This window comes from Limnohabitans sp. Hippo3, from assembly GCF_003063665.1.
In the GTDB taxonomy this organism is placed as follows: Bacteria; Pseudomonadota; Gammaproteobacteria; order Burkholderiales; family Burkholderiaceae_C; genus Limnohabitans_A.
Map to the genome: position 1 here is coordinate 624418 of NZ_NESF01000001.1, position 115343 is coordinate 739760.

A 115343-nucleotide genomic window follows, 5' to 3' on the forward strand; every position below is an offset into this window, starting at 1 on the left:
GGGCATGAGACTGTCGCGGGCCAGCATGTAGCCGACCTGCGGGTTGCCCTGGCGCGGCGCTTGCCCATTGACTTGCAAGCCGCCTTGGCCGGTGTGCGGCACCAGCCCGGCGGCCAGGTTCAGCAGCGTGGTTTTGCCACAACCGCTGGGACCCACCAGGGAAACAAACTCGCCTTGACGGACATGCAGCGTCACATCGGACAGCACCTGCTTGGTGCCATCGAAGCTCAGGTGCACGCCATCGGCAGCGATGGCCAGAGACGTTGCGCTCAATTCAGGTGCTCCACTCATGCAAACAGTCGGTCAGGTCGGTGGCTGCAGCAATCAGCGCAATTGCAAGATCTTGCTGGTGTCGAACTTTTTGTCGATCTGCTGGGTGTTGTGCAGGTAGTCGGCCGCGTGCTGCAAGGCTTTGGGGTCGAGCGAAAAACGCACGCCGCTGATCGAGTTGCGCAAGGAGGCTTCGACCGCTGCGGCACCGGCAGGGCCGTCGATCTTGAAGGTGTCGTTGATCACCTTGAGCACGGCCGCAAAGTTGGCCGGGTTCTGGGCAAAGGCCTCGGCCTCGCGCATGGCCTTGGCAAAAGCGTCGAGCGCGGCACCGTTCTTTTGTGCGAAGTCACCGCGCACCGTCATCGGGCCAGAAGCGCCGTTGAGCTTGGTGATGGCCTCTGGGCCTTCACCCTTGCGCGGGTCCACGATCACACGGCACACCTTCATGGCCGAGCAGAAGCCATCCATGGGCGCGAACAGCATCACCGCGTCGATTTGCTTGTTGGCAATGGCGGGCAAGGCGGTATTAGGGGCACCCACGGGCACGATGGTCACATCGCTGCCGGACATGCCAGCACCCTTGAGCATGTCGAGTAACTGGAATTCAGCGCCGGAGCCACGGGCTGTCACACCCACTTTCTTGCCCTTGAGGTCGGCCATCACGGCGGGGTAGCCTTTGGCGGCGTTGGGTGTTTCGGTGTGGGCACCGGCCATCAAAAAGAAGATGTTATCGCGTGCCGCGTTGCCGATGATCTTGAGGTCAGCGCCTTTGTTGGCGGCCTGGATCACCACTTCAGACGGACCGAAAGCGATGTCGATGTCACCGGCCAACAGCGTCTGGATGCCCAAGGGGCCTGCGGGGATGGTCTTGAGCTCGCACTTGATGCCGTTTTTCTCGCAGTAACCGTTGGCAGCAGCCACGCGGGTGATCATGTTGCCAAGACCAGGGTAATCCTGGATGCGCAGGGTGGTGGTCTGCGCCATGGCAGTGGTGCCCAGGGTCAGGGCCAATGCACCGATGGCGGTGCGCAAGAAGGCGGGGGCTGAAAAGGTCATGTCGTCTCCGTTGTTTGAACGTTGCACTTGCTCTTAAGTTCAACTGGCACGATTTAAGCCCCTGTGACACACTCGAATTGTTTCTGATGTGACAATTTAGGGGAAAGCACTCAAAATAATCCGAGACACTCCTGCGACGACATGGCCCCGCCCTCCTCCTCCAAACCTGCACCCAAGCCCACAGCAAAACGCCAGATGGCCAAGCGCCATGCGGTGTTCAAGGCACTGGACGCCGATGTCTTCACACAGGCCTGGGCAGAAAACTCGGCCCTCACGACACGCTCTGCACAAGCCCTGCAAAGTGTGGGGGTGGTGCGCCCATGGCGTGATGGCCAAGTCGTGCTCAGCCGCGGCCAACCCACCTCGACAGCCCTGCTGCTGATGAAAGGCCGTTTGCGTGTGAGCGTGACCACGCCCGAAGGCGAGGAGCAATTGCTGCGCTGGATGCTGCCCGGAGAAATTTCGGGCCTGAGCTCGGTGTTTGCTGAAACCACTTACCCGGCCGACCTCGTGTCGGTAGGGCCCAGCCAGGTGCTGCACATTGAGCGGACCCGCTTGATCGACCTGATCAGTCGCGATCCTGTGGTGGCCGTGGACCTGTTGCGCATCCTGGGTTTGCGCATCAACCAGTTGTTTGACACCCTGGCGGACCAAGGCATGCACAGCCTGGAACAACGCGTATGGGCCGCCCTGGAGCGCATCGCCAAATTCAACAGTGTGAAAGTTCCCGACGGCGTGATGCTGCGCGTGAGCCAGACCGACCTGGCGCAAGCTGCATCGGCTTCGCGCCAGCGCGTGAACCAGCAACTGCGCCACTTCCAAGACCAAGGCCTGATCCGCCTGGGCTATCGCAACATTGTTTTGCTGCGCCAATGACATCGACCACACGCGCAGCGCATACTGACCTCTTTTTCAACCGGAGACTTCCATGACCCTTTCCATGTCCAGCGCCAGCTTGCCCGTGTGCACCCGCATGCTGAGCAACCTGAACCACATCCTGAGCAAGGCCGAGCAATTTGTTGAGGCCAAAAAAATCGACCCTACGGCGCTGACCACCTACCGCCTCGCACCCGACATGTTCCCCTTCACGCGCCAGGTGCTGATCGCCTGCGATGCGGTCAAGAATGGCGTGGCCCGCATTTCCGGCGTGGAAGCGCCCAAATTCGACGACAACGAGACCACCTTCGCGCAACTGCAGGAACGCATCCAGAAAACGCTGGCCTTCATCGCCACCGTGCCTGCCTCGGCGCTGGACGGCACGGAGGACAAGGAAATCACCTTCCCGGCAGGCCCGGGCAAGACCCGCACCATGACGGGTCAGGCCTATCTGTGCAACTGGATGCTGCCCAACATGTATTTCCACATCACCACGGCCTACGCCATCCTGCGGCACAACGGAGTGGAAGTGGGCAAGGTCGACTACCTGATGGGCGCGCAGGGCTGAAGAAGTTCCGGGGCCCTCAGCCACCCGATCCAAACTGTCCCAAACCCCATGCCCAAAGCTGTGGACAAGTAGAGGGACAAGCCGCCAAAGCCCCACCCCTCAAGGGCTGGCGGGGTGTGCTTAAAAAAGCATCATTCCACCCGAGTCACCCGGTTCGGCTTGAAGCCCAAATCCGCCACTTTGCCTTTTTTGGCGCGGGCGGTTTTGGCGTTGTTCAGACTGCGGATTTCGAGCGTTTCTTCGCGCTCCTTGCCGCCCCGGCCAATGCCAGCGATCTTGACGCTGCGGGTGTAGGCCGCTGCGCCCGCCAGGGTGTCCTTGGCTTCAAGGTCGATGAGCATCAGGCCCCGGCCGCCTTTTTCCATCGTTTTGAGTTCGCTGATCTCAAAGGTCAGCACGCGGCCGCCTGTACTGGCGCAACACACGCTGTTGGCTGCGGGCATGGGCTGTTTGTCGGCGGGCACAGTGGCGCTGGAGCCGCTCACGTGACTGGGGGCGCAGACGGTTTCGCCGTCGCCCAGGCTGATGAAGGCCTTGCCCGCTTTGTTGCGCGAAATCATATTCTCGACCGAGGCCATGAAACCGTAGCCGCCTGAGCCGCTGAGCAGCAGCGTGGCGTGGGCCGGGCCTGCAAAGTAGTGGGCTAGCTGAGTGCCAGCTTCCAGTTCGATGAGCGTGGTCACGGGTTGGCCGTCGCCACGCGCCCCGGGCAAGGTGGCCACGGGCACGCTGTAGACGCGGCCATTGCTGCCAAAGATCAGCAGCGTGTCCACGGTGCGGCATTCAAAGGTGCCGTAAAGGCCGTCGCCCGCCTTGAAGGCGAAGCCCGTGGCGTCGTGGCCGTGGCCGGTGCGGGCGCGCACCCAGCCTTTTTCGGACACGACCACCGTCACGGGTTCATCCACCACCTTCACTTCGGCCACGGCTTTTTTCTCTTCCTGAATCAGCGTGCGGCGCGGATCGGCAAAGGTCTTGGCATCGGCTTCGATCTCCTTGATCATCAGGCGACGCAGCGCAGCGGGGCTGCCCAGAATCTCTTCGAGCTTGCCCTGCTCTTCACGCAGTTCGCTCAGTTCTTGTTCGATCTTGATGGCCTCCAGACGGGCCAGTTGGCGCAGGCGAATCTCCAGGATGTCTTCGGCCTGGCGGTCTGTGAGCTTGAAGGCTTCGATCAGTGCAGGCTTGGGCTCGTCACTGTGGCGGATGATGCGGATCACCTCGTCGATGTTGAGCAGCACCAGCTGGCGCCCTTCCAGAATGTGGATGCGGTCGAGCACTTTGTTCAGGCGGTGCTGGCTGCGGCGGGTGATGGTGGTCTGGCGGAAACTGATCCACTCCACCAGCATCTGGCGCAAGGACTTCTGGATGGGCTTGCCATCGATGCCCACCGATGTCATGTTGATCGGTGCAGACGTTTCCAAGCTGGTGTGGGCCAGCAAGGCGGTGATGAGTTCCTGCTGTTCGATGCGGCTGGTCTTGGGCTCGAACACCAGGCGCACGGCGGCGTCTTTGCTCGATTCGTCACGCACCACGTCCAGCACGGCGAGCATGCTGGCTTTGAGCTGCAGCTGGTCGGTGCTGAGCGCTTTTTTACCGGCCTTGACCTTGGGGTTGGTCAGCTCTTCGATCTCTTCGAGCACGCGCTGCGAGCTGACGCCTTGCGGCAACTCCGTCACCACCAACTGCCACTGGCCACGGGCCAGGTCTTCGATCTTCCAGCGGGCACGCACCTTGAGGCTGCCGCGCCCGGTGCGGTAAGCGTCGGCAATGTCGCTGGCCGGGCTGATGATCTGACCGCCACCGGGGTAGTCCGGGCCAGGAATGATGGCCATCAGCTCGCTGTCGCTGAGCTTGTCGTTTTTGATCAGGGCCACGCAGGCGTCGGCCACTTCGCGCAGGTTGTGGCTGGGGATCTCGGTGGCCAGGCCCACGGCAATACCGCTCGCGCCGTTGAGCAGGGTGAAGGGCAAGCGGGCGGGCAACTGACGCGGCTCTTCGGTGGAGCCGTCGTAGTTGGGAATGAAGTCCACCGTGCCCATGTCGATCTCGTCGAGCAGCAAGCTGGTGATGCGCGATAGCCGCGCTTCGGTGTAACGCATGGCGGCTGCACCATCGCCGTCACGCGAACCAAAGTTGCCTTGGCCGTCGATCAGCGGGTAGCGCTGCGAAAAATCCTGCGCCATGCGCACCAGCGCGTCGTATGCCGCCGTGTCGCCGTGCGGGTGGTAGCGGCCGAGCACATCACCGACCACGCGGGCGCTTTTGACGGGCTTGGCCGCAATGTTGTTGTTGGGGCCGCTGTACGACAAACCCATGCGGTCCATCGAATACAGAATGCGCCGCTGCACCGGTTTTTGGCCGTCGCACACATCGGGCAAGGCGCGGCCTTTGACGACGGACAGCGCGTATTCCAAGTAGGCCCGCTGGGCATAGGCGCCGAGGTGGTCGCCTTCGGGGGCTGCGTCGGTGACGGGGGTTAACAAATCAACAGTCATGGCGTACTTTCAATGACGGATTCAAATTTCTTTCAACCGACCGGTTGAACGCTCTGACCCGGGAACCATTCGGCCCAAGTCAAGCCGGCATGGATGGCCGCGTTCGCGGCCATGACAATGCCCATCACACATCGATTTCGATGCTGTCGCCGTGCAGTTCCATCAGCTCACGGCGGGCGGCGGCTTCGCCTTTGCCCATGAGTTGAGTCATGAGGCTTTCGGTGCCCGCGTTGTCAAGCGGCCCCAGCTCGATGGGCAGCAGGCGGCGGGTGTCGGGGTTGAGCGTGGTGTCCCACAGCTGTTCGGCACTCATCTCGCCCAGACCCTTGAAGCGGCTGATGCTCCAGCCGCCTTCTTTCACACCGTCTTTGCGCAGCTTGTCGATGATGGCGGTGAGTTCGCCCTCGTCGAGCGCATAGGCTTTGGACGCGGGCTTTTTGCCGCGTGCAGGGGCATCGACCCTGAACAGCGGCGGACGCGCCACATACAGGTGGCCCGCCTCGATCAGCTTGGGGAAGTGGCGGAAGAACAGCGTCAGCAGCAGCACCTGAATGTGCGAGCCGTCCACGTCCGCATCGCTCAAGATGCAGACCTTGCCGTAGCGCAGATTGCTCATGTCGGGGTTGTCGCCCTGCCCATGCGGGTCCACACCGATGGCCACCGAGATGTCGTGGATTTCGTTGTTGGCAAACAAGCGGTCGCGGTCCACTTCCCAAGTGTTGAGCACTTTGCCGCGCAGGGGCAAGATGGCCTGGGTTTCCTTGTTGCGGCCCATCTTGGCGCTACCGCCCGCCGAGTCGCCCTCGACCAGAAAGACCTCGTTGTCTGCGATGTCGCGGCTTTCGCAATCGGTCAGCTTGCCGGGCAGCACGGCCACGCCCGAACTCTTGCGCTTTTCGACTTTTTGACCGGCCTTCTGGCGGGTTTGTGCGGCCTTGATGGCGAGCTCCGCCAGCTTTTTGCCGTAGTCCACATGCTCGTTGAGCCACAACTCCAAGGCCGGGCGCACAAAACTGGACACCAGCCGCACCGCGTCGCGTGAGTTCAGGCGCTCCTTGATCTGGCCCTGGAACTGCGGGTCCAGCACCTTGGCGCTCAGCACATAGCTGGCGCGGGCGAAGACGTCTTCGGGCATGAGCTTGACGCCCTTGGGCAGCAAACCATGCAGCTCGATGAAGCTTTTGACGGCGGTGAACAGGCCATCGCGCAAGCCGCTGTCGTGCGTACCGCCTGCGCTGGTGGGGATCAAATTCACATAGCTCTCGCGCACCGGCGCACCGTCTTCGGTGAAGGCCACAGCCCACGCAGCGCCCTCCCCTTCGGCAAAGCTTTCACTGTTGCCGTCGGCGAAGCCTTCGCCTTCAAACAAGGGGATGACCGGATCGCCGGTCAGGGTCTGCGTCAGGTAATCGCGCAGACCGGCTTTGTATTGCCACTGCTGGGTTTCCTTGGTTTTTTCATTCACCAAGGTCACCGTCACGCCCGGCATGAGCACGGCTTTGCTGCGCAGCAGGTGCGTCAGCTCGTTCATAGGCAGGGCGCTGGATTCGAAATATTTGGCGTCTGGCCAGGCGCGCACGGTGGTGCCCTGTTTGCGGTCGCCCTCGCCTGCGGGGCGAGCGACCAGCGGCTCGGTCACGTCGCCGCCCGAAAACACCAGCGTTGCCACTTGGCCTTCGCGGTAGCTCGTGGCCTCCAGGCGTTTGGACAGCGCATTGGTCACCGACACGCCCACGCCGTGCAAACCGCCCGAGAAGCTGTAAGCCCCGCCCTTGCCCTTGTCGAACTTGCCGCCCGCGTGCAGGCGGGTAAACACCAGCTCGATCACGGGCGCTTTTTCTTCGGGGTGCAGGCCAAAGGGGATGCCACGGCCATCGTCTTCGATGCTGACCGAGCCGTCGGTGTGCAGGACAACTTTGATTTTTTTGCCGTAACCCGCCAACGCCTCGTCGGCAGCATTGTCCAGCACTTCCTGAATGATGTGCAGGGGGTTGTCGGTGCGGGTGTACATGCCCGGGCGTTGCTTGACGGGCTCCAGGCCCTTAAGGACGCGGATCGAGCCTTCAGAGTACTCGTTCGAGGTTTTGACAGTGGATTGGGTGGCCATGGTGGCGGATTGTAGTGGGATTTATGCCGACCCACTGGATGCAAAACCAGTGGTTTTGAGCGCAAGCACCTGAGTTCAGGAGATTGGTTAAAGTCAGGGGATGCAACACAAACCCCTTTCCCTGTTCCAAGTGCTGGCCTGTGGCGCGGCCATTGTCACCTTGTCCATGGGCATTCGCCACGGCTTTGGCCTGTGGCTGCAGCCCATCACCCAAGCCCAAGGTTGGGGCCGTCAAGAATTCGCCTTTGCCATGGCCATCCAGAATCTGGCCTGGGGTTTCATGGGCATTTTTGCGGGCATGGTGGCGGACCGTTTTGGCGCATTTCGGGTCATTGCCATCGGGGCTTTGATTTATGGCGTGGGCCTTTTGGGCATGGCCTGGTCGACCGACCCTTGGGTGTTTGCCCTGTTCACCGGGGTGATCATTGGCACCGCGCAAGCGGGCACCACTTACGCCGTGATTTATGGCGTGATTGGTCGCAACGTGCCCGCCGAACGCCGCTCCTGGGCGATGGGCGTGGCGGCAGCGGCCGGCAGTTTTGGCCAGTTTTTGATGGTGCCCGTCGAGGGCCTGCTGATCAGCCAGATGGGCTGGCAAACCGCATTGATCATCCTGGCCGCGGCAGCGATGCTGATCATTCCTCTGGCTTGGGGCCTGCGCGAACCCGCACTGAATGCCCCTGGCCAGGTCAAGCGCGACCAGACGATTGCTCAGGCTTTGAAAGAAGCCTTCAAATACCCGAGCTTTCAGCTGCTGATGGCCGGCTATTTTGTGTGCGGCTTTCAGGTGGTGTTCATCGGCGTGCACATGCCCAGCTACCTGAAAGACCACGGCCTGGCCCCGCAGGTGGCCAGTTATGCGCTGGCCTTGATCGGCCTGTTCAACGTCTTTGGCACTTACATTGCAGGCACTTTGGGTCAAAAAATGGCCAAGAAAAAGATCCTAGCCTTCATTTATGCGACGCGCTCAGTGGCCATCATGCTGTTCCTGCTGGCCCCGTTGACTCCGATGAGCGTCTACATCTTCTCGGCCGTGATGGGCTTGCTCTGGCTGTCCACCGTCCCGCCGACCAACGCGGCCGTGGCGCAGATTTTTGGTGTGGCGCACTTGTCCATGCTCAGCGGCTTCATCTTTTTCAGCCACCAGATCGGCTCGTTCATGGGCGTGTGGCTCGGCGGTTATCTGTATGACAAAACCGGCAGTTACGACATCGTCTGGTACTTGGCCATTGCTCTGGGCGTGTTTGCCGCGCTGGTGAATCTGCCTGTGCGCGAAAGCCCGATTCAGCGCCACGCACCCCAAGCAGCATGAGCGCCAACATGCCTGACAGCCCGGCCAACTTACCCAGTGGGAGCGAGCCCCTGCTCGCGAATGCAAACCAAGCTTCAACGCCCTCTGGTCTTCCCCCCCCTTCGGCCGCAGGGGCGGCCTCCCACAGAGCACCTTACAGGAAATCCGGGCTTGGCATCGCGGCCGCCCTCCTCCTGGCCATCACCTTCTGGCTTTATGCCAAACCCGATGTGATCATCATGCTGTCCGAACAGCTGTGGTCTTGCTTTTGAGTAAACAGGATGAAAGCCATGCACGGCACCGAAAATCCCTCGGCCTGGCTGCAACGCTGGGCCCATTTGATCGCTCCGGGCAGCCATGTGCTCGATGTGGCGTGTGGTGCTGGCCGCCACATGCGCTGGTTGGCAGCGCAGGGCCACCGTGTGCAGGGCGTAGACCGCAACCCCGAGGCGCTGGCTTGGGCCCAAGCGCATGGCGAAGTCATCTGCGCCGACATTGAAAACGGCCCCTGGCCCTTCCCCGGGCAAACCTTCGGCTGCGTGGTGGTCACCCATTACCTGTGGCGGCCCCTGCTGTCCCTCATCGTGGACAGCGTGGCCCCGGGTGGCGTGTTGATTTACGAAACCTTTGCCGCTGGCAACGAAACGGTCGGCAAACCTTCGCGGCCCGACTTTTTGCTGCAGCCAGGCGAACTGCTGCAAGCGACCGCTGGCCTGCGCACCGTGGCTTTTGAGGATGGCTTCGAGCCATCGCCAGACCGATTTGTCCAACGCATTGCCGCAGTCAGACCCTTGACTGCGGGCCAAGGGCAACGCTGGCCATTGCATGCCGCTTGATACCTACCCGGGTTTACCCGAACCTTGCGACCGAAATTCCACTGCGTCCGAGCTCATCAAAGCGGCCTGCAATCGTTAGAATGGGTTCTTTCTGCTCAGAAACACCGGACATGACCACCGAATTTCGCCCCATCCGAGGCAGCATTCCTGCCCTCATCACCCCCATGCTCGAAGACGGCCAAGTGGATTACCCCACTTTGCGAAAACTGATCGACTGGCATGTGGCCGAGGGGACCGATTGCATTGGCGTGGTCGGCACCACGGGCGAGTCGCCCACGGTCACGGTCGATGAGCACTGCGAAATCATCCGCGTATCCGTCGAGCAGGCTGCAGGCCGCGTGCCGATCATGGCCGGTTGCGGCGCCAACTCCACAGCCGAAGCCATCGAGCTGGCCAAGTTCGCCAAAAAGGTCGGCGCCGACTGCCAGCTGCAGGTGGTGCCCTACTACAACAAACCCACACAAGAAGGCCAGTACCGGCACTTCCGCGCGATTGCCGAAGCCACGCCCGACTTGCCCGTGATTTTGTACAACGTGCCCGGCCGCTCGGTGGCCGATCTGCAGCACGACACCGTTTTGCGCCTGGCCCAAGTGCCCGGCATCGTCGGCATCAAGGAAGCCACGGGCAACATCGAACGCGCCCAATGGCTGATCCGCGATCTGCCCAAAGAGTTTGCGGTCTACTCCGGCGATGACCCCACTGCAGTGGCGTTGATGCTCTGCGGCGGTGCGGGCAACGTGAGCGTGACTGCCAACGTGGCCCCGCGCCTCATGCACGAGCTGTGCATGGCGGCCCTGCGCGGTGATGTGAAAGAAGCCATGCGCATCCAGTTCCAGCTGATGCCCGTGCACAAAAACCTGTTTGTCGAAGCCAATCCGATTCCCGTGAAGTGGGCCATGCAACGCATGGGCCTGTGTGGCCCGACCTTGCGCTTGCCCATGACCGAACTGTCCGAGTCGCAACAACCTGTCGTCGAGGCCGCTCTCAAGGCCAGCGGCCTGATTTGATTTCCACCTAAGGATTGCTTGTGAAATTGTCCCTTCGCTCTACGTCTTCCCAAACGGTGCAACGCACTGCCGTTGTCGCAGCCTTGGCCATTTTGGTCAGCGGCTGCTCCATCTTGGAAGAAGACAAGATTGACTACAAAAGTGCAGCCAAAGCGCCCACACTCGAGATTCCACCCGATCTGAGCCAACTGCGCCGGGACTCCCGCTACGCCATCGAGAGCAACTCGGCCACGGCGTCTGGCTTCCAGAGCGCCAGCGCCCGCGTGGCCGATGCCGGCACCGCCGCCAACAGCCTGGGCGATGTGCGCATGGAGCGTCAAGGCAACCAGCGCTGGTTGGTGGTGGCACGCCCTGCCGACAAGGTGTGGGAGCCACTGCGTGAGTTCTGGACCAGCAACGGTTTTGTCCTCATCACCGACTCGCCGGACGTGGGCATCATGGAAACCGACTGGGCAGAAAACCGCGCCAAGATCCCGCAGGACATCATCCGCAGGACTTTGGGCAAGGTGCTCGATTCCTTGTATTCGACGGGCGAGCGCGACAAGTTCCGCACCCGGGTAGAGCGCAACGCACAAGGCGGCGTCGAGATTTACATCACCCACCGCGGCATGGTCGAGAACTACACCAGCCCGCAAAAAGAGCAAACCATCTGGCAGCCCCGCGCCAGCGATGCCGAACTCGAAATCGAGTTCCTGCGACGCCTGATGGTGAAATTGGGCACCTCACCCGAGGCCGCCAAAACAGCGGCCAGCGGCGCAACGCCCGCCCAAGTGACCGCTGTCACCAGCCTGGACGGACAACCCACCATCCAGATCAACGACACGCTGGACCGCGCCTGGCGTCGCACCGGCGTGGCGCTGGACCGCACAGGTTTCACGGTGGAAGACCGCGACCGCAGTAAAGGGGTTTATTTCGTCCGTTATGTCACACCTGGCACCACGGCCGACAAGGAACCCGGCTTTTTTGCCCGCTTGTTCAGCAGCAAAAAAGAAGAGGTGGCTTTGTCCCGTTACCGCATCGCCTTGACCGAAAAAGGCAACACCAGCATCGTGCGCGTGCAAGATGCCAACGGCCAGCCTGAAACCTCGGGCAACGCCGAGCGCATCCTGAAATTGCTGGCCAACGAGCTGCGCTGAACGCACTGTGATGGGTGGGGGCCAGCCCCCACCTTCGGCACTGGCCGCCGATGACCCATAAAAAAACCCCGCGATGCGGGGTTTTTTGATGCGTTCCCGGCGCAAGCCAGGAAAGCGGCAAACCATTACTTGGCAGCAGATGCGTCAGCAGCTGGAGCGGCAGCAGGTGCAGCAGAAGCGTCAGCAGCAGGAGCGGCTGGTGCAGCAGCTGGAGCTGGAGCAGCAGGAGCAGCGGCTTCTTCTTTTTTGCCGCAAGCGGACAGAGCAGCAGCAGCGATGATGGCAGCCAAAACGAGGGACTTGTTCATGATGATTTTTCCTTATGGGGTTAAAACAATTTCCGGAAATTGTCGAAAGCAGCCTTCAAGACTGCTTGGACCGAGACAAAAGCACTCGAGCTCTTTTGTTCTCAGCCATAAATTATATCGTTTTCCCTAGGGCATCGGATAACAGAAATCACAAAGCTGACGCGAAACCTTCAAACCATGCTGTTACCCGGGAAAATCCTCAGCGGGTTTCAACCAATCGGCCACCATCCAATCGAGCAAGGCTTCGCGGGCGGAGTCGCTCAATTTGGCACAAGAAGCCGCGGATAAACAACGGTTGTCAGCCAATTGACGCAAGAAGCGGGCATCCTTGCCGGCCACACGGAAGCTTTCACCATTGATGAACACATGCCGCTCGTCGTACATCATTTTGGTGCGCCGATCGAGTTGCACGCCTGCCGACAAATCAGGCTCAAGGTCGGAGATTTCAAACCAGACATTGGACTTCGGCTCGGTCAGGTACTCGCCCAGCAAGCTGTCGAGCAAAGTCGGGTTTTTGAGCGCTTTTTCAAGCACTTGCCGCGCGAAGCCAGCCAAAGACGGCGGCACAGCGGCAGGTGTCGTCACCGCTGTTTGTTTCGGATCGCGGTACAGCGCATCGCCAACCCCCTCGAACGCCTCATCGGCCAGACCGAGCAAGAGCTCACGCGCCAACTCCCCTTCTTGCGGCGCCCGAAACCCGATCGACCAGGTCATGCACTCGCCCGCAGCCACGCCGTCGTGCGCATATTTAGGCGGTAAATACAGCATGTCCCCCGGGTTCAGCACGAACTCCTCTTCGGCTTCGAAGTTTTGCAAAATCTTGAGCGGCACGCCCGGCTGCAGACTCAGGTCCTGGTTGCGGCCAATGCGCCAGCGGCGCTGGCCATGGGCTTGCAGCAAAAACACGTCATAGCTGTCAAAGTGGGGCCCCACACCACCACCCTCGGTGGCGTAGCTGATCATCACATCGTCCAGCCGTGCATCGGGCACAAAACGGAACTGCTGCATCAGCGCATGCACACCGTCGTGGTGCAAGTCGACGCCCTGCACCAGAAAAGTCCACTTCTTCTGACTGAAGGGCGGCAAGCTGCGCTTGGGCAACGGGCCGTGCTTCATCTGCCAGCCCTTGGGCGAATCCACAATCAGACGCGACTCCACGCCCTCCTGCCCCGCCAGTGCCACCAATTCAGCGCGGCCCACGCAGGGCACGAAACCCGGTATGGCGTTGCGCACCAGCAAAGGTTTTTTTTGCCAATGGCGCTTCATGAATTGGCTGGGCGTCAGGCCGCCCAAGAGGGCCAAAGGTTGTTCTGTGTTCATGTTCCGATCCGGTTGCAGGCCTTGGCAAGCCCTCATTCAAAGCACAAGCGGCCTGAAAAACAGGCCGCCAAACTGCGACAATTGTCCTATGGAAATCAAGACACCTTCTGTGGTCGCACTGACCTGGACACTCAAAGACACGCTAGGCGAAGTTCTGGACACCCTGGACCAGCCGGTTGAATTTTTCATCGGCGGCCAAGATCTGCTGCCCAAAATCGAAGAAGCCCTGCAGGGCCACGAAAAAGGTGCCAAAGTCGACCTGCATCTGGAGCCCGAGGATGCGTTTGGCGACTTCGATGAAAACCTGCTTTTCCTGGAGCCATTGGCCCTCTTCCCCGAGGGCCTGGAGCCGGGTTTGACCATCGAAGGCACTGCCCTGCCCAAAGGCTGCAACCCGGATGCACCGCGCAATGTGCTCTACACCGTGACCGAAATCTACCCCGAGCACGTGGTGCTGGACGGCAACCACCCGCTGTCGGGCATTGCGCTGCGGCTTCACCTGAAAGTCGAATCGGTGCGCGAGGCGACTGAAGCCGAAGTGGGCAGCGGCAGCTGCGGCACGGGCTTTTTCAAGATCGAAGTGGGCGATGAAGGCATGCCCACAGGACAGACTCTGCACTGATCCATCAGGGCCATCGTGCGAGCGCCGGGTCGGTGGTTGTAGCTTGGTGGTTTTAGCCCCGACACGCCACAGGGGTTCGCCATGTCGGCGCTGAAGTTCCGACCTGCGGTATGGACTTATTTTTTACCCGTTGAGCCGTAACCGCCCTCGCCACGCTCGCTTGGCGCATCAAACTCAGCCACCACATTGAAGGCGGCTTGCACCACGGGCACGATGACCATCTGCGCGATGCGTTCCATCGGCTCAATGGTGAAGGCCACATCGCTGCGGTTCCAGGCGCTCACCATGAGTTGACCTTGGTAATCACTGTCGATCAGGCCCACCAAATTGCCCAACACGATGCCATGTTTGTGACCCAGACCCGAACGCGGCAACAGCATCGCGGCATAACCCGGATCTTTCAGGTGCACAGCGATGCCGGTAGGCACCAATTGCCAGGCATTGGGTTGCAAAGTCAATGGCGCATCAAGGCAAGCACGCAAGTCCAGACCTGCACTGCCTTGGGTGGCATAAGCAGGCAATTGATCGGCCATGCGGGGGTCGATGATTTTGAGGTCGATGTTCATGTGGGGTTAAGTGTTGGGCGTTGAACGTTGTCTTCAGGCTTTTTTCCTGATACTGAACGCAGGACAGGTTTATCGGGCCAAGCGAGCGGCGATGTCCTCGATCAGCTGCACCGCCAGCGTCTGCTTGCTGGCATGGGGCAACTCGCGTGCACCAGCCTGGTCCACCAGGAGCAAGACATTGTCGTCCTGGCCGAAAGTGGCTGGGCCGATATTGCCCACCAAGAGGGGCACGCCCTTGCGAAGGCGCTTGGCCATGGCGTGGGCCAGCAGGTCGTGGCTTTCAGCGGCAAAACCCACGCAGAACAAATCGCCCGACACGCCACGCGGTGACTGGGCGATGGTGGCCAGAATGTCCGGGTTTTCTACAAAGCTCAGCTCAGGGGTCTGACCGGAGCCGTCTTTTTTGATCTTTTGATCGGCCGAATGGGCCGGCCGCCAATCGGCCACAGCGGCGGTGGCGATGAACACACCGGCCGCATCGGCATGCAACAGCACAGCTTCGAGCATTTGATGTGCCGAACGCACATCCACACGCTGCACGCCTCGTGGTGTGGGTAAATGCACCGGCCCCGCCACCAGCGTGACACTCGCCCCGGCCATGCGGGCCGCCCGGGCAATGGCAAAGCCCATCTTGCCGCTCGACAAATTGGTGATGCCGCGCACCGGGTCAATCGCCTCATAAGTGGGCCCTGCCGTGACCAGCACCGCCTTACCCGCCAGCACCTTGGGCGTGAAAAACGCTTCCAGCTCTTCCAGAATTTCATCGGCTTCGAGCATGCGCCCGTCACCTGTTTCGCCGCAGGCCTGATCGCCCTGCCCCACATCCAGCACATGGATGCCATCGGCTTTGAGTTGGGCCACATTGCGCTGCGTGGCCGGGTTGGACCACATCTCGCGGTTCATGGCCGGGGCCACAATCAATGGCACTTTGTCCAAGGGCCGCGCCAGGCACATGAGGCTCAGCAGCTCATCGGCACCGCCGTGCAGCAGTTTGGACATGAAATCCGCACTGGCCGGGGCCACCACAATCGCATCGGACTCGCGGCTCAAGTTGATGTGCGCCATGTTGTTGCACTCGCGCGGGTCCCACTGCGAGGTGTAGACCGGCCGGCCCGACAGGGCTTGCATGGTGACGGCCGTCATGAATTGCTCGGCCGCTTCAGTCATCACCACCTGCACGGTGACGCCGGCCTTGATCAAGGCGCGGCAGAGTTCTGCCGACTTGAAGGCCGCAATGCCGCCCGACAAGCCCAGAACGATGTGTTTTCCAGCCAATGTGCTCATGGCGGGGAATGTAGCAGACCACAACGTGCCCAAGGAGTTGATACGAGGGCTAGGGCTCAACACGCATTCGCGAGCAGGGGCTCGCTCCTACCAAAATTCAAGGACAGCGCAGCGCTGAGGCGAGTGCAGGCCGGATCGGGCGATTTGGCGAGCGAAGCGAGTTATGAGCACGACCGGCCTGTGCCCGCCTCAGCGCGAAAAACGACCGCAGACCCGGCGCGGAAACCCACAAGAAACGCCTGAAGACCGGGAAAACCCCGAACCCGACTGTCTATAATCACGATTTCCACCTACCGGGGGCTGTTGGCTCCCGTCTTGGACATGACCAAATTCGTCTTCGTCACCGGCGGTGTGGTGTCTTCCCTGGGCAAGGGAATCGCCTCCGCATCGCTTGCCGCCATCCTCGAATCGCGCGGCCTCTCCGTCACCCTCATCAAGCTCGATCCCTACCTCAACGTCGATCCCGGCACCATGTCCCCCATCCAGCACGGCGAAGTGTTCGTGACCGACGACGGCGCAGAAACCGACCTGGACCTGGGCCACTACGAGCGCTTCATCAACACCCGGATGAAGAAGGCCAACAACTTCACGACCGGCCAGATCTACAAAAGCGTGCTCGAAAAAGAGCGCCGTGGCGACTACCTGGGCAAGACCGTGCAGGTCATCCCCCACGTCACCAACGAAATCCAGGACTTCGTCAAGCGCGGCGCGGGTTACGGCACGCCCGAAGCGGTGGATGTGGCCATCGTCGAAATCGGTGGCACTGTGGGCGACATCGAGTCCCTGCCTTTTCTGGAGGCCGTGCGCCAGCTCAGTCTGCGCCTAGGCCCCAACAACACCGCCTTTGTGCACCTGACTTACCTGCCCTGGATCGCCACGGCCGGGGAACTCAAAACCAAGCCGACACAACACACCGTGCAGAAACTCCGCGAAATCGGCATCCAGCCGGATGCCCTGCTGTGCCGCGCGGACCGCTACATCCCCGACGACGAGCGCGACAAGATTTCGCTGTTCACCAACGTGCAGGGCTGGGGCGTGATCTCCATGCCCGACGTGGACACCATCTACAAAGTGCCCCGTGTGCTGCACGAGCAGGGCCTGGACGGTCTGATCTGCGACAAACTGCGCCTGAACACGCCACCCGCCAACCTCAAGCGCTGGGACGATCTGGTGCACGACACCGAACACCCCCAAGGCGAAGTGACCATTGCGATGGTGGGCAAATACGTGGAACTGACCGACAGCTACAAATCGGTCAACGAAGCGCTCAAGCACGCCGGCATGCGCAACCATGTGCGCGTGAAGATCGAGCACATCGACTCCGAAACCATCACCCCCGAGACTGTGGCTAGCCTGGCCAAATTCGACGGCGTGCTGGTGCCCGGCGGCTTTGGCAAACGCGGTGTCGAGGGCAAGATCGAAACGGCCCAATACGCCCGCACCCACAAAGTGCCTTACCTCGGCATCTGCTTGGGCATGCAAGTGGCCACCATCGAGTACGCCCGTCATGTGGCCGGCATGAAGGACGCCAACAGCACCGAGTTCGAGCCCGACACCCCCTACCCCGTGATCGCCCTGATCAACGAGTGGAAAGACGCCGATGGCTCCATCCAGAAACGCGACGCCAACTCCGATTTGGGCGGCACCATGCGTCTGGGCGCGCAAAGCTCCGACGTGGCCAAGGGCACGCTGGCCCACCAGATCTACGGCGACGTGGTGACCGAACGCCACCGCCACCGTTACGAGGCCAATGTCAATTACCTCGACGACCTGCGCAAGGCCGGTCTGGTGATCTCGGCGCTGACACAGCGCGAGCAGCTGACCGAGATCGTCGAACTGCCACAAACGGTTCACCCTTGGTATGTGGGCGTGCAGTTCCACCCCGAATTCAAGTCCACACCCTGGGACGGACATCCTTTGTTCAACGCCTTCGTCAAGGCGGCGGTTGAACACAAGGCTGCCGCCTGAGAACCATCAACGCACAGGAGCAAGCCATGAAACTTTGTGGATTCGACGTTGGCCTGCAGCAGCCCTTCTTCCTGATTGCGGGCACCTGCTCGATTGAAGGTCTGGAGATGTCCCTCGAAGTGGCCGGTCGCCTCAAGGAAGCCTGCACGGCCCTGGGCATCCCGCTGATCTACAAAGGCTCTTTTGACAAAGCCAACCGCTCCTCGGGCAACACCCAGCGCGGTGTCGGCCTCGATGCAGGCCTGAAGATCCTGGATGAGGTGCGCCGCCAGATTGGCGTGCCGATCCTGACCGATGTGCACGACGAGTCGCAGGTCAAGACGGTGGCCAGCGTGGTCGATGTGCTGCAAACCCCCGCCTTCTTGTGCCGCCAGACCGATTTCATCCGCGCCGTGGCCCAGTCGGGCAAGCCGGTGAACATCAAGAAGGGCCAGTTCTTGGCCCCTTGGGACATGAAGAACGTCATCGACAAAGCCCGCAGCGCCGCGCGCGAAGTCGGCCTGCCCGAAGACAACTTCCTCGCCTGCGAGCGCGGCGTGAGCTTTGGCTACAACAACCTGGTGGCCGACATGACCAGCTTGGCCGAAATGCGCAAAACCGGGGCCCCCGTGGTGTTCGATGTGACCCACTCGGTGCAAAAGCCCGGCGGCCAAGGCACCAGCAGCGGCGGTGCCCGCGAGATGGTGCCGGTGCTCGCCCGTGCGGGCGTGGCTGCGGGCGTGGCAGGCCTCTTCATGGAAACCCACCCCAAACCCGCCGAGGCCTGGTCTGATGGCCCCAATGCCGTACCGCTGGGCAAAATGAAAGCTTTGTTGGAAACCTTGGTCCAGCTCGATGCCGTGACCAAGAAAAACCCATTTTTAGAGGATGATTTTTCATGAGCGGCTACATCATCGCCCACGTGCAGGTGACCAACCCCACCCAGTACGAAGAGTACAAAAAGTGGTCTACCGCTGCCATGAAAACGGCCGGTGCAGAAGTCTGCGTGCGCGGCGGCCAGGTGCAAGTGCTCGAAGGCGACTGGGCCCCTGAGCGCATCGTTGTCCTGAAGTTCCCCTCGTTCGAGGCCGCCAAGGACTTTTACGAACTGCCCGAATACCTCAAAGCCCGCGAAGCCCGAGAAGGCGCGGCCATCATGCGCATGGTGGCCGTCGAAGGCGTCTGACACGCCGGCTTTGAAGACCCGTTTTGTTTTTAAATTGAGAGAGTTCAAAAATGAGTGCAATCGTTGATATCGTCGGCCGTGAAATCCTCGACAGCCGTGGCAACCCCACCGTCGAATGCGACGTGCTGCTGGAGTCCGGCGTCATGGGCCGTGCCGCTGTGCCGTCTGGCGCATCCACTGGCAGCCGCGAAGCCATTGAGCTGCGCGACGGCGACAAGAGCCGGTATCTGGGCAAAGGCGTGCTCAAGGCCGTCGAACACATCAACACCGAAATCTCCGAAGCCGTGCTGGGCCTGGACGCCTCCGAACAAGCCTTTTTGGACCGCACCCTGATCGACCTGGACGGCACCGAGAACAAGAGCCGCCTGGGCGCCAACGCCATGCTGGCCGTGTCCATGGCCGTGGCCCGCGCTGCGGCCGAAGAGTCCGGCCTACCGCTGTACCGCTACTTTGGCGGCATGAACGGCAACCAACTGCCCGTGCCCATGATGAACGTCATCAACGGCGGCGCACACGCCAACAACAACCTGGACTTGCAAGAATTCATGATCATCCCCGTGGGCGCACCAAGCTTCCGCGAAGCGGTGCGCTACGGTGCCGAAGTGTTCCACGCCCTTAAGAAAATCATCCACGACAAGGGCATGAGCATTGCCGTGGGCGACGAAGGCGGCTTTGCCCCCAACGTCGACAGCCACGAAGCAGCGATTCAAATGATTCTGGACGCCATCGCTGCTGCCGGTTACACCGCGGGTGAACAAATCGCGATTGGTCTGGATTGCGCCGCCAGCGAGTTCTACAAAGATGGCAAGTATGTGTTGGCCGGTGAAGGCGGCATCAGCCTGACATCCGAGCAGTGGACCGACATGCTGGCCACCTGGTGTGACAAGTACCCCATCATCAGCATCGAAGACGGCATGGCCGAAGGCGACTGGGACGGCTGGAAAGTGCTGACCGACCGCCTGGCCAAGAACGTGCAAATCGTCGGTGACGACCTGTTCGTGACCAACACCAAGATCTTCAAGGAAGGCATCGACAAAGGCATCGCCAACTCGATCCTGATCAAGATCAACCAGATCGGCACCCTGACCGAGACCTTCGAAGCCATCGAGATGGCCAAGCGCGCCGGTTACACCGCCGTCATCAGCCACCGCTCGGGCGAGACCGAAGACAGCACCATCGCCGACATCGCCGTGGGTCTGAACGCCGGTCAGATCAAGACCGGCTCGATGAGCCGTTCGGACCGCATGGCCAAGTACAACCAGCTGCTGCGCATCGAAGAAGACCTGGGCGACGTGGCGGTGTACCCCGGTCGCCATGCGTTCTACAACCTGCGCTGACCCCAATGGGCAACCGCCTTGTTCCTGTGGTGCTGATCGCCTTGCTGGCGATCATCCAGGCCCAGCTTTGGCTGGGCAAGGGCGGTGTGCCCAGTGTGGCCGAGCTCGAGCGTGAGCTGCAGCAACAAAAAGCAGCGAACGAAGAAGCCCGCCTTCAGATCGAGCAGCTCAATGCCGAGGTCAATGACCTCAAAGAGGGCTTGAACATGGTCGAGGAGCGGGCGCGCCATGAGCTGGGCATGGTCAAACCCAACGAAATCTACGTGCAAATCGCCAAATGATGTCCACAACCGAGATCGCCGGTTTCGTGCTGGCCTTGGTGATGGTGGTCTGCAGCATCAAGGAGGTGCACTGGAGTTGGCCGCTGGCCATCGCCAGTTCCATCCTTTATTTTTTTGTGTTCAAGAACAGTCTGCTGTACGGTGAAGCGGGTCTGCAACTCGTTTTTGCCGCTCTCGCCTTTTGGGGCTGGTGGCAATGGTTGCGCAAGGGCGACGACGCGCAACCGGCCCTCGTGATCCAGCGGCTGTCAGCGCGGGGTTGGCGGCTGGTGCTGATGGCCAGCGCCGTGCTGTGGCCTGCACTGGCCCTGCTGCTGCAACACTTCACCGACAGCGATGTGGCCTGGTGGGACGCCTTGCCCACGGCCTTGAGCCTGGTCGGCCAGGCCCTGTTGGGTCGCAAATACATCGAGAACTGGCTGGTCTGGCTGGTGGTCAACGTGATCAGCGTGGCGCTGTTTGTGCACAAAGAGCTGTGGCTGACGGCTGTGCTTTATGCATTGTTCACGGCCATGAGCGTGTGGGGCTGGCGCGCTTGGCAGCGCAAGCTGCGCCACCAGGGCGCATGAGTCGCGTGCAGCGCATCGCCATCCTGGGTGCAGAAAGCACGGGCAAGTCCTGGCTCACGCAAGCCTTGTCCAGCGTGATACGGGCCCGTGGGCATGCCGTTTGCACGGTGGACGAAGTGCTGCGCGGCTGGTGCGCGCGCGAAGGCCGAACGCCGCATCCCCACGAGCAAATGGGCATCGCCATCGAACAGGCTCGGGCTGTGGAACAAGCCCCACCCGTCTGGGTGGTTGCGGACACCACCCCCCTCATGACAGCGGTCTACAGCCACATGCTGTTTGGCGACGACAGCCTCTACCCCATGGCATTGGCGCACCAGGCCCTGTACGACAGCACCTTGGTCACCGGGATCGACTTGCCTTGGGTGGCCGATGGCCTGCAACGCGACGGCCCGCACGTGCGCGGCCCGGTGGACACGCTGGTGCGTCAAGCGCTGGAGCGTGCGGGCATCGCCTACCGCGTGGTTTACGGACAAGGCCACCAACGCCTGAACAATGCCCTGCTGGCCTTGGGCTTGCCGAGCGAGGATGCTGCCGCGTGGGCGCTGCGCGAGCAATCCCAATATGCCATCAACCAGGGCCGCACGGTGTGGCAATGCAACGAATGCAGCGACCCGGATTGTGAACACAAGCTGTTCACCGGTCTGCTGGCCAAGCGATCAGGCTAAAGCACCTGTTGGAGGCCGCCCCTGCGGCCAAATGCTGGCGACGCCCATGCACCCATTCGCCAGCAGGGGCTCGCTGCCACAGAGATTCTCAGTGCACCGAGCCGCCCGGTACATCGGCCGGCAAACCTGTGAAGAGGCCCGCAGCATCCACCGGGTCAAAGCGATACTGCGCACCGCAAAAGTCGCAACCCACTTCCACCTGGCCTTGCTCGGCGATGATGCCTTCCACCTCTTCGGCGCCCAGGCTGCGGATCATTTGGCCCACCCGTTCGCGGTTACAGCGGCAGGCAAAGCGCGGGCCGCGCTCACCCATCAAGGGCTCGAAACGCGCCAAGGGCTCTTCCCAATAGAGACGGTGCAAGATGGTTTCCGCGTCCAAGCCCAGCAGCTCTTCGCGCTTGAGGCTTTTGGTCAAAATCGAGATGCGGCTGAAGTCTTCACTCTGGCCGAGCACCGATTCGCGCATGAGTGAGTCGGTCTTGCCCGCCAAATTGCCCTCGCCTTCGATGGGCAAGCGCTGGATCAGCAAGCCCGCTGACACCTTGTCGTCGGCCGCCAGCACCAGCACGGTGTCGAGCTGCTCGGACTGCAGCATGTAGTGCTCCAGCACTTCGCTGATGTTTTCCAGCTTTTCGCCCCGGTCACCAAACAAAGGCACCACACCTTGGTAGGGCTGCTGGCCAGGCAAACGGTCTTGGGGGTCCAGAGTGATGGCGCAACGGCCTTCGTTGTGCACGTTCACCATCTGGCTCAGGGTGGCGTCGTCGGCCACCTCGCCCACCTGGGTGCAGGTGGCGCGCAGGCTCAAATCCGGTTGCACCTCTACAACGCCGAGCTTGACCGGGCCGTCACCAAAAATCTGCAGCACCAAAGCGCCGTTGAACTTGATGTTGCCCTGCATCAGCACACCCGCTGCGGCCATTTCACCGAGCAACTGGCGCACAGGTGCGGGGTAGGCGCCGGTTTCGGAGTTGGCGGCGCGGCGCGCCAGGATGTCTTGCCAGGCATCGGTCAGACGCACCAGCATGCCGCGCACGGGCAGGCCTTCGAAAATGAATTTGTGGAGTTCGGACAAAGTGCAATCAACAGCCGCTCGGGCTGATCCTCAAAAGTTAAAGGGGTTCCAATCGGGCGAAAAAAGCCTCAAGCGATTTTTTTCAAGCCGGTCTTGAAGCGCCGGGCGTTTTGCATGTAGCTGCGGGCACTTTGGCGCAGGCCTTCGATCTGCTCGGGCGTCAATTCGCGCACCACTTTGGCGGGCGAACCCACGATCATCGAGCCGTCTGGAAACTCCTTGCCCTCGGTGACCAACGCGCCAGCGCCCACCAGGCAGTGCTTGCCGATCTTGGCCCCGTTGAGCACCACCGCGCCCATGCCAATCAGGGATTCGTCACCAATTGTGCAGCCGTGCAGGATGACCATGTGGCCTACCGTGACATGCTTGCCGATGGTCAGGGGTTTGTCATGGTCGCTGTGCAGCACACTGCCATCCTGGATGTTGCTGCCCTCGCCAATGTTGATCGGCTCGTTGTCACCCCGCACCGTGGCACCGAACCAGACGCTGGCATCGGCGGCGATGTGCACCGCGCCCATCACCTGCGCGTTGTCGGCCACCCAAGCGGAGTCGGCCACCTGGGGGATGTGTGCGTCAAGTTGGTAAATGGCCATGGGGGTCTCCTCGGGGTCTGGATGTCTGAAAACCTACAATTGTAGGGATGCCAACACCCTGCCGTGGGCGCTGCCTGCGATCACCATGCACACCCTGCGCACCGCCGCCCTGATCCCTTGGGCGCAAACCGACCCGAACCTGAAGGCCCAGGCCACCTTGGCGCTGGACCTGAGCCTGCCCGTGGGCGCGCTCGACAGCCTGAGCGCCCCCGCTGCAGGCCCCGGCCGCGCCGACCGCCCTGTGCTGGTGCCGCACACCCAGCTCAAAGCCAAATCCATGGCCACGCCTGAGGGCCGGGCCATGCTGGTGCATTCGATTGCGCACATCGAACTCAATGCCATCGACCTGGCGCTCGACGCGGTCTGGCGCTTTGCGGGCATGCCCGAGGCGTTTTACACCGACTGGGTGCGCATTGCCCAAGAAGAAGCCAAGCACTTCAGCCTGCTGCGCCAGCATTTGCTGGACATGGGTTTTGACTACGGCGACTTTCCAGCCCACAACACCCTGTGGGACATGGCCGAGCGCACCAAGGACGACATTCTGGCCCGCATTGGCATCGTGCCGCGCACCATGGAAGCGCGGGGGCTGGACGCCTCACCGGGCGTGAAAAACAAACTGGTCAGTGTGGGTGACCACAGAGCGGGCGAGATCCTCGACATCATCCTGGAAGAAGAAATCGGCCATGTGGCCGCAGGCAACCGCTGGTACCGCTACCTGTGCGCGCAGCGCGGCCTCGACCCGGTGCGCACCTACACCGAATTGATCGCGCAATACGACGCCCCCAAACTGCGCCCACCCTTCAACATGGCGGCCCGGCGTCTGGCCGGGTTTGAAGAGGCGGAGTTAGCGGCCTTGAGCTGAAATACCCGCCCACGGTAGGTCGGCACCTTCAGGTCCGACATTGCCCTCGTCGGCAAAGCACCCAGTCGGAGCTAAAGCTACCGACCTACAAAAGTGCAATCATCCGGCTGCAGAGGCTGCCTCCCACAGAGTCGGCAGATGCATCACCCTCTGGGGTGGTGCTGGGCGTGCAGGGTCTTGAGGCGCTCACGCGCCACATGGGTGTAGATGGTGGTGGTCGAAATGTCGGCATGGCCCAGCAGCATCTGCACCGCCCGCAAATCGGCCCCGTGGTTGAGCAAGTGCGTGGCAAAGGCGTGGCGCAGCGTGTGCGGCGACAAGGGTGCGGTGATGCCTGCCTCGATGGCATAGCGTTTGACCAGGTTCCAGAACATGACGCGTGACATGGCAGTGCCGGGCTTGGGGCCACTGCTGGTGACAAAGAGGTCTTCGGTCTGGCGTTGGCCGAGCAAGGTAGGCCGCGCCTGCCCCAGGTAGCGCTGCAGCCATTCCCGCGCTTCTGCGCCAAAGGGCACCAGCCGCTCCTTGCTGCCTTTGCCCATGATGCGCAGCACGCCTTCGTTGAGTGACACATGCAAGGTTTTGAGCGAGACCAACTCGCTCACCCGCAGGCCGCTGGCGTACATCAGCTCCAACATGGCGCGGTCGCGCAAGCCCAGATCGGTGGCCACATCCGGCGCACGCAACAAAGCATCCACCTGCGCCTCGCCCAAGGTTTTGGGCACACGCAGCGCCTGTTTGGCGGCCAACATGCGCAACGTGGGGTCGCTTTGGATCAGGCGTTCGCGCAACGCCCACCGGAAAAAGCGCTTGAACACCGTGAGCCTGCGGTTGGCTGACGTGGCCTTGGTCTGGCCATGGCGCTCGGCGAAATAGGCCTGCAGATGGTGTTCTTGGGTCGCTTCCAGCGCCAGCCTGTGCGTCAAAAACAGCCAGGTAGCGTAAAGCGACAAATCCAGACGGTAGGCTGCCAGCGTGTTGGCAGCCAGGCCGTCTTCCAGCCAGAGGGCTTCGGCGAATCGGTCGATGGCGCTCTGGCTGGCCTCATGCATGGACTGGCATCAGTCCAGCTTGAGTTTTTGCTGGTCCACGACTTTTTTGTAGACCTCGAACTCGGCCTTGATCTGGGCCGTGAATTCTTCGGGCGAGTTGGCCACGATCAAGGAGCCAGTGTCGTTGATGCGCTTGGTCACGCCGGGCTCTTGCAAGGCCTTTTTCACACCCGCGCTGATCTTGTCCACCACCTCTTTGGGCAGGTTTTTGGGGCCGAGAATGCCGTAATAGGCCATGCGGTTGACCGGCTCCAGCCCAATTTCCTTGAAGGTTGGCACGTTGGGCAACTGGGGCAGGCGCTGAGGTGCGGCCACCACGATCGGCACCAATTTGCCGGTTTGGATGAATGGCAGGGCCGAAGGCAGGTTGTCAAAAATGATCGGCACCTGGCCCGCCACCGTGTCGTTCAGGGCCGGACCTGCGCCGCGGTAAGGAATGTGCGTGATGAACACGCCCGCCAGACTCTTCCACAGCTCGGTTTGCAGGTGGCCGATGCCGCCCGTGCCCGACGATGCGTAGGAGTACTTGCCCGGGTTCTTTTTGATTTCGGCCAAAAAGCCTTTGTAGTCCTTGGCCGGGAAGCTGGGGTGCACCGCGATCACGTTGGGCGTGGCCGCGATGTTGATGATGGGCGTGAAATCGGTCAGGACGTTGTACGGGATCTTGGGGTTGATGGCCGGGTTGGCGGCGGTGGTCGACACAGTGGCCATGCCCAGGTTGTACCCGTCGGGTGCGACACGCGCCGTTTCGGTCGCGCCCACCACACCACCACCACCGGCTTTGTTTTCGACGATGACGCTTTGGCCCAGGGCTTTGCCCAAAGGCTCTGAAATCACGCGGGCGACGATGTCGGTGGTGCCACCGGGTGCGAAAGGGACCTGCAACTTGATGGGTTTGTTGGGATAAGCCTGTGCCCACACAGAACCACTGGCCAAGAGGGTGACAGCCAGACCGGTCACAGAAACCAAACAGCGACGCTTCATTCGAAAACTCCTTGAAAGATGGCACATGATAGGCAAAGACGGTGGGCTTTTGTGAGAGGGGAAACCATCAAACCGTCAAAAAATGCATGAACCTCAGGTGACAAGACAGCGCCAGGGCACCTTAAAGGGTCAGTTATCCTAGACGAGTGAACTTTGCCCAACTCCTCTTTCCCGATTTTTCCCTGATTTTGTGCGGCTATCTGATCTGCCGCTTCACCGCCTTGAACCGCCCGGTGTGGCAACAGGTGGAAAGTCTGGTGTATTTTTTTCTGTTCCCTGTGCTGCTGTTTCACTCCATCGTGAAAAGCCCGCTGGACCTGAATGCGGCCTCCAGCCTGATCGGGGCGGGGCTGAGTCTGGGCTTGTGTGCGATTGCCCTGTCGTACAGCCTGCCCTATTGGCCCATCTTGGGCCAGCGACTGGACCGGCGCGACCATGCGGCCAGCGCCCAGGTGGGCTTTCGCTTCAACTCCTTCATTGCGCTGGCGCTGGCCGAACGCCTGGCTGGCCCCGAAGGCCTGCTCATGATCTCGGTGCTGATCGGGGTGTGCGTGCCGCTGTTCAACATCGGCGCGGTCTGGCCCATGGCCCGGCATGCCAACACCGGTTTTTTGCGCGAGCTGTTGCGCAACCCCCTGATCATTGCCACCGGCTCCGGTTTGGCCGCCAACCTGCTGGGCTTGCGCATTCCTGAATGGCTCGACCCCAGCGTCAGCCGGATCGGCGCTGCGTCTTTGGCATTGGGTTTGATGGCCGCGGGCGCGGGCATGCAGCTGGGCACCTTACGCCAGGGCAAACTGCTGGGCCTGAGCGTGCTGACGGTCAAACACCTGCTGCTGCCTTTGATCGCCCTGGGCATGTCCCGCCTGTTTCAGCTGGACGCCCTGCAAACCACGGTGCTGTTGGCGTTTTCAGCTTTGCCCACGGCATCCACCTGCTACGTGCTGGCCGCCCGCATGGGCTACAACGGCCCCTATGTGGCGGGACTGGTCACGCTGTCGACCTTGTCAGGGATGTGGAGTTTGCCGTTTGCGCTGGGAGTGCTGCGCTGACGCAGAACTGCGCGACGCGTCACCCCCGACACCAACAACCGTCACCCCGACTTGATCGGGGGTAACAAAACCGAAGGGTCATACCCGCGAATGCGGGTATCCATGGAGGCCGAAGGCATGGACCCCCGATCAAGTCGGGGGTGACGAAACCGATGGGTCATGACCGCGCATACGGGCCAGCGACCAAGCCACCTGCTCCTGCACCACCGGGTCGGGGTGCTTAGTGTGGACGGCGAGGGCCTGCTGCAAGCCTCGCTGTTCATCCGCCGACAAGTCCCCTGACGCCAGTGCGTTGCCCGCTGCCAGGGCCAAATTTCGCAGCCAGCGGACGTGGCCGATGCGGCGGATGGCACTGCCTTCGGTGCGGCGCAAAAACTCGGCCTCATCCCAAGCCATCAGCGCTGTGATGCTGCCCGCACCCAAGCCCTCGCGGATCTGCCAATCGGGCAAAGGGCTGACTTGCGCAAACTTGTTCCAGGGGCAGGCCAGCTGGCAGTCGTCGCAGCCGTAAATGCGGTTACCGATCAAAGGGCGCAGTGCCTCGTCGATGGGCCCGGCGTGCTCGATCGTCAAATAAGAAATGCAGCGCCGTGCATCCAGCTTGTAAGGCCCCACGATGGCCTGGGTGGGGCACAGATCCATACACGCGCTGCATTGGCCGCAGTGCGCCGAGGTGGCGGGCGTTTCGGGCAGGGCCAAGTCCACAAACAACTCGCCCAGAAAAAACATCGACCCGGCCTCGCGGTTCAGCACCAGGGTGTGTTTGCCGCGCCAGCCCAAGCCACTGCGCTGGGCCAGCTCGGCCTCCATCACGGGGGCCGAGTCGGTGAACACGCGGTGACCAAAGGGGCCAATCGCCTGGGCGATGCGGTCCTGCAGTTTTTGCAGGCGGCTGCGCAAGACCTTGTGGTAATCGCGTCCCCGGGCATAGAGGGAAACCACGGCTTCGCCCGGCTGCAGGCTGCGGGCGGTTTCACGGGCCAGCCAGTCGGGCGGTGTGTCCTGCGGCAAATAATCTATGCGGGCAGTGATCACGCTCAGCGTGCCCGGCACCAGTTCAGCCGGGCGGGCGCGCTTCATGCCGTGGCTTTCCATATAGCCCATGCTGCCGTGAAACCCTGCGGCCAACCAAGCCTGTAATCCGGGCTCGGCCGAGGACAAATCGATGCCCGCCACGCCAATTTGGGACAATCCCACGTCATGCGCCCAGATCTGGATCTGGGCCCACAGTTCAGGAAGGTCGATTTGAGTACGTTGAGCAGTCACCCGCCGATTGTAGGAAGCCCTACCGCACCACGCGCCTGGGCGGGCTTGTGGCCGAATGAAGCCGCCACGCAGGCCTTTGCCGAAGAACTGAGCGCCGCCTTGCAAAACTGGCCGGGCGGGCGCGATGCCCGCATTGAGTTGCGCGGCAACCTGGGTGCGGGCAAGACCACCTTGGTGCGCCACCTGCTGCGTGCGGCCGGGGTGACAGGTCGCATCAAAAGCCCGACCTACGCCGTGGTCGAGCCGCACCAGGCGGGCACAGGCACAAGCGAAGACGACAGCGCCTGGCCCATCTGGCACTTCGACTTTTACCGCTTCAACGACCCCCAAGAATGGGAAGACGCCGGCTTTCGCGACATCTTTGCCGGGCCGGGCCTCAAGCTCATGGAATGGCCCGACAAGGTGGCCGGGCAACTGCCGCCGCCCGACTGGGTGATTGCGCTCGACGCCATCGACGAAGACCAGCGCCAGGTGCACATCAGCGCGGCCACAGAGCGGGGCCAGCACTGGCTGCAAACTTGGGCACAAACTCACCCGGAGGCCGGACATGCAGGCTGATCGCCGCCGCCTGGTCAAAGCAGGCCTGCTGGTACTCAGTTTGGGGGCCGCTCAGCTGGCGCGCGGCGCCAACATGCTGGCCGTGCGCATCTGGCCAGCGCCCGATTACAGCCGCGTCACGCTCGAGTCGGACACCGCACTCAAGACCCGGCAAACCTTCATCGACTCGCCGCCCAGACTGGCGGTGGACATTGAAGGCATGGAACTCAACGCCGCCTTGCGTGAACTGGTGGGCAAAGTGCAGGCGTCCGACCCCAACATCGCGGGCATTCGCGTGGGCCAGTTCAATGCCAGCACTGTGCGGCTGGTGATCGACCTCAAACGCCCCATCGCGCCCCAAGTTTTCACCTTGCAGCCTGTGGCCGCCTATGCCCACCGCTTGGTGCTCGACCTGTACCCCTCACAAGCGGCAGACCCGCTGGAGCAACTGATCCAGGAGCGTGCTTCGGCCAAGGCAGCGGCGAGTTCCAGCAGCTTGCCCCCTGCCGCCCAGGCGAACGATCCTTTGAGCGAGTGGATGGCCAAGCAAGGTCAGTCCAACGCCAACAAGCCATCACCACCGCCAGCGGCACCCAGCACCCGCAAGCAGGACTTTGAACCCGCCCCCTCGGCCGTGATGGACAACCCCAACCACCCGCCGCGCCCGGCCAACACCCCGGCCACCGACCGGCTGATCGTGATCGCGCTGGACCCGGGTCATGGCGGTGAAGACCCCGGTGCCATCGGCCCCGGCGGCACCCGCGAAAAAGACGTGGTGCTGAAAATTGCCCAACTGCTGCGCGACCGCATCAACGCCAGCAGCGTGAACGGCAGCCCCATGCGGGCTTACCTGACCCGCGACGCCGACTTCTTTGTGCCCCTGCATGTCAGGGTTCAAAAGGCGCGCCGCGTGCAAGCCGACCTGTTCGTCAGCATCCACGCCGATGCGTTTTACACGCCCCAGGCCAAAGGCGCGAGCGTGTTTGCGCTCAGCCAAGGGGCGGCTTCCAGCAGTGCGGCCCGCTGGATGGCCCAAAAAGAAAACAAGGCCGACTTGATCGGCGGCATCAACCTGGGAAGCCAGGACGCGCAGGTTCAGCGTGCCTTGCTGGACATGAGCACCGCAGCGCAAATCAAGGACAGCCTGCAGCTGGGCGGCAGCTTGCTGCGCGAGATCGGCGGCGTTGGGAAATTGCACAAACCCCGGGTCGAGCAAGCGGGTTTTGCGGTCCTCAAAGCCCCGGACATTCCGAGCGTGCTGGTGGAAACTGCCTTCATCAGCAACCCGGAAGAAGAAGAAAAACTGCGCAGCGACGCCTACCAAAAGCAGCTGACCGATGCCCTGATGCGCGGCATCCTGCAATATTTCTCGCGAAACCCGCCGCTGGCACGCAACCGGAGCCTGTGAGGACCTTCAGACAGCCCGCCGGGCCTTCCACGCCCCAAACATGGCGATCAGGCCCGGCACGATGATCAAGGCCCAAATGATCTTGGACAGGTGCGTCTGCACAAAGGGCAAATTGCCAAACAGGTAACCGGCCAAGGTCAGGCCCACCACCCAAATGAAGCCCCCCACCACATTGAACAGGGTGAATTTGCTGCGGGTCATCTCGGCCACACCCGCCACAAAGGGCACAAAAGTGCGAATGAACGGCATGAAACGCGCCAGGATGATGGTGATGCCGCCGTATTTTTCGTAAAACGCGTGGGCTTGGTCAAAGCCCTTGCGGCTGAAAAAACGCGAATCTTCCCACTGGAACACCCGGGGGCCAAAGTAACGCCCGATCGTGTAGTTGGTCTGGTCGCCCAAAATGGCCGCCACCAGCAGCAAACCCATCACCAGCGGCAGGCTCATCAAACCCACGCCGCACATGGCCCCGACGATGAAGAGCAGCGAGTCGCCCGGCAAAAACGGCATGACCACAACGCCGGTTTCCACAAAAATGATGAGGAATAACAGGGCATAGACCCAGGCCCCATATTGGGCAACAAAGGCCTCCAAGTAGCGGTCGACGTGGAGGATGAAATCAACGAGTTGCAGCAAGATGTCCATGCGCCGATTATCCCCGCAGGCATTCGGCCGCAGGGGCGGCCTCCCACGACCAGATGCAACGATCACAAGCCCTAAAATCAGGCTGTGACTACTCAACAGACCCCGGCCCACGCGCGCCGCCCCATTCGCGAACTCCCCGACGAACTGATCAGCCAGATCGCTGCAGGCGAGGTGGTCGAGCGACCCGCCTCGGTGGTGCGCGAACTGGTGGACAACGCCATGGACGCGGGCGCGCGCAGCATCACCCTGCGCCTGATGGGTGGCGGCACCCGGCTGATTTCGGTGGAAGACGATGGCAGTGGCATCGCCCCGGACGAGTTGCCTGTGGCCCTGAAACGCCACGCCACCAGCAAGATCGGCAACCTGGATGAACTCGAATCGGTCATGACCATGGGTTTCCGGGGCGAGGCGCTGGCCGCCATCAATTCGGTGTCCGAACTGACCCTGCTCTCGCGCATGGACGGTCAGCCCACCGCCTTTGCCCTGGACGGCCGCACGGGCGAGATCCGCCCCGCTGCCCGCGCCATTGGCACCACGGTGGAAGTCAAAGAGCTGTTTTTCTCGACCCCCGCCCGCCGCAAGTTTTTGAAAAGCGACAGCACCGAGCTGGCGCACTGCATCGAAGCCGTGCGCCGCCACGCCCTGGCCCGTCCCGACGTGGGCTTTGCCATCTGGCACGAAGGCAAGCTGGTCGAGCAGTGGCGCGTGCACCCCGGCACAGCCGGGCTGGAGCAACGCCTGGCCGATGTGCTGGGCGAAGAATTCGTGGCGCAGTCCATTGCGGTGGAATACAACGCTGGTCCGCTCAAGGTGATCGGCCGCGCAGGTCTGCCCGACGCCGCCCGCTCGCGGCCCGACCACCAGTTTGCCTATGTGAATGGCCGTTTTGTGCGCGACAAAGTGGTCATGCACGGGGCGCGCAGCGCTTACGAAGACGTGCTGCACGGGAACAAGCAACCCGCCTACGCCTTGTTCATGCAGATCGACCCCACGCTGGTCGATGTGAACGTGCACCCGACCAAGATCGAAGTGCGTTTCAGGGACAGCCGGGCCGTGCACCAGGCCGTGCGCCACGCGCTGGAAAACGCGCTGGCTGCGCCGCGCTCGCAAAACCTCAACGATGAAACGGACAGCAGCGCCAGCAACTTTGACCTGAAAGCGCCCGTCATCAAAGCCCTGCCCGAATCGGCCAGCTGGCAACAAGGCGGCATGGCATTTGAGCGTCCCGCAACGTCGAACTTCAGCGCCCCAACCTACAAGCCTGCTGGTTTTTTGCGCCCCCGCGTCGATGGCGAGCAGGCCATGGCCGACCTGAAGGCGCTTTGGCAGCCCTCGCAGCCCTCACCGCACGCCGCAGAGGCAGCAGGCGTGTGGGAGGCTGCTCCAGCGGCCGAAGGCCATTCGCGAGCAGGGGCGACCTCCCTCATTGAAACAGGCTCAGCTGCTGCACAAGGGGATTCGCTTGCAGGGGCAAGCTCCTACAGGGCCACAGAGACACCTGCCGCACCCCTGCCCGAAGGCGACTGGCCGCTGGGCCGTGCCGTGGCGCAGTTGCACGGCGTCTACATCCTGGCCGAAAACAAGCAAGGTTTGGTGGTGGTCGACATGCACGCCGCGCACGAGCGTATCGTCTACGAGCGCCTGAAAAACCAGCTCAACACCACCGACGGTGAAGGTCCGCGCATCGCCAGCCAACCCCTGCTGATCCCCGCCACCTTTGCCGCCACCCCGACCGAAGTGGCCACCGCCGAAGCCTGCGCCGAGGCGCTGGAACAACTCGGCCTGGAAATCTCGCCCCTGTCGGCCAAAACCCTGGCCGTGCGGGCAGTGCCCACAAGCCTCCCGCAAGGCGATGCGGTGGAGCTGGCCCGCAGCGTGCTGGCCGAACTGGCCCAGCACGACGCCAGCACGGTGGTGCAACGCGCCCAAAACGAGATCCTGGCGACCATGGCCTGCCATGGCGCCGTGCGCGCCAACCGCCGCCTGACGCTTGACGAGATGAACGGCTTGCTGCGCCAAATGGAAGAAACCGAGCGCTCCGACCAATGCAACCACGGCCGTCCCACATGGCGTCAGATGACGATGCGGGATCTGGATGCGCTGTTTTTGCGGGGTCGGTGATGGCGGGAATACCCCACTTAGAAAACCGTCCGAGGCCGGAGTCCGAGTCAGGGGCACCTTTCACTCGGTCGCGCTTGTGGTCTGAACCCGGGTCAGCCGCACTCGCCGCGCGGTCTCGCTCATACTCGCTTCGCTCGCCAAATCGCGAGCTCCGCGCGGCGAGCGCAGCCGACCCTGTGACGGTGCCCCCAAAAACAAAGGCTGGTTTGAACAACCACAAAGCGAGCGTCGGGGCCGGTGCGCGGACTGCCCGATTTGGCGAGCGAAGCGAGTATGAGGGCAGCCGCGCACCGGCCCCGACGCTCGCGCTCCAAGAAGAAAGAAAAATCAGCAGACCTGCGCCAACGCTGACGAAGACTCAAGACCCAACACTGGCATGCCACAAAAACTGATCGTCCTCATCCTCGCCCTGCTGCTCGGCCTGCAACCCGTCACCACCGACCTGTATCTGCCCGCCCTGCCCGCCATCACCCAAGGCTTTGGCGCGGGCATGGGTCAAGCCCAACTCACCCTCACGGCGCTGCTGTTGGCATTTGGCCTGTCGCAACTCGTCTGGGGACCGTTGTCCGACCGCTTTGGTCGCCGCCCCATCCTGCTGTGGGGCATGGGTGCTTACACACTCGCCTCGGTCGCTTGTGCGCTGGCGCCCGACATGGCCTGGCTGATCGCCGGGCGCACGGTGCAAGGCATCGCCATGGGGGCGGGCGTCATGGCCGCGCGGGCTGTGGTGCGGGATTTGTTCCAGCCGCTGCAGGGTGCCACGGTCATGTCACAAGGCCTCACAGGGCTGGGCATCATCGCCTGCGCCTGTGCACCGCTGGGCGGCATGCTGACCGACGCCCTGGGTTGGCGTTACGCCCTGCTGGCCCTGGCCGTGTTCGGTGCGGCCACACTAGCCCTGCTGGCCTGGCGATTTGAAGAAACACTGGCCCAACCCGACCCGCACGCCCTGAGCGCCGGGCCGCTCTTTCGGGCTAACCTGGACATCCTGCGCAACCCGGTGTTCCTCACCTGGTGCGCTCTTTCGGCCACGTCCTACCTGGGGCTTTTCACATTTTTGGCCAGCTCCTCGTTTGTCTTCGTCACCTTCATGGGCTACAGCAAAACGGCCTACGGCTTTCTGATGCTGAGCATGTCGCTGTCCTACATCGTGGGCACTTTCTGGTGCCGCTGGATGTTGCGACGCACCAGCGTGCACCGCACCGTGGGCATCGCCGCCATCCTGACGATCACGGGCGGGGTGGGCATGGCCGCTTTGGCCTATGCGGGCCAAGGCCAGGACTGGTATGGCGCCTGGGCCGTCATGGTGCCCATGTACATCTTCATGCTGGGACACGGTGTACACCAGCCTTGCGGCCAAAGCGGCGCGGTTGCGCCCTTCCCGCACCGCGCCGGCACCGCCTCGGCCCTGAACGGCTTTTTGATGATGCTGGGCGCTTTCTTCATGGGTGGCTGGCTGGGCACCCACATGGACCGTCCGGTGTTTGCACTCGCCCACGGACTGCTGTTGTGCGCCCTTCTCATCACCTTCGTGGGCTGGACCGGTGTGCAGCGCCATGGCCGCCCAGTGGTCGCATCGGCCAAACCCGCATGAAGCAGCGCTCCGTTGACGCCATCGCCCTGGTGGGGCCCACGGCCAGCGGCAAAACCGCTGCCGCGCTGGCCTTGGCGGACAGCCTGCAGCCCCACGGCGGCGCAGAAATCATCAGCGTTGATTCGGCCCTGGTCTACCGGGGCATGGACATCGGCACCGCCAAACCCAGCCGCGAAGAGCTGGCCGCCGTGCCGCACCACCTGATCGACACCCTGGACCCACTGCAAAGCTACAGCGCCGCCGAATTCGCCAAAGATGCGACCCCCCTCATCCGGGACATCCGCGCACGCGGCAAAACGCCGCTGCTGGTGGGCGGCACCATGCTCTACCTCAAGGCCCTGCTCGAAGGCCTGAACGACATGCCCCCAACCGACCCCGAGGTGCGGGCTCAAATTCACACCCGCGCCGCCCAGCTGGGCTGGCCCGCCCTGCATGCCGAACTGGCGCGGGTGGACCCGCCAACTGCCGCCCGCCTGGCCCCTGGCGACAGCCAGCGCATTGGCCGTGCGCTCGAAGTCTGGACCACCACCGGACAAAGTCTGTCGTCCTTTCACCAAAGTGCCAAAGCCGCTGCGCCCGACTGGCACATCCCCGTCATCAGCCTGGAGCCGCTGGACCGCGCCTGGCTGCACCAACGCATCGCACTGCGCTTTGAGCAGATGATGGCCGCAGGCTTCATGGACGAGGTCAAGGCCTTGCGCCAACGCGGCGACCTGAACCCGGACCTGCCGTCCATGCGCTGCGTGGGTTACCGCCAGGCCTGGCAAGGGCTTCAAGAAGGCTGGACCGAAGCCGAGATCTGCGAGCGGGGCATATTCGCCACCCGCCAACTGGCCAAGCGCCAGATCACCTGGCTGCGCAGCATGCCGGGGCGGCGGGTGGTCGATGCCCAAGCGGGCGATGCGCTGTCGCAGGTCAAACAGATGGTCATGCAGGCGCTGACGACTTGAAAGCACTTTTTGCGGGGATTGATGCTAGGATTTCCCTGTGTTTTTCAAAGGCTGAGCCATGCGACTGTCTGAACATGAGAAAGAGTCCTTGAAACAGGCTGCCTTGGCGTGTTTTGGCCATGGCACGCGTCTGCGTTTGTTCGGTTCGCGCGCCGACGAACACCGCAAAGGCGGTGATATAGACCTGTTGATCGAATCTCCCTTGACCAATCCTGCCGACATCGCCAAAGCGCACACCCGTTTTTTGAGCCAAATCTATAACCGTTTGGGTGAACAAAAAGTGGACGTGCTGATCGACTATCCAGGACGCCTTTCGCATCCACCGATTTTCCAGGTAGCGCTTCAAGAAGGCATTTTGCTGTGACCCACACTACGCAAGTCCGTCTGCTTGACGCTTGGCAGCAATGCCAACGCCACGCACACCACATGGCCCATGCCATGTCAGCCATCGCACCCACACTGCCATTGACGGCCAACGCCCTGTCCCAACTCAACGACGAAGCTGTGCAGGACTGGGATCAGTTCATTCTCAGGTTCACCAAGTTGCAAGATACATTGGGAGCCCGGCTTTTTCCGGCTTTACTGGAACACCTGCAAGAGCCCTACGAAGACCGCCCCATGATCGACAAACTTCACCGGCTCGAAAAATTAGGCTATTTACCTAAGCTGGACGACTGGCAATCGCTGCGTGTCATTCGCAATCGGTTTGCACACGACTACCCCGAGGATGATGCCCTGAAGGCCGCCTATCTGAATGAGGCCATCTCAGCGGTCCCCATCTTGCTCGCCTTGCTGGCTGGCATTGCGCCAGTGATGGCTAATCTGCAGGGCACTTGAATTCCCACTGCTCAAGTTTGAGTGCACCGACGTGCCTGACCCGATGGGTAAACTCTTGACTTTTGCATCGCAGGTGCGTTTGAAGTCAAGACATGCGTTCTTTCTTTCTGTTGGTGTGTTGGTGGGGGCCCATGGCTTGGGCATCGGAGCCGGTCATGCCCGTGCAGGTGAAGTGGCAGACCGTTCAGATAGCCAACACAGGGGGCGGCGACGTTGCGCTGGTGTGCCCCCGCAAAGGTGCTGCACCAAGAAAAGCACCCAGCACTGCCCCTGAACCCACCGAAATCCCCGACGACGACGAAGTCGCGCAAGCGCTGCAAGAAGCGAGCGCCGAGCGCACCGCGCCGACCGCTCTGGCTGGCCCACGGCTGCAAGGCGATCCGCGCGGCTGGCGCATCGCGGTGTGGGGCGACAGCCACATGGCTGCGGCCTTTTTCAGCGACCAGATGGTGCGCCAACTGGTCCCGGCTGAGGCAACCGTCACCAGCCGCTTTGTCCATGCCGGCGTTGGCCACGGCGGCGTGCGGGCACTGGTGCGCAAAACCTGTTTGTCTGGCGACTGGGGCCGCGAAATGGCTTACGCCCACGCCGACGCCGCGGCCGCCCCAGGGCCGGGCATGACAAGCCTGGTGGCCAAACGCCCCGGCGCCACACTGGCGCTGGACCTGCGCGATGCCCAGGGTCTTGCCCGCCACAACCGCCTGCAGATCCTGCACCACGGCGATGGTGCAGGCCGCGCCCAGTTGGCCATCAGCGTGGACGGCGAAGCCGAGACACTGGTGCCACTCGAGCCCGCCGCAGGCCCGAGCGCCCTGGCGCTGGAGACCCGCGCGCCGCTGTCCACCTTGCAGATCCGCGTGGTCGAGGGAGCCTTCCGTTTTCAGGGCTTGAAGCTCCCCGAAACGCCAGCGCCCGCCGCATCCGCCCTGCACCTGGATTTGTTCGCTTACCCGGGGGCCACCATGGCGGGTTGGGTGCGCAGCGATTTGGGCTATTTGGCGTCCTGGTTCACCGACCAGGCCTACGACTTGGCCCTGATCGCCTTTGGCACCAACGAGGGCAACGACCCGCGCTTCAACGAAGACGCTTACCGGGACACGCTCTCACGGGCGCTGGGCAATTTCCGCCGGGTCTTTCCACAAACCCAGTGCGTGCTGATCGGACCGGGCGACCGGGGCATTCGGGTGGCCAAGACCAGAGCCACCAAGCGGCCCAAGGCAGCAGCCAGCGCCAAAAACCAGTCTTCCAAAAAACAGGTACCCAAAGGCAAACCCGCCCCCAAAGCACCGCCTCAAACGGCCAAAGCCGCCCCTGCCGCCCAGTTGCTCAAATTCGCACGCATCCACGAGCGCATTGGACAAATCCAGGCCGACCTGGCGGCCCAGCACGGCTGCCAGGCCTGGAGCATGCAAGCCGCCATGGGCGGCGTGGGCAGCGCCTACACCTGGGCGCGCAAGAGCCCGGCGCTCATGGCGCCTGACCTGATCCACTTCACGCCCGCTGGTTACCGTGAACTGGCCAACACCTTCATGGCCGACTTCGGCCTGACCAAACCATGAGCGCCTTGGCGCGTTTGCCGGGACTCGACGGTCTGCGCGGCGTGGCCGTGCTGGCCGTGATCGGCTACCACCTGAACTTGGGCCATTTTTTGCCTGCAGGTTTTCTGGGGGTGGACATCTTTTTCACCGTCTCGGGTTTCATCATCACGGCGCTGCTGCTGCAAGAGCACGCCCAATCCGGGCGCATCGATTTCCCGGCGTTTTACCTGCGCCGGGCACGGCGGTTGTTCCCGGCGGCCCTGGTCATGCTGCTCTTGCTGGTACCACTCACGCCGTTGTTTCAACCGGCTGCGCTGCCGCGCCTGCGCGAAGACCTGCCCGCCGCCTTTTTGTACCTGTCCAACTGGTGGCAAATCGTCGCGCAGCAGTCGTATTTCGAGGCGATCGAGCAACCCCGGCTGCTGCAGCACCTGTGGTCTTTGGCGGTGGAAGAGCAGTATTACCTGCTCTGGCCCCTGGCGGCGTTGTGGCTGTTGAATCGGACCGGCCGCACGGGCCTGGGCGTGGCGGCGGGCTTGATCGCCGTGGCCAGCACAATCTGGATGGCCTGGCTCTACACCACGCAACTGGAGGGCGGCGACCCCAGCCGCGTGTACCTGGGCACCGACACCCATTTGATGGGCTTGCTGGCCGGATCGGCCCTGGCCGCCTGGTGGAACCCCTGGAAAATCCGCATGGCCTCTCAAGCCAGCGACGAAATCCTGAACCTGGCGGGCACCGCCGCATTGGCGGCCCTGATCTGGGGCATGGCCGAAACCCACGAGGGCATGCCCGGGCTGTACCAAGGCGGCTTTTTGCTGGCGGCCTTGCTCACCTGCGTGGTGATCGGCGCGGCCACCCGCGAAGGCACCTGGGTGGCCTGGATGTTGTCCACCCGCCCGATGCTGTGGCTCGGTGCCCGGTCGTATTCGCTGTACCTCTGGCATTGGCCGGTGGTGGTCTGGCTGCGGCCTTCCAGCCAAGCCGACGCGCTGGAGCTGACCTGGGTCAACGCCGCCCGCCTGGTGATCACCCTGCTTTGCGCCGAAGCCTCTTACCGCTGGGTGGAAACGCGCTGGACACACAAGGCCAAAGCCCAATCCTGGCGGCGCAGCACCACGGTGGCCATTGCAACACTGGTGAGCGTGAACGCCGCAGTGCTGGCCTTCGTGCCCGGCACGCTGCCTCCAAGCAAGGACACGCCAACAGCCATCGACAAGCCTGCAGACCCCAGCCCCACCAAAGGGCCGCCCCCCACCCTGAACACAGCACCTCAGCACGCCCCGAAGGCCGACCCCGCTCATCCCGCAGCGGTCCATGCCCAGCGGCCGAAACACCCCGACACCCGCGGCACCCATTACCAAAAAGTCACCCTGGTGGGCGACTCGGTTTTGCTGGGGGCCAGCCCCTATCTGCAGCGCCGCCTGCCATCGGCCTCGGTGGACGCCAAAGTGGGCCGACAAGGCAGCGATGGCCTGAAGCTGGTGCAAAGCCTGCGCGAGACCGCGCAGCTGGGTGACGCAGCGGTCATCCATTTGGGCACCAATGGCTATTTGGCAGAAAAACAGTTCCGGGCGCTGCTGGCGCAACTGAGCGACCGCAAAACGGTGGTGGTGCTGAATGTGTACGGTGCCAGGCGCTGGACCGGGCCCAACAACGAGCTGATCGGGCGGGTCAGCCAGAGCTTTGACAATGTGCGGCTGGTGGACTGGCATGCGATTGGCCAGTCCAACCCGGACTATTTTGTGCAAGACGGCATCCACCTGTCGGGTGCCGGCATTCACGCTTATTACAACCAGATCCGCATGGCCTTGGGCCAACCCGAGGTCACGGTCAACGGACCGACACTGCGGCAAGTCAAACGACCGCCATTGCCCAAAGGCAGTGGCATGCCCCTTACAGCACCGGTGCCGCCCTCCACGCCTGCGCCAGCCGAAGCTGGCCAGGCCAGCCCCGAGACAACGGCCCTGCCCCCATCGGGTGACTGAACCCTCGCCTCGGTGTCAGGGCAGGACTTTGGGCGTGCCGAGTTCGGCGTAGGGTGACTGGCGCCACTGGCGAGAGGCGACCAGGGGAAAGGCCGCTGCACCCGGCAACATGTTCAGGGCGCTCAGTCCCGCATCCTGGGCCAGTGGTCCGCCGCCGCGCAAACCCAGAACCTGCGCGGTGGTGGGCACAGGCGTGCTGGCCAGGGCAGGCACACTATCCTGCAGGCGCTGGGTGGTCTGGATAACCGAGGCCAGCACTTTGGCGTAATTGGGTGCGGTGGCGTAACCGGCCTGCTGCAATGCAGAGGCAAAGGCCTGCGGGTCGCCCAGGCTGCGCATGGCATTCGCATAACGCGGGCTCTGGCTGATCAGGCGGGCATAGTCGTTGAACGACTCCTGGTAGCTGCCGTAAGCACGAAACTGCCCCCGCACTTTTTGCGCAGTACCGTTGATGAATTCGGTGGTCCAGATCTCGGCCACAGGCCCCTTCCAGTTGGCACCCGCGCGGATGCCAAACAGGTTGTGGGAGGTGCGGCCATCGTCAAAACGGATTTCGTGCTGGCCCCAACCGGTTTCGAGCGCAGCCTGCGCCACCATGAACGTGGCCGGAATCCCGCTGGTCGCCTGGGCCTGGCGGGCGGCTTGGGCATGCTGGGCCAGAAAAGCCTTGGCGCCAGCCGAAGCCGGACCGTCCGAAGGGCCTGCCACACGGCTGGCAGGGGCTGTGGGTCTGGGTGTGGAACCCGCCCAAGGGGTGTCCGGCAGGCCCGGTGAATCGGGCTGCAAAGCCTCGGCCATGGCCAAGTTGGTGGCCGACGACAGGTCAATCCGTTGGTCCGGGTAAATCAGGTTGGCGTTGGGAATGCCGTTGTCAGCCGCCACCTTGAGCGCCACGCGGTAAAGCTGATCGCCCGACAGCTGAAGCGATGCCTGCGTTTCCTGCAAGCGTTTTTGAATCAAGCCGCTCAGGGTGTCCCCCGGGCGCACCGTGACCACCTCGCCCGGCTGGGTGAGGCTGGACAAGGCCTGAGAAAATGTCCCCCCCTGTGTGCCTGAACGCGCAGACGCACCCACCAGGCGGTCCGATGATTCGGACGCCGTGGGCGTGAAGGGCGTGACAGCAAGCAGGGTCATGGCATCATGGGCGAACGGCACAGAAGGTGCGCGGACACCGGAAAATTGACGGATATTCCACAGTCTGTGGGTAAAAAAGCAATTTTCGAGCCTGAAATCAAGCTCAGCCCACTCAGAGGATCAACACCTAAGTGGTAAAAACACGCCTGACACGTTTTAACGGACGCATTTTTTGACACCGGTCTTTGCCCGATTCGCCGCCGCAATCCTGGTGGCCTGCTGCCCGCCCGGCGCCCTCGCTGCGCCGGACATGGCACTGCTGCGCGTGAGCGGGTCGAGCCAGCCGACCGAGTTCAACTGCCCGGCCAGCAAGTCACGGGCGTTGGCCAACGCGCCGCGCTCCGGTCCAGTGGCAGAAGATACGCCAGCCAGCTTGGTGGCTGCGTACACAGCGCCCGACCACAACCACACACCCGGTCTCAAAATCGGCCTGTGGGGTGACAGCCACACGGCATCGGGCACCTTCACCGACAAGCTGCTGGAGGCCTTGCGCCTGCCACGCGCACAAACCCACCCCAGCTTCATCGCCCCGACTTTTGGCGTCAAGGGCATCCGACACCCCCTGCGCCGCGCCTGTCTGAGTGACGACTGGCAGCTGAGTCTGGCATTTCGATCGGCCCACGAAAGCCCCCAGGCGTATGCCAAATCCCTGGCCCACCTGGGCAACGACAACCCGGGCGCTTACCTCTGGCTGGACTTTCGCTACCCCGATGCCCAAACCCGCCTGACATGGGCCGACATCCACTTTTCCAAAGACCAGGCCGAGCGCACGCTGGTCCTGGGCATCCGCGTCGATGACGGTGCCGAGGCCATCGTCAATCTGGGGCCCGGCAGCCCCCAGCGCCTGCGGGTGCAGGGCGAGCAAGCCTTTGCCACGCTGCGGCTGCGGGTCATCGCCGGGCAACTGCGCATCGACGGCATCGCCCCGGTATACGAAGGCACAACACAGGTCGTGCTGGATGTGTTCAGCATTCCCGGTGCCACCGCCAAGGGCTGGCGTGTGGTGGACACGGCCCAGCTGCGCCAGCAAGACCCGCTGACTGTCGGCTACGACGTGGTCATGCTGCAATCGGGCACCAACGAATCGCTGGACCCGGACTTCAAGGTCGCGCTTTACGAGGCCCAACTGAGTGCCAGCCTCACCCGCCTGAAAACCGCCTACCCCCGGGCCCGCTGCATCCTGATCGGCCCGCCAGACGCCAAAAGATCGTCCAACACCGTGCGCCTGATCAACGACAGCCAGTTCCGCCTGGCCAGCGCCAAAGGCTGCACCCACTGGCACTGGCAAAAAGCCATGGGCGGCCCCGGTGCCGCACAGCGCTGGCTGGCCAACGGCTGGATGCAAGCCGACCTGCTGCACCTGACGCCCGAGGGCTACACCCAAAGCGCACGCAGCATGGCGAGTGTGGTGCCGATCAAGGGGCGGTGAGTACGAAAAGCAAAAGTGGCAATCAAACGCCTAGCCCTAAAGCTCGCGAGGTAAACGTAGGAAAACGTAGGGTTTAATCACCGTGATGGTGAACAGTCAAATCCCAAGTAGTCGATGCCAATAATTTTGCAATATCTCTATCGCACACTTTTGCACTTGTGCAAAAGTATGTTCGTGGGCGTTTCAATCCTTGCAGGACTGATGTCTGGTCCAACGTTTGCCGCTGAAAACAGCTCGTATATTTTGGAACGTGCGTACTGGCAAGACGACAGTACTCTGGCAGATTTCGACACAGCCCAAAAGCAAATTTACAGGCCATACCAAGGTGATCTAAGCAGGGGTTACACCGACTCAGCTCACTGGGTCCGTTTGCGCATAGCCGCCAGTGAAAGACCCCTTGGGCTGCGCATCACGCCTGCTTGGTTGGATGAAGTCACTGTTCACGACCCGCTCAGTCCAGCTTTCACGGTCAAGGTAGGCGATCACCATCCGGTCCACAAAACAATTTTTCGTGCTCTGGGCCATACCATCGAACTGCGGCCTCACAACAGTCCACGTGATATCTGGCTCCGTCTGGAAACCACCAGTACGCACAGGCTGCATCTTGAAGTTCAGTCAACTGACGAACTCGCTTGGTCGATCACCCAGGAAATATTCTGGGCCTCCGTGCATTCGGCCATTTTGTTGCTGATGCTTGTGGTGCTGATGTCCGCCTGGTGGGTTCAGCGAGACCGTATTCTGGGGGCCTACCTTTTACGGCACATCAGTTTCGCCTACTACGGGTTTGCATTTTTGGGCATGCCAAACTTGCTGCTGTCAGACTGGCTGCCCCCGGCATTCTTTGACAACGCGTTTTCCATCAGCGTAACAACCACGATTTTTCTGGGCGCAAGATTTGACAGCGCATTTTTGTCCACTTACAACCCCAACCCCACTCTACTGAAACTGTTCAAAGCCGCTAGCTGGCTGAGCCTTGGCCTGCTGGTTCTTTTCTTGATGGGTTACGAGCGACTGGCGTTGCAACTCACCATTCACTCCTTGCAAATCATCATTGTGCTTTTGCTGGCCGTCGCCTGGTCCTGTAAACCGGATGCTTCAGTGGTTCAGCTTATTCCTCGCAGAGTGATGCTCGGTTACTACTTTGTACTGATGGGCGTGCTATTTTTTGCACTGCTGGGCATTGTGGGCTGGATGCAAAATGAAGCATGGACACTGTATATCCTGATCGTTCATGGCATGGTGACCGGGTTGGCGATGACGGTTATGCTTTTTTTAAGAGGCCAAAGGCAAACCCTTGAAAACCAACGCACCGAATGGAAGCTGCAAAAAGCCCAAAAAGACATTCAACTGGAACAACAACGCCGTAATGAGCAATCACAATTTCTGAACATGCTCATGCATGAGCTTAAAACGCCGCTCTCTGTGGTCTCAATAGCCCTTGGGACACGCGGTAACCGGGCAGAAAACCTGGCCTTGGCAGGTCAAGCTGTCCAAGAGATGAAAACCATCATTGAACGCTGCGTGCAAGCTGATCGCATGGGCGAAATTGACCTCAAACAAACCATAGAAAAAATTGATCTGCAACAAATGATCGATCAGTTGAGTCAAGTCATCCCCGGTCTTAAGGACAGACTTCAACTCAACTTCCCCACGATAGCTGAACTCAACAGCGACCGGCAATTGTTTCAGATTGTCCTCAGCAACCTGATGGACAACGCCGCCAGATACAGCGACCCACTCACCCCCATCGAGATCGATTTAAAACCGCACCGTGAACAAGATCAAGACGGACTGAGCTTATTCATCAGTAACACGCCGGGTGTGGCTGGCTGGCCAGATTCGGAATTGCTGTTCAACAAGTTTTACAGGTCTTCCGGCGCGCAACGGGAATCAGGCTCAGGCTTGGGTCTTTTCCTGGCACAGCACCTGGCTAAAAGTCTACGCGGCAGACTGAGCTACCGCCCCACCCATCACCTTGTCCAATTTGAACTGTGGCTACCTCTCAACCCCATCTGAACATTGTCTTGGTGGAAGACCATGACATCCTTCGAAAAATGGTCAAGCAAGCCTTGGAAGAGGCTGGCCACCATGTGACAGACCTCTCATGTGCTGAAGAACTGGAGGACGTTGCTGCAGGGCAACCTGCTGACATTTTCCTGATTGATTTGAATCTTCCTGGAGAAGATGGCCTGAGTCTGACAGAGCGCGTACGCGCAGCCTATCCACTTGCCGGGCTGATTGTTGTCACAGCACGGTCTGGCCTTCAAGACAAACTGGAAGGCTATGCCAGGGGAGCAGACCTGTACATGAGCAAGCCAGTGGAAGTGCCCGAGTTGTGCGCAGCAGTCGCCGCATTGGGTCGTCGCCGTCAGAGCATCAGCAGCCTGCTTGAACAGCACCAAACGGAACTGTTCACAGTGACCCAGCAACTCATGCAACTGAGCAAACCAGGCGGCAAGGTTGTCTCGCTGACCGCATCGGAAACTGCCTTGCTGTCAGCGTTCAGCCGAGCACCAGGCTTGCGCATCGCGTATTGGCAAATTGCAGAAACGCTGGGCTTGAATCTCGACACTTACCCCAAAGCCAGCCTGGAAGTGCGCATCGTGCGACTGCGCAAAAAGCTGATCGATGCAGGTGCCAGCGCAACCTGCATCGAATCAGTCAGAGGGCATGGCTACCAATTGTGTGTTTCCATACAAGTGATTTGAGCCCCCTGCGACATGGCTATCGCTTTATTTTTTGCTGATGGGGGCTGCGATCTGAGCCAGATCAACAGCCAATGGTTTGACGCTGATGGCAAATTGCCCATCCAAACCTAATGCTTCAGGCGTCAACTCTCCCAAGCTTGAAAGCAAGCGGTAGCTGCCAATTTTGGTGTCATACAAGGCATTGACTTTGTTGGCCAGGACGCCGTAGTACTCCACTTCGGCATCCAGCACAATGATCGCCGACTCCTTGCCTGCATCGCGCAGGCGCTTGCGATCTTCCATGACGTCTTTGGCAATTTTCGCAGCGCTGTCGAGCAACTCCAATCGCTCAGAGCCGTTCATCAATTGGTTCCAATTGATGCGAATCATTTCCTTGATTTTGTTGGCTGTGATGGACTCACGTGCCTCTTGTTCGTCACGTTCTTTCACAGCAGCGGCTGTACGGTTGGTGGTGTCATTGCCCGAAAAGAGTACCCAGTTGAATTTGAGCAACAAGGATGTTTCTTCCTTTTTGGCCAACTGACTCACATTACGTTCTGAAGCACGCATGGCCACCAAATCCACGGTGGGCGCGAATGCCGACTTCTCCATGTCAATGGATTTTTTGGCGCGCTCAATTTGTAAAGCGGCAGCCTTCAGGCGTGGGTTATTGGCCATGCCCCGCTCAAGCGCAGCCACAATGTTTCCAGGCAACTTCTCTTCAAACGCACCGAAGTCCTGAATAGCGGCCAACACGGGTGGGCGGCCGAAAACCTGCTCGTAGTTGGCAGAGGCATCGCGCAGACCTTGTTCATAAAACACGCGACGCTCACGCACAATTTGCAAACGACTGCGCGCTTGCAACACGTCCACTGCAATGCCGGCTCCGCCCTGGACACGCTTGCTTTCCATGTCGAGTTGTTGCTGTGTGGTCTCTTCGTTCAGCTTGGCCAAGCCGATCAAGGTCTGATAGCGTGCCACCTGCAGATAAGCAGCGATCGCCTCCATCAGCACATCCTGCACTTGTGTCTCGTAATTTTTGGTCTGCAAGGTATTGTCGATGTTGGCCAAATCTACCGATGCTTCGCGACGCCCGCCATTGAAGAGACTTTGCTCCACAGACAGGCCGACTTTTTTTCTGTTCAGATCAGAAGCAGAAGGTGTCGCACTCGGAACGCCCTGACTGTAAGAAGTGGTCGTGATGTCTTCTTTACCCGTGTCACCTGACAAGATGACTTTAGGATAGTAAGCTCCCTTTGCTGCGGCCACACGGTCTTTCGATGCCTGTGTTGCCAGCCGGGCAGCCTTGATGGCTGGGTGGATTTCCAGAACATTTTTCAGTTCAGCCTCCAGAGGGCCTGCGTTGGCTTGGGTGGCCAACAAGCTGAGCACCAATGTGGCAACTGCATTCAGATTTGATTTTTTCATGGTTTCTCCTGACCTAGGGTCTTGTAAAAAGGAAGGTTAAATTTCACGGAAAGCTTCGTGTTTGAGCTTCATGACGGGACGCAGCAAAGACCAAAATACAGACTGGGTGTCGACCTTGATGTCCACCTCGGCTGTCATGCCAGGCGAAATCGGCATGACGCCGGCTGTATTGCCCAAGTGAGATCGCTTGGTGCTCACCACCACACGATAAAACTGCTCTTCGTTACGGCCTGAATCGGTGTCTGCACCAATGGCGGTCACATGGCCGTCCAAGCCCCCGTAACGGTAAAAGTCATAAGCCGACACTTTGACCAACGCGGCCTGGTTCAGCATGACCAAGCCACGATCAGCAGGGCTCAGCTTGAGCTCCACCACCAATTGGTCTTTCAAGGGCACAACCTCCATGATGGGTTCACCGGACTTGACCACGTTCCCCACCGACTGGTACTTAACGTTTTTCACCACGCCATCAATCGGCGCCCGAATGATGGCGCGACCCTCTTGGTCCTGTGCACGGTTCAGGTCCTCAGTCAGACTGGCCATTTTCCGCTCCAGCTCGGTGCGCTCATCGGTTGCACGGCGTCGGAACTTGGACTCTTCCTCGCGGCGGCGTGCCATAGCTTCATCCATGCCAGCTTGTGCACCAGGAATCGCCTGGCGGGTACTTTCGATGTCACCTGTCAGTCGCTCTACTGCACTGCGCCTTTGAAAGTGTTCCAGTTGTGAGACCAGTTTGTCTTTGACCAAACCTTCGGAAATGGCCAACTCTTGCTGAGCAATGCGCAAACTGGCCTCCAGAGAAGCCAACCTTGCGCGCAACTCTGCGACACGCTGTCGACCTTGGGTGATCTGCCCATCAATGGCGGACAAGGTGTTCATGTGTTCAGCGCGTCGGGCCTGGAATGTGGATCGCTCAGCATCTGCCACTGGCTGGTAAGCGGGATCCAGATCGGATGGCCACCGCGCCTCGGTGCCCATGGCTTCGGCTTGCAGTCGAATTTGTGCCAGACGAAACGACGCCATACGCGCGTTCAACTCAGCACCATTGACCCCGCCCATGGCCAAGTCCAACTCGACCAAAGGCTCACCCATCTTGACTTCCTGGTTTTCTCTCACCAAAACGGTTTTGATGATCCCGCCTTCCAAATGCTGGATGACCTTGACTTTGTCATAAGGCACCACTTTACCCTGCGCAGTGATCACGCGGTCCAAGTGGGCAACAAAAGTCCACAACAGCAGGAGCAACATAAAAAACAAAATACGCCGGTCCCACAAACGCCAATAAGGCTCACCATGTTGTTCGACAACGTCATCGAGTGGCCAACGCTTAGACATTGGACACCTCCTGCGCAGTCTGCGCCGGTGCAATACCCAACTTAGGCAACACCTTGGCCGCAGGGCCGGCCATCAGCAATTTGCCCTTGTCCATCACCATGATTCCTTGACATTGCCGCAAGAGATACGGGCTGTGCGTGACCACCACGATGGTGTGATCTTTCGCCATGTCTTTGAGTGTGGTCACAAACGACTGTTCTGCCACCGGGTCCAGATCGGCAGTGGGTTCGTCGAGCAATAGAACCGCTGGATCGTGCAAAAGCACTTGCGCAATAGCAATGCGCTTGCGCTGCCCGCCAGAAAAACGCCCGCCCCCGTCCCCAACCTGGCTGCCATAGCCATCAGGCAGATCAATCAAAAAGTCATGGGCACAAGCCAGTTTGGCTGCCCGAACGATGAGGGCGTCGTCCGCATCCGGATCAGAAATCGCGATGTTGTCCCTGACAGTGCCCGACAACAATTGCACCTGCTGCGGCAAGTAAGCGACCCAACGTGCCAAATCTCTGTGTGCAAACTGGGCCATGTCAGCACCATCCAGCAACACGCGACCTTGAGCCGGCACATACAAGCCACGGAGCAATTTGAGCAAAGTGGATTTGCCACTGCCATTGGGCCCAACCACGGCATGCAGACCACCCGGTCCCAACTGGCCAGACAACTCCTGAATTTGCGAATGCTTGCTGCCCGGATAAGAAAAACTGATGTTTTCCATGACCAAGGTACCAGAAGGTCGTGGCATGCGCACATCGGTTTCCGTACGGTCCAGTGGGATGTCAAGCAGTTCACCCAAGCGCTTTTTAGCGGCCAGAAACTGCCCCCATGACCGCCACTGACCTACCAATTGAACCAAAGGGGCCACCATCTTGCCGCCCAAAATATTGGCGGCAATCAAGGCACCCATCGTCATGAGCTGGCTGAGAATAGCCAAGGCACCCACACTGGTCACAACCACGGTATTCAAAACCGTCATCTCGGTGGCCAGATCGCGGTAACGGTCACTCTCCCGGCTGCGCTCCAGTGAGTCGGCCATCCAGCGGGCGTAGTGGGTTTCCCATCGCCGAGTGGCGGCACTGTCTGCCCCCATGGCTTTGAGGTGAATACGCGCTTGCCCCAATTCCGCAATGGTGGCATCACGAGACACCATGCGCTCTTTTTCTTGTTGACTCTTGTCTTCGGTGTCACGACCGGCCAACCACGCCAACACGCAAAAAGCAATCAGCGTCAACAGGGCAACAGGCAACACAGGCAAAGCGATGATGCCAATCATGATCAAGGACAAGAGCAAAAACGGCAGATCAATGATCAGCAAAGCCATGCCACCAGAACACGTCGAGCGCACCAACTCAATGTCGCGAAAAACCGACTGCCAATAAGTGGCGTTGCGCTTCTCCAACTCCAGCGCTGGCAAATGCATCAAGCGCTGAAAAACGCTTCTGGCGATGGCCACTTCCAGACGCCCCCCCACTCTCTGCAAAAGCAGCGCTCGGCCATGGCGCATCGTGTAATCCACAACCACCACAAACAACATGCCTAAAACCAAGGCCACCAAAGAAGAGTAACCCGCGTGGGCCACAACCCGGTCGTACACCTGCAAAGAAAAAAGCGCCGTCAACAAGGCCAAAATGTTGATGGCCAGCGCCATTACCACGGTTTGCCGGTATGCAGGGCGCATCTGAAACAACAAGTGTTGTAACCAGTCACGCCCAGGGGCTTCAGCGGCGAGCTGCGGGGCTACAGCCAACTCATAAGCAGCCTCATCTTTGGCGGTGAGGAAATGCCACAAGCGACTGCCCCAGACTTTAGTCAAGTCTTGACCTGTGACAGCCAGGCTTTTCAGCTGCTGCAAACGGGTCAGGCTTGGCTCACCTGGATCGCCCCCCACAGGGGGCTGTTGTACTTCTTGAACTGTCATTGAATCAGCTCAAAGTCGCTGTGGCGTCGACCAGAACATAAATGTTCTTGGTGCTGTTCTGATACACAGAGAAAGTACCCGTCAATCCAGTCACTGCTGTGTCAACGCCGGTGTCAGACCAGCCACCACCCGCCAACTCAACAGTATCGGCCGTGTCAGAGCCAGATCCCGCACCCGTATCAATGACCAAAACATTGCCCTTCTGATAGTTTGTGTCCACAACAGCAGTGTTGGCTTCGCCGGTCATGTTCAGCACATCCAGCGCATTGAGCTTGACCGACTGAGTGCCATCACCCAACTTCAGCACTTCGATGTTTTCGATGCGCGAATTCATGATCGTGGTGAAATCAATCGTCAACGGATTGGCTGCAGTGGTCTGCTGAATCAACACCGTGTCGACACCCGTTCCACCGTCCAGTTTGAAGAAGTTACCGTCGGCGATCTTCAACAGATCGTTACCGGCACCGCCGATCAGAACATCGCGACCACCGTCACCAATGAGTGTGTCGTCGCCTGCATTACCGATCAAGCGGTCCATGCCAGCATTGGGGTTAGGACTCATCGAAGCACCCAACGTTGCTGTCAAAGTATCGCCCGTGGTGGTGGTCACATGCTGAACACCCACATTAGACCCATAGGTCAAGTACGAAGTGCCATACATGATCTTGGCGTAGTTGTGAGTGGAGTAACCCAAATCATCAAAACCATCACCGTCAATGTCACCCATGGATTGCCACCCATAAGTAGACCACCCGCCATCGAGCAACTGAATTCCATAGTCCTGGATTTCCAGAAGATTGATGTCTTTCCAGCCCGACTGACGTCCAAAAATGAGGTAAGCCGAACCTTGTCCACCCTGGCCGTCGTTATTGGCTTCAAAGTCTCCGTATTCAGTGAGGATGAAGTCGTCCATGCCATCACCGTTCACATCGCCAGCAGCGGTCATGTTGTAGGCAGCATAGGTTGCGTCGACCGATCCAGTGATGCGGAAACCTTTGCCATTGGTTGCCAGATTGCTCAAGCTGATGTCAGAGCCCCATCCTGAAGCCGCGCCAAATACAACATAAGCACCACCATTGTCCTTGGCATTGAAGTCAGCCGTGTGGCTGGCAGCGATCAATAGATCGCCATAACCATCACCGTTGATGTCACCCAAAGCACGCATGGATGCAGAGTTCAGACTGAACTGGTTGCCATCCTGGTTCAAGGCCAGACCCGTTTCGGGGGTGATCTTGACCACGGCGGGCGTACCTGTTCCACCTCCAGTGGTTGCGTTGACCGTCAGACTGCTGTTCCAGTTTCCGGCCTTGCCAAAGACCAGGTAACGGTCATTGCCAGAGCCCAGAATGAAGTCGGCATAACCATCCCCGTTCATGTCACCTGCGGCAGACACATTGGTCCAGTAACCAAGGGTGGTGGTCGTCCAAGCCGAAGTGCTTGTGTTATCAAGCCCTGTCCAGCCCGTCGCTTTACCAAACACCAGGGTCGAGTTGTCTTTTCCGGTCAAGAAATCATCGAAACCGTCCCCGTTCACATCGCCCAGCATGATAGGCGCCCATGTGCTGCCCAAGTAAGACCCGGCCGAGCCCACAAAACTGCCACTGGCTGTTTGAGCCGATGTGGTGTAGGTGTAAATGGTATTGGCCACGCTGTCAGCATCACCGCGATCCGGGAGGTCAGAACCAGTATTGCTCGAAGGCAAAGTGGTTGCGCTGTCGTAGTTGTTGCTCAGACTTGTGGTAGTAGCCGAAACAGAAGTTCCTGCAACCAGTGCGGCGTTGCCACCCATATAGAAGAACAAGCGTCCTTCTTGAGAAATGGACCACCCGTCATTGTTCCAACCTGTTGAGCCATTGACCTTCTCCTCACCACCCTCGTTGAAGGTCAAGGTCTTGCTGGAATAAGGCGCACTGATCAACATGTCTTGCTTGCCATCGCCATCAATGTCACCGAGATTGGCTACGGTATAACCGAACTGATCGGACAGACTGCTTGAACCCGTCAAGCGCATACCCGAAGACGCCAAATTGGCCAGATCAATGGTGCCAATGCCGCCAGCCTTACCGTAAATCACAGTGACATCACCATTGACACCGTTGTATGCCGTGTAAACACCTGGGTCGTAATATGTGTTGTAGTAACTGGAATAACTTCGAGCGATAGCGTACAAGGTCGTCACAGTCGAGTTATGGTCCTTCAGAGCAAAGTCTGCAAATCCGTCGTTGTTCACATCACCAATATTGATGAGATAGGACGCCCAATTGACTTCCAATCCGCTGTCCCCACTGATCGCACTGGTGCGTACATTACCAGCCAGCAAGTTCAAATCTGTTGATGGCATCAAACTCAATGTGGCACCTGGATAAGGTATGGTCCAGCCAGCGATGGTCTCATTGATCGCACTCTTGACGTTGACATAGATACCGTCCAACGCGTAAGTGGTGTAGCCATTTGCGGAACCAACTTGCGCCCACGGACCTTCCATCGTCAGCGTGTCATCGCTGTCACCATCAATCGTGATGGTGTAGTACTGACCATAAGCCTGAGACAACTGCCGCTCAACCAGATACACCGCTTCACGGTAATTGAAGGTCAAACTGTTGGCGCCATCACCCGTGATGTCGATGCGCTCAAAACTGCGGATGCTGGCACCCGCATAACCCGTCAGATCAAGGTGGATGTTGTGACCTTTGAACTGCAAGGTATCAGTGCCAGTGCCGCCGTCCACAAGAACAAAATCCAGATCGGACACACTGATGGTGTCATCACCCTCACCACCTCGCAAAATATCTGCACCGCCCAGTCCATGAATAGTGTCATTACCACCACCGCCAGACAAACGGTCCGCGTTGTAGTCGCCTACCATGACATCGGCAAGGGAGGTGCCCACTTCAAGCAAGGATTCGGTGAAGTCGCCCCCGTTGATCACAAAGCCTTCGCCCGAGGCAAAACCATCGCGGTGATTGACCGGCATGCCTGTGAGGATATCAACCGTGCCGTCGTTGTTGAAATCACCAGCAGCAATAGAGTAACCCAGCTGTTCTTGTGGCAAACCACCGGTAATTTCGAGGCCTTGATCGCCCAGATTGGTCACGCTAACTTTGGAAGCCCAGGAACTGCGGTCCTGACCAAACACGACAAACACAGAACCAGCATCCTTGTCACCGTCATTACTGACCGTGTAATCATCCGAGTTGTTGGTGTCGTTGTTGGGCGTTCTACCGCCAGATGAGAGCAACAGATCGGCATAGCCATCTTTGTTCATGTCGCCAAACTCGACAATGCGCGAAATCCAGTTGCTGGCCGTTCCATACAGTTCAACCACGCGACCTTCCGCCTTCAATTGGTCGATCGTGGTGATGGGCGCCCATTCACCGGCTTTGCCAAACACGACATAAAACTTGCCATAAGCGAAACCACCTGCAACAGAACTATCTGCCACCTGCTGGTACGTGCCTACAACAAAGTCGTTGACACCATCGCCATCAAAGTCGCCCACAGCCTCTACCGCTTGACCCGCCCACAGGCCGTTAGCACTGCTATTGCCGTTTTGGGTGTACTGGTTGACCGTTGAGGTAGTTTGACCCGGATCGATCTGAGAAGCGGCCTCTGTGCTGAATGTCAATGTTGTGGTATTTGCTGTTCCCGCGTAGTAGGTTCCGACATGATTGGCCGCCTCCACCGCATTGGCGTCTACGGTCACGTAATAACCGCTAGCAAGCTTCAGAGCCGCTGTCGGGTTGAGCACCACTTTAGAGCCTGTAAATGCGATGTCACCTGCGGTAGATGTCACATCAAAACTCTGAATCAGACGTCCAGTCGAGTCGTAAAGTTTGATGAATTTGGTGGCCTCGGTAGCAGTGCCCGCCCGCACAGTTTCAGTGAAGGTGATTTCAATATTGTCATTGACACCCACTTTCAGCGATTTGTCCACCGCATTACCACCTGCAGCTGTTGACAAACCATTGATGGTGGTGAAGTCCAGTGTGTCTTTGCTGGTATATGAAAGGGAACCGTCTACAGCGCTTCTGTTTGTGTAATTATAAGACCCTCGAACAACGTTGGTACCATCCAGATCAGTGAGGGCACCCGCCTCAATGTACAAAGCATAGCGCGTGTTATAGGCAAGGGCACCCGCTGGGTTGATGGTCAAAGACTTACCATTGAGCACCATCACAGAACCATCCGAGGCCGTCACAGTCACTACCCCATTGCTGGTTGTGCGCGTTGCAGTGGCCAGATCGAACGACAGGAATGCGGTAGCCGTATCGTAAGTTGAATAGGTACGGATCTCGATTTTTCCGGTAGAGCCAAACAGCAAGGATTCGGTTGCCTGGAATGTCAAGCTCTGTTCTGTCAGTACGCCTGTGGCGCCATCCACAACAGAGCCTTGCATGGCTGCTGTACCATCTGTCTTCTGAAGAATGCCAGCCGTGGTGTCGGCTGCTGTCGTGAAGCTGAAGCTAACAGTGCCGCCCGCTATTTCATTGCCGGCAGAATCCTGAACTGCATCAATCTGGAACGAATGAAGCGTATTCCCTTTGAGTGTGGTGAAGGGTGACACATAAACTTTTGTGCCGTCCACACCGTTGCTCACCAACTGGATGGAGCCGCCACGGGATCCCACTCCGGTTTGCAGGTTATATGTCTCAATGACCGTAGAGCCTTCCTTCAGTGTGAAGGCGCCATACGGTTTGATCGCCTCAGAGAAATTGATCTCAAAACGATAGGTAGAGGCAGGCGCACCGTAGGTAGAACCTCGAGTGATCACGCCAGTGGGCGATGCACCGCCACTGATGCTGTAACTGGAAGACTGGTCACCATAAGCCACGTTGCTGGCCACCACCTCAAAACTGGTAGTGAGCGTAGGCGCAGTCACATCGGTCAGTGCGGTCGATGTGCTGGTGAAATTCCAGGTTGTGGTGTCTGTATCTCCGATACCCAGATAGGCATTACCCGCCAGATCTAGGACAGCGCCAGGCTGCACCTGAACGTGGTAAGCCGTGGAAGTCTGCAAAGCGGCAAACGGATTGAGAACAACACTGGCACCGGACACCACCAGCTTGCCCCCCATATTGCCAATGCCCGTGGCCACATTGAAACTCTCTACAACACGCCCAGTGCTGGTGTTGTAGAGCAGAATCAACCCGGTGCCTGCCTTGACGGATTCAGAGAAGTTGATTTGCAAATTGCCCGTCAGCGAGACACCAGAGTTGTTGTCACCAGGACTGAAAGAGGAAATGGTCGGTGCCGTCAAGTCACGTTGCACCACCACCGTATTACCCCAGCCTCCCGCTTTACCGAAAACGATGTAGCCACTGCCGCTGTAATCGGTCTGACCATTGACACCCGTTTCATTGAAGCCGGGACCACCGATCATGAAGTCCTCATAGCCGTCCCCGTTGATGTCACCCAGACCTGTCACATCGGCACCGATGTGAGTGGGGTTGGCTGCATCCGACAAGATCGCCACACCCTTACTCACCGAGAAATTGGGCAAGGCAATGGCCTCAGTACTCGTCAATGAAACATAAGTAGTTACGCCGTTAAGACTACGTATAGTGACTGCAGCCCCGTTGGGAATAGCAATATCGACGTTGGTCTTGATGCTGGTCGAAGTTCCTCCCCAATAGTTATAGTCATCCGTTGTAAATTCGGTCACATAAGCACCAGAGTCAACGCCATTCACAAATACCCTGTAACTTGCGCCTAAATATTGGTGCACATAGCCTTGTGTAGCTTTGACTGTAGCAACAAATTTAGACGATGACCCCGTCATAGAAACGTTGCTGGGATAATTTCCACCAAAGAATAAATAACTCACGCCCTTTGTATAGGTTGATGAGTCAGGTGTTGCCCCGTTGTATGTGGCATACGGGTTTGAGACCACAAAGTCGGCAAAGCCGTCACCGTTGACATCACCAACAGCCTTGATGACGGTTGCACTGGTGATGTTTTCTGATGAATCCGTGTAAGACGAATCAACACCGAACCCCTTCAGTTGAATACTGTAACCATTGCTGGCAGAAGACAAGAAGGACGCCGAGGAAATGTCGACGTTGCTCCAGTCTGTACGACCATAAATCACACGCACCAGACCGTTGTTGCCATAAACGTTAGAGGCAAGATCGGCAATACCATCACCGTTCACATCCCCGATTGCGCTCAGACTATGTTGGTAAGTGGGTTTGTTAGCGTATGCCCAACCCGTGGGTTGAGAGTAATCCCAGTAACTGTTGTCAGTGCTGAAGTTGGTTGTTCCAACGTTTGATACGGTGAATCCACGGTCCCCCAGATTGGAGAGGTCAAACTGACCAGCCATGGATTCTGTGCCAAAGACCACATAGGCCTTGTCGCGGGCATTGATGATCATGTCGTCAATGCCGTCCTTGTTCACATCGCCCGCATTTTCAACTTTCCAGCCCGCATACTGATCAATACCAGAGCCCACCAAATAGGCACCATCGTCATAGGCGATCGAGAAGGCCGACAGTTGCGGCGTAGGGTTGACCACCGTGGTTTTGAGTCCGGGCGTATACAGCAATTTGGCTCCATTGGAAGCAATTACTTGAGTGAACGTTTCACCGTTGTAGTTCACCGTGGAAACGTTGGTGACCATATCCCCCCAGTCGCCCAATAAGTCGATGACATCTTGAGAGCGGCTAATTCCATCCCAACTGTCATAACGGTTGGTCAATGGATCGTAGTGGTTATAAATAGCTGGATTGCCGCGGACAATCAAAATTCCGTCTTCATCCGTCATCTCCAATAATTTTTCTGGGCTGATGATGAGTTTGTTGGGCACCCGATTAAGAATGTTTGCAGCTTCATTGGCCGCAGTTAACCAAGCCAGATCTCGGGTCAGGTCAATCTCTTCGATATTAGTGAGTCCGGTTGTCGGAATCAAAAGTGTATTAATGATTTGAGTGGTCTGCGTGTCATTCGATAACTGGTAATACACCTTGTCATAACCACGACCACCGTCTACACCGGTGTAAGCCGAGTTGTAAATGCGGATGATGTCATCTCCGTCACCTGCCAGCGCACCACCGTTGGTGGGTACCTGAAGGTCGTCATTACCGTCGGTACCGATCTTGGTGGTCGCACCGAGTTCGTTGACGATTTGCAGCGTCACTGTCTGTTCAACACTGACAAACGCATCGCCTTTTTGCAAGATGTTGTAGATCTTGCCTTCGGCATCGGACTCAACACCGGCAGCCGTCCAGGCACCATAGAGCTTGAGCACATCACCCAAATCACCTTTGACCGTCATCTTGCCGGTGTCCGACATGGCCAAGACAGAAGGCTCGTCGAGCTTGATGGTCTGGTTGCCATTTCCGCGCATGCTGATGACTTCAAAGCCGCTGTAGATGGTTCCGGCAGTGGTGGTGAAGTCAATGTCATCAGCTGCGGTATTGGTACCGCCATTCGTGGCTGCAATGCCGCCGTTGGCGTCAACTGCCGTCACCACCAGCGTGTCGGTGCCAGCCTCGCCAAAGACGCGCAGGTCTGCTGCATCGTGGTAAACCACATCGTCGCCAGCGCCTGCATAAATGATGTCTGCGCCTGTGCCACCATCAATCGTGTCTTTGCCGTCACCAGACTTGATCGCATCTTGACCGGATGTTCCGGTGATGCTGTCATCGATGCTGTCGGAATCAGCATCGTCCTTGATCACGGTCTTGACTGTGATATTTCCGGACAGATTCAGAGTTGAACCACCACTGACGCTCACAACGCCCGATGTTGTCGAGTTGGCGCCATCTATAAAGACAATGTCATCGCTCTCACCACTGATCGACAACGAGGTACCACCGGACAGACTGCGGATAGTCGCATCATCAAGGATAAGGTAGTTAGCGCCACCACTTGTAACACCATTGACTGTGACAACCTGGTTCAGGTTGATGCTCTCCAGGCTGACCAATGTCGGTTGCAAGGTGCCGCCATCCTGGCGACCTGCCAATTGCAGGTCAATGATCTCGCCCGAAGTCCGCACTTCCAACGTATCGTTACCAGCGCCACCGTCTTGCACCGTGTCTTCACGGCCGTAGACCAAGACATCATCACCGTCACCACCGTACAGCAGGTCTGCACCTGCGCCGCCGTCCAGTGTGTCGTCGCCGGCACCACCATCGATCTTGTCACCGCCCACTGAGCCGGTCAGACTGTCAGCCCCAGATGTGCCTGTGATTTCCTCACCTTTGACGATGCGCAGGCCTGCCAGCAAAGTGACGATGGAGCCGTCAGAAGCAATACCCACATACTTGTTGTAGGTGATGCCCGCGACCAGCTCGGAACCACGTGACTCCCACGCTGTGCCCGCCAGTCGCAGCGAATCGCCAACATTGCCCGTCACAATCAGGGTATCGGTTTCGGTGGAAAGGGCCTGCAAATCATCCGGATTGAGCACCAGCACGTTGTCACCAGTACCGCTGAGGTCGATCTTTTCGATGCCTGAAATGACCGAATTGGCAATCACGGTCAAATCCAGTGTCTGGCCCGAGCCGGACAACTTGAGCGTGTCATTGCCTGCACCACCGGAAATGGAACTGTCGGCAGCGTCGTAGACAAGCACGTCGTCACCGGCGCCGCCGATGAGCGTGTCATTGCCTGCACCACCACTGATGAAGTCTGCACCGGCGCCACCACTGATGGATTGGTTGCCAGCACCTGAAATCATCTGATCCGCCTGGCTGGTTCCAGTGTAGGTGATGCTGACCGGAACACCCGATTGGACACGCACAGTGGCACCATCGAGGGTGAACGTTTGATACGTCACGCTGTTGGCATCTGTGAAGTTGCTGCCCTGCGTCCAATTGCCTTGCAAGGCCACGGCATCACTGCCATCTCCAAGCACTGAGACGGTCTTGTCTGCATTCAGAGCGGCCACGTCGGCTGCAGCCATGGTCAAGATGGTGTTTGGAATACCCGCCACGAGATCAATGACCTCGATGTTCTTGAAAACGGCGTCATTGATCGCAGTCAGATCCATGGCAGAGCCAGTAGACTCCAAGGTGTCTATACCTGCACCACCATCCACGATGGCATCAGTGGCATCAAACAGGATGGTGTCATCACCGTCACCAGCATCAATCAGATCGCTGCCAGCACCACCATCCACAGTGTCGTCACCATCTTGCGCACGAATCAGATCATCTCCGGAAGTACCCGCCACACCTGTGTCGTTGCCGTCTGTGTAACCTAAAACCAAATTGCCAGCGGTGATATCTGCCTTGATATTGAGTGTGTAACTTATCCCACCAATCACGGCGGTATACACGTTGTATCCACTTGTGAGCGTAGGCGTTCCCCAAACACCACTGCCACCAACCAAGAAAACCGTGTCCCCTGCATCACCGTCAATGGTGAGCGTATTCAAAGTTGGTGCAAGTGCGACCAAACTGCTGGCATCAAGCACCAGGGTGTTGTCGCCAACAGGCGCGGTGGCCTTGCCGGTGATATCGATCACTTCGATATTGCTGATGCTCTGAGTGGTCGTGGTCAGATCCAAAATCACGCCATCGGCCGTGCCTGCGAATTTGAGTGTGTCAGAGCCAGCACCGCCATTGATGACAGTGTCATTCGCATCAAAAATGATGGTGTCATTGCCATCACCTGCATCGATGCTGTCCACACCGGCACCACCGTCGATGGAGTCGTTGCCCGACAGACCCAAAATCGTGTCATCGCCAGCGCCACCCACCAAGTTGTCTACGCCCAAGGTCGTTGTGTTGCTGGTTTCGGTGCCTGTGATGATCAGCTTGACCGAAACCTCTGGATCAACCAGAACAGTCACGGGGTTACCCGTTAGCGGATCGGTCATTTGCAGCTTGACATACTGCTGCGTGACACCATCACTGTAAATCACGGGTTGTGTACCGACAACCGTCCAATTGCCCGACAGGATGACTGTATCGCCCGCATCGCCATGGATCTTGAGTTCATCGCTGGTGTTGGAGAACGCCATGACGTCCGACAAGCCCATTGTGACACTCTGATTGCCGGTAACACCTACCGGATTGGTCAGATCAAGCGCTTCAAAACCAATGTATTTGCCGTCATTGATGGCCGTAAAGTCCACAGGCGACGACTGAATCGCCAAGGTGTCATTGCCTGCACCACCATCCACCGTGGCATCGTTGGCGTCAAACAAGACCCAGTCATCCCCGGCACCCGCATTGATGGTGTCAACCCCAGCGCCACCAATAATTTTGTTGGCTGCATCTGAGCCGGTGATGCTGTCGTTGCCCGAACCACCTGTGACGTTCTCGAAATTCGAAATCGTGTCGGTTCCAGAATCTGTCGATGTTGCTGTACCGTTGACCAGATTGACCGTCACTCCCGATGTGTCTGTGCTGTAGTCCAGCAGGTCAACGCCCGAGCCACCATCCAGGGTGTCATTGCCGGGTCCGCCGTTGACCGTATCGTTGCCAATGCCGGCATTGATGCTGTCATTGCCTGCGCCCGCCTGGATGCTGTCATCACCGGCTCCGCCATCCACGGTGTCATTACCCTCTCCCGCCAACACAGTGTCATTGCCTTCACCTGCATTGACCGAGTCGTTGTCTGCACCGCTGTCGATGCTGTCATCGCCTGCACCCGCCAAAATGGTGTCGGCGCCATCACCACCCAAGATGCTGTCGTTGCCTGTGCCACCGTCCAGGCTGTCGTTGCCCGTGCCACCAGAAAGCGTGTCGTTGCCGTCACCGCCCAACAAAGTGTCGTTACCTGCATCACCCACCATGCTGTCGTCGCCAGCACCGCCATCGGCACGATCATCACCGCCCCCAGCGTTGATGGTGTCGTTTCCGCCATTGCCTTCAAACTGGTCGCCACCCGCACTGCCTTGCAAACTATCGTTGCCTTCAGTGCCTTGAATCAGATAACCCACCGAGACGCCTTGCTGGATCTTGATGGTGGTCGTCACGCTGTTGGCGGTGAAACTGTAAACGTTGTAGACAATGCCATCGATGGTTTCGGTTTCTGCCGCAGGACTGGTTGGCCAGGAAGCACCCACCAAGCGAACGGTGTCATCGGATGTGCCGTTGACAATCAAGGTGTTGTTATTGCCCGAGAGCGCGCGCACGTCCGCATCCGACAACTTCAGCAATTGACTGCCTGTGGCCGACAGGTCCACCACCTCAAAGTTGGTGAAAACATCATCGCGCGTGAGCGTCAAATCCACGACCGAGGTGGAAGAGCGGATCAACAAGGTGTCTGTGCCGACTCCACCGTCCACTTTGGAATCTGATTCATCAAAGTAAACCTTGTCGTTGCCCTCACCCGCATCAATGCTGTCAGCACCGCCAGCACCATCAATGATGTTGTCAGCCGCGCTACCGACAATCGTGTCAGCACCACCGGAAGCCACCACGTTTTCAATGTTCTGCAAGGTGTCGGTGCCTGCGGTCGAACTGCCGAATCCTCGGCTGGTACCTGCCGTCACCGTGGTGCTGTTCACGGTGATGTCACTTGCACTCAGGTTGACGACCACCGGCCCTGCAACATCATCAAACAAGACCGTATCAGAGCCGTCACCGCCATTGAGCGTATCGTTACCCGCACCACCACGGATGGAGTCGTTGCCAGCGCCCGCATTAACAGAGTCGTTGCCGCTGTTGGCCCAGATTTCATTGTTGCCTGCGTCTCCAACAACGGTGTCGTTGCCCGTTCCGGCATACACATTTTCGATACCCGTCATCGTGTCGGTGACGGTGGTGCCGAATTTCATATTGCCATCGACCAGACTGATCGTCATGGCACTGGACTCATTGGAGAAATCTGCCAGGTCGGTGCCATCACCGCCCTCCAGCACATCGCTGCCTGTTCCGCCTTTGAGCGTGTCGTTACCCGTACCACCTTGCAGGGTGTCGTTGCCAGCACCGCCATCCAGGCTGTCCGTTCCTGCGCCCCCCATCAGCAGGTTGTCGCCCGAGCTGCCGGTCAGTGTGTCGTTACCGCCACCGCCCAAGGCGTTTTCAACATTGAGGAGAGTGTCGGTTCCACCCAGACCATCGGTTGCCGTGCCTGTATTGAGATTGACATTGACAGGCTGATTGGCAGTATTGGCGGCGTAGCTCACCAGGTCCGCAGTGCCAGCACCACCATCGAGCGTGTCGTTTCCTGCACCGCCCATCAAGGTGTCGTTACCCGAACCGCCCTCCAGGCGGTTGGCATTGGCATCACCCGTCAAACTGTCATTGCCGGTACCGCCTTTGGCGTTCTCAATGCTGGAAAGCGTGTCTGTGCCACCCGTGCCGTCAGAGGCCGTACCCGCGCTCAGGTCCAGTGTCACTGTATCGCTGGATGCGGAATAGTCGGCCGTATCGGTGCCTGCACCACCATTGAGTGTGTCATTGCCAGTGCCGCCAGAGAGGGTGTCGTTGCCATCACCCCCCAAAAGCGAATCATTGCCTGCACCACCCAACAAGGTGTCGTTGCCAGCACCACCATCGATGGTGTCGTTGCCAGCACCACCGTCCAGGCGGTTAAATTCAGCATTGCCTGTGATGGCGTCATTGCCCGAACCGCCGGTCACGTTTTCGATGTTGAGCAGCGTGTCGCTTCCGCCCGTGCCATCGGTTGCTGTGCCTGTATCCAGGTTCACCGTGACGGCACCTGTATCCTGGCTGTAGTCGGCCGTGTCGCTCTGTGCGCCACCGTCGAGTGTGTCGTTACCGGCACCACCCCGCAGCACGTCGTTGCCGCCACCGCCTTGCAAGGTGTCATTGCCCGATTTGCCATCCAGCAAATCCGCTTGACTGGTTCCTTGCAACAGATCATCCAGGTTGAACGGATTGGTATCACCTTCAATCCGCTGGAGCAACGTGATGGTGTTTTGAATGTAGACCGTGACTTCATCGGGGGCAGTACCCGAAGTGTAGGTTTTGTAGGTGACACCGCCCGTCGTGCTGTCAGCCCCTTGCGTCCAGGTGCCGACCAGCGTGACGCTGTCGGTATCGTCACCTGTGACGTACAGTGTGTTGACTTCGCCAGACAGATTGAGGACGGACGTGTAATCGAGTGTCAGAGCTGTCGTGAACGCTGGATCCAGCTGAATCTTCTCGATTCCCGACAGAGTGGGGGTCTCCAAAGTGGAAAGATCCAGTTCAGAGGTGCGTACCACCAAGGTGTCAGTGCCGGCACCGCCATCAACTGAAACGTCATTGGCATCAAATATCAGGGTGTCATCACCATCACCCGCTACCAGACTGTCAGCGCCCACACCACCATCCAGTGTGTCATTTCCATCGCCGCCGTCGAGCGTATCGGCGCCTTCGCCACCTGACAAACTGTCGTTGTCTGCACCACCAGAGAGGCTGTCATTGCCAGAACCACCCGACAAGGTGTCAGCACCCGCATCCCCCAGCAAGGTGTCGTTACCGGCGTCGCCCGACAGCTGATCGTTGCCTGTACCACCGTCGACGCTGTCATCGCCAGAGCCAGCAAAGACCGTGTCATTGCCCGATCCAGCAGTGACTGTATCGTTTCCACCTCCGGCATTGATGCTGTCGTTACCTTCTTTCCCGTCAATCACATCAGGGTTATCACCGCCACTGAGGGTATCTGCACCCGTGGTGCCGTTGACTTCAAACACCAGCTGGACATCAGAGTCGACACGCAGGGTGTACCCATTGAGGATGTAAGTCTTGTAGGTGATATCGCCTTCTGTGACATCATTACCCGCCTCCCAGTTCAGATCCGACAGAATCAGCTTGTCACCAGCATCACCCCACACATTGAGTTGCTTGTTGCTGTCCACCATGTCTTCGACGTTGTCCGCCGACAGCTTCACGGTGTTGTTGCCGTTGCCTGTCAAATCGATCGTCTCGATGTTGATCACCTGACCGGGCGTCAAAGTCGTCAAATCGACGTCACTGCCCTTGATGATCAGGCGATCATTGCCTGCACCGCCGTCCATTAAAACATCATTGGCGTCAAACACAATGGCGTCGTCACCCGCACCACCCACAACGGTATCTGCATCGGCACCACCATCAAGATAGTCATTACCGTCTTCACCATTCAGAGAGTCTGCGCCCGCACCTCCAAGCAAGGAATCGTTGCCAGATCCGCCCATCAAGGTGTCTGCATCTGCTCCGCCATCGAGCGTGTCATCGCCCTCACCACCGTCCAGCGAATCAGCACCAGCATCTCCTAGCAAGGAATCGTTGCCGACACCGCCCATCAAGGTGTCCGCATCTGCCCCACCATCGAGGGTGTCATCACCCTCACCACCGTCCAATGAATCCTCACCAGCATCACCCAGCAAGGAATCGTTACCGACACCGCCCATCAAGGTGTCATCGTCCACCCCTCCATCAAGGGTGTCATCACCCTCACCGCCATCCAGCGAATCAGCGCCAGCATCACCCAGCAAGGAATCGTTGCCGACACCGCCCATCAAGGTGTCATCGTCCACCCCTCCATCAAGGGTGTCATTACCCTCACCGCCATCCAGCGAATCTGCTCCGCTGCCACCGATCAAAGAGTCCTGCCCCTCACCGCCAATCAACGAGTCATTGCCCGCACCGCCATCGAGCGTATCGTCACCCGCAAGCGCTGTGATCAGGTCAGGATTTCCACCGCCTGTGAGACTGTCGTTGCCTGCTGCACCTGACAATTTAAAAACCACCTGGACATCAGAGTCGACACGCAGGGTGTACCCATTGAGGGTGTAAGTCTTGTAGGTGATATCGCCTTCTGTGACATCATTACCCGCCTCCCAGTTCAGATCCGACAGAATCAGCTTGTCACCAGCATCACCCCACACATTGAGTTGCTTGTTGCTGTCCACCATGTCTTCGACATTGTCCGCCGACAGCTTCACGGTGTTGTTACCGTTGCCTGTCAAATCGATCGTCTCGATGTTGATCACCTGACCGGGCGTCAGTGTCGTCAAATCGACGTCACTGCCCTTGATGATCAGGCGGTCGTTGCCTGTACCACCATCGATGGTGTCGTTGGCGTCAAACACAATGGCGTCGTCACCCGCACCTGCCTGCACACTGTCGGCACCCGCTCCGCCATCGAGCAGATCATTTCCAGTACCGCCACTCAAAGTATCAGCGCCTGCACCGCCACTCAGCGTGTCATTACCCGCACCACCCTCCAAATCATCAGCCCCAGCACCGCCAACGATGCTGTCGGATTGATCCGTACCGGTCATCTTGAGTTCATCAGTCAGATTGACTGTCTCGGTTGTTGGAGAACCCAAAACGCCATTCACCGCTGACTGCAAAGTCAAAGTGAAAGAGCCTGCAGTCTGACGCTCAAAATCAGGATTGATGACAACTTCGATTTCTTTGGTGCGCTCACCAGGATTAAAAACAAGTTGGCCCGAGGCAGACTGCACACGCTGAACAGAGGAGACGCCAACAGAGTTGGCACCATTTACCGTCCAGCTGACAGTGACGCTTTGCGTTGTAGACTCAGAGAGAGTTACCTTAATCAGAGCCTTACCGCTTCTTTCGTCGACTGACGAGGCCGATGGCAAAAGTGAGACCTTTGGAATGACGGGAGGAACAATCACCGACTCTTGCGTGGGACGAACAGGTGCCGGATCGAAAGGAACGCTGCCCCCACTTTTTTGCCCTGAAACGTCTAAGGGTTGAGTTGTGACAACTGGAGGTTGATAGCCCGAAGAAATGGGCGCAGACAGGTTGGAGCCGGATATAGGTCCCGAACCCTTGGTCAAATCAAAACCCGTATTGAGGTTTGAGGAAATTTGATTAGCAAAGCTAAGAGTCGGCAATTGTCCAGTCGGTTGAGCAATGGGCGTCCCCGAAGAAACCTGCCCCCCGGTATCCGAAACACTCGGTGCATTAATTAGTTTGGTGATAGGTGCTGTCTGGTTGCTACCCACAGCGGAACCCGAAGGACTGGCACCCGAAACCACAGAACCAGCAGTCGCCCCAGAAGACGGGTTGAAAACCAGTCCTTGGGAAGGAACTGTGATGGGGGTCAGACCGCCATTAGGTGTAACGATTTGAACAGACGATGCAGCACCTGCACCCGTGCCAGCACCGGGCAAACCGATCACAGTTGTCTCGCCCGTCTGACTGTTGACGTTGACGCCGATACCCTGGCCTCCGGTCTGAACAGCGCCAACAGGTGTAATGACTTGCAACCGAACACCGCTGTCCACCAGCCTGTCGAAAACCATCGCACCCGCATCAACCTTGTAAACAGCCACAGGGCCAGCGCCCGCTGTCTGTGCACCCAAAGTCACTTTGGAACTTTCCCCGACCACACCGGTCCCCGTCACGGTGTTTTGCTGCGACAGCAATTCGATACGGAGTTGCGCACCTGCCGCAGTCAACACGGTGTCGCCAGCCAGCAAGCCATCTCCGGGTTTGAGCACGATTTCCTGACCAGCTCGCTGGACCTTAACGTCTCCAGCAGCCTCTGCAACGCGAGCAATGATTTCCGTATTGGCCTCTGCAGGTGCCGCCTGGGTTGCAGGCAACCCGCCTAACTGAGCAGTTTTCACTGCGGCACCGTTCATCAAAGCCTGCATTTGCTGCGCCAGATCGGGTGGCAGTTGTGTCCATAGATCATCAATATCCAGCAAATTTGCTGGCATGGTCAAAGCCAAACTTTGCCCATCAACCAACAACAGAACCAATTGACCGTCTTGCATCTCGAGTGACAAAACGCCGGTCGCTAATGAATTCTCGATGGCCCGAACTAAATGCTTGATCGCAGCGAGCTCTTGATCATTGGAACGGATCGTGGTGCGGGACTGATTGGCCATGTTTGTATCTCGAAAAGTAAGTCACCAAATTTGGAAATTGCTTTGTCAATTTCGTCAAATGTGAACACTGTACGAAGGCCACGTCAAAAAATCCTACACAAACCTACATCGAATTCAATTAAATTATTAATTAAATTAAAAGTATTCTTAAAAATTATAAAAACCAATAAAATAATGCAAATTTTTAAGTTTTTTGATATCAATCCAAAAATTCAAGGTTTATTTTTTGAATTTGTAGGTTTTTGTAGGAACCAAATCGTTTTTCCCGTCAAAATTTTTGATTTAGTAAAATTTAATTGTTAAATATTCGAAATGAAATCATCTCGAACACACTCAGTGACCACAACCCTGTTGGCCTTCTTGATTGGCATTTCCAATGTTGGAGCGCAGAACTTACCCTCACAAAACAGCAGCCAGACCCAATCAACTAAATCTCTACCCACGGCGTTTTTTTATCTGAAACCCGTCGTACTTAACCGCGAACAGCACAAGGGGCTGCGTTTCAAGCCGACGAACTTTGACTTTGCATCCAAAAGTCAAGCTGTGCCTCTGGTGGTACAAGAGTTCCAGAGTGCTTCTGATGAGTACGCGATTGTGTTCACCAAGGGAACAGACGGGATTTGGCTAGCCTTGGCTGTGACTGGCTTGCAGGCTGAAGTCAATACCTTTATCGATCCCAAAGGGCTTTGGCTTGCGCGCTACGTGCCCTTCAGCGTGCGTCGATACCCTTTCATTCTGGCTGAAACCGGCAAAGATCAATTCAGCCTGGCAGCTGATATCTCCGCGTCACACTGGGGAACAGAGGGCGAACGGATTTTTGATGACCAAGGCGTCCCTACTGAATTTACGCGCAAATTGATGCCAAGTCTGATTGACTTTCAAAACCAAGCCAAGCAAACCAACACTTTTATTCAAAAGCTTGACGAGGCCAAATTACTGACTCAAAAAAACCTGCAAGTGCGCTTGCACAACGGTCGTAACGGCGTGATCGAAGGCGTCTGGATCGTGAATGAACCTCAACTGCGAGAACTGCCAGATGACAAAGTTTTAGCTTGGTTCAAGGGTGGAGAGCTGGCCGCTGTCTATGCCCACATCTTGTCTCTGCGTAATTTAGTGCCCTTGTTAGAACGAAGCCAGGCTCCTGCAACGCCATCTGATACGTCGTTGCAACGCCCAGCACTCAAGGCCATACCGAATCCGACTGGCAAGCCAAGCAACAAGACAACAAACAAGTGAAACACCACAACGAATTTGGGACTACTTGGCCAAATTCAGCACAACGATAGAGCCTCAGGTTCCCCCCACCCTTCAAAGCCCAAAATATCATGAACAAATCATTCACAACAATCTGGTGCCATATTCGACAGTGCTGCGTCGTGGTTTCGGAGAAAACCCGTAGGCACGGGAAGAAGTCAAGTTGCGTTGCGGCCACAAGGCCTTCAAACACCATGCTTCTGGCAGGTCTGATCATGGCTTCGCCAGTTTTTGCGATCGATCTGACAACACCATACGCAGACACAGTCATCACATCCACTGCAAACCCAATCACGCTCGTTCCATCGGCAGGACCTAACGGAGTCAGCGGCAACACAGGAAGTTACAGTTGCAACCAGATGAGCTGGGGAGCTGCTTGTGCTGACTTCTACAGCTTTGGCTCCTATAACGTGTACAACCCCAGCAACGGTAGAAACGCCCCGGGTGGAGGGGCTTACCTGGACTTGGCGGTCACTGCCCCCACTGTTTTGGGTGTCACTGGAACGCCGGCCGCTTCGGGAACGTATGCCGTTTCAGTCACACAATTGGCCAGCGCGCAAGTGTGGAGCATGAGCAGTACGGATGCAACCAATGCCCCTATTACATCGACCACCTATCTCAATGGTGGTAACCCTTTCCAATTGACTATCACCCCAACGGGGGTGGGGGCACCTGTTTCGTTGAATTTCGCAGCCAACACCACACTGGAACAAGTGCAAGCTGCTATTAATACAGCAGCCACAACACAAGGATCCAGTTTAGCGGGTTATACCGCCAGCATTGGGGATGCCGGGACAAGTAGCGCCCCCAATCTCGTATTGGGAATCGCGGGCAAATCCGGTGCAGGCAACGATTTCACGCTTGCTACAGACAGTTTAGGTTTGCAGTTTACTCTTCCGTCGCCAATCACATACGATGGGGCAACCATAACCCCTCTCGGAGCGACATCTCAAGATGCGATCTACACGATCGGCAGTAACCCCTATACCTCCTCCACAAACACGGCGACATACAGCGGTTTGACACTCAATTTTCTGAATACCGGAAGTTCAACGGTCAACATCACATCTTTGAGCAACACCATTGCAAATGGCTCAAATGGCTTGGCTGGGCAGGACAGCAATGGCATCTCGCCTGTGACCGTGACGACAAATAACATCGCCCTCACGGGCGTACAAACAGCTGTGACACTCTCATCCACAGGCGGTCAAGGGGGAGCTGCAGGCATTGGCGGTGCGGGTGGACAAGGTGGGTCTGGTGGGGCCGGCTACACAGAGACAATTCCACGTATCAATGTAATTGTCTTCCCTCCACTCACAATTCCAGACACGGATGCGGTTGCAAGACAGGGCGGCATTGGTGGCAATGGTGCGCAAGGCGGTACCGGCGGCACGGGTCAAATCGGAGGCGCTGGTGGCAGTGTCTCACTCACGTTAAGTGCCGAATCCGCTACAGCTGGACGACTTGCATTGATGACTACGACCGGTGGACAAGGTGGCACAGGTGGTCAGGGCGGGTTTGGAGGCCAAGGTGGCACGGGTGCAGCCGCCGTAGGAGCAATCGAATCCAGCGACATCATGGCTGTGGTTGTTGGTGCGCCAGCCAATTTGGGCGGTTCGGGCGGCACGGGAGGCAGTGGTGGTATCGGCGGCACAGGTGGATCCGGTGGCATTCTTGTGCTGAACACCTCTGTGGTTAATGCCAACGTCAGCACTGGTTATGAACTGAGGGCCATAGGCGGTCAAGGTGGCACAGGTGGCCAAGGTGGCCAAGGTGGTCAAGGTGGCACGGGTGGCGGTGGCATCACTTTTTATGGCGACATGCTCGGTAACTACCAAGCCAGTGGTTCAGGTGGCGGCATTGGCGGCAACGGCTACATCGGCGGCATCGGTGGTACTGGAGGTGTTGGCGGTACAGTGACTGTCACCAATGTCAATGGTGCCTTGAGCGTGACCGGCACAGGCATCCTCGCGCAAAGTATTGGCGGCAATGGTGGTACTGGTGGTCAAGGCGGTCAGGGTGGCCAAGGCGGTACAGGGGGGGCCGGTGATGGCAGCTTCATTGTTACGCGTTATTCAGAGGCAACAAGCGGTGGTCTTGGTGGCAACGCCCTCAACGGGGGCACTGGTGGTTCTGCAGGTGCTGGTGGAAGTGGCGGCACCGTGACAGTTGACAACTCCGTGTTGAATGGCACGGGTTCAATCACCGCAGGAGTGAACGCCATCCATGCTGCAAGTGTTGGCGGTATTGGCGGTGTAGGAGGCATGGGTGGTACGGGCGGCACTGGTGGCACTGGTGGTGCTGCTGGCTATGCATCACCTAACGCCGATCTTGTTTACTCAGGCGTTAACGGCACACCCGGAACTGGAGGCAATGGCGGCAGCGGTGGTGCAGGCGGCAACGGTGGCAATGGCGGTAACGGTGGGTTGGTTACTGTGACCAATACTCAAACTTTGAGGACCATGGGCACCATCTACTCTTCGGCCGTTCTGGCAGAAAGTTTGGGCGCTATTGGTGGCCAAGGTGGCGATGCAGGTGCTGCAGGTGCTGCAGGTACCGGTGGTGCTGCGGGCTTAAGTACAAGCTCAACAAATAACGTGGTTTCATGTCTGGGTGGCGCACTCTTGAGTGGTACATGCACGCGCACACTTTCATGGGCACAAGGAGCCAGCGGCAGCAATGGCAGTGCAGGCACTGTATTGGGCTCCGCCAGCCTCATGGGTGGCAGCGGCGGTGATGTCGACATCAACAACGCTGGTTATATTGCCACCATTGGGACCCGATCAGACGGCATCACTGCATTAAGTATGGGCGGGGTTTATGGATTGGACTCATTCAACGCCAACAACATTTATTGGCAAGGCCTGCCCGCTGGAGCGCAATCCGGTAGTGGGGGTAACGTGAATGTCAGTAACAGTGCGATCACTACAACGAGTGGTAACAATTCAGCATCGATCATGGCACTCAGCATTGGTTCTGGGTATGGATCAGGTGCTGTCACTGCAGCGAACACAGGGACATTGTTCACTTCCGGCAACGATGCGCCTGCCTTGGTGGCAGCCAGTCGCGTTTATGCCGTCAATGGCCTGACAGGAGCGGATGCGGGAAATGTCACGGCCAGCAACATCAGCGGCACGATCTTCAGCAGTGGCATGCGCTCAACAGGCGTGATCGCTGAGAGCAGCTCCAGCATAGGTTCAGCTGGTCATGTGACTGTAGACAGCACAGGCGGCACCATTTCTGTGTCCGGGTCGGGCGATGCCTCGGCCATTTTTGCACTCAGCAATGCTGGTGGATCAGGCTCGACGGCAGGCAATGTTTCTGCGATCAACGCCAATGGCACGATTGTCAGCACAACAGCAGGCACACAGGCGGCTGTCGATCTGCGCAGCATTTCAGTCTCAGGGAATGCCGGCTCGATATTGTTTGATAACAGACACGGCTCTGTGACTTCGGACAACACTGGCACAGCGATTTACCTGTTGAGCAGTGCTGATACCTCGAGTGGTTTAGCAATGAATTTGCTGATTGGATACGGTAAGTCCGCTTATGGAAATCAGGCTACAAATTACAACATGGCGGTTCTAAATCACAGCACCATCATCTCAACGGCACCAGGAAGTACTGCCGTGACTTTGGAAAGCACCGGCTTCACTGACGGCAATATTTATTTGGAAAACGGCGGCTTGATTCAAGGCGGTGCCGGTGGTTCTGCCATCGCTTTGCTGGGAGGCAATAACAATCTAGTGGTCAATGACAGCAGTCTGGACCCCAATGACAAAGCCATCATCCGCACTGCGGGAACAGTTTTTGACACGGTGATCACAGGTACAAGCGGCCATGACGCCATCCAGAACTTGAACGGTGGAACCATCGTCGGCTCAGTTCATCTCGGCAGCGGTAACAACAGCTTCCTTAACGGCAGCGGCTCAATGTACCTCCCGGGTAACACCATCTATTTAGGTTCAGGTAATCTCTTTTCCAACAGTGGCTATTTATCCCCAGGTGGTCTCAATACTGTGATGTCGGCGTCCAATGCCAATGGGGTGACTGCGTTGACAGGCAATTTCAGCCAGTCAGCCACTGGTCACCTGGTGATGGATGCGAACTTCTCTACAGGATCAGTACGTGACGATTACATGGACTTCGTGTCCGTTAGTGGTGCAGCTTCATTGGGCGGCTTTGTCACCATCAACCCCTCAACTGGCGCCGCCAAACCTGGTAAGTTCAGTTTTCCGATGATGACTTCGGCGGGAGTTATGACAGCGGGTGGCATTTCCGTATTTCCAACTTTTGCCAACGGCAAGCCTTCGACCACTGTGGTGTTCCAACCCTCTCTCTCCGTTTACGGCACAAGTGACAGCGACCCCAACACCTTTAACCTGAGCGGTCTCAACACCAGCAGTCCGACGGTCAACACCCTGTACCTCAATTACAGCGTCGATTACGCGCCATCCTGGCTGGCACCCAATCAGAAGTCATACGCTAACATGGTCAACCAAATACAGACCAGAGGTGTACCGACCTACCAGCCTATCGCCGCTGAGCTTTTAGGTATCAGTGACCCAACGCTGTACAGACAAGCCATCGACTCCTTAACGGGTGAAGGTACAACAGCTGCACAGCAGCTGGCCTTTGACGCGCGCAAGGCATTTGGTCAGAACATAGCCGATGAATCCAGTGTCTTGATCGATTGTTCTACTGGAATTTACGCCAAGATCGACCAATGCGGTCAAGAGCAACGTTCATGGATCAGCTACAACTACGGATCACGTGACCGTGATGGTGGCTATTCCAACCCCTATGGACACAGCTACAACTCAGCATCGGTCAAGAACACTGGCGGTGCCGTGGCGATAGGTCAAGAGCGCTTGCTCTCGACAAATCAAGTCTTTGGCTGGGCATTGGGGGTTGATCTTTCCAAATACAACGTGGCAGATCGGTGGACAAGCGGTTCAGTTGATTCTTTGAACTTTGCGCTTTATGGCATGCAAAAATTTCAAAACAGCCTGTACATCAAAGGTATGGTTTTGAGTGGACACACGGAAAACTCCTCAAACCGTATCGCCATGGGACGCAGCATCACTGGCACCAACACTTCAAACTCTCTGGGTGCACGGGTCGAATTGGGGCTGAAACTTCAGGTGCTAAAACCCGAAGCCGGTTTGCATGAATTTGTGAACGTGACTCCCTTTGTGGCGTACCAACATGACCGTCAACGGATGACTGCATACAGCGAATCCGACAATACATGGGGTAATTATTATCCTCAACATCGCAGCTTCAGTTCTGTAACAAGTTTGGGGGTTAAAGTTGAAGGCAAATATGTTTCCGAAGCGGGAACAAATTTTTCGCCATTCATCAAATACATGTACTCGCATGAGGCTAACGCTGCACGCTCACTGACTGGTTCACCATTGTCTGCACGCGACTTTTCCTACTCAGTCGCTGGCTTGCCTGCTGCACAGTACATTTCTAGTATCGATGTAGCGGTTGATGTCGATACGGCCAAAAATCAAGCTTTACGGATGGGTCTGAGTGCTGCTAGAGGGGACGGAACGTCGGTCAACTCTTTGCAAATCAAATACATGCAACGCTTCTGATGGATTGGATAGGGGCAACCATAATTCAACGCCATTCTCATATCCGATGCTCATAGAGCATTGGATATGTCGGTTAACATGTTTGGAGGGATTCGGGATTTCTCGTGCAAAAAGTCAGCGTGATCCTTATTGCAGCCCCTGCCTTGAGGCCTTGATCTTCGACTGCATCGCCTTGCCCTCCAACCGCCGCTGCACCGAGCCATAAGTGGGCTTGGTGGCTTTGCGCGGTTTGGGCGGCTTGGCATATTGGTCCAGCGTTTCGTACAGCCGTGCCCAGGCATCCAAGCGGTTGGCTTCTTGGGTGCGGTGGCGCTGGGCCTTGAGGATGAACACGCCTTCTTGCGTCAGGCGGCTGTCGCCCGACTGCAGCCAACGCTGCTTGACGTCGTCGGGCAAGGATGAGCCCGCCACATCAAAGCGCAGCTGGATGGCACTGGAGACTTTGTTGACGTTTTGCCCGCCAGGGCCTTGCGCCCGAATGGCGCTCATCTCCACTTCAGCGTCGTCGATGTGCAGGGTGTGTTTCATGTTGCCGTCTTTTCTCTGCAAGAGGTCGCCCCTGCGGCCGAAAATATTTTTGGTAAGGCCATCATTCGCGAGCGGGGGCTCGCTCCCACACAGTCACTTTCACCACGATCCCGCATCGCGCACGGGCGCTGCATTTATTGCAGCGAGCCCTTGAGGTTTTCAGGAATGGGCAAGGGCATGACCTCGATACCCTCTTCCAACAAAGCCTCAGTTTCTTCGCGGGTGGCTTGGCCCCGGATGTTGCGCTCTTCGCGTTCGCCGTAATGGATTTTGCGGGCCTCCTCGGCAAACTTGGGGCCGACATCTTCGGTGTTGGCCATGACGTGGCGGACCATGTTCATCATGGCCACATGCATTTGCTGCAAAGTGTCGGGGGCCAACGCAAGATCTTCGCTTGCGGGGCTCGCGCCTTGGGGAGCAGGCACCGCTGAGGCCTGGGCACTTGCTGCAGCATCACCCGAGTTTGCGGATGCAGCCGGGGCCACGCCGTGTCCCAGGTTCAAGCGTGGTGCCGAGAGCATTTTGACAATCTCGCTGTCGTTGCACACCGGGCACGTGACCAAGCCCCGCGCACGCTGCGTGTCGTAGTCGTCTTGCGAGCCAAACCAGCCTTCAAAGCTGTGGCCCTGCGAACATTGAAGGTCGAGGACTTTCATGGGCGGTGTGTTTCAGGGCAAGGATTGCCAAGTCAGCGGCCATTGGCCTGACAGGGTATTTTGCAACCAAAGCGCACCGGTGAGGGTTTTGGCATCGGTGACTTGCCCGTCCCGGCACCAGGCCATCAACTGCGCGGGCGTGGCGGTGAACACGTCCAGAAACTCTTCAGCATCGAGTTGCCGTTCGCCCAGGCTCAGGTCTTTGGCAAACCAGATCTCGATCACCTCGGTCGAGTAAGCAATCACCGGGTGCAACACCCCTGCCCTCGCCCACTGGCGCGCGCTGTAGCCGGTTTCTTCGAACAGCTCGCGCTGAGCGCACCACCAAGGGTCTTCACCTGCATCGAGCTTTCCCGCGGGGAACTCAATCATGACTTGCCCCACCGGGTAACGGTATTGGCGCTCCAGCACCAGGCGCATGCCCTCGGGTGTGTCCAGCATGGGGATGACCATGACCGCACCGGGGTGGACCACATATTCACGCGTGGCCAGGGCCTGATTCGGCAGGCGTACCGTGTCGCGAAAGGCGTGGAGGAAATGGCCGTGCAGCAACTCTTGCTGGCTGACCCTGTGCTCGATCAGATGATCGTCAGACATGCGTGTGTGCTGACCGGCAGGCGTTCAATGCTTGCGGTGCATCAGGTAGCGGTAGACAAAACCCGGGAAGGCCAGCGTCACAAACATGGTGCCAGTGACCGCGTAAAACTCCCAGCCTTGGGGTGCGATCTGACCGCTGTGATTTTCAAGTGCCAGGCCGATACCGCCGACCACAAAGTACAGCACCACCATTTCGGCCAAACGCCAATGCAGTGGTTTGGAGCTGCGCTGCGGCCCCACCAAAAAAATACGCTGGTTGGCAAACGGCAAATTGGCAGCCAGCAAAGCCAAGACCACCAAAAAACCGATTTGCGCAGAAACAGACATGCTGCGCCGATCAGATGGCCAGCATGCTGGCCACAGCGTTGGCACACAGGGCCATCAAAGCGCCCGGCACGATGCCCAGCGCCAAAACCAGCAAACCATTGACCGACAAGACCACACGCACATCGGTGGTGGCCGAGACGGTGGTGGCTGTCACTGGCTCGTCAAAGTACATGACCTTGACCACGCGCAAGTAATAGAAGGCACCGATCAGGGACATGATGACCGCAAAGATCGCCAAGCCCATGTAGAAGCCCTGACCCGAGACGATGAGCGACTGCAACACAGACAGCTTGGCATAGAAGCCGACCATCGGCGGGATGCCCGCCATCGAGAACAGACAGATCGCCATCACGCCCGCGTACAAGGGGCTGCGTTGGTTCAAACCGGCCAGATCGGTGATTTCTTCGCTCTCAAAACCTTGACGCGCCAGCAACATGATCACGCCGAAAGCCGCCAAAGTGGTGAGCACATAAGACACCGTGTAGAACATGGCCGAGCTGTAGGCATTGGCTGCCAGAATAGTTTGGCCGTTGATGACCCCAGCCACAAAACCCAACAGCACAAAACCCATCTGCGCAATGGTCGAGTAGGCCAACATGCGCTTGAGGTTGGTCTGGGCAATGGCGGCCAGGTTACCGACCAGCAAAGAGCCAATGGCCAACAGCGACAACATTTGCTGCCAATCAAATGCCAAAGGCAACAAGCCTTCGACAAGCAAACGCATCATGATGGCGAATGCGGCCAATTTGGGTGCGCCACCGATCATCAGGGTAATGGCCGTGGGTGCGCCTTGGTAGACGTCGGGGATCCACATGTGGAAAGGCACCGCACCGATCTTGAAAGCCAGACCGGCCACGATGAACACCAGACCGAACACCAGCACCTGGTGGTTGACCTGACCTGTGGCAATGGCCTTGAGCACCTCAGACAACTCCAGGCTGCCCGTTGCGCCGTACATCATGGACATGCCGTACAGCAAGAAGCCCGAAGCCATGGCACCCAGCACAAAGTACTTCATGGCCGCTTCGGTCGCTTGCGTGTGGTCACGGCGCAGGGCCACCAGGGCGTAGCTGGACAGCGTCAGCAGCTCCAGGCCCAGGTAAATCACGATGAAGTTCTGACCCGAGATCATGAAACTCATGCCCAGCAAGGCAAACAGGCTCAGGCTGAACAGCTCGCCGCCACGCAGCATGTCGCGGTCGGCTGCATAAGGACGCGAATAAACCAGGGTCACCATGACGGCGATGGTGGCAAAGCACTTGAGCCAGTGGCCCATGGGATCACTGACCACCAGACGGCCAAAGCCGTACAGCGTCTGCCCGGCATCGGCATACATGGCGTGCAGCCAGGCCACACCGCCCAAAGACAACAAGGTCAGCACATAGGTGGCGGTGCGCTTGGGGCTTTTCACGAAGAGGTCGACCAGCGCGATCACGCAAGCCATGACCAGCAACACGATCTCGGGGTAAACCGTCATCCAGCTGGAGTTGTCCATCATCTGTGTTCTCTCAATTTTCTAATCAGGCGAAACGTTCGATGCCCACTGCTCAAGGCAGCTTGGACAAGGCCACGTGTTTGAGCAAGTCGGCCACCGAAGTGTCCATCACGTCGGTGAAAGGCTTGGGGTAGACGCCCATGTAGAGCACGGCGGCCGCCAGCAAGGCCAGCATCAGGAATTCGCGGCCATTGATGTCGGTCAGTTCCTTGACATCGTTGTTGGCCACAGGCCCCAGGTAAACGCGCTTGAACATCCACAAGGTGTAAGCAGCGCCAAAGATCAGGGCCGAAGCCGACAACAAGCCGATCCAGAAGTTGAACTTCACGGCACCCAGAATCACCATCCACTCGCCCACAAAACCGGCGGTGCCTGGCAAGCCGCAGTTGGCCATGGCAAAGAACAGGGCGAAAGCTGCGAACTTGGGCATGGTGTTGACCACACCGCCATAGCTGGCGATTTCACGCGAGTGCACGCGGTCGTACAGCACGCCGATTGACAGGAACATGGCTGCAGACACAAAGCCGTGCGCAATCATCTGCACGATGCCGCCGGACACTCCCAAGGGGTTGAAGATGAAAAAACCTAGGGTCACAAAACCCATGTGCGCCACCGACGAGTAAGCCACCAGCTTCTTCATGTCCTGCTGCACCATGGCCACCAAGCCCACATAGACCACGGCCACCAACGACAAGATGATGATGAACATGCCCCACTCGCGTGCGGCATCGGGTGCGATGGGCATCGAGAAACGCAGGAAACCATAAGCGCCCAGCTTGAGCATGATGGCCGCCAGCACGGCCGAGCCGCCCGTCGGCGCTTCGACGTGCACATCGGGCAACCAGGTGTGCACCGGCCACATGGGCACCTTCACGGCAAAAGCCGCAAAGAAGGCGAAGAACAGCAAGGTCTGCACCGAACCCGACAGCGGCAGTTTGTGCCAGGTCAGGATGTCAAAGCTGCCGTTCGAAGCGGTGTACAGGTAGACCAGTGCGATCAGCATCAACAAGGAGCCGAGCAAGGTGTAGAGGAAGAACTTGAAAGCCGCATAAATCTTGTTCGGACCACCCCAGATACCGATGATCAGGTACATCGGGATCAGCGTGGCTTCGAAGAAGACGTAGAACAAGATACCGTCGAGCGCACTGAACACGCCGATCATCAGACCCGACAGGATCATGAAGGCGGCCATGTACTGGTTGACCTTGCGGGTGATGACTTCCCAGCCCGCAATCACCACGATCACGTTGATGAACGCGGTGAGCAACACCAGCCACAGCGAAATACCGTCCACGCCCAGGTGGTAGTGCACATTGAAGCGCTCAATCCACGAGGCCTTTTCGACAAACTGCATAGCCGAAGTGCCGAGCTGAAAGCCCGAGTACAAGGGCAGCGTGACCAGGAAACTGGCGATCGAGCCGACCAGCGCCAACCAGCGCACGGCGCGGGCTTGGCTGTCACGACCGAGGGCCAGCAAGACGATACCGAAAGCAATCGGCATCCAGATGGCAAGGCTTAACAATCCCATTTTTATCTTGTCCTCAAAACCGTTAAGCGAGCCAGACGAAATACGTCATCAGCACGAGCACACCCAAAATCATCACCAGGGCATAGTGGTACAGGAAGCCCGACTGGAACCAGCGCACCAAACCGGACACGAGACCCACGACTTTCCAGGAGCCGTTGACGACCAAGCCGTCGATGATGGCGCGGTCGCCCATCTTCCACAGGCCCAGGCCCAAGCCGCGAGCGCCCTTGGCCAGAATGTTCTCGTTGATCCAGTCCATGAAGTACTTGTTCTCCATGACCACGATCAGCGGACGCAAGGCACGGGCAAAGAATGCCGGGACCTTGGGATTAACCAGGTACATGTACCAGGCGGTCACCACACCAGCCAAAGCCAGCCAGAACGGTGCCGTGCTCAAGCCATGCAGCGCCATGGCCACAGGGCCGTGGAACAGCTCACCCAATTGCGTCATCGCAGGGTGCTTGGCTGCGTCCACAAAGATCACGTCTTTGAAGAAGTCGCCATACAGCATGGGCTGGATGGTCATGAAACCGATCACCACCGAAGGAATGGCCAGCAAGACCAGAGGCACCGTGACCACCCAAGGCGATTCGTGAGGTTTGTCGTGGCCATGGTCATCGTGACCGTGGTGGTCATCATGGTGAGCATCCGGGTTCTGGTCGTAACGCTCCGGGCCGTGGAAGACCAGGAAGTACATGCGGAACGAATAGAAGGCAGTGACGAACACACCCGCCAGCACTGCGAAGTTGGCAAAGCCAGCGGCAGGCAAGGTGCTCAGGTGCACGGCTTCGATGATGCTGTCCTTGGAATAAAAACCCGAGAACAGCGGCGTGCCGATCAGGGCCAGCGAGCCCAGCAAAGACGTGATCCAGGTGATGGGCATGTACTTGCGCACGCCGCCCATCCAGCGGATGTCCTGGTTGTGGTGCATGCCCATGATGACGGAACCGGCACCCAAGAAGAGCAGCGCTTTGAAGAACGCGTGCGTCATCAGGTGGAACACCGCGACCGAGTAGGCCGAAGCGCCCAAAGCGACAGTCATGTATCCGAGCTGCGACAAGGTCGAATAAGCCACCACGCGCTTGATGTCGTTCTGGATGATGCCCAAAAAGCCCATGAACAAGGCTGTGATGGAGCCGACCACCATGATGAAGTTGAGAGCCGCATCGGACAACTCGAACAGCGGCGACATGCGGGCCACCATGAAGATACCGGCCGTCACCATGGTGGCGGCGTGGATCAGGGCAGAAATCGGGGTCGGGCCTTCCATCGAGTCAGGCAACCACACATGCAGCGGGAACTGAGCCGACTTGCCCATGGCGCCAATGAACAGGCAGATGCAGATCACAGTGATCAGCATGCCGTCCAGACCGAACACATACCAGGGGAAATTGATGGCGGCCAGCTCGTTGGCCTTGGCAAACAACTCGGTGTAGTTGAGCGTGCCGGTGTAGGCCACGATCAGGCCAATGCCGAGGATGAAGCCGAAGTCACCCACACGGTTGACCAAAAAGGCCTTCATGTTGGCGAAGATGGCGGTCGGCTTGTTGTACCAGAAGCCGATCAGCAAATACGACACCAGACCCACGGCTTCCCAGCCGAAGAACAGCTGCAGCAGGTTGTTGCTCATGACGAGCATCAACATGGAGAAGGTGAACAGCGAGATGTAAGCGAAGAAGCGGTTGTAGCCTTCGTCTTCTTCCATGTAGCCAATGGTGTAAATGTGCACCATCAGCGACACAAAGGTCACCACACACATCATCATGGCGGTGATGCCGTCGACCAGAAAGCCGACTTCCATCTTCAGGCCACCCACCACCATCCAGGTGTAGAGGGTCTCGTTGAAACGGGCACCGTCGATGACGTTCTTGAGCGTCATGGCCGACAGGATGAAGGCCACCAGCACACCCAATATGGTCAGGGTATGCGACAGGCGACGGCCGATCCAGTTGCCACCAAATTGGGTGCCGAGAACACCGGCCAGCACCGAGCCCACCAGAGGGGCCAGCGGCACAGCCAGCAGCGTGCTTGCGTTGAGGGTTTGACTCATATTCTTGTTAACCCTTGAGCGAATTGAGTTCGTCCACGTTGATGTTGTTCTTGTTGCGGAACAACAGCACCAGGATGGCCAGGCCAATGGCCGATTCGGCTGCAGCCACCGTGAGGATGAAGAACACGAACACTTGGCCGTGCATATCACCCAGGTAGTGCGAGAACGCCACAAAGTTCATGTTCACGGCCAGCAACATCAGCTCGATGGCCATGAGCAAAACGATCAGGTTCTTGCGGTTCAGGAAGATGCCGATCACGGCCAATGCGAACAGCATCGCGCCGAGCGACAGGAAGTGCCCCAGGGTCAGTGTCATCATTTGCTTTCCTCCGCAGCCGCCACAACCGGGGCAGGCGCCGCTTGGGTCGGGGCCATCTTGACCACTTGCATGCGGTCGGCCGCACGCACCCGAACCTGGATGGACGGATCAATCGCCTTGCTGTCCTTGCGCTCGCGCAGGGTCAGGGCAATCGCCGCGATCATGGCCACCAACAAAATGGCCGCCGCAATCTGGATCGGCATCAGGTACTCGGTGTAGAGCAGGATGCCCAAGGCCTTCGCGTTGTCCACGGGCACCGCACCTGTCGCCATGGCGGGCGCTTCGGACAGACGGAAACCGGACAACAACACAGCGGCCATCTCGAGGGCCACGATGGCCCCCAAGGTGGCTGCGAGCGGGAAGTTTTTCCAGAAGCCCCTGCGCACGGTGTCGATGTGGATGTCCAGCATCATCACCACGAACAGGAAGAGCACCATCACCGCGCCCAGGTACACCAGCACCAGCAGGATGGCCAGGAATTCGGCATGGAGCAGGAACCACACAGCCGATGCTTGCGAGAAAGCCAGCATGAGGAACAGCACCGCATGCACGGGGTTGCGTGCGGTGACCACCCGGAAGGCTGCAAACAGCAGCACCACCGAGAAGAGGTAGAAGAAACCGGTCTTGACGTCCATAGGTCTGTCTTTTTAAGTGTTCAGGACTGGGCAGCGTTCAACGGTAAGGAGCGTCAGCAGCTTTGGCCGCAGCGATCTCTTTTTCGTAACGGTCGCCCACGGCCAGCAACATGTCCTTGGTGAAGTACAGGTCACCGCGTTTTTCGCCGTGGTATTCAAAAATGTGCGTCTCGACAATCGAATCGACCGGACAGCTTTCTTCGCAAAAGCCGCAGAAGATGCACTTGGTCAGGTCGATGTCGTAGCGTGTGGTGCGGCGTGAACCGTCTTCGCGCTGGCCCGCTTCGATGGTGATGGCCATCGCCGGACACACGGCTTCGCACAGTTTGCACGCGATGCAGCGCTCTTCACCGTTGTCGTAGCGGCGCAGCGCGTGCAGGCCACGGAAACGTGGCGACAGCGGTGTTTTTTCTTCCGGGAACTGCACCGTCACCTTGCGGGCGAAAGCGTAGCGTCCGGTCAGGGCCATGCCCTTGAACAACTCCACGAGCATGAAGCTCTTGAGGAAGTCCTTGATCGAGAAATTGGAAGCAGTCATTGTGGTCATGGTCGTGCGCCGCTTATTTCCAGATGTTCCATGGCGAGTGGAGCCAAACGCCCACCACCAGCAGCCACACCAAGGTGACCGGGATGAAAATCTTCCAGCCCAGACGCATGATCTGGTCGTAACGGAAGCGCGGGAATGTGGCGCGAATCCAGATGAACATGGACACGATCAGGAAAGTCTTGAGACCCAGCCAGATCCAGCCTGGAATGGCGTTGAACAAGGCGCTGTCGATGGGTGGCAACCAGCCGCCCAGGAACATGATCACCGCCAGGATGGACACCAGCCACATGCTAGCGTATTCGGCCAGGAAGAAGATGGCAAAGCCCATGCCCGAGTACTCGACCATGTGTCCGGCCACGATTTCGGCTTCACCTTCGACCACGTCAAAGGGGTGACGGTTGGTTTCGGCCACACCCGAGATCAGGTACACCAGGAAAATCGGCAACAAAGGCAGCCAGTTCCAGGACAGGAAACCCAAACCCATGTGGGCCATTTGGCCTTTGCCTTGCGCGAGCACGATTTCGGTCAGGTTCATGCTGCCCGAGACCATCAAGACCACCAGGAAGCAAAAGCCCATGGCGATTTCGTAGCTGACCATCTGGGCCGACGCACGCAGCGCACCCAAAAAGGCGTACTTGGAGTTGGACGCCCAACCCGCGATGATCACGCCATACACTTCAATCGAGGTGATGGCCATCACCAGCAAAAGACCAGCGTTGATGTTGGTCAGCGCCACTTCGGGCCCGAAGGGAATCGCCACCCAGGCGGCCAGGGCCGGCATGATGGCCATGATGGGGCCGAGGCGGAACAAGCCCATGCTGGCCGCTGTCGGGTTGATCAGTTCCTTGGTCAGGAGCTTGAGCGCATCGGCAATCGGCTGCAACAAGCCCATGGGGCCTACGCGGTTGGGGCCATGGCGCACTTGCATGAAGCCCAGCAGCTTGCGCTCCCACAGCGTCAGGTAAGCCACAGCGCCCATCAAAGGCGCGAGGATGGCCACGATCTTGAGCAAGATCCACAAAACAGGCCAAACCAAAGTGGCCCACCAGCTGGCAGCGACCAAGTTCAGGCCGCCGTTGTACAGAGCGTCAATCATGGGGTCACCTCCTGGCGGGCGTCTGCGGTCAGCTGCAAGGACGGCGCACGGCGAACGATGCTGTCGAGCTGGTAGATCGAAGCGCTCACGGGTGCTGCGGTTGTGGCGGTCAACGTGATCGCAGCGCGCGTGGCATTCGAAGCCACCAAAGGCTTGGCCGTGGCACGGGCCAGCACCTCTTGCGAAGTTTCAAAAGACACGCCCGGGATGTCGAGCAAATTGGCCAGCACACGCAGCACTTTCCAGGCAGGACGTGTCTCGGCCAAAGGCTTGACCACGGCATGGAAGCTTTGCAGGCGGCCTTCGGCGTTGACAAAGGAACCCGATGTTTCGGTGAACGGCGCAATGGGCAACAACACATCGCTGAAAGCCATGTTGGCTTTGAAAGGGCTGAGTGTCACGACCATCTCGGCCTGACCCAAAGCGTGTGCAGCGGCGCTGCCTGCAGCGCTGTCGAACTCGGGTTCGGTGTTCAGCAAGATAGCGGCTTTCAAGCCACCGGCCAGCATTTGGCCTGCATGCTTGCCACCGGTTTGCGGCTGGGCCCCGACCCACTGCGCGCCCACGGTGTTGGCCGCTTCGGTCAGGTAACCCACAGTCGCGCCGGTTTGCTCGGCAATCCAGTTGGCCAAGGCCAGCAGGCTCGATGCGTTGGCTGCGTGCGCTGCGGCATTGCCCAGCAGCACGGCTTTGCGCTCGCCGCCCAACAAGGACTTGGCGATGGCTTGGGCCTGCGCGGTGGCGTTGCCCGTCACAGGCGCTGCAACGCCCTTCTCTGCCGCGATGGCTGCGGCCACATCGGCCAAGGCTTGCGCCCAGCCCGAAGCGTCGGTCAGCACGGCTTGCGCCACGGGCATGGCCCAGGCGTCGGCATGGCCGAAAGCTGCAGATGACGTGATGACGTTGAGCTGAGCGCCGTGGCGCACGGCGTGGCGCATGCGCAGGGCAAACAGCGGGTGATCCTTGCGCAGGTTGGAGCCCACCACCAGCACGCGCTGCAAAGTGGAAAGCGATGCGATCGATGTGCCCAGAGTGCGGACACCTTCGGAAGCGCCAAACTCAGCGTGACGCAAACGGTGATCGATGTTGTCCGAACCCAGTCCGCGCATCAAAGCGCCAGCCAGGTACAACTCTTCCAGGGTGCTATGCGGGCTGACCAATGCGCCGATGCTGTTCGCACCATGGTCGCGCTGGATGTTGCGCAAGCCATTGGCCACGTATTCAAGCGCGGTCTGCCAGTCGACGGTTTTCCACTCGCCGCCCTGCTTGAGCATGGGCTGGGTCAAGCGGTCGCCGCCGTTAAGTGCTTCGTAAGAGAAGCGGTCACGGTCGGCAATCCAGCACTCGTTGACTTCTTCGTTCTCGAGTGGCACCACGCGCATAACCTGGTTGTTCTTGACCTGCACGACCAGGTTAGCACCGGACGAGTCGTGTGCCGCAACCGACTTGCGGCGCGACAACTCCCAGGTGCGGGCGTGGTAGCGGAAAGGCTTGCTGGTCAGGGCACCAACAGGGCAAATGTCGATCATGTTGCCCGACAACTCGGAGTCGATGGTCTGGCCCAAGAAGGTTTCGATCTCGGCATGCTCGCCACGGTGGGACATGCCCAGCTCCATGGCACCCGCCACTTCCTGGCCAAAGCGCACACAACGTGTGCAATGGATGCAGCGGCTCATCTCTTCCATGGAGATCAGCGGGCCAACTTCCTTGTGAAAGACCACGCGCTTTTCTTCTTCGTAACGCGAGGTGCTGCCGCCGTAACCCACGGCCAGGTCTTGCAACTGGCACTCACCGCCCTGGTCGCAGATGGGGCAATCGAGCGGGTGGTTGATCAGCAAAAACTCCATGACCGACTTCTGCGCCGCAATCGCTTTGTCGCTCTTGGTGCGCACGATCATGCCCTGTGTCACGGGCGTGGCGCAGGCGGGCATGGGCTTGGGGGCTTTTTCGACCTCGACCAGGCACATGCGGCAGTTGGCCGCGATGGAGAGTTTCTTGTGGTAGCAGAAATGGGGAATGTAGGTGCCTGCTTTTTCGGCGGCATGCATCACCATGCTGCCTTCGGCAACTTCCACTTTCTGACCGTCGAGTTCTATTTCAACCATGGGTCTTCACCGCTGTTGCATCGGCGCTGACCACAGAGGTCTTGTGCTCGATGAGGTGTACAAATTCGTGACGGAAATGCTTGAGCATGCCGCGCACCGGCATGGCCGCTGCGTCGCCCAAGGCGCAAATGGTGCGGCCCATGATGTTGCCCGCCACGCTGTCGAGCATGTCGATGTCGCTGGGACGGCCCAGGCCGCGCTCGATGCGGTCGACCATGCGCCAGAGCCAGCCTGTGCCCTCGCGGCAAGGGGTGCACTGGCCACACGACTCGTGCGAGTAAAAGTAAGACAAACGCGCCAGGGCCTTGACCATGCAGCGTGTCTCGTCCATGACGATGACCGCGCCAGAGCCCAACATCGAACCGCCCTCTTTGGCGATGCTGTCGTAGTCCATGGTCAAGGTCATCATCAAATCGGCCGGAATCACGGGCGAAGACGAACCGCCGGGGATCACGGCCTTGAGCTTGCGGCCACCGCGCACGCCACCAGCGAGCTCAAGCAGCTTGGCAAACGGTGTGCCCATGGGCACTTCATAGTTGCCGGGGCGCTCCACGTCGCCGCTGACCGAGAAGATCTTGGTGCCGCCGTTGTTGGGCTTGCCGCATTCCAGATAAGCCTGGCCACCGCTGCGGATGATCCAGGGCACCGCCGCGAAGGTCTCGGTGTTGTTGATGGTGGTGGGCTTGCCGTACAAGCCGAAGCTCGCAGGGAACGGTGGCTTGAAGCGCGGTTGGCCTTTTTTGCCTTCGAGCGATTCGAGCAGCGCGGTTTCTTCGCCGCAGATGTAAGCGCCAAAACCGTGCGAGGCGTGCAACTGGAAGCTGAAGGTGCTGCCCAGAATGTTGTTGCCCAGATAGCCTGCTGCGCGGGCTTCTTCAAGGGCTGCTTCAAAGCGCTCGTAGGTGTGGAAGATTTCGCCGTGGATGTAGTTGTAACCCACGCTGATGCCCATGGCGTAAGCCGCGATGATCATGCCTTCGATCACCGTGTGGGGGTTGTACTCCATGATGTCGCGGTCTTTGCAGGTGCCCGGCTCGCCTTCGTCCGAGTTGCAGACCAAATATTTCTGACCAGGGAACTGGCGGGGCATGAAGCTCCACTTCAGACCCGTGGGGAAGCCCGCACCGCCGCGACCACGCAGGCCGGATTCCTTGACGGTGGCGATCACCTGGTCTTGGGTGAGGCCTTCGCCACCATCCTTGCCGAGGATCTTGCGCAAGGCGGCATAACCGCCGCGCGCTTCGTAATCTTTGATGCCCCAGTTCTGGCCATTCAAACCGGCATAGATTTGCGGATTGATGTGGCGGTCATGGAAGCAGGTTTCCACGCCCGTGGCCTGGAATTGGCTCAGGATTTGTTCGACTTTCATCAGGCGGCCTCGGCTTTCTTCAGGCTGTCGACGAGTTGGTCGAGTTTTTCATGGCTCATAAAACTGCACATGTGGCGGTCATTCACCAGCAGCACCGGCGCATCGGCGCAAGCGCCCTGGCACTCGCTGGGTTGCAGGGTGAACAGACCGTCGGCCGTGGTTTCGCCCGCATGAACACCCAACTTGTGCTCCAGATGTTCGAGGGCCTTTTGGCCACCGCGCAACTGGCAAGGCAGGTTGGTGCAAACGTTCAGCTTGAACTTGCCCACCGGCTTTTGGTTGTACATGTTGTAGAAGGTGGTCACTTCGTGGACCGCCATCACCGGCATGCCCAGGTAATCGGCCACGACCTGCTCGCTGACGGGGCTGACCCAGCCTTGTTCTTGCTGCACGATCGACAGGCAAGCCATCACGGCCGACTGCTTCTGGTCTGCAGGGAACTTGGCGACTTCACGCGCAAAGCGCGCTTTGGTTGACTCAGAGATCATCGGTCAATCTCTCCAAAAACAATGTCCATCGTCCCGATGATGGCGACCGCGTCGGCCAGCATGTGGCCTTTGGCCATTTCATCGAGAGTGGCCAAATGGGCAAAGCCCGGGGCACGAATTTTCAGGCGGTAGGGCTTGTTGGCACCATCGCTCACCATGTAGATACCGAACTCACCCTTGGGGTGCTCGACTGCGGCATAGGCCTCGCCTTCTGGCACGCGGAAACCTTCGGTGAAGAGCTTGAAATGGTGGATCAAGTCTTCCATGTTGGACTTCATGCCTTCGCGTGAAGGCGGCGCCACTTTGTGGTTGTCGGTGATGACCGGGCCAGGGTTGGCACGCAGCCATTTCACGCACTGCTGGATGATGCGGTTGGACTCCCGCATCTCCTGCACGCGCACCAAATAGCGGTCGTAGCTGTCACCGGTCTTGCCCACCGGCACATCAAATTCGACCTGGTCGTAGGCGTCGTAGGGCTGCTTCTTGCGCAGGTCCCAGGCAAAGCCCGAGCCACGCAACATGGGGCCAGTCATGCCCAGGTTCAGGGCGCGCTCGGGCGGGACCACGCCAATGCCCACGGTGCGTTGCTTCCAGATGCGGTTGTCGGTCAGCAGGGTTTCGTACTCGTCGACACACTTGGGGAAACGCTGCGTGAAATCGTCGATGAAATCCAGCAGGGAACCCTGGCGGTTCTTGTTCATCTCGGCGATAGTCTTGGCGTTCTTGACCTTGCTGGCCTTGTACTGCGGCATGCTGTCAGGCAGGTCACGGTAAACACCACCGGGGCGGAAATACGCGGCATGCATGCGGGCGCCCGACACGGCTTCGTACATGTCAAACAGGTCTTCACGCTCGCGGAAGGTGTAGATCAGGATGGTCGAGCTGCCGCAGTCGTTGCCGTGCGAGCCGAGCCACATGAGGTGGTTCAGGATGCGGGTGATTTCCGAGAACATCACGCGGATGTACTGGGCGCGCATCGGCACTTCCAGACCCAACATCTTTTCGATGGCCAGGCAGTAAGCGTGCTCGTTGCACATCATCGACACATAGTCCAGGCGGTCCATGTAGGGCAGCGACTGGATGTAGGTCTTGTGCTCGGCCAGCTTTTCGGTGGCGCGGTGCAACAGACCAATGTGCGGGTCGGCGCGCTGCACCACCTCGCCGTCGAGTTCCAGCACCAAGCGCAACACACCGTGCGCAGCCGGGTGCTGTGGACCAAAGTTCAGGGTGTAGTTTTTGATTTCGGCCATATCAGTTCAGGCCTCCGTAGTGTTCTTCACGGATGATGCGTGGCGTGATTTCACGAGGCTCGATGCTCACCGGCTCGTAAATCACGCGCTGACGCTCGGCGTCGTAGCGCATTTCAACGTGACCCGACAGCGGGAAGTCCTTGCGGAAGGGGTGACCGATGAAACCGTAGTCGGTCAGGATGCGGCGCAGGTCGTTGTGGCCTTCGAACACGATGCCGTACAGGTCAAACGCTTCGCGCTCATACCAGTTGGCCGAGTTCCAGATCGCGTTGAGCGAGTCGACCAAAGGCAGGTCGTCGTCGGGGCACAGCACTTTGACGCGCACACGCTGGTTCAGACTCACCGACAGCAAGTGCACGGTCACGCCGAAACGGGGACCGTCGGTGCCCACTTCGCGGTAAGTGGAATAGTCCACACCCGCCAAGTCAATCAGTTGTTCAAATTGGCAGCCCGGCGCATCGCGCAAGGTTTGCATGACGCCCAGGTAATGCTGAGCACTCACATGCACAGTCACTTCACCCAAAGCGATGGAAATGTTCTGAACACGGTCACCCAAGGCCGCTGCCAGGGTGTCTTGAAGGTCTTCAGGGCGAATGGCAAAATGAGTCATCGTCATTCCCTTCAAGCGCGCGCGATGGTGTGCGTGCGGCGGATTTTCTGCTGCAGCTGGATGATGCCGTAGATCAGCGCTTCGGCTGTGGGGGGGCAGCCCGGCACATACACATCCACCGGCACGATGCGGTCGCAACCGCGCACCACCGAGTAGCTGTAGTGGTAGTAACCACCACCATTGGCACATGAACCCATAGAGATCACCCAACGTGGCTCGGACATCTGGTCGTAAACCTTGCGCAGGGCAGGCGCCATCTTGTTGCACAGGGTGCCGGCCACGATCATCAAGTCGGCTTGGCGTGGACTGGCGCGGAACACCTCGGCACCAAAGCGGGCCAGGTCATAGCGGGCTGTGGCCGAATGCATCATCTCGACCGCACAGCAAGCCAGACCAAATGTCATGGGCCAGAGCGAGCCGGTTTTGGCCCAATTCACCACCGAGTCGTAACTCGTGGTGATGAAGCCCTCTTTCATCACGCCTTCAATCATTTTTTGTCCTTAAGCAAGCTGAATGTTGCCGTCAGTGCGAATGTTCATTCCCAGTCCAGAGCGCCTTTTTTCCATTCGTAGACAAAGCCCACGACCAGAATGGCCAGAAAAATCACCACAGCCACGAAGCCGGCCATGCCCACTTCCTTGAGGGCTACAGCCCAAGGGAACAGGAACGCGATTTCCAGATCGAACAAGATGAACAGGATGGCCACCAGGTAGTAGCGCACATCGAACTTCATGCGGGCGTCTTCAAAGGCTTCGAAGCCGCATTCATAGGGGGAGTTTTTTTCCGCGTCAGGTCGGTTGGGGCCAAGGATGTAGCCCAAAACCTGGGGAATGATGCCGACAGCAATGCCGACCAAAATGAACAAGAGAATGGGGAGGTATTGTTCGAGGTTCATCTTGAGACTGACGGTATCACCGAATGAAACACCCAAGCCTGTCGGCTTGGGCTTTTCTGTTTGTCTGGTGCCGTCGGCGAGACTCGAACTCGCACAGCTTTCGCCACTACCCCCTCAAGATAGCGTGTCTACCAATTTCACCACGACGGCTGGATACATTTGCCCGAGTTGCATGAGGCGCGCCAAGTGGCACATTTAGCTCTCCGGACAATCCCGTAGTTTACTCTGAAAAGCGCGCCATTTCCTTTCAAAAACCGGGAAAATTGTGCAGAGCAGCAAAGCTGAACGGCAGCTTACTTGGCGGGTGCCGGTGGCACGCTGTTGTCAGGCTTGGCGGTGGGCGTGTTGCCCGGAATTTGAGCAGCAGTGCTGCTGTCCACAGGCGTTGCTGGCGCGGGGGCCGTCACTGCGGCGCCCTCGAGCACGCTGCCCGAAGGTGCGGCGGGACGCGCGTTGCTGAAATAAGCCAAGGCCAATGTGCACACAAAGAACACCGCCGCCAACACCGCCGTGGTGCGCGACAGAAAGTTGGCCCCGCCTGTTGCACCAAACAAACTGCCCGAACCACCGCTGCCAAAAGCTGCACCCATGTCAGCGCCCTTGCCGTGCTGGATCAGGATCAGACCAATCATGGCCAGTGCCGACAACATCTGGACCACCAAAATCAAAGTCAACATCACGCTCATCAGGATTCTCCGAACAATCTAAAAAAAACAGGGGATTGAAAGCTCAGCGCGAAGCGGCCTTCAACATGGTCAAAAACTCGGACGCCTTCAGCGCCGCACCACCGATCAAACCGCCATCCACATCGGGCTGGGCCAGCAAATCGGCAGCGTTGGCGGCATTCATGCTGCCGCCGTACAAAATCGATACACGGTCCGCATGCGCGCTGGCCGCTTGCAACTGTGCCCGCAAAACCGCGTGCACGTGTTGCGCTTGCTCAGGGGTCGCCGTCAATCCGGTGCCAATCGCCCAAACCGGCTCATAGGCCACGACGATTTCGCTGATGCAATGGCCGTTGGTGTGAATGACCGCTGCCAATTGTCGCTTGACCACCGCTTCGGTTTGACCCGCATCGCGCTCGGCCAGACTCTCGCCCACGCACACGATGGGGGTGATGCCCGCCGCCAATGCGCGCTGGACTTTGCTGGCCACGGTCACATCCGATTCGCCGTGGTATTGACGGCGCTCCGAGTGACCCACGATGCAGTAGCGCACCGCAAAGTCACGCAACATGTCGGCCGACACCTCACCCGTGTAAGCGCCTGCTTCGTGGGCAGACACATCTTGTGCACCCAGAGCCAGGGCCGATCCGGCCAACAAGGCTTGCGCTTGCGCCAAATATGGCGCAGGCACACACACCGCCGCACGGCAAGTCTTGCCGCCCATGCCCGCCAACACTTCGGACAACAAAGAAGCGTTGGCAGCGAGGCTGCCATTCATCTTCCAGTTGCCGACCATCAACTTGGCTGCCATCGTCGTCACCAGGTCACCACCAACTTGCCCACATGCTGGTTGGTCTCCATCAGGGCATGGGCTTGCGCCGCGCCCGAGGGCAGACCACCACCCGCCTCCACCGCGCCAAACACGCTGTGGATGACCGGCTTGATGCAGCCTGACTCGATCCAGGGCCAAACGGTTTGGTGCAAAGACCGAGCAATGGCCGCCTTGAAAGCCACAGGCCGTGGACGCAAGGTCGAACCGGTGATGGTCAAACGGCGACGCAAGACCAAGCCTGCATTGAACGCGCTTTGGATACCGCCTTGCACCGCGATGATGACCAAGCGGCCGTCTTCGGCCAGGGCCTCGACTTCACGCGCCACATAGTCGCCTGCAACCATGTCCAAAATCACGTTCACACCCACGCCGCCCGTCAGGCGCTTGGCCTCGGCCACGAAATCGGTGGTTTTGTAATTGATGGCGTGGTCTGCACCCAAGGCCAGACAAGCCTGGCATTTGTCGTCAGAACCCGCCGTGGCGATCACCGTCGCACCCGCGGCCTTGGCCATCTGAATGGCTGTGACCCCGATGCCGCTGGTGCCGCCCTGGATCAACAAGATCTCACCCGCTTGCAAACGCCCGCGGTCAAACACATTGCTCCAGACCGTGAAGAAGGTCTCGGGCAGCGAGGCGGCTTCGGTGTCCGTCAGGCCCTTGGGCACTGGCAAACACTGCGCCACCGGGGCCACGCACAGCTGCGCATAACCACCGCCCGCCACCAAGGCGCACACGCGGTCACCCACGGCCAAGCCCGCTTCGGCCATGGCCGCAGCATCACCCGACACCACCACACCCGCCACTTCGAGGCCGGGAATGTCGGAGGCACCCGGTGGTACGGGGTAGTTGCCGGTGCGCTGCAGCACATCGGGGCGGTTGATGCCGCTGGCCGACACGCGAATCAACAACTCCCCTGCCCCGGCCACAGGGTCGGGACGGGAGCCTGGCACCAGCACCTCGGGGGCGCCGTAGCTTTGGATTTCAATGACGTTCATGGTGAATCCACGCAATGTCGGGTGATCGAAGACCACCCGAAGCAGCGCTGTTTAGCCCTGAGCTGGACGGTCCAACAAAGCCTTCATCGACAGCTTGATGCGGCCTTTTTCGTCGGTTTCCATGACCTTGACCTTGACGATCTGGCCTTCGCTCAGGTAGTCGGTCACTTTTTCAACGCGCTCGTGGGCGATCTGGCTGATGTGCAACAGACCGTCTTTACCGGGCAACAGGTTGATCAAGGCACCGAAGTCCAGAATCTTGGTGACTGGGCCTTCATAGACCTTGCCGATTTCGACTTCGGCCGTGATCTGCTCGATGCGCTTCTTGGCGATGTCGGCCTTCTCGCCGTCGGTGGCCGCGATGGTGATGGTGCCGTCTTCCTCGATGTTGATCTGGCAGCCGGTTTCTTCGGTCAGGGCGCGGATGGTGGCGCCGCCCTTACCGATCACGTCACGGATCTTCTCAGGGTTGATCTTCATGGTGAAGAGCTTGGGCGCGAAATCGGACACTTCGGTGTTGGCTTCGCTCATCGCTTCTTGCATCTTGCCCAGAATGTGCATGCGCGCTTCTTTGGCCTGGGCCAAAGCGACTTGCATGATTTCCTTGGTGATGCCCTGGATCTTGATATCCATCTGGAGTGCGGTGATGCCGTTGGTGGTACCGGCCACTTTGAAGTCCATGTCGCCCAGGTGGTCTTCGTCACCCAAGATGTCAGTCAACACTGCAAAGCGGTTGTCTTCCTTGATCAGGCCCATGGCGATACCGGCCACGTGGGCTTTCATCGGCACGCCAGCGTCCATCATCGACAAGCAGCCGCCGCAGACCGAAGCCATGGACGAAGAGCCGTTGGATTCGGTGATCTCGGACACCACACGCAGGGTGTAGGGGAACTCTTCTTTGGTCGGCAGTACAGCAGCCAAAGCACGCTTGGCCAGACGGCCGTGGCCGATTTCGCGGCGCTTGGTCGAACCCATGCGGCCCACTTCGCCCGTGGCAAAGGGAGGCATGTTGTAGTGGAACATGAAGCGGTCTTCGAACTCGCCCGCCAACGCGTCGATGCGCTGAGCGTCGCGCTCAGTGCCCAAGGTGGTGATGACCAACGCCTGGGTTTCGCCACGTGTGAACAAGGCCGAGCCGTGTGTGCGGGGCAGCACGCTGTTGCGGATTTCGATGGGGCGCACAGTGCGTGTGTCGCGGCCGTCAATGCGGGGCTCACCCGCCAAAATCTGGCTGCGCACGATGCGCGCTTCGATTTCGAACAGCAGGTTGTCGAGCTTGACGGGGTCAAACGCCACACCCTCTTCGGCCAAAGCGACTTTGACCGACGCATAGGCTTCACGGCATGCGTGTGTGCGGGCTTGCTTGTTGCGGATCTGGTAGGCAGCGCGCAGTTTTTCTTCGGCCAAGGAAGCCAGTTTGGCTTCAAAAGCGGTGTCGCGGGCAGGCGCTTGCCAGTCCCACACGGGCTTACCAGCTTCGCGCACCAGCTCGTGGATGGCGTTGATGGCGGTCTGGCTTTGCTCGTGGCCGTACACCACAGCACCCAGCATGATTTCTTCGGACAGTTGCAGGGCTTCGGATTCGACCATCAGCACAGCGGCTTCGGTACCGGCCACCACGAGGTCCATCGCGCTGTCTTTGCGCTGGGTCTGACCAGGGTTCAGGACGTACTCGCCGTTGATGTAACCCACGCGTGCGGCGCCGATGGGGCCGTTGAACGGGATGCCCGAGATGGACAAAGCAGCAGACACGGCGATCATCGCGGCGATGTCGGCGTCAACTTCAGGGTTCAAAGACACGGTGTGGATGACCACATGCACGTCGTTGTAGAAACCTTCAGGGAACAGGGGACGGATCGGGCGGTCGATCAGGCGGCTGGTCAGGGTTTCGTGCTCGCTGGGCTTGGCTTCGCGCTTGAAGAAGCTGCCTGGGATCTTGCCTGCGGCGTAGGTCTTCTCGATGTAATCGACCGTCAGCGGAAAGAAATCTTGACCGGCCTTGGCGATCTTGGAACCCACGACGGTGGCCAGCACCACGGTGCCTTCCATGTCGAGCAGCACAGCGCCGCCCGCTTGGCGAGCGACTTCGCCGGTTTCCATCTTGACCGTGTGCTGGCCCCACTGGAAGGTTTTGGTGACTTTATTAAAAATGGACATGTTCAGAACTCCTGAAAACAAAAGCGCATGAGGCTGCACTGTGGGCCCGGAAGTTGACGCTCTGAACTCGATGCCATTCCACAAAACCTTGATTTGAAAGCCTTGTGGAATGACACAGCGCGAGATCGCCCTGACAAATTCCGACTAAAAAAAGAATAAAGCGCCTGAGCTAGTGAACTAACTCAGGCGCTTTTCATCTGGAGAGACGATTATTTACGCAGGCCAAGCTTGGCGATCAGCGCAACGTAACGGTCAGCATCACGGGACTTGAGGTAGTCCAACAGCTTGCGGCGACGGCTCACCATGCGCAGCAGGCCACGGCGACCGTGATGGTCTTTGGCGTGTGTTTTGAAGTGGGGAGTCAGCTCGTTGATGCGAGCAGTCAGCAAAGCGACTTGGACTTCGGGGGAGCCAGTGTCGTTGGCAGCACGTGCGTTGGCCTTGACGACCTCGGCCTTGATCGAAGATGCGATCATGGTATTTCCTTGTTGTTTCGCTGGCGTTCAGTGACGAATTTCAGCGGGTTAATGACTTGCGCCACCTGCCGGAAAAGCGGATGGCGTGCGCTTTGCAAATCGCAAAACAGGCGGATTATAGCCCGAATGAGGGCACTTTGATGACCTTCAGCCCCGTTGACGGTCGGCCATGCCGTGCCTTTGGAGCCCCCAAAAGGCGGCACGCACCCGATTGAAAAGCATGGATACCCGCATTCGCGGGTATGACAAGCGTTCATTGCGGTCACGTTGCTTTAATTGGGGTCAGATCCCGATTAATTCTTGGCCAACCAAGCTTTGAGCCGTTCCACGCCTTGGTTCAACCTGGCCAGGTCTTTGGAGGCAAAGCACCAGCGCAGCCAACCTGCCGCTTCGGGGGCAAAGGCTTCGCCGGGGGCCAGGCCCAAACCGGCCTCGGCCACCAGGCGCTTAGCCGTAGCCACCGCGTCAGGATGCCCATCGAGCTTGAAAAATGCGTACATGCCGCCCTTGGCCGGGGCCAACTGAACACCCGGCACGGCTTGCAACAGCGGCACGAGGGTGTCGCGACAGGCTTTGAGGTGCGCCACCACGCGGGGCGTGATGTCGGCCGTATTTTGCAGCGCCACCACACCCGCTTTTTGAGTGAACACCGAGGCGCACGAGGTGTTGAACTCGATCAGTTTGCCCATGTGGGGTGTCATGGCCGCGGGCATGACCAGCCAGCCCAGACGCCAGCCGGTCATCAAAAAGCTCTTGGAAAAGCTGTGCACCACGACAAGGCGGTCATCCGGCTCGGCCACATCCAGAAAAGACGGCGCACAGCCGTTGGCCGTGTCGGTTTCGTAATACAGGCGCTCGTACACCTCGTCGGCCAGCACCCAGGTGCCGGTGCTGCGGCAATGCGCCAATATCTCGGCCTGCTCGGCCCGGCTGAGTGTCCAGCCTGTGGGGTTGTTGGGCGAGTTGACGATGAGCATGCGCGTGGCGGGCGTGATCGCGGCTTTGAGCGCGGCCATGTCGAGCTGCCACTGGCCACCCACCGGGCGCAGCGACACACATTTCAAATTCGCGCCCATCACCAAAGCCTGCGCCGTCAGGTTGGGCCAGACGGGCGTGACGGCGACCACCTCATCGCCTGCGTCGATCAGGGCTTGCGCGGCCAGCATCAAGGCGTTCACGCCGCCCGAGGTGATGGCGAGGCGCTCCACGCCAATGGATCCATGCAGGGCCGACATGTAGTCGGATACCGCCTGGCGCAGCTCGGGCAGGCCCAAATTGTGCGAATAAAAGGTCTCGCCTATTTGCATCGAATCGATGGCCGCCTGGCGCACGATGTCGGGCGTGACCTCGTCGGACTCGCCAAACCAGAAGGCCAGCACATCAGGGCGGCCCATGCCCGCGTTGGCCACTTCGCGGATGCGGGACTCTTCCAGGTCCATGACGGCCTGGCGCATGAAAGGAGGGGTGTTTGGGTTCATGCATCCATCGTAACGGCTGACCTGCCCTGCAGGTGTCACCCCTTGCACAACTGTTGCGCTTGCCTATGATGATCGGCACAACAACAGACAGGGAGACCGCCATGAACACACGGCATTGGATGACTGCGCTCACCAGCGTGGGCTTCGGGTTTGGCTTGTTGACCATTGCGCCAGCCAGCCATGCTGGAGACAACTTCACCGCCGTCACGGCCGCAGAAAAGCCCGCGAAGGCCAAAAAACCCAAACAGGCCAAAGCGCCCAAACCGCCTGTCAACCCCGGCACAGGCGAGAGCAAGGCCGAGCGCGACAAACGGCTGCTGCGCGAGTGTCGCGGCAAAGCCAATGCGGGCGCTTGCGAGGGGTTTGCCAGTTAAGAAGCCCAAGCGAGTACTGGTGCATGCCACCATTCGCGAGCAGGGGCTCGCTCCCACTCAGACCAGCGTCCACCACTGCGCCAGGCCACTGGCCCGCACGCTGGGGCGGTGGATGGCGCCTTCCAGCAAGCCCGCTTCGGCTTCGATCAAGGTGAATTGCTCCTTCGCCCGCGTGATGCCCGTGTAGACCAACTCCCGGCTCAAGACTTCGGCACCGCCGGGCGGCAGCACCAGCACGGTGTGCTCGAATTCTGAGCCCTGGCTCTTGTGCACGGTCATCACAAAAGCGGTTTCGACATGGGGCAGGCGCATCACGCTGACCGAGCGCAAGGCCTCGCCATCCAGGAACCAGACCTTGAGTTGGCCCTCGGTATTAGGCAGCACCACGCCGACATCGCCGTTGAAAACGCCCAGCTGCGCATCGTTGCGGGTGACCATGACGGGCCGCCCAGCAAACCACTCGCCCGTGACTTTGAGCAGGCCCTGGTCGGCCAGTGCCTTTTGCACAGCGGCATTGAGTTCTTGGGTGCCCCAGTCGCCCTGATGCACCGCACACAGAATGCGAAAACGCTCGAAAGCCTTGAGCACGCTCCGCACCCAAACTGCGTGCGTTTCCGTCCCCTCCCCCGCGGGACCCTGTTGCATGAGACGCAGGTAATGGCCGTAAGACGGTTTTTCAGATGCGCCAAGCGCCAAAGCGCAAACGGCCTGAGGGTTTGAGGGTTGCAGGGCGAGCAAAGCGCTGGCTTGGTTGGGGCTGGCGGCTTCGGCGGGCATTCGCGAGCGGGGGCTCGCTCCCACAAAAGGCAGAAGAGTGGCGCGGGCGGCAGTGGCGTCGCCCCGATTGACCGCGAGGGCCAGCTGACCGATGGCACCTTTAAATCGGCGGCTTTGGCGCAGCATCACGGTTTGTTGAGCAAGCAAGGGCGCAGCGCCTGCAGACAGGTATTGGGCAGGCAAGGTCTGCCCTGCCACGGTCTGCACGAACTGCGCGGTGGCTGCGCTGTAGCGGCCTGCAGCGGCGTCGCGGCACAAATCGCCCAGAACCGCCCCCGCCTCGACCGAAGCCAGCTGGTCCTTGTCGCCCAGCAGCACCAGCCGCGCCGTGGCGGGCAGCGCCTGCAGCAGCGCGTCCATCATTTCCAAATGCACCATCGAGGCTTCGTCCACGATCAGCACGTCCACATCGAGCGGGTGGGCCGCGTGGTGCCTGAACTGGCGCGTGTCGGGCCGCGCACCCAGCAGCGAATGCAGCGTGCGCGCCAGGCCCATGCGGGCGATCAGCGTGTTCAAGTCGAGGCCGCTGCCCTCTGGCACCTGATCTTGCAAACTGGTCAGTGCGTTGTCGATGGATTGCTTGAGCCGCGCCGCCGCCTTGCCCGTGGGTGCGGCCAAGGCCACACGCAGCGGGCTGCCATCCTCGTGCAGCGCCAGCAGCAAGGCCAGCAAACGGGCTGCGGTGTAGGTCTTGCCCGTGCCCGGTCCGCCCGTGATGACCGACAAACGCTCACGCAGCGCCACGGCGCAGGCCACCTTTTGCCAGTTGATCTCGGCAGGCGCCTCGGCGTTGGGCACAAAAAAACGGTCCAGCCAGCGGCGTGCCGCCGCCTCGGGCACTGGCAAGGGTTCGCTGGCCCGTTGCAGCAGGCCTTGGCCCACACGCTTTTCATAGCCCGCATAACGGCGCAGGTACAAGAGCGGTGCATCAGCGCTGCCGCCCAGCACCAGCGGCTGGCCCTGGTCGGGCGGGTCGCTGTGGCGCACGCAGGCCTTGGAGGATGTCGCCCCTTGCAGAGCCGCTTGCCAGTCGGGCAACGTGGCGGGCAGGTGCGCCCACAGGGCTCGCAAGCCTTGCGGCCCCTCCACCGCCAAGGCGGGCCAGCCCAGCAGCGCCACAGGGGGTGCGGACAGGTCGGCCAGCGGCAAGCAGGTGTGGCCCCGCCCTTCCATTTGCGCAAGCATGGCCGCCGCCACCAGCAGCGCGGGGCTGGCTTGGCCATCGAGCCGCAGCAATTGCGCTGCAAGGGCACTGTCGATTTGGCGCAGCAGGCCTTGCTCGGTCCACAGCTGCAGCCATTGCAGCGTTTGCGCAGCGCTCAAGCCTTGGGCGGGCAAGTCGTTGAGCCAGTCCATTTGGGTGACGGGAACAGACACCCTGCGGGAGGGCTTTTTGAAACTCATGCTTTCACCTCGGCATTGAGCATGGCGTCCAGACCATCGAGCAATTCGAGCGGCGCAGGCAAGGTGCAGCAGCCGCCCACAGGCCCGTCAATGCCACGCAAGAACAGGTACACCGCGCCGCCCAGTTGCTGCGCTGGGTTGTAGGCACTTCCTAAGCGGGCGCGCAGCAGGCGGTGCAGCGCCAGCATGTAGAGCGCGGCCTGCACCTCGTAGCGGTGGTGCGCCATGGCCTCGGCCAAAGCCTGCGGTGTGTAGGCGGCGTCGTCTGCGCCCAGGTGGTTGGATTTGTAGTCGAGCACCCAGTAACGACCTTCGTGCTCGAACACCAGATCGGCAAAACCCATCAGCATCCCGTGCAGCTGCGCGTCGGGCAGTTGGGGGCGGCTCACGCCAGGCAGCAGGTGCTGCTGGCACAGCGCATCCACCTCGCGGGCATGCAGCCGCTCGGCGGGCAGCCAGAACTCCATCTCGGGCAGCAAGGTGCCCAGCGCATTGAGCGGGCTACCGGGCCCACGCAGGGGCTGCGCCACCACACGGGTGAGCCACTGCACCACCTCGTCGGCTTGAGCTTTGTAGCCTGCGTTGTCGCAGCGCTTTTTCAGGCGCTCGGCCTTGGGTCCGTCGAGCACGAAACCATCGGCGGCCAGCCATTCGAGCTGGTCATGCAAAAAGTTGCCAGCGCTCGGGCCTTTGGCAAAGCGGTGCCAGGGGGCTTGTGGGCCAGCCTGCTTAGGCAGCGCCTGCGCGTCCACGGGCGGCTCGTCGTCGGCCGGGCGCGGCGTGGCCATGTGCAACACCGTTTGCGAAGACAGGTCCCGCGTCAGACGCGAGAAGCTCGCGATCGTCCACGACTTGTCGATGCGGGCGGTGCAGCTCAGCGCGTCACGCAGTTCGCTGGTGTGGGCAGGCCGCTGCCAGACGGTGAGTGGCACCTCGGCGCTCGCGCTCACCAGTTGCACCGACAAGCGCTGCTCATCTGCATCTTTTTCCAGCGCTTGCAGCTTGGGCAACCAGTCGGCAGCCTCGAACTCCAAACCGCCACCCAGCAAATGGCCTGCCGCGCTCTGGTGGTTCACACATGACTTTCCACCCTGCCGATTGACCGGGCTCCAGCCCACCCACAGCGCATGCCGCGCCCGCGTGAGGGCCACGTACCACAGGCGCAGGTCTTCGCGCAGGCGGTCGTGGTCTGCAACCTTGGTGTCGTCTTTGTCAAAGTCCAGCGTCCAGACCCGCTCGCCCTCCCCTCCGTCCAGTTGCAGCACCGGGGTTTTGTGGGCTTCCAGCATGCGGTGGCTGTGCGCAAAGGGCAGGCACACGACCGGGTACTCCAGGCCCTTGCTGGCGTGGATGGTAATGACCTTGACCAGGTCTTCGTCGCTCTCCAGGCGCACGGTCTGCTCTTCGCTGTCGCCAGCGCTACCCGCGTTCACCTCGTCGATCTGCTGGGCCAGCCAGCGGATCAGGGCCTGCTCACCGTCGAGTTGGCTGCTGGCGGTCTGCAGCAGTTCGGCCAGGTGCAGCACATTCGTCAGGCGGCGTTCGCCGTCGCTCTGGCCGCGCCAGCGCCCGGCCAGTTGCAGCACATGCAGCGACTGGCGCAGCATGGCCAGCACCCCCTGCACTTGCCAGACCCCGCGCAACTCGCGCATCTGCTCGGCGCGTTGGTCCAGCAACTCATCTTGCGTGGCCAGCTCGTACAGCTCGGCCAGCGACAAGCCCACCGTGCGCGTGCCTAAAGCGGCACGCACGCGGCGCATGTCTTGCGGCTCGGCCACGCCGCGCAGCCACAGGCACAGGTCACGGGCTTCGTCGCTGGCAAACACCGAGTCGCGGTCCGACAAATAAACCGAGGCCACGCCCCGCGCACGCAAGGCCTCGCGCACGGCAGCGGCCTCTTTGCCTGTGCGCACCAACACGGCGATGTCTTTGGGTTGCAGAGGTTGATCGCCCTTGTCGGCCGTGGCAAAGCGAGCCTGCGGATCGCTCAGCCAGGCCACGATCTGCTCGGCGCAGAGGGCTGACAGGTGCGAGAGCGCATCGCGCGGGCTGCGCAGTGTGGCGTCATGCACCACGGTCATGGCCTGCACAACGCCTTCGCGGGTGGTGAACACTTCACTGCGGCCCTTGGCTTTGACGGGCTGGAAAGGCAAGGGATCCTCGTCGCCACGCTGATAGCCAAAGGCGTCTTTGGGGATTTCAAACCAGCGGTTGACCACATCGACCACCGCCTGAGTCGAGCGGTAATTGGTGGCCAGCACATGGTGGCGGCCAGCGGTGGCGATGCGTGCGGCCAGATAGCTGTGGATGTCAGCCCCGCGAAAACCGTAAATCGATTGCTTGGGGTCCCCAATCAGCAGCAGCGCAGCATCTTGCCGGTTCTCGGCCGTGCGGTAGATGCGGTCAAAGATGCGGAACTGCAGCGGCGAGGTGTCCTGGAACTCGTCAATGATCGCCACCGGGAACTGCTCGCGCAGGCGCTGCGCAAGGCGCTCGCCCGATTCACGGTCGGCCAGCGCCACATCGAGGCGCTGGAGCATGTCGGCAAAACCGAACAGGCCACTGCGCCGCTTGAGCTCGGCCATGCGCTCCAGCACATGGGTGCGGGCGTGCAGGCGGGCGGCTTTTGCGGAGTCGGGCAAAGCTTGCAGCTCTGCCAACAGTTGCGCATAAGCCTGGCTTTCTGGCGGCAAATCCACCACATCGCCGTCTTTGCGGCACTCCAGAAGACCCTCGGGGGTAAAGCGGTTCCAGCCTTTGCCCATCGCGTCTTTCAGCGCCTTGAAATCGCCATCGCTTTGAGCCCAGGACTTCAGCGATTCAAGCCACTTTTGAGAACGGCCCACCTGCAACAAGCTCCCGTTCCAGCCATGTTTCTTGACTGCCAGTTGCCCCTCAATCCAGCCCAACAAGTTGTCGGCCTTTTCAACCCACCCCTGCTTGAGCGCCGCCAGTTGCGCATCGCGCTCGGCCAACGCCGCGCCGAAGACCTGCGCCAGCGTACCGGGCGCAGGGTTAGCCAGCGGCACCGCCATCAGCGCACGCATGTCCTGATCGAGCGCGGGCACGTCGCGCCAGACGCGCTGCACCTGCGCCACCAGCGGTGTGGCCATGGGGTAGAGCTGCTGACGCCAGTAGTCCTGCACGGCCTCCAGCCGCAGCGCGGCTTCGTCACCAACCAGCTGCTCTTCAAACAGGCTGCCGCTGTCAAAGGCATGCTCGCGCAGCATGCGCTGGCACCAGGCGTCGATGGTGTAAACGGCCGCGTCGTCCATGGCCTGCGCGGCCAGCGCCAAGCGGTAGGCGGCCTGTTCGCGGGGCTCGCCTTCGGGGTATTCGCTGCAAAGCTGGTTTAGAAAAGGATCGTCCGTTTCGGCGATGCCTCGGAACACCTGCGCCGCCTCGGTCAGGCGGGCGCGGATGCGGTCCGACAGCTCGCGGGTGGCGGCGCGGGTGAAGGTCATCACCAGCACGTCTTGCGGCAGCATGGGGCGCACGGGTGCGCTGCCTTCGCTGCCGTGGCCCAGCACCAGACGCACATACAGGGCAGCAATCGTCCAGGTCTTGCCCGTGCCTGCGCTCGCCTCGATCAGGTGGCTGCCGCGCAGCGGAAAGCTGTGGGGGTTGAGGGCGTGTGCGGTGCTCATGCGTCTTCCCCTTCGTCGTCCTCAAACGCATCTGGCAAGACCTCGACTTGCGCCTGCGCAGCCCAAGCCTTGAGCGGCGCGTACACCGCCTGCGCCAACCGGTCGAGTGCGCCCGTGGTCAGCAAGTCCTCCACCGTCGAGTAGGTGCGGGCCAGCGCCGGGTCTTTGTCTTTTTCTGCGCTTTTGAACTCGCTGCCCTCGTAGGCATCGGCCAGTGCGTTGGTGTTTTCTTTGTCCCTGAGCCACTGCAAAGCCACACCGGGTGGCAAGGGCAGCGGCCAGCGCATGCCCTCGGCCCAGGTGGCCAGCAGGGTCTGCAACTGGGCGCGAGCGGCTTCAGGGTCTTGCGGTTCTGCCCGCACCGCGGCGTTGCGGCCCACCACCACGCACTTGCATGGCTGGTCCATGGCGGCAACGGCCAGCGACTGCAGCCAGATGTCGATGAGTTTTTCAGGCAATGCGGTGGCCTTGCCCGCTTTGGAAATGCTGACCAGCTTGTTGGCGCGCAGGCTCAAGAGCATTTGCCCGCCCTCACCCGCCAGTACGCCGCCCAGCGCATCCTGCAAGCACACCTGCGGGTGCGTCTGATCAACCAGCACGCGCTCGGCCGCATCGGGGTAATCCGCGCGCTCGCGCAGTGCGGCGGCCAGCTGGGTCTGCAGGATGTGGGTGAGCTTTTGGGCTTCGAGCGTGCCCACCCCCGCCAGCGGCAAAGCCCCGGCCTCACGCAAGTGCTGCACCACACGCGTCACATGGCGGGGCAGTTCGTCTGCACTCAAATCTGAGGGCACGTGCTGTAGTTCATGGTCGAGCAACTGGTACAAGTCCAGCCCGCCCAGGCCAAACAGTTCTTCGTCGTGAAGCTCGCTGCGTTCGTCATCCAAATGCACCTGCAGCCGCTCTCTGAAAAACGCACCCACAGGTTTGCGCAGGAAGCGGGCCAGTTGCAGCAAGGTGATGACGGGCACGCCGTTGGCGGACTCCAATACCGGCAACAAGCCTGCATACCCCGTGGGAGCGAGCCCCTGCTCGTGAATATCTGCTTCGGGTCCGCAAGCATTCGGCCGCAGGGGCGACCTCCCACCCAAGGCACTGGCTGCGTTTTCTGTGGGAGCGAGCCCCTGCTCGCGAATGTCTGATGAGGCCAAAGCAGAGGGGCGTTCGGCTGCAGGGGTGGCCTCCCGCTGAAGATCCATTTGCGCCGCCCGCCACTCCTTGGCATAGGTCTGCAGCCCACTGCCCGCTTCAAAGTAAGCGCGGCTGAAGGGTTGCAGCGGGTGCACCGTGGTCAAGTTCTTGGCGGTGTCTTTGCCAAAGAGCAAGTCGATCTCGTCACGCAGCTGAGAGACCAGCACCGAAGGCGGTTGTTCGCTGTTGTTGCGTACGCTGCGGCCGCTCCAGCTCACGTACAGCACCTGCCGCGCCGACAAGAGCGCTTCGAGCATGAGCTGACGGTCGTCGTCGCGGCGCGAGCGGTCGCCCGGGCGCGTCATACCGGGCAGGCCCATCAGGTCAAAGTCGGCACGTGGGCTGCGGCGCGGGTAATCGCCGTCGTTCATACCCAGCAGGCACACCGCCTGGAAGGGGATGGCCCGCATCGGCATGAGTGTGCAAAACGTCACGCCCCCTGCCCTGAAGCGTTGCTCCAGCCGGGGTGCCTTCAAAGCTTCGAGCCAAGCCGATCGGGCCACGGCCAAGGGCACGGCCTCGGCAAAGCCCGCTTCGTCGCAGGCGCGCACCCAGTCGCTGAGCGCCTGGTCGAGCGCGGCCAGCGCATTGCGGTCGTTGTCGTCACGCGGCTTGAACAGGGCCGCCAGCATGGCGCGGCAACGCTCAGCCCACTGCGCGGGCGTGGCGCATTGTGTGCAGGTTTGCCACCAGTCGATCAGCGCCTGCAGCAGGTGCGCCAACGACCCAGCCAGTTCGGCGTCCAGCCCGCCCACCTCAAAGTAAGGCGACACGCCCAATGCCAGGTCATCGTCCACCGGATCGGCCCCGCAGGCATAGCCCATCAGCATGCGCTGCACGCCAAACAGCGCCGAGTTGTCGTCGCCGCACACGCCCAGGCCCAGACCCGCACGGTGCTGCGCCGACAGGCCCCAGCGGATGCCCGAGCCCGCCATCCAGCGCGTGAGCGTGGGCAAGTCTTCATCCTTCAAGCCAAAGCGGGCCGCGAGCGCGGGCACTTCGAACAGCTCGACCAGCTCGCTCATGCGGCTGCGCTGCTGCGGCAGGGCCAGTAACCATTCGACCGCGTGGATCAGCGGGCTGATGGCCTGCGCACCCAGGTCGGCAATGTCGTACGGAATGAAACGCGCATCGCTGCGCTTGTATTGGCCAAACACGGCGCGGATCGCAGGGGCCATGGTTTCGATGTCGGGCACCATGACAACCACGTCGCGCGGCGACAGTGGTTGATCGCCCGGCGGCGTGTGGAACCACTGCAGCAACTGGTCGTGCAGCACTTCGAGTTCGCGCACCGGGCTGTGCGCCACACTGAACCTGACCGAACGGTCGTCCTTGCGCAAAGGCTGGACTGGGGTGCCCCCGCTCGACGGCTCCAGGTCGCGGATGCGCCGCTGCAGCTGCGCCAGCAGGCGTGTGTGGTCTTCGCCGGGCACATCGTCAAAAAAGTCCAGGCGGTTCAGCTGTGTGAGCGTCAACGCCGCACGCACATCGTCAAACGCATCGAGTTGGCGGATGAAATCGCGCCCCTGCCGCCCCCAGGCGGCCAAGAGCGTCGGCGCGTGCAGGTGCATCTGCGCCAGCGGCATGCCTGCCAACGCCTCGCCCCGATAGGCGTGACGGCGGCGCTCGGCCTGCAGCCATTCGCGCCCGTCGATGATGTCGCCCCAGTGGTACTGGCACGGGTTGGGCACGGCCAGCAGCACCTGACTGTGCGCAGCCAAGGCAGCCAGCATCTCCAGCAGCTGCCCGGGCATGTGGCTCATGCCAAACACCGACACGCGCCGCGCCACGGGGCTGGCCAGCGGCTGGCCCGACTGCAGGTGCGCCAGCGCCAGCGCCCGCGCATGCAGCGCCGGGCGGGTGGCCTGGCGCTGGGTCTCGTCCAAAGTGGCGAGCACGCGCCGCCACAACTCGGCTTGCCAGAGTTGGTCATCGCCCAGCGCATCGTGCCCAACAGCCTTGCGCAGCAGGTTGCGCCCTGCGGCCCAGTCTTGCAGCCAGTCGGGGCGGTAAATCTGGTACTGGTCAAACAGGTCGGCCAGTCGGCTGGTCAATTGCAGCAACCGGTCGGGTTCGTCGCCGCGCAAAAAACCCGCCACGGGTTTGAACACCGGGTCTTGCAAACAGCCAGGCAACAAAGCCATCAGCCGCCAGGTCATGGGCAGTTTGTCGAGCGGCGAATCGGGCGGCACGTTCTGCGTGCCCAGCACCTGCCGGTAGGTGCGCCACAAAAAGCGCGAGGGCAGCTCCACCCGCGTGGCCGCACACACCCCACCTTGACGGGCGAGTTCGATCTTGATCCACTCGGCCATGCCGTTGCTCTGCACCAGCACCACTTCGCTCTCGAGCGGCTGCAAAGGGTGCGCACGCAGCCAAGCCGTGAGGGTGTCGGCCAGCACCTCGGAGCGGTGGCTGTGCAGGGCGATGAAGCCAGGCGAAATGGCAGGAATGGGCATGCAGGCGGGAAAAGGAGCGGAGAACGAAAGCGTCAAGAATATCCGCAATCTAGCCCCACGCAGGCTCAAGGCGCGAGCCTGTGACTGCTGATTTTTTAAGCACATCCGTCCAAGCCAGTCAGGATGCGCCCCGGCACAGTTGTTCATGGACTTATCCACACCTTTGGGCACGGGCTTTGGGGGCAACCTTGCCCGACCTGAGAGCAGGGCTAAAAGTTCTTGAACATACCCATCCTTTACAAAATCGATAATTGCTCTGCTATTCTCAAACCGATTCGCATCCCCGCTTTTTTCTCATTTCGATTTTCAGGAGTCACCATGGATTCATTCAGCATTTGGCATTGGCTCATCGTCATCGCCGTTGTCCTCGTTGTTCTGCTGGCGGGCAACCTCGTTGCCAACAAAAGCGGGGCCTTGGTCGTTAAAAAGTTCTTTAAAAGTTCTTTGCCAGCCCCAGCCCACGTGATGACGGTGTTTACGTCGAAATCATCGGCCGACAAAGTGGCCTGATCGCTTGGTTATTTGCGCTGCTCAAGATTGACCCCACGCTCGAGATGCGTGTTCGTCATGACAAGGTGGAATACATGGCTTCACGCAAGTTAGCCTTTTGTGCAGCCAATGACACGGCGCGGGGGTTGCCCTGAGGACTTGGCACATGGGGATACACTGACCCGCCGTTTTTGAGCCCGCCATGTCTGAAATCGACCGACTCTACCAATATAAGACCTTGCTCAGCTCACGCCGAGTCATGAGCCGAGAAGACATCCTCAACAAGCTCGAAATCTCGCTGGCCACCTTCAAGCGCGACATCGCCAAGTTGCGGGACCAGCTGCACACCCCCATCGTGTTCGACCGCGACCTGGGCGGCTACCGGCTCGAACAAACAGACAGCACCGAACTGCCGGGCATGTGGTTCAGCCAAGACGAAATGCTGGCCCTCATGACCATCCAAAGCATGATCGTGCAGCTCGAACCCGGCTTGCTCGGCCCCAAGCTCAAACCCTTTCAAAAACGGCTGGACGACATGCTGGCCAGCCAAGGGCTGGATGCCGCCACCCTGACACAGAGGGTCCGCGCCGTCCATGCGGGCAAACGTCGCCTGCCCCTGACCAGCTTTGAGACCCTGGCTAAAGCGACGCTGGAGCGCAAGCAGGTTCAGGTCGAGCACATCAATCGCCAAAACGGCGAAACCGTGCTGCGGGATATTTCGCCCCAACAATTGGTGCACTACCGGGACAACTGGTACGTGGACGCCTGGTGCCACCTGCGTGGTGGCTTGCGCAGCTTTTCTGTAGACGCGATAACCCGAGCCACCCTGCTCGACAAGCCCAGCAAAGACATTGACCTGATCGCCATGCGCCAACAGCTCGATGGCGGCTACGGTATTTTTGGTGGCACCCCAAAAGCCTGGGCACAAATGCGGTTTTCGAAAGCACGGGCCGCATGGGTTGAACACGAAATCTGGCACCCCGAGCAAAAAAGTGTGCGCTTGGCCGATGGACGTTACGAACTTGTGGTGCCCTATGCCGATGAAAGAGAGCTGCTTGGCGACATCCTGCGCTTTGGGGCCGATGTGGAAGTGCTTGCCCCAGCCCGCTTGCGCGAACAAGTGCAGGCTGAAATTCAAAAGATGGGGCAGTTATACGGGCGCTGACGCTGCCTGCGCGACGCTCAGACCTTGGGCCTCCAGGGCAGCCACATAGACATCACGCAAAAATTCACTGGCCACGCACACCCGAATGCACTGCAGGTGCGGCGCCAGCGCTGATGCGGCACAAAACACCTTGGCGGTGATCTGTGCCGCCAACTCAGGCGGGAAAGCGAACACGCCTGTGCCAATGGCGGGCAACGCCAAGGCTCGAATGTCATTCTGGTGGGCTGCTTTGAGTGCAGCTTCTATGGCCTGCTCCAAAATTTGGGGTGCATCATCGTGGTTGGTGTACGAAGCCGCTCGCACATGGATCACCCACAGATTGGGCAACTTGAACCCCGGCGTGACCAGGTAAGCACCAAAAGCCAAGGGTGCGAAAGGCTTGCAATACTCCTCCAGCTTGGGGCCTGCGGCGGTATGGATCGCCCCCGCCACGCCCGAGCCCAGCCGCAGATTGGCATTGGCACTGTTGACCACAGCCTCCATGTCGGGTTGTTTGACGATGTTGCCAACGATGACTTCGATCTTCATGTTTTTGCTCCTTTGAAGAAGCGAATAATGAGCCTTCAAAGGCTCAAGACATGAGCCTCGCCTAACGAAGACTCCTCGATAGCGGTGCAAGTAAATCAGCGCGTTGAACGTGCCCTTAGTCGTCCATGCTGTCGCGGCGCACATGGCCTGTAGCCCTATCGCGGGACAGCACATGGAACCGCACCTGATCACCCTTACCTTTGTCCATCAGCAGGTCGAACCACTTGAGCAGCACGTAATCGTGTGTCGCGAGAATGATTTGCTGGCCATTTCGTGATAGTTCGAGCAGCACCTCGACCAACTGCCTCATCAACTTCGGATTCAAGTTGGATTCAGGCTCATCCCACAGCAAAGGACCAGACAGCCATTCATTGACCTGGTTGCCAAAGTCCTCAATCGACAAGGTGAACTGTTTGCTGTATTTGTCCAGAATGCCTTTGGCATGATCAGCATCAGTGCCGCTGGCCTCGACATAGGCTTTGGCAATGTTGGCCGACTCCAGCATCGTTGACGCGGTGCCATGCATACAGGCGCAACTGTTCTGGGTGGGCACTGATGTCATGACCGTGGACGTACTGGGTGCACTGGCTGCGGGTTGCCAATTCATAACGAGGAACGTCCCGGTATTGCTCGGCCAATGCTTCTTGAGCTTTCTTGCTGGCCAAAGCCTCAGGCGTGGGCTTTTCTACAAAGCCGAAACCAGGGAAATAGTTTCTGTATGAGATGGCAGGCTGTGCACCCGCCATGCAAAACAGCTCATGGCAATGTGGGCAGACCACCAACGGCGGTGTCTGCGGCAACATGCGGGCTTTCATTTGACCGTCAGAGCGGTATTGCGCACCCAGCGTGTTACCTGAACTGAGGGTTCGGCGAGAAAACAAGCCATCGCAGGAGGTGCAACGGTACAGAAGAATGGGTCCGGGGAGCATGCTGAATCCTTTTTCGACAAATGGATCGTATGGGCATGAAAGCTCTCGCCCTGAGCCTTGAGCCCTGTGCATGAATACAGTGCCTCAATGGCATTGACCGCGAGGATTCAGAGACTTGGGTCTCTGGGTCATTTATGTCATTTTTGACAAAGTGCCCAGATTTGTGTTCTTCTAAAAAAGGAACAGCACTCATTGGACCCGAGATGAAAGAAACCGAAGTCAAACCCTCTTTGCGCATCAGCCACATCGTTCATGGGCGTGAATCTCGGGGCAACCGCGTGTATTACCTGGTCGACCCCAAGGGTCAGGGCACGTTGTCGGCGGTGCCAGAGACTGTGGTGCTCCGCCGATGGCGACAAAGGCGTTTTGATGGGTACAGGTTTTATGGCACCAGGCTGAGTGCGACCATCTGGCGTGCCGTGTCGAAGGCATTGGGCCAGAACGCCAAACAGTTGTGCAGCATGTCACTGGCTGAGCTGACCCAAGCCATTGCGCGTAAGCGACCTGCATTGCGACAGGCGTTCCTGGCATTACCTGCGCCCGAGGCCTTGCACACGCTGTTTGCTGTATGCGGCCCCAGTCGTCTGCAAGCGATTCTGAATAAGCATCTGTCAGCAGCACACGCTGGTTTATCGGGGGTGCCTGACTTGTTTGTCTACGCCATACATCTGACGACAGGCAAACCGGCCATCGCAAGATTTGTAGAAGTCAAAAAACCCGAGGAGCCGGTATCCCAAGTCCAGTTGGATGAAATTGCCTTTCTCAACGGCCTGGGCTTGCACGCCAGGGTGCTGCGCTTGAAGGAACGCGCTTCGACACTGAAATAAAGAACAGTGCCATGGGTCATGCACTGAGCCTAGATCCGGGCAACCTCCGTCCACTTTCACAAAGGTAGAACATGAGCAAAAAATCCGTAGACGAAATCATTTCGATGGCGAAGAACATCACCAACCAAGCTGCAAATGCTGGTGAAGCGGCAGCGGTATCGCCGGAACTGATGGATGCGATCCAGTCGGTGGCTGCACAGATCAAGCGTTCAGCGGGGGCTGACAGCGGGCTGGCCGCACTGGTGGATCAAGTGCAGGCGCTTGCCAAGGGCGCTGACAAAAAGTGAATGCCCCATGTCGCTGGAAATCCGAAACTGCCAATTTCGCTTTGAGTGTCCGAAAACTTGGGATTCGTTGACAAAGACATCGACATCGACGGTGCGGTTTTGCGACCAATGCCGACGCGACGTTCACTATTGCAAAACGCCAACCCAACTTCACGCGGCCATGGTGAAAAACCAGTGTGTAGCGGGCCCAGTGGGGTAGGACTTGCAGTCAAGCCTTGGTCATCAAAGACTCAAGTTCGGTCACCGCCTGACTGAACTCACCCAACAGTGGGCTAGACCAACCATCTGACAGGGACTGCAGGCACCCTTTGTAATACCAAATTTGCTTGTCTGCGGCTTTGTTGGCACTACCAGCCATCTCGTTTTTCCAGGCCGTAGCGCCCTTGGCGCGGATATCGCGCAAGGTGTTGCTGAGGTTGTGCAACTTGTCTGCCGTCACGACGAGTCTTGCGTTGTGTGGCTCTTCGCGCATGCGGTCGATGTAGGCTTGTTTGCGCGGCTGCCATTGCGGCTTGGGCGTTTCAAACGTGTCGGTACAGCATTCGACAATGTCGGCAACTTCATCACCAAACATGACACGGACCGTATCGAGCATTGGCCGCCCGCCACAATCCTCAGCCGCGTCGTGCAACAGCCCCGCAATGGCTTGATCTTCGTTACCGCCATATTCCAGAACAAGCGCACTGACGGCCATCAAGTGACTGATGTATGGAGCGCCTCTTCCGCCACGTGCCTGGGTCGCGTGGATTTGGTTGGCAAACTGTAAAGCCAGCGCAAAGCGTGGAGAGAGCAAAGGGGTTTCTGATTTCAACATGGTTGTCCTTTTGCCAGGAAACAAAAACAACCGACCGCGACCCTGGCGCTCGCGGCCGGTCGGGATATGTATGTGTTGAGGGTTGCGTGGTGAGTGCTTGCGAGAGTTCGCGTACCACGTATTTATTATGCCACTGGCCTGCACGACATCTTGTTCAATGGGCATAGTCCTCTATAAAAAATTAGCACTTTTATATTACCTGATTTCCATCCCTGACCATCCAAACCACCTATGCCAGCTAATACCCAACCTCTTCCGATCGTTACCTTGATTGTTCTGAGTCTGCTGATGCCTGCCGCTTTGGCCCAGCGCATGTACGACAGCAGCGGGCGTGCTTTGGGGCGGGTGGATGCCGAGCGGTTTTACAGCGCCTCGGGCCAGCAGATCGGGCGGGTCGATGGTGAGCGCGTTTACGACGGCTCAGGGCGGCAACTGGGGCGCATCGACGGGGACCGTGCCTACAACGCATCGGGCCGCCAGATCGGCCGCATCGATGGTGACCGGCTGTACAGCGCTTCGGGCTCGCAGATGGGCCGCATTGACGGCGAGCGCCTGTACGACGGCTCAGGCCGCCAGATCGGCCGCGCCGATGGCCTGCGGCGCATGCAAATGATCGTCTTCTTCTATTTCTTCATGTGAGGTGGAGGCTCCCGGCTATGCAGGACGGACAGGTTTAGCGTTGGCTGCCCGTCTGAATTTGGCACCCCGACCCCAAAACACTTATACTTTCACTTATACTTTGTCGCAATGGAGTTGAACCATGTCACAAATCACGCTGTACTTGGACGATGCCACCCAAGCCTTGGTTGATGAAGCAGCCAAAGCCAATGGGGTTTCCAAGAGCCGATGGGTGGCGGACATCATCCGCACTTATGCGGCGCACGATTGGCCGCAGGACTGCCTGGCGCTGGCGGGCCGTTTTGCAGACTTCCCCTTGCAGGAAGATGTTCCCCAAATCCAACCCGCCGATGTCCCGCGCCTGATTTTTTGATGCTCGGCCATGTTGATCCTCGACAGCAACACCATCAGCTATTACTTCAGAGGTGACCCGCAGGTGGTGCCTCGCATGCAAGCAGTAAGACCGGGCACGCTCGGCGTTCCGGCCATTGTGGCCTACGAGTTGCGCTACGGACTGATGCGCTTACCCAAAGAAGCAGCCGAACCTCGCCTGGCCGCGTTGGCACAATTTTTTCGCCCTTTGCAAATGCTGCCCTTTGATGATGAATGTGCCTTGCAGGCTGCCAAAATTCGCATCGCTTTGGAAGCGGCAGGCACACTCATCGGTCCACACGATACCTTGATAGCGGCCACTGCCATGCGCCATCAAGCGGCGCTCATCACGCGCAATGTGCGCGAGTTTTCTCGGGTACCGGGCCTGCAGTGCATCAACTGGCACGACCCGACTTAGCCCAACCATCCCACACGCTCCAGCGTCCAGAACACCCCCAGCACCACAACGGCCGCAGAGCCACCCACCACCACCACCCAGCGGTAGAGGCGTGTGTGGCGCAGCCACCAAGCCACAGGCAAAAACGCGCCCACGATGGCCAGTTGCCCCAGCTCCACGCCGATGTTGAAGCCGCCCAACGCGGCCAGCAGCGCACTGGCGGGCAGGCCCAGATCGAGCAAGACGCTGGCAAAGCCAAAGCCGTGTACCAGACCAAACACAAAGGCCAAGCGCCAGCGCTTGAGGGCGCTGAAACCCAGCAAATTGTTCAGCGCGGCCAGCACCACCGAAATGGCAATGGCTGGCTCCACCAGATCGGCGGGCGGCGTGAGCCAGCCCGTGATGGTCAAGCCCAACGTGATGGAGTGCGCCACCGTGAAGGCCGTGACGACCGCCAGCACGTCCAGCACCACGGGCCGAGCCTGCTTGGCCGCTTGCCAATCCACCACCTTTTGCCGAGAAGGCTGCAAGGGGGCCAGCACCAAGAGGCTGAGCAGGAAGACGATGTGGTCGATGCCGATCCAGATGTGCCACACGCCCTCGAGGATGTAGCGCCCAAACACTTTGAGCGGGCTGTTGTCTGCGCGGCCGATGCGGGCCTCTGGCCTTTCAGGGCTGAGCAAAGCACTGCTTTGGTGGTCCCCCAGATCCACCTTGAGCAAGCCGCGGTGCAGACTGTCTTGCGCAAAGATCAAGTCATAACGCAGCGCCAAACGGGCATCGGCCGCGTCTGCCGCAGAGGACAGCCCCGGGCAACTCATGACCCACAGGGCGCTCAGGTAGGTGCCATCGGCGTGCTCGCTGGCTTGCAGGTCTGCACGGCCCAAGGCGCACTGTTGTCCAGCCGCAGCCAGGGCAATGCCCTGCGCCAGCCAGTCGTTCAACTCGGGGCTTCGCGCCTGCGTCTCGCCCCAAGTGACTTGGCCATCGCGGTTGGCGTCGAGGTCAAAAATCAGGTCAAGGTCCCGCATGTGGACATCGGCCCTGAGTGTCAACGCGGTGCCAGACGTCCTAAGCGTGAGGTAGCTGTTGCTGCTGGAGTGTGCCTGGGCCACAGGGGTGCTGAGCAGGCTGAACACAGCCAAAGCAGCAGCCACCCACCAGCGCCGCGCCAAGCCTTTGCTTGGAGAAGTCATCATGGACGCCCCCCGGTCCAGCTCGGGTGAGACTGGAGCTGCGCCAGCATCGGCGTCAATTGCGGATCGGTATAACCGGTTTTTTCTGCCCACTTGACCACGGGCTCGGCAGCCCGGGCTTGGCCCAAAGCCAACGCAGCCTGCACAAACAAGAGCGCATCGGGCGGTTCTTTTTGCAACTGCCAGTTGTCGATGGACAAAGCCAGCCCCGCCTTCAGATCGCGCCCGTAGGCAATTTGGTAAATGAGTTTGGGTCGCTCGATCAAGGCCTCTTGCCGCAAGGCTTGCGACTGAAGCCGCGCTTCCAACTGGCTGGCCAAGCGGCCTTCGTCCGGGTCTTTCAATCCACGACTGGCCAACACCGCCTGCATCAAGAGCGCATCGGTCAGGGTCGCAGGGCTGTTTGGGGCATTGCTGCTGGTGGCGGCCATGGCGATGGTTTTGGCTTCGCGGTACTGGCCTTGCTGGTTGAGCAAGTCGGCCAAAGACAAGCGGATCAGGTGCGACTGCGGACTGGCTTTGAGACGCTGCCCCCAAACGGCCAAAGCTTTCGCAGGCTGTCCGGCCACGCGCTGCGCCTCGCCCAAATGGAAGCCCAACCAGTCTTGCGAGGCGGCATCTTGGTAGCTGGCGGAGCGAAGGGCCCGGCTCAACATGTCCACCGCTGGCAATGGCTGGCCTGTGCGGTAGAGCAACACCGCACGGTAGACCTGGGCTTCCTCTGCACCGAGCAAGCGGCTCATTTCCTCAATGTCTTTCTGGGCCGCCGACATGTCGGCCAAGAGCAGGTGCAAGGCAAAGCGCCAGGACCAAAATTCGGCGCGTGCAGGCTCCAGGGCGATGGCGCGGTTGATGTCTTGCAAGCCATCCTGAAAATCGTGAAAGCCTTGCTTGACCAAGCCCCGCAAAAAATAAGCCTCTGCAGGCAGGTCAGCCACTGTCCACCAGGGCTTCAAAGCCGCCTTGGCCGAGCCATACCAGCGCAAGTCACCTTCGGTCAGGCC

89 protein-coding genes and 1 tRNA gene (2 of these 90 only partly in view) are annotated in these 115343 nt (G+C 59.5%); 39 read left to right on the forward strand and 51 right to left on the reverse strand.

Translation table 11 applies throughout. From position 1 onward, the window contains the following. A protein-coding gene (locus tag B9Z34_RS02950; protein WP_108426590.1) for an ABC transporter ATP-binding protein crosses the window boundary here: on the reverse strand, positions 1 to 291 show its 5' end (the start). It extends 510 nt beyond the left edge of the window; only the first 291 of its 801 coding nucleotides appear in the window; it begins with the start codon at positions 289 to 291; its stop codon lies off the left edge, out of view. A gap of 33 nt (positions 292 to 324) precedes the next feature. After that, entirely contained in the window at positions 325 to 1329 is a 1005-nt protein-coding gene (locus B9Z34_RS02955) for an ABC transporter substrate-binding protein (RefSeq protein WP_108426591.1), read from the reverse strand. 141 nt (positions 1330 to 1470) lie between these two features. On the opposite strand from B9Z34_RS02955, the gene B9Z34_RS02960 reads away from it, so the two are divergent. Then, positions 1471 to 2205: a Crp/Fnr family transcriptional regulator gene (locus tag B9Z34_RS02960; protein ID WP_108426592.1), complete on the forward strand. Its 735-nt coding sequence runs from the start codon at positions 1471 to 1473 to the stop codon at positions 2203 to 2205. Positions 2206 to 2257: 52 nt separating this feature from the next. Further along, positions 2258 to 2773, forward strand: coding sequence for a DUF1993 family protein (locus B9Z34_RS02965; protein WP_108426593.1), 516 nt, complete (start codon positions 2258 to 2260; stop codon positions 2771 to 2773). Positions 2774 to 2904: 131 nt separating this feature from the next. On the opposite strand, the gene parC is transcribed toward B9Z34_RS02965, so the two are convergent. Both parC and B9Z34_RS02975 read right to left on the reverse strand, forming a co-directional pair. Then, a complete protein-coding gene (gene parC, locus B9Z34_RS02970; RefSeq protein WP_108426594.1) occupies positions 2905 to 5268 on the reverse strand; it encodes a DNA topoisomerase IV subunit A in 2364 nt (787 codons plus the stop codon). 124 nt (positions 5269 to 5392) lie between these two features. After that, positions 5393 to 7375: a DNA topoisomerase IV subunit B gene (locus B9Z34_RS02975; protein ID WP_108426595.1), complete on the reverse strand. Its 1983-nt coding sequence runs from the start codon at positions 7373 to 7375 to the stop codon at positions 5393 to 5395. 100 nt (positions 7376 to 7475) lie between these two features. Between B9Z34_RS02975 and B9Z34_RS02980 the strand changes: the two genes are divergently transcribed. From B9Z34_RS02980 to B9Z34_RS14595, 5 genes are all read left to right on the forward strand, one after another. After that, positions 7476 to 8687, forward strand: coding sequence for an MFS transporter (locus B9Z34_RS02980; RefSeq protein WP_108426596.1), 1212 nt, complete (start codon positions 7476 to 7478; stop codon positions 8685 to 8687). Between the two features lie 269 nt (positions 8688 to 8956). Beyond that, positions 8957 to 9502: a bifunctional 2-polyprenyl-6-hydroxyphenol methylase/3-demethylubiquinol 3-O-methyltransferase UbiG gene (locus B9Z34_RS02990; protein WP_108426875.1), complete on the forward strand. Its 546-nt coding sequence runs from the start codon at positions 8957 to 8959 to the stop codon at positions 9500 to 9502. Between the two features lie 110 nt (positions 9503 to 9612). Continuing rightward, a complete protein-coding gene (gene dapA, locus B9Z34_RS02995) occupies positions 9613 to 10509 on the forward strand; it encodes a 4-hydroxy-tetrahydrodipicolinate synthase (RefSeq protein ID WP_108426598.1) in 897 nt (298 codons plus the stop codon). 26 nt (positions 10510 to 10535) lie between these two features. Then, complete coding sequence (bamC, locus tag B9Z34_RS03000; protein WP_233249407.1) at positions 10536 to 11645, forward strand: outer membrane protein assembly factor BamC; 1110 nt, start codon at positions 10536 to 10538, stop codon at positions 11643 to 11645. Positions 11646 to 11718: 73 nt separating this feature from the next. Beyond that, positions 11719 to 11925 (forward strand): hypothetical protein, encoded by a 207-nt coding sequence (locus B9Z34_RS14595; RefSeq protein WP_199220045.1) that lies wholly within the window; start codon positions 11719 to 11721, stop codon positions 11923 to 11925. 211 nt (positions 11926 to 12136) lie between these two features. Here B9Z34_RS14595 and B9Z34_RS03010 read toward each other — a convergent pair whose 3' ends face one another. Next, positions 12137 to 13273 carry a cupin domain-containing protein gene (locus B9Z34_RS03010; RefSeq protein ID WP_108426877.1) on the reverse strand — a complete coding sequence of 379 codons (1137 nt, stop codon included), beginning with the start codon at positions 13271 to 13273 and terminating at the stop codon, positions 12137 to 12139. An 88-nt stretch (positions 13274 to 13361) separates the two neighbouring features. Here B9Z34_RS03010 and B9Z34_RS03015 point away from each other — a divergent pair, with 88 nt between their 5' ends. Then, entirely contained in the window at positions 13362 to 13895 is a 534-nt protein-coding gene (locus B9Z34_RS03015; protein ID WP_108426600.1) for a peptidylprolyl isomerase, read from the forward strand. A 116-nt stretch (positions 13896 to 14011) separates the two neighbouring features. On the opposite strand, the gene dut is transcribed toward B9Z34_RS03015, so the two are convergent. Both dut and coaBC read right to left on the reverse strand, forming a co-directional pair. Continuing rightward, complete coding sequence (gene dut / locus B9Z34_RS03020) at positions 14012 to 14461, reverse strand: dUTP diphosphatase (protein ID WP_108426601.1); 450 nt, start codon at positions 14459 to 14461, stop codon at positions 14012 to 14014. 69 nt (positions 14462 to 14530) lie between these two features. Beyond that, positions 14531 to 15745 (reverse strand): bifunctional phosphopantothenoylcysteine decarboxylase/phosphopantothenate--cysteine ligase CoaBC, encoded by a 1215-nt coding sequence (coaBC, locus tag B9Z34_RS03025; RefSeq protein WP_108426602.1) that lies wholly within the window; start codon positions 15743 to 15745, stop codon positions 14531 to 14533. 321 nt (positions 15746 to 16066) lie between these two features. Here coaBC and B9Z34_RS03030 point away from each other — a divergent pair, with 321 nt between their 5' ends. From B9Z34_RS03030 to B9Z34_RS03060, 7 genes are read left to right on the forward strand one after another with little or no spacing between them, the layout of a single operon-like run. Next, positions 16067 to 17713 (forward strand): CTP synthase, encoded by a 1647-nt coding sequence (locus tag B9Z34_RS03030; RefSeq protein ID WP_108426603.1) that lies wholly within the window; start codon positions 16067 to 16069, stop codon positions 17711 to 17713. 26 nt (positions 17714 to 17739) lie between these two features. Next, positions 17740 to 18594: a 3-deoxy-8-phosphooctulonate synthase gene (kdsA, locus tag B9Z34_RS03035; RefSeq protein ID WP_108426604.1), complete on the forward strand. Its 855-nt coding sequence runs from the start codon at positions 17740 to 17742 to the stop codon at positions 18592 to 18594. Beyond that, a complete protein-coding gene (locus tag B9Z34_RS03040; RefSeq protein ID WP_108353705.1) occupies positions 18591 to 18878 on the forward strand; it encodes a DUF1330 domain-containing protein in 288 nt (95 codons plus the stop codon). The genes kdsA and B9Z34_RS03040 overlap by 4 nt, the downstream gene beginning before the upstream one ends. Before the next feature lie 50 nt (positions 18879 to 18928). Next, positions 18929 to 20215 carry a phosphopyruvate hydratase gene (gene eno / locus B9Z34_RS03045; RefSeq protein WP_108426605.1) on the forward strand — a complete coding sequence of 429 codons (1287 nt, stop codon included), beginning with the start codon at positions 18929 to 18931 and terminating at the stop codon, positions 20213 to 20215. A gap of 5 nt (positions 20216 to 20220) precedes the next feature. Then, complete coding sequence (ftsB, locus tag B9Z34_RS03050; RefSeq protein ID WP_108426606.1) at positions 20221 to 20496, forward strand: cell division protein FtsB; 276 nt, start codon at positions 20221 to 20223, stop codon at positions 20494 to 20496. Further along, positions 20496 to 21065, forward strand: coding sequence for a nicotinamide riboside transporter PnuC (gene pnuC / locus B9Z34_RS03055; RefSeq protein WP_108426878.1), 570 nt, complete (start codon positions 20496 to 20498; stop codon positions 21063 to 21065). The genes ftsB and pnuC overlap by 1 nt, the downstream gene beginning before the upstream one ends. Continuing rightward, positions 21062 to 21730, forward strand: a complete 669-nt coding sequence (locus B9Z34_RS03060) for an AAA family ATPase (protein WP_108426607.1) — start codon at positions 21062 to 21064, stop codon at positions 21728 to 21730. Before pnuC ends, B9Z34_RS03060 begins: the two co-directional genes overlap by 4 nt. An 88-nt stretch (positions 21731 to 21818) precedes the next feature. Here B9Z34_RS03060 and B9Z34_RS03065 read toward each other — a convergent pair whose 3' ends face one another. Together B9Z34_RS03065 and B9Z34_RS03070 are read right to left on the reverse strand one after the other, a co-directional pair. Further along, positions 21819 to 22805: an Hsp33 family molecular chaperone HslO gene (locus B9Z34_RS03065; RefSeq protein WP_108426608.1), complete on the reverse strand. Its 987-nt coding sequence runs from the start codon at positions 22803 to 22805 to the stop codon at positions 21819 to 21821. A 68-nt stretch (positions 22806 to 22873) separates the two neighbouring features. Further along, positions 22874 to 23398 carry a gamma carbonic anhydrase family protein gene (locus B9Z34_RS03070; protein ID WP_108426609.1) on the reverse strand — a complete coding sequence of 175 codons (525 nt, stop codon included), beginning with the start codon at positions 23396 to 23398 and terminating at the stop codon, positions 22874 to 22876. Between the two features lie 85 nt (positions 23399 to 23483). Between B9Z34_RS03070 and B9Z34_RS03075 the strand changes: the two genes are divergently transcribed. Beyond that, positions 23484 to 24260, forward strand: a complete 777-nt coding sequence (locus B9Z34_RS03075) for a ferritin-like domain-containing protein (RefSeq protein WP_108426610.1) — start codon at positions 23484 to 23486, stop codon at positions 24258 to 24260. A gap of 143 nt (positions 24261 to 24403) precedes the next feature. Here B9Z34_RS03075 and xerD read toward each other — a convergent pair whose 3' ends face one another. Both xerD and B9Z34_RS03085 read right to left on the reverse strand, forming a co-directional pair. Continuing rightward, entirely contained in the window at positions 24404 to 25312 is a 909-nt protein-coding gene (gene xerD / locus B9Z34_RS03080) for a site-specific tyrosine recombinase XerD (RefSeq protein ID WP_108426611.1), read from the reverse strand. Positions 25313 to 25321: 9 nt separating this feature from the next. Beyond that, positions 25322 to 26296, reverse strand: coding sequence for a tripartite tricarboxylate transporter substrate binding protein BugE (locus B9Z34_RS03085; protein ID WP_108426612.1), 975 nt, complete (start codon positions 26294 to 26296; stop codon positions 25322 to 25324). A gap of 146 nt (positions 26297 to 26442) precedes the next feature. Here B9Z34_RS03085 and B9Z34_RS03090 point away from each other — a divergent pair, with 146 nt between their 5' ends. After that, positions 26443 to 27348 (forward strand): AEC family transporter, encoded by a 906-nt coding sequence (locus B9Z34_RS03090; protein ID WP_108426613.1) that lies wholly within the window; start codon positions 26443 to 26445, stop codon positions 27346 to 27348. A 129-nt stretch (positions 27349 to 27477) separates the two neighbouring features. Here B9Z34_RS03090 and queG read toward each other — a convergent pair whose 3' ends face one another. After that, positions 27478 to 28566, reverse strand: a complete 1089-nt coding sequence (queG, locus tag B9Z34_RS03095; RefSeq protein WP_108426879.1) for a tRNA epoxyqueuosine(34) reductase QueG — start codon at positions 28564 to 28566, stop codon at positions 27478 to 27480. Between queG and tsaE the strand changes: the two genes are divergently transcribed. Beyond that, complete coding sequence (gene tsaE / locus B9Z34_RS03100; RefSeq protein WP_108426880.1) at positions 28549 to 29172, forward strand: tRNA (adenosine(37)-N6)-threonylcarbamoyltransferase complex ATPase subunit type 1 TsaE; 624 nt, start codon at positions 28549 to 28551, stop codon at positions 29170 to 29172. The genes queG and tsaE overlap by 18 nt on opposite strands. Next, a complete protein-coding gene (locus B9Z34_RS03105; RefSeq protein WP_108426614.1) occupies positions 29162 to 30559 on the forward strand; it encodes an N-acetylmuramoyl-L-alanine amidase in 1398 nt (465 codons plus the stop codon). Before tsaE ends, B9Z34_RS03105 begins: the two co-directional genes overlap by 11 nt. Before the next feature lie 6 nt (positions 30560 to 30565). Here the strand turns inward: B9Z34_RS03105 and B9Z34_RS03110 are convergent, their stop codons facing one another. Then, positions 30566 to 31204, reverse strand: coding sequence for a DedA family protein (locus tag B9Z34_RS03110; RefSeq protein ID WP_108426615.1), 639 nt, complete (start codon positions 31202 to 31204; stop codon positions 30566 to 30568). Positions 31205 to 31288: 84 nt separating this feature from the next. On the opposite strand from B9Z34_RS03110, the gene mutL reads away from it, so the two are divergent. The 7 genes from mutL (at position 31289) to B9Z34_RS03145 (ending at position 40232) form a co-directional block, all read left to right on the forward strand. After that, positions 31289 to 33325 (forward strand): DNA mismatch repair endonuclease MutL, encoded by a 2037-nt coding sequence (gene mutL, locus B9Z34_RS03115; RefSeq protein WP_108426616.1) that lies wholly within the window; start codon positions 31289 to 31291, stop codon positions 33323 to 33325. Positions 33326 to 33701: 376 nt separating this feature from the next. After that, a complete protein-coding gene (locus B9Z34_RS03120) occupies positions 33702 to 34919 on the forward strand; it encodes a multidrug effflux MFS transporter (protein WP_108426617.1) in 1218 nt (405 codons plus the stop codon). Next, positions 34916 to 35869 (forward strand): tRNA (adenosine(37)-N6)-dimethylallyltransferase MiaA, encoded by a 954-nt coding sequence (gene miaA, locus B9Z34_RS03125; protein ID WP_108426618.1) that lies wholly within the window; start codon positions 34916 to 34918, stop codon positions 35867 to 35869. Before B9Z34_RS03120 ends, miaA begins: the two co-directional genes overlap by 4 nt. A gap of 58 nt (positions 35870 to 35927) precedes the next feature. Continuing rightward, on the forward strand, positions 35928 to 36233 hold the full coding sequence (locus tag B9Z34_RS03130; protein WP_108426619.1) for a nucleotidyltransferase family protein: 306 nt from the start codon (positions 35928 to 35930) through the stop codon (positions 36231 to 36233). Further along, complete coding sequence (locus B9Z34_RS03135; RefSeq protein WP_233249383.1) at positions 36230 to 36706, forward strand: hypothetical protein; 477 nt, start codon at positions 36230 to 36232, stop codon at positions 36704 to 36706. Before B9Z34_RS03130 ends, B9Z34_RS03135 begins: the two co-directional genes overlap by 4 nt. 92 nt (positions 36707 to 36798) lie before the next feature. Then, positions 36799 to 38265, forward strand: a complete 1467-nt coding sequence (locus B9Z34_RS03140; protein ID WP_108426620.1) for a hypothetical protein — start codon at positions 36799 to 36801, stop codon at positions 38263 to 38265. Beyond that, positions 38262 to 40232, forward strand: a complete 1971-nt coding sequence (locus B9Z34_RS03145) for an acyltransferase family protein (RefSeq protein ID WP_108426621.1) — start codon at positions 38262 to 38264, stop codon at positions 40230 to 40232. The genes B9Z34_RS03140 and B9Z34_RS03145 overlap by 4 nt, the downstream gene beginning before the upstream one ends. Positions 40233 to 40247: 15 nt before the next feature. Here B9Z34_RS03145 and flgJ read toward each other — a convergent pair whose 3' ends face one another. Then, positions 40248 to 41366 carry a flagellar assembly peptidoglycan hydrolase FlgJ gene (gene flgJ, locus B9Z34_RS03150; protein ID WP_108426622.1) on the reverse strand — a complete coding sequence of 373 codons (1119 nt, stop codon included), beginning with the start codon at positions 41364 to 41366 and terminating at the stop codon, positions 40248 to 40250. Between the two features lie 250 nt (positions 41367 to 41616). Here flgJ and B9Z34_RS03155 point away from each other — a divergent pair, with 250 nt between their 5' ends. The 3 genes from B9Z34_RS03155 (at position 41617) to B9Z34_RS03165 (ending at position 45503) form a co-directional block, all read left to right on the forward strand. Continuing rightward, on the forward strand, positions 41617 to 42795 hold the full coding sequence (locus B9Z34_RS03155) for a GDSL-type esterase/lipase family protein (protein ID WP_146179614.1): 1179 nt from the start codon (positions 41617 to 41619) through the stop codon (positions 42793 to 42795). 174 nt (positions 42796 to 42969) lie between these two features. Then, positions 42970 to 44811, forward strand: a complete 1842-nt coding sequence (locus B9Z34_RS03160) for an ATP-binding protein (protein WP_158268692.1) — start codon at positions 42970 to 42972, stop codon at positions 44809 to 44811. Then, complete coding sequence (locus B9Z34_RS03165) at positions 44787 to 45503, forward strand: response regulator transcription factor (RefSeq protein WP_199220047.1); 717 nt, start codon at positions 44787 to 44789, stop codon at positions 45501 to 45503. The genes B9Z34_RS03160 and B9Z34_RS03165 overlap by 25 nt, the downstream gene beginning before the upstream one ends. A 24-nt stretch (positions 45504 to 45527) precedes the next feature. On the opposite strand, the gene B9Z34_RS03170 is transcribed toward B9Z34_RS03165, so the two are convergent. The 4 genes from B9Z34_RS03170 to B9Z34_RS03185 all read right to left on the reverse strand — a co-directional run bounded on the left by B9Z34_RS03170 (position 45528) and on the right by B9Z34_RS03185 (position 66916). After that, positions 45528 to 46910, reverse strand: coding sequence for a TolC family protein (locus B9Z34_RS03170; protein ID WP_108426626.1), 1383 nt, complete (start codon positions 46908 to 46910; stop codon positions 45528 to 45530). 36 nt (positions 46911 to 46946) lie between these two features. Further along, positions 46947 to 48158 (reverse strand): HlyD family type I secretion periplasmic adaptor subunit, encoded by a 1212-nt coding sequence (locus B9Z34_RS03175; protein WP_199220048.1) that lies wholly within the window; start codon positions 48156 to 48158, stop codon positions 46947 to 46949. Between the two features lie 79 nt (positions 48159 to 48237). Beyond that, entirely contained in the window at positions 48238 to 50157 is a 1920-nt protein-coding gene (locus B9Z34_RS03180) for a peptidase domain-containing ABC transporter (protein WP_199220049.1), read from the reverse strand. Positions 50158 to 50161: 4 nt separating this feature from the next. Continuing rightward, on the reverse strand, positions 50162 to 66916 hold the full coding sequence (locus tag B9Z34_RS03185) for an Ig-like domain-containing protein (RefSeq protein ID WP_108426628.1): 16755 nt from the start codon (positions 66914 to 66916) through the stop codon (positions 50162 to 50164). 336 nt (positions 66917 to 67252) lie between these two features. Between B9Z34_RS03185 and B9Z34_RS03190 the strand changes: the two genes are divergently transcribed. Next, positions 67253 to 68152, forward strand: a complete 900-nt coding sequence (locus tag B9Z34_RS03190) for a SapC family protein (RefSeq protein ID WP_158268693.1) — start codon at positions 67253 to 67255, stop codon at positions 68150 to 68152. Between the two features lie 89 nt (positions 68153 to 68241). Next, a complete protein-coding gene (locus B9Z34_RS14765; protein ID WP_158268694.1) occupies positions 68242 to 73773 on the forward strand; it encodes an ESPR-type extended signal peptide-containing protein in 5532 nt (1843 codons plus the stop codon). Positions 73774 to 73899: 126 nt separating this feature from the next. On the opposite strand, the gene arfB is transcribed toward B9Z34_RS14765, so the two are convergent. The 25 genes from arfB to B9Z34_RS03325 all read right to left on the reverse strand — a co-directional run bounded on the left by arfB (position 73900) and on the right by B9Z34_RS03325 (position 96871). Then, positions 73900 to 74301 (reverse strand): alternative ribosome rescue aminoacyl-tRNA hydrolase ArfB, encoded by a 402-nt coding sequence (gene arfB / locus B9Z34_RS03205; RefSeq protein ID WP_108426631.1) that lies wholly within the window; start codon positions 74299 to 74301, stop codon positions 73900 to 73902. 134 nt (positions 74302 to 74435) lie between these two features. After that, positions 74436 to 74957 (reverse strand): DUF1178 family protein, encoded by a 522-nt coding sequence (locus B9Z34_RS03210; protein ID WP_108426632.1) that lies wholly within the window; start codon positions 74955 to 74957, stop codon positions 74436 to 74438. Between the two features lie 12 nt (positions 74958 to 74969). Then, complete coding sequence (locus B9Z34_RS03215; RefSeq protein WP_108426633.1) at positions 74970 to 75554, reverse strand: NUDIX domain-containing protein; 585 nt, start codon at positions 75552 to 75554, stop codon at positions 74970 to 74972. Positions 75555 to 75578: 24 nt separating this feature from the next. After that, positions 75579 to 75881 (reverse strand): DUF2818 family protein, encoded by a 303-nt coding sequence (locus B9Z34_RS03220; RefSeq protein ID WP_108426634.1) that lies wholly within the window; start codon positions 75879 to 75881, stop codon positions 75579 to 75581. Between the two features lie 10 nt (positions 75882 to 75891). Next, the gene (gene nuoN, locus B9Z34_RS03225) at positions 75892 to 77379 is read right to left on the reverse strand and encodes an NADH-quinone oxidoreductase subunit NuoN (RefSeq protein ID WP_108426635.1); all 1488 of its coding nucleotides are present in this window, start codon (positions 77377 to 77379) and stop codon (positions 75892 to 75894) included. Between the two features lie 49 nt (positions 77380 to 77428). Then, positions 77429 to 78904 carry an NADH-quinone oxidoreductase subunit M gene (locus tag B9Z34_RS03230; protein ID WP_108426636.1) on the reverse strand — a complete coding sequence of 492 codons (1476 nt, stop codon included), beginning with the start codon at positions 78902 to 78904 and terminating at the stop codon, positions 77429 to 77431. 22 nt (positions 78905 to 78926) lie between these two features. Further along, positions 78927 to 80954 (reverse strand): NADH-quinone oxidoreductase subunit L, encoded by a 2028-nt coding sequence (gene nuoL / locus B9Z34_RS03235; protein WP_108426637.1) that lies wholly within the window; start codon positions 80952 to 80954, stop codon positions 78927 to 78929. A gap of 7 nt (positions 80955 to 80961) precedes the next feature. Then, complete coding sequence (gene nuoK, locus B9Z34_RS03240) at positions 80962 to 81270, reverse strand: NADH-quinone oxidoreductase subunit NuoK (RefSeq protein ID WP_100119811.1); 309 nt, start codon at positions 81268 to 81270, stop codon at positions 80962 to 80964. Beyond that, positions 81270 to 81908 (reverse strand): NADH-quinone oxidoreductase subunit J, encoded by a 639-nt coding sequence (locus B9Z34_RS03245; protein WP_108426638.1) that lies wholly within the window; start codon positions 81906 to 81908, stop codon positions 81270 to 81272. Before B9Z34_RS03245 ends, nuoK begins: the two co-directional genes overlap by 1 nt. Positions 81909 to 81945: 37 nt before the next feature. Beyond that, positions 81946 to 82446, reverse strand: a complete 501-nt coding sequence (gene nuoI, locus B9Z34_RS03250) for an NADH-quinone oxidoreductase subunit NuoI (RefSeq protein ID WP_369907564.1) — start codon at positions 82444 to 82446, stop codon at positions 81946 to 81948. Positions 82447 to 82468: 22 nt separating this feature from the next. Then, positions 82469 to 83551: an NADH-quinone oxidoreductase subunit NuoH gene (nuoH, locus tag B9Z34_RS03255; protein ID WP_108426640.1), complete on the reverse strand. Its 1083-nt coding sequence runs from the start codon at positions 83549 to 83551 to the stop codon at positions 82469 to 82471. Continuing rightward, positions 83548 to 85656 carry an NADH-quinone oxidoreductase subunit NuoG gene (nuoG, locus tag B9Z34_RS03260; RefSeq protein WP_108426641.1) on the reverse strand — a complete coding sequence of 703 codons (2109 nt, stop codon included), beginning with the start codon at positions 85654 to 85656 and terminating at the stop codon, positions 83548 to 83550. The genes nuoH and nuoG overlap by 4 nt, the downstream gene beginning before the upstream one ends. Further along, entirely contained in the window at positions 85649 to 87025 is a 1377-nt protein-coding gene (gene nuoF, locus B9Z34_RS03265; RefSeq protein ID WP_108426642.1) for an NADH-quinone oxidoreductase subunit NuoF, read from the reverse strand. The genes nuoG and nuoF overlap by 8 nt, the downstream gene beginning before the upstream one ends. Beyond that, the gene (gene nuoE / locus B9Z34_RS03270; protein ID WP_108426643.1) at positions 87025 to 87513 is read right to left on the reverse strand and encodes an NADH-quinone oxidoreductase subunit NuoE; all 489 of its coding nucleotides are present in this window, start codon (positions 87511 to 87513) and stop codon (positions 87025 to 87027) included. Before nuoE ends, nuoF begins: the two co-directional genes overlap by 1 nt. Continuing rightward, complete coding sequence (locus tag B9Z34_RS03275; RefSeq protein ID WP_108426644.1) at positions 87510 to 88763, reverse strand: NADH-quinone oxidoreductase subunit D; 1254 nt, start codon at positions 88761 to 88763, stop codon at positions 87510 to 87512. The genes nuoE and B9Z34_RS03275 overlap by 4 nt, the downstream gene beginning before the upstream one ends. 1 nt (position 88764) lies before the next feature. Continuing rightward, the gene (locus B9Z34_RS03280) at positions 88765 to 89373 is read right to left on the reverse strand and encodes an NADH-quinone oxidoreductase subunit C (RefSeq protein WP_108426645.1); all 609 of its coding nucleotides are present in this window, start codon (positions 89371 to 89373) and stop codon (positions 88765 to 88767) included. An 11-nt stretch (positions 89374 to 89384) separates the two neighbouring features. Then, positions 89385 to 89864: an NADH-quinone oxidoreductase subunit B family protein gene (locus B9Z34_RS03285; protein WP_019428571.1), complete on the reverse strand. Its 480-nt coding sequence runs from the start codon at positions 89862 to 89864 to the stop codon at positions 89385 to 89387. A gap of 44 nt (positions 89865 to 89908) precedes the next feature. Then, entirely contained in the window at positions 89909 to 90268 is a 360-nt protein-coding gene (locus tag B9Z34_RS03290; protein ID WP_108426646.1) for an NADH-quinone oxidoreductase subunit A, read from the reverse strand. A 65-nt stretch (positions 90269 to 90333) separates the two neighbouring features. After that, positions 90334 to 90418, reverse strand: a tRNA-Leu gene (locus B9Z34_RS03295). 143 nt (positions 90419 to 90561) lie between these two features. Beyond that, a complete protein-coding gene (gene secG / locus B9Z34_RS03300; RefSeq protein ID WP_108426647.1) occupies positions 90562 to 90954 on the reverse strand; it encodes a preprotein translocase subunit SecG in 393 nt (130 codons plus the stop codon). Between the two features lie 43 nt (positions 90955 to 90997). Further along, positions 90998 to 91744: a triose-phosphate isomerase gene (tpiA, locus tag B9Z34_RS03305; RefSeq protein ID WP_108426648.1), complete on the reverse strand. Its 747-nt coding sequence runs from the start codon at positions 91742 to 91744 to the stop codon at positions 90998 to 91000. Positions 91745 to 91749: 5 nt separating this feature from the next. After that, positions 91750 to 92760, reverse strand: a complete 1011-nt coding sequence (locus tag B9Z34_RS03310; RefSeq protein WP_108426649.1) for an NAD(P)H-quinone oxidoreductase — start codon at positions 92758 to 92760, stop codon at positions 91750 to 91752. A gap of 51 nt (positions 92761 to 92811) precedes the next feature. Further along, the gene (gene pnp / locus B9Z34_RS03315) at positions 92812 to 94917 is read right to left on the reverse strand and encodes a polyribonucleotide nucleotidyltransferase (RefSeq protein WP_108426650.1); all 2106 of its coding nucleotides are present in this window, start codon (positions 94915 to 94917) and stop codon (positions 92812 to 92814) included. A gap of 209 nt (positions 94918 to 95126) precedes the next feature. Beyond that, positions 95127 to 95393, reverse strand: coding sequence for a 30S ribosomal protein S15 (rpsO, locus tag B9Z34_RS03320; protein ID WP_019428565.1), 267 nt, complete (start codon positions 95391 to 95393; stop codon positions 95127 to 95129). Positions 95394 to 95686: 293 nt separating this feature from the next. Further along, a complete protein-coding gene (locus B9Z34_RS03325; protein ID WP_255417444.1) occupies positions 95687 to 96871 on the reverse strand; it encodes a pyridoxal phosphate-dependent aminotransferase in 1185 nt (394 codons plus the stop codon). Positions 96872 to 96972: 101 nt separating this feature from the next. Between B9Z34_RS03325 and B9Z34_RS03330 the strand changes: the two genes are divergently transcribed. After that, a complete protein-coding gene (locus B9Z34_RS03330; protein ID WP_108426652.1) occupies positions 96973 to 97245 on the forward strand; it encodes a hypothetical protein in 273 nt (90 codons plus the stop codon). A 57-nt stretch (positions 97246 to 97302) separates the two neighbouring features. On the opposite strand, the gene recD is transcribed toward B9Z34_RS03330, so the two are convergent. Genes recD through recC form a run of 3 tightly spaced genes read right to left on the reverse strand, consistent with a single transcriptional unit; the run spans position 97303 to position 106717 of the window. Next, positions 97303 to 99426 (reverse strand): exodeoxyribonuclease V subunit alpha, encoded by a 2124-nt coding sequence (gene recD / locus B9Z34_RS03335; RefSeq protein WP_108426653.1) that lies wholly within the window; start codon positions 99424 to 99426, stop codon positions 97303 to 97305. Continuing rightward, the gene (gene recB, locus B9Z34_RS03340) at positions 99423 to 103073 is read right to left on the reverse strand and encodes an exodeoxyribonuclease V subunit beta (protein ID WP_108426654.1); all 3651 of its coding nucleotides are present in this window, start codon (positions 103071 to 103073) and stop codon (positions 99423 to 99425) included. Before recB ends, recD begins: the two co-directional genes overlap by 4 nt. Then, positions 103070 to 106717 carry an exodeoxyribonuclease V subunit gamma gene (gene recC, locus B9Z34_RS03350; protein WP_233249385.1) on the reverse strand — a complete coding sequence of 1216 codons (3648 nt, stop codon included), beginning with the start codon at positions 106715 to 106717 and terminating at the stop codon, positions 103070 to 103072. Before recC ends, recB begins: the two co-directional genes overlap by 4 nt. A gap of 318 nt (positions 106718 to 107035) precedes the next feature. Between recC and B9Z34_RS03355 the strand changes: the two genes are divergently transcribed. Both B9Z34_RS03355 and B9Z34_RS03360 read left to right on the forward strand, forming a co-directional pair. Continuing rightward, entirely contained in the window at positions 107036 to 107227 is a 192-nt protein-coding gene (locus tag B9Z34_RS03355; protein ID WP_108426655.1) for a hypothetical protein, read from the forward strand. A gap of 181 nt (positions 107228 to 107408) precedes the next feature. Next, positions 107409 to 108371: a YafY family protein gene (locus B9Z34_RS03360; protein WP_108426656.1), complete on the forward strand. Its 963-nt coding sequence runs from the start codon at positions 107409 to 107411 to the stop codon at positions 108369 to 108371. On the opposite strand, the gene B9Z34_RS03365 is transcribed toward B9Z34_RS03360, so the two are convergent. Next, the gene (locus tag B9Z34_RS03365; RefSeq protein ID WP_158268695.1) at positions 108357 to 108899 is read right to left on the reverse strand and encodes a macro domain-containing protein; all 543 of its coding nucleotides are present in this window, start codon (positions 108897 to 108899) and stop codon (positions 108357 to 108359) included. The two genes, B9Z34_RS03360 and B9Z34_RS03365, sit on opposite strands and share 15 nt — an antisense overlap. A 115-nt stretch (positions 108900 to 109014) precedes the next feature. Then, positions 109015 to 109461, reverse strand: a complete 447-nt coding sequence (locus B9Z34_RS14685; RefSeq protein ID WP_233249386.1) for an ATP/GTP-binding protein — start codon at positions 109459 to 109461, stop codon at positions 109015 to 109017. A 570-nt stretch (positions 109462 to 110031) separates the two neighbouring features. Here B9Z34_RS14685 and B9Z34_RS03380 point away from each other — a divergent pair. Together B9Z34_RS03380 and B9Z34_RS03385 are read left to right on the forward strand one after the other, a co-directional pair. Next, a complete protein-coding gene (locus B9Z34_RS03380) occupies positions 110032 to 110655 on the forward strand; it encodes a VRR-NUC domain-containing protein (RefSeq protein WP_158268696.1) in 624 nt (207 codons plus the stop codon). Positions 110656 to 110726: 71 nt separating this feature from the next. Further along, positions 110727 to 110942: a hypothetical protein gene (locus B9Z34_RS03385; protein ID WP_108426660.1), complete on the forward strand. Its 216-nt coding sequence runs from the start codon at positions 110727 to 110729 to the stop codon at positions 110940 to 110942. A 208-nt stretch (positions 110943 to 111150) separates the two neighbouring features. On the opposite strand, the gene B9Z34_RS03390 is transcribed toward B9Z34_RS03385, so the two are convergent. Further along, positions 111151 to 111756, reverse strand: a complete 606-nt coding sequence (locus B9Z34_RS03390) for an HD domain-containing protein (protein ID WP_158268697.1) — start codon at positions 111754 to 111756, stop codon at positions 111151 to 111153. Positions 111757 to 112044: 288 nt separating this feature from the next. On the opposite strand from B9Z34_RS03390, the gene B9Z34_RS03395 reads away from it, so the two are divergent. The 3 genes from B9Z34_RS03395 (at position 112045) to B9Z34_RS03405 (ending at position 113164) form a co-directional block, all read left to right on the forward strand. Next, positions 112045 to 112395 (forward strand): 5-fold beta-flower protein, encoded by a 351-nt coding sequence (locus tag B9Z34_RS03395; protein ID WP_199220050.1) that lies wholly within the window; start codon positions 112045 to 112047, stop codon positions 112393 to 112395. A 121-nt stretch (positions 112396 to 112516) separates the two neighbouring features. Further along, positions 112517 to 112747: a CopG family transcriptional regulator gene (locus B9Z34_RS03400; protein WP_108426663.1), complete on the forward strand. Its 231-nt coding sequence runs from the start codon at positions 112517 to 112519 to the stop codon at positions 112745 to 112747. A 9-nt stretch (positions 112748 to 112756) separates the two neighbouring features. Then, positions 112757 to 113164 carry a type II toxin-antitoxin system VapC family toxin gene (locus B9Z34_RS03405; protein WP_108426664.1) on the forward strand — a complete coding sequence of 136 codons (408 nt, stop codon included), beginning with the start codon at positions 112757 to 112759 and terminating at the stop codon, positions 113162 to 113164. On the opposite strand, the gene B9Z34_RS03410 is transcribed toward B9Z34_RS03405, so the two are convergent. Together B9Z34_RS03410 and B9Z34_RS03415 are read right to left on the reverse strand one after the other, a co-directional pair. Continuing rightward, entirely contained in the window at positions 113161 to 114342 is a 1182-nt protein-coding gene (locus B9Z34_RS03410) for a HupE/UreJ family protein (protein WP_108426665.1), read from the reverse strand. The genes B9Z34_RS03405 and B9Z34_RS03410 overlap by 4 nt on opposite strands. Further along, positions 114339 to 115343 carry the 3' portion of a hypothetical protein gene (locus tag B9Z34_RS03415; RefSeq protein ID WP_146179615.1) on the reverse strand. It continues 267 nt past the right edge of the window, so 1005 of the gene's 1272 nt are visible here — the last part of the coding sequence; its start codon lies beyond the right edge, outside the window; it ends in the stop codon at positions 114339 to 114341. The genes B9Z34_RS03410 and B9Z34_RS03415 overlap by 4 nt, the downstream gene beginning before the upstream one ends.

Coding starts and splice junctions, on each gene's coding strand:
- B9Z34_RS03275 (WP_108426644.1), bottom strand. CDS start 88,763: ATGGCCGAAATCAAAAACTACACCCTGAACTTTGGTCCACAGCACCCG.
- B9Z34_RS03380 (WP_158268696.1), top strand. CDS start 110,032: ATGAAAGAAACCGAAGTCAAACCCTCTTTGCGCATCAGCCACATCGTT.
- B9Z34_RS03130 (WP_108426619.1), top strand. CDS start 35,928: ATGCGACTGTCTGAACATGAGAAAGAGTCCTTGAAACAGGCTGCCTTG.
- rpsO (WP_019428565.1), bottom strand. CDS start 95,393: ATGATCGCATCTTCGATCAAGGCCGAGGTCGTCAAGGCCAACGCACGT.
- B9Z34_RS03330 (WP_108426652.1), top strand. CDS start 96,973: ATGAACACACGGCATTGGATGACTGCGCTCACCAGCGTGGGCTTCGGG.
- B9Z34_RS03010 (WP_108426877.1), bottom strand. CDS start 13,273: ATGAACACAGAACAACCTTTGGCCCTCTTGGGCGGCCTGACGCCCAGC.
- B9Z34_RS14765 (WP_158268694.1), top strand. CDS start 68,242: ATGAACAAATCATTCACAACAATCTGGTGCCATATTCGACAGTGCTGC.
- B9Z34_RS02980 (WP_108426596.1), top strand. CDS start 7,476: ATGCAACACAAACCCCTTTCCCTGTTCCAAGTGCTGGCCTGTGGCGCG.
- B9Z34_RS03285 (WP_019428571.1), bottom strand. CDS start 89,864: ATGATTGAAGGCGTGATGAAAGAGGGCTTCATCACCACGAGTTACGAC.
- B9Z34_RS03365 (WP_158268695.1), bottom strand. CDS start 108,899: ATGAAGATCGAAGTCATCGTTGGCAACATCGTCAAACAACCCGACATG.
- nuoL (WP_108426637.1), bottom strand. CDS start 80,954: ATGAGTCAAACCCTCAACGCAAGCACGCTGCTGGCTGTGCCGCTGGCC.
- parC (WP_108426594.1), bottom strand. CDS start 5,268: ATGACTGTTGATTTGTTAACCCCCGTCACCGACGCAGCCCCCGAAGGC.
- B9Z34_RS02965 (WP_108426593.1), top strand. CDS start 2,258: ATGACCCTTTCCATGTCCAGCGCCAGCTTGCCCGTGTGCACCCGCATG.
- nuoF (WP_108426642.1), bottom strand. CDS start 87,025: ATGAAAGTCGAACAAATCCTGAGCCAATTCCAGGCCACGGGCGTGGAA.
- B9Z34_RS03105 (WP_108426614.1), top strand. CDS start 29,162: ATGCAGGCTGATCGCCGCCGCCTGGTCAAAGCAGGCCTGCTGGTACTC.
- pnuC (WP_108426878.1), top strand. CDS start 20,496: ATGTCCACAACCGAGATCGCCGGTTTCGTGCTGGCCTTGGTGATGGTG.
- arfB (WP_108426631.1), bottom strand. CDS start 74,301: ATGAAACACACCCTGCACATCGACGACGCTGAAGTGGAGATGAGCGCC.
- B9Z34_RS03390 (WP_158268697.1), bottom strand. CDS start 111,756: ATGTTGAAATCAGAAACCCCTTTGCTCTCTCCACGCTTTGCGCTGGCT.
- B9Z34_RS14685 (WP_233249386.1), bottom strand. CDS start 109,461: ATGACATCAGTGCCCACCCAGAACAGTTGCGCCTGTATGCATGGCACC.
- B9Z34_RS03120 (WP_108426617.1), top strand. CDS start 33,702: ATGCCACAAAAACTGATCGTCCTCATCCTCGCCCTGCTGCTCGGCCTG.
- ftsB (WP_108426606.1), top strand. CDS start 20,221: ATGGGCAACCGCCTTGTTCCTGTGGTGCTGATCGCCTTGCTGGCGATC.
- dapA (WP_108426598.1), top strand. CDS start 9,613: ATGACCACCGAATTTCGCCCCATCCGAGGCAGCATTCCTGCCCTCATC.
- B9Z34_RS03215 (WP_108426633.1), bottom strand. CDS start 75,554: ATGTCTGACGATCATCTGATCGAGCACAGGGTCAGCCAGCAAGAGTTG.
- B9Z34_RS03175 (WP_199220048.1), bottom strand. CDS start 48,158: ATGTTGCTCCTGCTGTTGTGGACTTTTGTTGCCCACTTGGACCGCGTG.
- B9Z34_RS03245 (WP_108426638.1), bottom strand. CDS start 81,908: ATGGACGTCAAGACCGGTTTCTTCTACCTCTTCTCGGTGGTGCTGCTG.
- nuoH (WP_108426640.1), bottom strand. CDS start 83,551: ATGATTGACGCTCTGTACAACGGCGGCCTGAACTTGGTCGCTGCCAGC.
- pnp (WP_108426650.1), bottom strand. CDS start 94,917: ATGTCCATTTTTAATAAAGTCACCAAAACCTTCCAGTGGGGCCAGCAC.
- xerD (WP_108426611.1), bottom strand. CDS start 25,312: ATGCATGAGGCCAGCCAGAGCGCCATCGACCGATTCGCCGAAGCCCTC.
- B9Z34_RS03210 (WP_108426632.1), bottom strand. CDS start 74,957: ATGAAAGTCCTCGACCTTCAATGTTCGCAGGGCCACAGCTTTGAAGGC.
- B9Z34_RS03310 (WP_108426649.1), bottom strand. CDS start 92,760: ATGAACGTCATTGAAATCCAAAGCTACGGCGCCCCCGAGGTGCTGGTG.
- B9Z34_RS03155 (WP_146179614.1), top strand. CDS start 41,617: ATGGCACTGCTGCGCGTGAGCGGGTCGAGCCAGCCGACCGAGTTCAAC.
- B9Z34_RS14595 (WP_199220045.1), top strand. CDS start 11,719: ATGCGGGGTTTTTTGATGCGTTCCCGGCGCAAGCCAGGAAAGCGGCAA.
- nuoG (WP_108426641.1), bottom strand. CDS start 85,656: ATGGTTGAAATAGAACTCGACGGTCAGAAAGTGGAAGTTGCCGAAGGC.
- B9Z34_RS03220 (WP_108426634.1), bottom strand. CDS start 75,881: ATGTCTGTTTCTGCGCAAATCGGTTTTTTGGTGGTCTTGGCTTTGCTG.
- B9Z34_RS03145 (WP_108426621.1), top strand. CDS start 38,262: ATGAGCGCCTTGGCGCGTTTGCCGGGACTCGACGGTCTGCGCGGCGTG.
- B9Z34_RS03060 (WP_108426607.1), top strand. CDS start 21,062: ATGAGTCGCGTGCAGCGCATCGCCATCCTGGGTGCAGAAAGCACGGGC.
- B9Z34_RS03075 (WP_108426610.1), top strand. CDS start 23,484: ATGCACACCCTGCGCACCGCCGCCCTGATCCCTTGGGCGCAAACCGAC.
- B9Z34_RS03280 (WP_108426645.1), bottom strand. CDS start 89,373: ATGACTCATTTTGCCATTCGCCCTGAAGACCTTCAAGACACCCTGGCA.
- B9Z34_RS03030 (WP_108426603.1), top strand. CDS start 16,067: ATGACCAAATTCGTCTTCGTCACCGGCGGTGTGGTGTCTTCCCTGGGC.
- B9Z34_RS03410 (WP_108426665.1), bottom strand. CDS start 114,342: ATGATGACTTCTCCAAGCAAAGGCTTGGCGCGGCGCTGGTGGGTGGCT.
- recB (WP_108426654.1), bottom strand. CDS start 103,073: ATGAGCACCGCACACGCCCTCAACCCCCACAGCTTTCCGCTGCGCGGC.
- B9Z34_RS03170 (WP_108426626.1), bottom strand. CDS start 46,910: ATGAAAAAATCAAATCTGAATGCAGTTGCCACATTGGTGCTCAGCTTG.
- miaA (WP_108426618.1), top strand. CDS start 34,916: ATGAAGCAGCGCTCCGTTGACGCCATCGCCCTGGTGGGGCCCACGGCC.
- B9Z34_RS03110 (WP_108426615.1), bottom strand. CDS start 31,204: ATGGACATCTTGCTGCAACTCGTTGATTTCATCCTCCACGTCGACCGC.
- B9Z34_RS03385 (WP_108426660.1), top strand. CDS start 110,727: ATGAGCAAAAAATCCGTAGACGAAATCATTTCGATGGCGAAGAACATC.
- B9Z34_RS03230 (WP_108426636.1), bottom strand. CDS start 78,904: ATGGGATTGTTAAGCCTTGCCATCTGGATGCCGATTGCTTTCGGTATC.
- B9Z34_RS02960 (WP_108426592.1), top strand. CDS start 1,471: ATGGCCCCGCCCTCCTCCTCCAAACCTGCACCCAAGCCCACAGCAAAA.
- B9Z34_RS03180 (WP_199220049.1), bottom strand. CDS start 50,157: ATGACAGTTCAAGAAGTACAACAGCCCCCTGTGGGGGGCGATCCAGGT.
- B9Z34_RS03140 (WP_108426620.1), top strand. CDS start 36,799: ATGCGTTCTTTCTTTCTGTTGGTGTGTTGGTGGGGGCCCATGGCTTGG.
- B9Z34_RS02990 (WP_108426875.1), top strand. CDS start 8,957: ATGCACGGCACCGAAAATCCCTCGGCCTGGCTGCAACGCTGGGCCCAT.
- nuoE (WP_108426643.1), bottom strand. CDS start 87,513: ATGATCTCTGAGTCAACCAAAGCGCGCTTTGCGCGTGAAGTCGCCAAG.
- secG (WP_108426647.1), bottom strand. CDS start 90,954: ATGAGCGTGATGTTGACTTTGATTTTGGTGGTCCAGATGTTGTCGGCA.
- recC (WP_233249385.1), bottom strand. CDS start 106,717: ATGCCCATTCCTGCCATTTCGCCTGGCTTCATCGCCCTGCACAGCCAC.
- B9Z34_RS02975 (WP_108426595.1), bottom strand. CDS start 7,375: ATGGCCACCCAATCCACTGTCAAAACCTCGAACGAGTACTCTGAAGGC.
- B9Z34_RS03355 (WP_108426655.1), top strand. CDS start 107,036: ATGGATTCATTCAGCATTTGGCATTGGCTCATCGTCATCGCCGTTGTC.
- dut (WP_108426601.1), bottom strand. CDS start 14,461: ATGAACATCGACCTCAAAATCATCGACCCCCGCATGGCCGATCAATTG.
- flgJ (WP_108426622.1), bottom strand. CDS start 41,366: ATGACCCTGCTTGCTGTCACGCCCTTCACGCCCACGGCGTCCGAATCA.
- B9Z34_RS03185 (WP_108426628.1), bottom strand. CDS start 66,916: ATGGCCAATCAGTCCCGCACCACGATCCGTTCCAATGATCAAGAGCTC.
- B9Z34_RS03405 (WP_108426664.1), top strand. CDS start 112,757: ATGTTGATCCTCGACAGCAACACCATCAGCTATTACTTCAGAGGTGAC.
- B9Z34_RS03070 (WP_108426609.1), bottom strand. CDS start 23,398: ATGGCCATTTACCAACTTGACGCACACATCCCCCAGGTGGCCGACTCC.
- coaBC (WP_108426602.1), bottom strand. CDS start 15,745: ATGAGCACATTGGCTGGAAAACACATCGTTCTGGGCTTGTCGGGCGGC.
- B9Z34_RS03040 (WP_108353705.1), top strand. CDS start 18,591: ATGAGCGGCTACATCATCGCCCACGTGCAGGTGACCAACCCCACCCAG.
- tpiA (WP_108426648.1), bottom strand. CDS start 91,744: ATGGCAGCCAAGTTGATGGTCGGCAACTGGAAGATGAATGGCAGCCTC.
- B9Z34_RS03400 (WP_108426663.1), top strand. CDS start 112,517: ATGTCACAAATCACGCTGTACTTGGACGATGCCACCCAAGCCTTGGTT.
- recD (WP_108426653.1), bottom strand. CDS start 99,426: ATGAGTTTCAAAAAGCCCTCCCGCAGGGTGTCTGTTCCCGTCACCCAA.
- B9Z34_RS03290 (WP_108426646.1), bottom strand. CDS start 90,268: ATGAACCTCGAACAATACCTCCCCATTCTCTTGTTCATTTTGGTCGGC.
- B9Z34_RS03360 (WP_108426656.1), top strand. CDS start 107,409: ATGTCTGAAATCGACCGACTCTACCAATATAAGACCTTGCTCAGCTCA.
- tsaE (WP_108426880.1), top strand. CDS start 28,549: ATGCGCCCAGATCTGGATCTGGGCCCACAGTTCAGGAAGGTCGATTTG.
- B9Z34_RS03015 (WP_108426600.1), top strand. CDS start 13,362: ATGGAAATCAAGACACCTTCTGTGGTCGCACTGACCTGGACACTCAAA.
- nuoI (WP_369907564.1), bottom strand. CDS start 82,446: ATGACTGCTTCCAATTTCTCGATCAAGGACTTCCTCAAGAGCTTCATG.
- eno (WP_108426605.1), top strand. CDS start 18,929: ATGAGTGCAATCGTTGATATCGTCGGCCGTGAAATCCTCGACAGCCGT.
- B9Z34_RS03325 (WP_255417444.1), bottom strand. CDS start 96,871: ATGAACCCAAACACCCCTCCTTTCATGCGCCAGGCCGTCATGGACCTG.
- B9Z34_RS03395 (WP_199220050.1), top strand. CDS start 112,045: ATGCCTGCCGCTTTGGCCCAGCGCATGTACGACAGCAGCGGGCGTGCT.
- nuoK (WP_100119811.1), bottom strand. CDS start 81,270: ATGACACTGACCCTGGGGCACTTCCTGTCGCTCGGCGCGATGCTGTTC.
- B9Z34_RS03085 (WP_108426612.1), bottom strand. CDS start 26,296: ATGAAGCGTCGCTGTTTGGTTTCTGTGACCGGTCTGGCTGTCACCCTC.
- B9Z34_RS02955 (WP_108426591.1), bottom strand. CDS start 1,329: ATGACCTTTTCAGCCCCCGCCTTCTTGCGCACCGCCATCGGTGCATTG.
- nuoN (WP_108426635.1), bottom strand. CDS start 77,379: ATGATGGACAACTCCAGCTGGATGACGGTTTACCCCGAGATCGTGTTG.
- kdsA (WP_108426604.1), top strand. CDS start 17,740: ATGAAACTTTGTGGATTCGACGTTGGCCTGCAGCAGCCCTTCTTCCTG.